General features: G+C 41.1%; 71 protein-coding genes, 10 pseudogenes and 1 riboswitch. Of the genes and pseudogenes, 38 read left to right on the forward strand and 43 right to left on the reverse strand.

What is annotated here, in order from left to right; translation table 11 throughout:
* Window positions 1-204 precede the first annotated feature (204 nt).
* Window positions 205-1,125 carry an ornithine carbamoyltransferase gene (gene argF, locus F988_RS02285; protein ID WP_004680838.1) on the forward strand — a complete coding sequence of 307 codons (921 nt, stop codon included), beginning with the start codon at window positions 205-207 and terminating at the stop codon, window positions 1,123-1,125.
* Between the two features lie 145 nt (window positions 1,126-1,270).
* Entirely contained in the window at window positions 1,271-1,795 is a 525-nt protein-coding gene (locus F988_RS02290; protein WP_004680839.1) for a protein tyrosine phosphatase family protein, read from the forward strand.
* Here F988_RS02290 and ispF read toward each other — a convergent pair.
* Entirely contained in the window at window positions 1,783-2,274 is a 492-nt protein-coding gene (ispF, locus tag F988_RS02295) for a 2-C-methyl-D-erythritol 2,4-cyclodiphosphate synthase (protein WP_004680840.1), read from the reverse strand. The genes F988_RS02290 and ispF overlap by 13 nt on opposite strands.
* A 98-nt stretch (window positions 2,275-2,372) precedes the next feature.
* On the opposite strand from ispF, the gene F988_RS02300 reads away from it, so the two are divergent.
* Window positions 2,373-3,020, forward strand: a complete 648-nt coding sequence (locus F988_RS02300) for an A1S_1983 family putative colistin resistance protein (RefSeq protein ID WP_004677634.1) — start codon at window positions 2,373-2,375, stop codon at window positions 3,018-3,020.
* Between the two features lie 422 nt (window positions 3,021-3,442).
* Window positions 3,443-3,822 (forward strand): annotated as a pseudogene (locus F988_RS02305) (IS66 family transposase); the annotation flags it as partial.
* 109 nt (window positions 3,823-3,931) lie between these two features.
* On the opposite strand, the gene F988_RS02310 reads toward F988_RS02305, so the two are convergent.
* Window positions 3,932-4,510, reverse strand: a complete 579-nt coding sequence (locus F988_RS02310; RefSeq protein WP_004680843.1) for a YceI family protein — start codon at window positions 4,508-4,510, stop codon at window positions 3,932-3,934.
* A 227-nt stretch (window positions 4,511-4,737) separates the two neighbouring features.
* Between F988_RS02310 and F988_RS02315 the strand changes: the two genes are divergently transcribed.
* The gene (locus tag F988_RS02315; protein ID WP_004680844.1) at window positions 4,738-5,145 is read left to right on the forward strand and encodes an OsmC family protein; all 408 of its coding nucleotides are present in this window, start codon (window positions 4,738-4,740) and stop codon (window positions 5,143-5,145) included.
* Window positions 5,146-5,200: 55 nt separating this feature from the next.
* Here the strand turns inward: F988_RS02315 and tkt are convergent, their stop codons facing one another.
* Window positions 5,201-7,189 (reverse strand): transketolase, encoded by a 1,989-nt coding sequence (gene tkt, locus F988_RS02320; protein WP_004680845.1) that lies wholly within the window; start codon window positions 7,187-7,189, stop codon window positions 5,201-5,203.
* Between the two features lie 385 nt (window positions 7,190-7,574).
* Here tkt and metK point away from each other — a divergent pair, with 385 nt between their 5' ends.
* Both metK and F988_RS02330 read left to right on the forward strand, forming a co-directional pair.
* A complete protein-coding gene (gene metK, locus F988_RS02325) occupies window positions 7,575-8,741 on the forward strand; it encodes a methionine adenosyltransferase (protein WP_004677643.1) in 1,167 nt (388 codons plus the stop codon).
* 148 nt (window positions 8,742-8,889) lie between these two features.
* Window positions 8,890-9,072, forward strand: a complete 183-nt coding sequence (locus F988_RS02330) for a hypothetical protein (protein WP_004677645.1) — start codon at window positions 8,890-8,892, stop codon at window positions 9,070-9,072.
* A 46-nt stretch (window positions 9,073-9,118) separates the two neighbouring features.
* Here the strand turns inward: F988_RS02330 and F988_RS02335 are convergent, their stop codons facing one another.
* From F988_RS02335 to F988_RS02375, 10 genes and pseudogenes are all read right to left on the reverse strand, one after another.
* The gene (locus F988_RS02335) at window positions 9,119-9,682 is read right to left on the reverse strand and encodes an FxsA family protein (RefSeq protein WP_004680846.1); all 564 of its coding nucleotides are present in this window, start codon (window positions 9,680-9,682) and stop codon (window positions 9,119-9,121) included.
* Window positions 9,683-9,873: 191 nt separating this feature from the next.
* Window positions 9,874-9,978: pseudogene (locus F988_RS14260) on the reverse strand (DUF2238 domain-containing protein); the annotation flags it as partial.
* Between the two features lie 45 nt (window positions 9,979-10,023).
* Window positions 10,024-11,007 carry an ion transporter gene (locus F988_RS02340; protein ID WP_004680847.1) on the reverse strand — a complete coding sequence of 328 codons (984 nt, stop codon included), beginning with the start codon at window positions 11,005-11,007 and terminating at the stop codon, window positions 10,024-10,026.
* A 196-nt stretch (window positions 11,008-11,203) separates the two neighbouring features.
* Window positions 11,204-11,548 carry a hypothetical protein gene (locus tag F988_RS02345; protein ID WP_004680848.1) on the reverse strand — a complete coding sequence of 115 codons (345 nt, stop codon included), beginning with the start codon at window positions 11,546-11,548 and terminating at the stop codon, window positions 11,204-11,206.
* Complete coding sequence (locus F988_RS02350) at window positions 11,545-12,825, reverse strand: PDDEXK-like family protein (RefSeq protein WP_004680849.1); 1,281 nt, start codon at window positions 12,823-12,825, stop codon at window positions 11,545-11,547. Before F988_RS02350 ends, F988_RS02345 begins: the two co-directional genes overlap by 4 nt.
* Window positions 12,826-12,884: 59 nt before the next feature.
* On the reverse strand, window positions 12,885-15,524 hold the full coding sequence (locus F988_RS02355; protein WP_004677664.1) for a bifunctional aconitate hydratase 2/2-methylisocitrate dehydratase: 2,640 nt from the start codon (window positions 15,522-15,524) through the stop codon (window positions 12,885-12,887).
* 258 nt (window positions 15,525-15,782) lie between these two features.
* Window positions 15,783-16,145 carry a hypothetical protein gene (locus F988_RS02360; protein ID WP_004680850.1) on the reverse strand — a complete coding sequence of 121 codons (363 nt, stop codon included), beginning with the start codon at window positions 16,143-16,145 and terminating at the stop codon, window positions 15,783-15,785.
* Between the two features lie 99 nt (window positions 16,146-16,244).
* On the reverse strand, window positions 16,245-16,766 hold the full coding sequence (locus F988_RS02365) for a DUF4124 domain-containing protein (RefSeq protein WP_004680851.1): 522 nt from the start codon (window positions 16,764-16,766) through the stop codon (window positions 16,245-16,247).
* Window positions 16,767-16,902: 136 nt separating this feature from the next.
* Entirely contained in the window at window positions 16,903-21,405 is a 4,503-nt protein-coding gene (locus F988_RS02370) for a translocation/assembly module TamB domain-containing protein (RefSeq protein ID WP_004680852.1), read from the reverse strand.
* Window positions 21,406-21,451: 46 nt separating this feature from the next.
* Window positions 21,452-24,175, reverse strand: coding sequence for an autotransporter assembly complex protein TamA (locus F988_RS02375; RefSeq protein WP_004680853.1), 2,724 nt, complete (start codon window positions 24,173-24,175; stop codon window positions 21,452-21,454).
* A 163-nt stretch (window positions 24,176-24,338) separates the two neighbouring features.
* Here F988_RS02375 and F988_RS02380 point away from each other — a divergent pair, with 163 nt between their 5' ends.
* Together F988_RS02380 and coq7 are read left to right on the forward strand one after the other, a co-directional pair.
* Window positions 24,339-25,661, forward strand: coding sequence for an MFS transporter (locus F988_RS02380; RefSeq protein ID WP_004758157.1), 1,323 nt, complete (start codon window positions 24,339-24,341; stop codon window positions 25,659-25,661).
* A 3-nt stretch (window positions 25,662-25,664) separates the two neighbouring features.
* Window positions 25,665-26,300 carry a 2-polyprenyl-3-methyl-6-methoxy-1,4-benzoquinone monooxygenase gene (gene coq7, locus F988_RS02385; RefSeq protein WP_004677677.1) on the forward strand — a complete coding sequence of 212 codons (636 nt, stop codon included), beginning with the start codon at window positions 25,665-25,667 and terminating at the stop codon, window positions 26,298-26,300.
* Between the two features lie 45 nt (window positions 26,301-26,345).
* Here the strand turns inward: coq7 and F988_RS02390 are convergent, their stop codons facing one another.
* Genes F988_RS02390 through F988_RS02410 form a run of 5 tightly spaced genes read right to left on the reverse strand, consistent with a single transcriptional unit; the run spans window position 26,346 to window position 29,823 of the window.
* Window positions 26,346-26,897: a DUF2799 domain-containing protein gene (locus F988_RS02390; protein WP_004680855.1), complete on the reverse strand. Its 552-nt coding sequence runs from the start codon at window positions 26,895-26,897 to the stop codon at window positions 26,346-26,348.
* Window positions 26,898-26,938: 41 nt separating this feature from the next.
* Entirely contained in the window at window positions 26,939-27,373 is a 435-nt protein-coding gene (locus tag F988_RS02395) for a 2-amino-4-hydroxy-6-hydroxymethyldihydropteridine diphosphokinase (protein WP_004680856.1), read from the reverse strand.
* Window positions 27,330-27,710: a dihydroneopterin aldolase gene (folB, locus tag F988_RS02400; protein ID WP_004677684.1), complete on the reverse strand. Its 381-nt coding sequence runs from the start codon at window positions 27,708-27,710 to the stop codon at window positions 27,330-27,332. Before folB ends, F988_RS02395 begins: the two co-directional genes overlap by 44 nt.
* 28 nt (window positions 27,711-27,738) lie before the next feature.
* Entirely contained in the window at window positions 27,739-29,037 is a 1,299-nt protein-coding gene (locus tag F988_RS02405) for an ABC1 kinase family protein (protein WP_004680857.1), read from the reverse strand.
* Between the two features lie 57 nt (window positions 29,038-29,094).
* The gene (locus F988_RS02410) at window positions 29,095-29,823 is read right to left on the reverse strand and encodes a HesA/MoeB/ThiF family protein (protein ID WP_378251358.1); all 729 of its coding nucleotides are present in this window, start codon (window positions 29,821-29,823) and stop codon (window positions 29,095-29,097) included.
* A gap of 149 nt (window positions 29,824-29,972) precedes the next feature.
* Here F988_RS02410 and F988_RS14265 point away from each other — a divergent pair.
* Window positions 29,973-30,245: pseudogene (locus F988_RS14265) on the forward strand (flavin reductase family protein); the annotation flags it as partial.
* 37 nt (window positions 30,246-30,282) lie between these two features.
* Here F988_RS14265 and F988_RS02420 read toward each other — a convergent pair.
* From F988_RS02420 to prfA, 3 genes are all read right to left on the reverse strand, one after another.
* Complete coding sequence (locus F988_RS02420; protein ID WP_004680860.1) at window positions 30,283-31,053, reverse strand: 3-hydroxyacyl-CoA dehydrogenase; 771 nt, start codon at window positions 31,051-31,053, stop codon at window positions 30,283-30,285.
* A 116-nt stretch (window positions 31,054-31,169) separates the two neighbouring features.
* Window positions 31,170-31,988, reverse strand: coding sequence for a peptide chain release factor N(5)-glutamine methyltransferase (gene prmC / locus F988_RS02425; RefSeq protein ID WP_004680861.1), 819 nt, complete (start codon window positions 31,986-31,988; stop codon window positions 31,170-31,172).
* Window positions 31,988-33,076, reverse strand: a complete 1,089-nt coding sequence (gene prfA, locus F988_RS02430) for a peptide chain release factor 1 (protein WP_004677700.1) — start codon at window positions 33,074-33,076, stop codon at window positions 31,988-31,990. The genes prmC and prfA overlap by 1 nt, the downstream gene beginning before the upstream one ends.
* Before the next feature lie 246 nt (window positions 33,077-33,322).
* Here prfA and yiaA point away from each other — a divergent pair, with 246 nt between their 5' ends.
* The 7 genes from yiaA (at window position 33,323) to F988_RS02470 (ending at window position 39,010) form a co-directional block, all read left to right on the forward strand.
* Window positions 33,323-33,790, forward strand: coding sequence for an inner membrane protein YiaA (yiaA, locus tag F988_RS02435; protein WP_004680862.1), 468 nt, complete (start codon window positions 33,323-33,325; stop codon window positions 33,788-33,790).
* Window positions 33,791-34,005: 215 nt separating this feature from the next.
* Window positions 34,006-34,434, forward strand: a complete 429-nt coding sequence (locus F988_RS02440; protein WP_004680863.1) for a hypothetical protein — start codon at window positions 34,006-34,008, stop codon at window positions 34,432-34,434.
* A 457-nt stretch (window positions 34,435-34,891) separates the two neighbouring features.
* Window positions 34,892-35,830, forward strand: coding sequence for an ABC transporter permease (locus F988_RS02450; protein WP_004680864.1), 939 nt, complete (start codon window positions 34,892-34,894; stop codon window positions 35,828-35,830).
* A complete protein-coding gene (locus F988_RS02455; protein ID WP_004680865.1) occupies window positions 35,830-36,705 on the forward strand; it encodes an ABC transporter ATP-binding protein in 876 nt (291 codons plus the stop codon). Before F988_RS02450 ends, F988_RS02455 begins: the two co-directional genes overlap by 1 nt.
* Before the next feature lie 75 nt (window positions 36,706-36,780).
* Window positions 36,781-37,782: an isopenicillin N synthase family dioxygenase gene (locus tag F988_RS02460; protein ID WP_004680867.1), complete on the forward strand. Its 1,002-nt coding sequence runs from the start codon at window positions 36,781-36,783 to the stop codon at window positions 37,780-37,782.
* Window positions 37,782-38,669, forward strand: coding sequence for a hypothetical protein (locus F988_RS02465; protein WP_004680868.1), 888 nt, complete (start codon window positions 37,782-37,784; stop codon window positions 38,667-38,669). The genes F988_RS02460 and F988_RS02465 overlap by 1 nt, the downstream gene beginning before the upstream one ends.
* An 11-nt stretch (window positions 38,670-38,680) precedes the next feature.
* Window positions 38,681-39,010 (forward strand): DMT family transporter, encoded by a 330-nt coding sequence (locus tag F988_RS02470; RefSeq protein ID WP_004680869.1) that lies wholly within the window; start codon window positions 38,681-38,683, stop codon window positions 39,008-39,010.
* 37 nt (window positions 39,011-39,047) lie between these two features.
* Here F988_RS02470 and F988_RS14270 read toward each other — a convergent pair.
* From F988_RS14270 to F988_RS02515, 10 genes and pseudogenes are all read right to left on the reverse strand, one after another.
* Window positions 39,048-40,138 (reverse strand): IS4-like element ISAba1 family transposase gene (locus F988_RS14270; RefSeq protein WP_141629355.1). Its coding sequence is split into 2 segments (ribosomal slippage): window positions 39,048-39,601 and window positions 39,601-40,138, totalling 1,092 coding nucleotides; the frame shifts between segments, so codons are not numbered across the junction.
* A 416-nt stretch (window positions 40,139-40,554) separates the two neighbouring features.
* Window positions 40,555-41,586 carry an ABC transporter substrate-binding protein gene (locus F988_RS02485; protein WP_004758173.1) on the reverse strand — a complete coding sequence of 344 codons (1,032 nt, stop codon included), beginning with the start codon at window positions 41,584-41,586 and terminating at the stop codon, window positions 40,555-40,557.
* A 97-nt stretch (window positions 41,587-41,683) separates the two neighbouring features.
* Entirely contained in the window at window positions 41,684-42,121 is a 438-nt protein-coding gene (locus F988_RS02490) for a CopG family ribbon-helix-helix protein (protein ID WP_004680873.1), read from the reverse strand.
* Between the two features lie 7 nt (window positions 42,122-42,128).
* Complete coding sequence (locus F988_RS15540; protein ID WP_004680874.1) at window positions 42,129-42,251, reverse strand: hypothetical protein; 123 nt, start codon at window positions 42,249-42,251, stop codon at window positions 42,129-42,131.
* A gap of 234 nt (window positions 42,252-42,485) precedes the next feature.
* On the reverse strand, window positions 42,486-46,091 hold the full coding sequence (gene uca, locus F988_RS02495; RefSeq protein ID WP_004680876.1) for an urea carboxylase: 3,606 nt from the start codon (window positions 46,089-46,091) through the stop codon (window positions 42,486-42,488).
* A complete protein-coding gene (locus tag F988_RS02500; protein WP_004680877.1) occupies window positions 46,084-46,743 on the reverse strand; it encodes an urea amidolyase associated protein UAAP2 in 660 nt (219 codons plus the stop codon). The genes uca and F988_RS02500 overlap by 8 nt, the downstream gene beginning before the upstream one ends.
* A 17-nt stretch (window positions 46,744-46,760) precedes the next feature.
* Entirely contained in the window at window positions 46,761-47,498 is a 738-nt protein-coding gene (locus tag F988_RS02505) for an urea amidolyase associated protein UAAP1 (RefSeq protein WP_004680879.1), read from the reverse strand.
* Between the two features lie 47 nt (window positions 47,499-47,545).
* Window positions 47,546-47,642, reverse strand: a riboswitch (guanidine-I (ykkC/yxkD leader).
* Window positions 47,643-48,196: 554 nt separating this feature from the next.
* Window positions 48,197-49,453, reverse strand: coding sequence for a serine hydroxymethyltransferase (gene glyA, locus F988_RS02510; RefSeq protein WP_004680880.1), 1,257 nt, complete (start codon window positions 49,451-49,453; stop codon window positions 48,197-48,199).
* Window positions 49,454-49,571: 118 nt separating this feature from the next.
* A pseudogene (locus tag F988_RS14275) lies at window positions 49,572-49,760 on the reverse strand (hypothetical protein); the annotation flags it as partial.
* Window positions 49,761-49,817: 57 nt separating this feature from the next.
* Window positions 49,818-50,282, reverse strand: a complete 465-nt coding sequence (locus tag F988_RS02515; protein WP_004680881.1) for a hypothetical protein — start codon at window positions 50,280-50,282, stop codon at window positions 49,818-49,820.
* A 95-nt stretch (window positions 50,283-50,377) separates the two neighbouring features.
* On the opposite strand from F988_RS02515, the gene F988_RS02520 reads away from it, so the two are divergent.
* From F988_RS02520 to F988_RS02550, 6 genes and pseudogenes are all read left to right on the forward strand, one after another.
* Window positions 50,378-50,767, forward strand: a complete 390-nt coding sequence (locus tag F988_RS02520) for a tautomerase family protein (protein ID WP_004680882.1) — start codon at window positions 50,378-50,380, stop codon at window positions 50,765-50,767.
* Window positions 50,768-50,885: 118 nt separating this feature from the next.
* Window positions 50,886-52,103: a formate-dependent phosphoribosylglycinamide formyltransferase gene (gene purT, locus F988_RS02525; protein WP_171062018.1), complete on the forward strand. Its 1,218-nt coding sequence runs from the start codon at window positions 50,886-50,888 to the stop codon at window positions 52,101-52,103.
* A gap of 57 nt (window positions 52,104-52,160) precedes the next feature.
* Window positions 52,161-54,824, forward strand: coding sequence for a [protein-PII] uridylyltransferase (glnD, locus tag F988_RS02530; RefSeq protein ID WP_004680884.1), 2,664 nt, complete (start codon window positions 52,161-52,163; stop codon window positions 54,822-54,824).
* Between the two features lie 63 nt (window positions 54,825-54,887).
* Window positions 54,888-56,057 (forward strand): succinyldiaminopimelate transaminase, encoded by a 1,170-nt coding sequence (dapC, locus tag F988_RS02535; protein WP_004680885.1) that lies wholly within the window; start codon window positions 54,888-54,890, stop codon window positions 56,055-56,057.
* A 266-nt stretch (window positions 56,058-56,323) separates the two neighbouring features.
* A pseudogene (locus F988_RS02540) lies at window positions 56,324-57,514 on the forward strand (efflux RND transporter periplasmic adaptor subunit).
* Window position 57,515: 1 nt separating this feature from the next.
* Window positions 57,516-60,647 (forward strand): annotated as a pseudogene (locus F988_RS02550) (efflux RND transporter permease subunit).
* A gap of 54 nt (window positions 60,648-60,701) precedes the next feature.
* Here the strand turns inward: F988_RS02550 and F988_RS02555 are convergent.
* A complete protein-coding gene (locus tag F988_RS02555) occupies window positions 60,702-61,190 on the reverse strand; it encodes a glutathione peroxidase (protein WP_004680890.1) in 489 nt (162 codons plus the stop codon).
* Window positions 61,187-61,606 carry a peptide-methionine (R)-S-oxide reductase MsrB gene (gene msrB / locus F988_RS02560; protein ID WP_004677726.1) on the reverse strand — a complete coding sequence of 140 codons (420 nt, stop codon included), beginning with the start codon at window positions 61,604-61,606 and terminating at the stop codon, window positions 61,187-61,189. Before msrB ends, F988_RS02555 begins: the two co-directional genes overlap by 4 nt.
* A gap of 247 nt (window positions 61,607-61,853) precedes the next feature.
* On the opposite strand from msrB, the gene F988_RS02565 reads away from it, so the two are divergent.
* On the forward strand, window positions 61,854-63,284 hold the full coding sequence (locus F988_RS02565) for a pyridoxal phosphate-dependent aminotransferase (RefSeq protein ID WP_004680891.1): 1,431 nt from the start codon (window positions 61,854-61,856) through the stop codon (window positions 63,282-63,284).
* A 162-nt stretch (window positions 63,285-63,446) separates the two neighbouring features.
* Here the strand turns inward: F988_RS02565 and gspM are convergent, their stop codons facing one another.
* Genes gspM through F988_RS02590 form a run of 5 tightly spaced genes read right to left on the reverse strand, consistent with a single transcriptional unit; the run spans window position 63,447 to window position 67,313 of the window.
* Complete coding sequence (gspM, locus tag F988_RS02570; RefSeq protein ID WP_004677730.1) at window positions 63,447-63,926, reverse strand: type II secretion system protein GspM; 480 nt, start codon at window positions 63,924-63,926, stop codon at window positions 63,447-63,449.
* Window positions 63,926-65,065 carry a type II secretion system protein GspL gene (gspL, locus tag F988_RS02575; RefSeq protein ID WP_004680892.1) on the reverse strand — a complete coding sequence of 380 codons (1,140 nt, stop codon included), beginning with the start codon at window positions 65,063-65,065 and terminating at the stop codon, window positions 63,926-63,928. The genes gspM and gspL overlap by 1 nt, the downstream gene beginning before the upstream one ends.
* A 40-nt stretch (window positions 65,066-65,105) precedes the next feature.
* Window positions 65,106-65,561, reverse strand: a complete 456-nt coding sequence (gene sixA / locus F988_RS02580; RefSeq protein ID WP_004680893.1) for a phosphohistidine phosphatase SixA — start codon at window positions 65,559-65,561, stop codon at window positions 65,106-65,108.
* A gap of 57 nt (window positions 65,562-65,618) precedes the next feature.
* The gene (locus F988_RS02585) at window positions 65,619-66,692 is read right to left on the reverse strand and encodes an NAD(P)H-dependent glycerol-3-phosphate dehydrogenase (RefSeq protein ID WP_004677736.1); all 1,074 of its coding nucleotides are present in this window, start codon (window positions 66,690-66,692) and stop codon (window positions 65,619-65,621) included.
* Window positions 66,693-66,734: 42 nt separating this feature from the next.
* On the reverse strand, window positions 66,735-67,313 hold the full coding sequence (locus tag F988_RS02590; RefSeq protein WP_004680894.1) for a nitroreductase family protein: 579 nt from the start codon (window positions 67,311-67,313) through the stop codon (window positions 66,735-66,737).
* Window positions 67,314-67,508: 195 nt separating this feature from the next.
* Between F988_RS02590 and F988_RS02595 the strand changes: the two genes are divergently transcribed.
* Window positions 67,509-67,892: a hypothetical protein gene (locus tag F988_RS02595; protein ID WP_004680895.1), complete on the forward strand. Its 384-nt coding sequence runs from the start codon at window positions 67,509-67,511 to the stop codon at window positions 67,890-67,892.
* Window positions 67,893-67,941: 49 nt separating this feature from the next.
* Here F988_RS02595 and F988_RS02600 read toward each other — a convergent pair whose 3' ends face one another.
* Together F988_RS02600 and F988_RS02605 are read right to left on the reverse strand one after the other, a co-directional pair.
* The gene (locus F988_RS02600) at window positions 67,942-68,181 is read right to left on the reverse strand and encodes a hypothetical protein (RefSeq protein ID WP_004680896.1); all 240 of its coding nucleotides are present in this window, start codon (window positions 68,179-68,181) and stop codon (window positions 67,942-67,944) included.
* A 153-nt stretch (window positions 68,182-68,334) separates the two neighbouring features.
* Window positions 68,335-69,522 (reverse strand): phosphoglycerate kinase, encoded by a 1,188-nt coding sequence (locus tag F988_RS02605; protein ID WP_004680897.1) that lies wholly within the window; start codon window positions 69,520-69,522, stop codon window positions 68,335-68,337.
* 139 nt (window positions 69,523-69,661) lie between these two features.
* Between F988_RS02605 and F988_RS02610 the strand changes: the two genes are divergently transcribed.
* The 5 genes from F988_RS02610 (at window position 69,662) to F988_RS02630 (ending at window position 73,529) form a co-directional block, all read left to right on the forward strand.
* The gene (locus F988_RS02610) at window positions 69,662-70,045 is read left to right on the forward strand and encodes a DUF2237 family protein (RefSeq protein ID WP_004680899.1); all 384 of its coding nucleotides are present in this window, start codon (window positions 69,662-69,664) and stop codon (window positions 70,043-70,045) included.
* A complete protein-coding gene (locus F988_RS02615; protein ID WP_004680901.1) occupies window positions 70,045-70,638 on the forward strand; it encodes a Maf family protein in 594 nt (197 codons plus the stop codon). The genes F988_RS02610 and F988_RS02615 overlap by 1 nt, the downstream gene beginning before the upstream one ends.
* A 231-nt stretch (window positions 70,639-70,869) precedes the next feature.
* On the forward strand, window positions 70,870-71,664 hold the full coding sequence (locus F988_RS02620) for a PP2C family protein-serine/threonine phosphatase (protein ID WP_004680902.1): 795 nt from the start codon (window positions 70,870-70,872) through the stop codon (window positions 71,662-71,664).
* The gene (locus F988_RS02625) at window positions 71,654-71,848 is read left to right on the forward strand and encodes a DNA translocase FtsK (protein ID WP_004680903.1); all 195 of its coding nucleotides are present in this window, start codon (window positions 71,654-71,656) and stop codon (window positions 71,846-71,848) included. The genes F988_RS02620 and F988_RS02625 overlap by 11 nt, the downstream gene beginning before the upstream one ends.
* A 34-nt stretch (window positions 71,849-71,882) precedes the next feature.
* On the forward strand, window positions 71,883-73,529 hold the full coding sequence (locus F988_RS02630; protein WP_004680904.1) for a DUF262 domain-containing protein: 1,647 nt from the start codon (window positions 71,883-71,885) through the stop codon (window positions 73,527-73,529).
* 64 nt (window positions 73,530-73,593) lie between these two features.
* Here F988_RS02630 and F988_RS02635 read toward each other — a convergent pair whose 3' ends face one another.
* The 3 genes from F988_RS02635 to F988_RS02645 all read right to left on the reverse strand — a co-directional run bounded on the left by F988_RS02635 (window position 73,594) and on the right by F988_RS02645 (window position 77,242).
* On the reverse strand, window positions 73,594-74,847 hold the full coding sequence (locus F988_RS02635; protein WP_004680905.1) for a serine hydrolase domain-containing protein: 1,254 nt from the start codon (window positions 74,845-74,847) through the stop codon (window positions 73,594-73,596).
* A gap of 82 nt (window positions 74,848-74,929) precedes the next feature.
* The gene (locus F988_RS02640) at window positions 74,930-75,784 is read right to left on the reverse strand and encodes a MaoC family dehydratase (RefSeq protein WP_004680906.1); all 855 of its coding nucleotides are present in this window, start codon (window positions 75,782-75,784) and stop codon (window positions 74,930-74,932) included.
* A gap of 66 nt (window positions 75,785-75,850) precedes the next feature.
* Window positions 75,851-77,242: a 3-oxoacyl-ACP reductase gene (locus F988_RS02645; protein ID WP_004680907.1), complete on the reverse strand. Its 1,392-nt coding sequence runs from the start codon at window positions 77,240-77,242 to the stop codon at window positions 75,851-75,853.
* A gap of 224 nt (window positions 77,243-77,466) precedes the next feature.
* On the opposite strand from F988_RS02645, the gene F988_RS02650 reads away from it, so the two are divergent.
* From F988_RS02650 to F988_RS14960, 8 genes and pseudogenes are all read left to right on the forward strand, one after another.
* Complete coding sequence (locus F988_RS02650) at window positions 77,467-78,993, forward strand: acetyl-CoA C-acetyltransferase (RefSeq protein WP_004680908.1); 1,527 nt, start codon at window positions 77,467-77,469, stop codon at window positions 78,991-78,993.
* Between the two features lie 122 nt (window positions 78,994-79,115).
* Window positions 79,116-79,355: pseudogene (locus F988_RS02655) on the forward strand (IS4-like element ISAba33 family transposase); the annotation flags it as partial.
* A gap of 1 nt (window position 79,356) precedes the next feature.
* Window positions 79,357-79,658: pseudogene (locus F988_RS14955) on the forward strand (IS30 family transposase); the annotation flags it as partial.
* Window positions 79,659-79,758: 100 nt separating this feature from the next.
* Complete coding sequence (gene ruvC / locus F988_RS02665; RefSeq protein WP_004677756.1) at window positions 79,759-80,304, forward strand: crossover junction endodeoxyribonuclease RuvC; 546 nt, start codon at window positions 79,759-79,761, stop codon at window positions 80,302-80,304.
* Between the two features lie 183 nt (window positions 80,305-80,487).
* Window positions 80,488-80,944, forward strand: a pseudogene (locus F988_RS14280) (helix-turn-helix domain-containing protein).
* A 16-nt stretch (window positions 80,945-80,960) separates the two neighbouring features.
* Window positions 80,961-81,500 (forward strand): IS630 family transposase, encoded by a 540-nt coding sequence (locus F988_RS02670; protein WP_249399893.1) that lies wholly within the window; start codon window positions 80,961-80,963, stop codon window positions 81,498-81,500.
* A gap of 232 nt (window positions 81,501-81,732) precedes the next feature.
* Window positions 81,733-82,950: an acyltransferase family protein gene (locus tag F988_RS02675; RefSeq protein ID WP_004680911.1), complete on the forward strand. Its 1,218-nt coding sequence runs from the start codon at window positions 81,733-81,735 to the stop codon at window positions 82,948-82,950.
* 46 nt (window positions 82,951-82,996) lie between these two features.
* Window positions 82,997-83,151 (forward strand): annotated as a pseudogene (locus tag F988_RS14960) (IS4-like element ISAba33 family transposase); the annotation flags it as partial.

Here is an 83,151-nt window from a genome sequence, read left to right on the forward strand (position 1 = left end):
CCTGATAGGATAAGGGTTCTGTGAAATTTGTCGTGTACAGAGATATTAATTATTCCGTTGATTTATTCTTAAAAGCTCATCAAAAACTCTAATTCTTTTGCATTTTTTAGGTGGTGTAGTATAGTAGTCAATTCCTTTTTATTCACCACTCGTCAAACAACAATTAATTATTGTTTTTATTCAATAATTATTGTAGGAGTAGCTATGGCGCTTCGGCATTTCCTAACTTTACGTGACCTATCCTCATTAGAACTGCAACGCATTTTAGATCGTGCGCAAGAACTCAAGCGTATGCAGCACAGCAATACGGTATATCAACCTTTTGTTGGTAAAGTTTTAGGAATGATTTTTGAAAAGTCGAGTACACGTACCCGTATTTCTTTTGAAGCAGGCATCTGCCAGTTTGGGGGTAATGCGATTTTTCTTTCGCCACGTGACACCCAACTGGGTCGCGGTGAGCCAATTGAAGATTCTGCCCGCGTAATATCAAGCATGCTTGATATTGTGATGATCCGTACTTTTGGGCATGACATCGTAGAGCGTTTTGCTTCTTATTCTAAAGTACCTGTCATTAACGGTCTTACGGATGATCACCACCCTTGCCAGTTACTTGCTGATTTACAAACCTATCAGGAACATCGTGGCAGTATTGCAGGCAAGACAGTAGCCTGGATTGGTGACGGTAACAATATGTGCAACTCTTATGTTGAAGCGGCACATCTGATGGGTTTTAAACTCAAGATCGCCTCTCCTGAGGGTTATGAGCCAAAACCTGAGTTTCTTGCCGAGTTTGCTGACTGTGTGGAAGTGTTCAACAAGGCTGAAGATGCAGCGGTTAATGCAGACCTGATCGTAACAGATGTTTGGGCAAGCATGGGGCAAGAAGAAGAACAAAAGCTTCGTGAAAAAGCATTTGCTGATTTCCAAGTGAATGAAAAATTGATGGACTTAGCCCACTCTGACTGTTTATTTATGCATTGCTTACCCGCACACCGCGGCGAAGAAATTTCTGAACACATGCTGGACCATAAAAATGCAGTGGTTTGGGATGAAGCGGAAAATCGTTTGCATGCTCAAAAGGCATTAATGGAATTCCTGCTCAATGAGAATTTAAACAAAGACTAAATACAAAAAACAGCATCCTCATGATGCTGTTTTTATTTATCCAATCTAAATTGAACACTGAAATAAAAACACTTATAGTAAAGCCAGCATTTTAAAAATAAGTTTCTCATATCATGAGAACTTCAATCATTGTATAGCGAACCTTATGACTTCACTCGAACAAGCTTTATCTCAGATACCGGGTTTTTCTTTGGTGCATGAGCACCTGTTTAGCTCTGCCCAACCCTCAGTTGAGCAGTTGCAGCAGATTAAAGAATATGGTTGTAGTACAGTCATTAACCTTGCGACGAGTAAGTCTGAAAATCACTTATCCCAACAGGATCAAATTTGTCTGGGTTTGGGGCTAAACTATATTCATATCCCCATTGACTGGGATATTCCCTGCTCAGAACAGTGTCTTTTTATTTTGGATTTAATTGACCATCTGGTTCAAAATAAAATTGTCTGGTTACATTGTGCCCAGAATATGCGTGTCAGTTGCTTGATGTATTTATATCGGCAGTTTTATATGAATATTGATTTACCTATTGCCCAAGAGTTGCTTCATCAAATCTGGGAACCGAATGAGACCTGGACAGGCCTGATTCACAGCATTAGCTTACAACTGCAAGGTCGTAAAGCAACACAGGAATTACAGCAGTCATTGATCAATGCAGATCATTTTGCCTGATGGGAAACAAGCACTGTTGCCATTGCCAGAATGCCTTCCTGACGGCCAGTAAAACCTAGTTTTTCAGTTGTGGTCGCCTTAATACTAATTTGTGTAACATCCACATTCATAACATCTGCGATGCTTTGACGCATCTCCAGATTATGTTTGGCAAGTTTTGGCCGTTCGCAGGCCACAGTAATGTCAGCATTATTGAGATGATAACCACGATCTAAAATCAACTGATATACATGCTTAAGCAATACCCGACTATCTGCACCCTTATATTCTGGGTCAGTGTCAGGGAAATACTGCCCTATATCCCCTAAAGCCAATGCGCCCAATAATGCATCACACAATGCATGCAGCACCACATCTCCATCAGAATGGGCTTTTAAACCATGTGTGTGGGGAATCTGAATACCCGCCAAGGTAACAAAGCTGCCTTCTTCAAAAGCATGTACATCCATTCCCTGTCCAATACGAATGTGAGCAACCATATGATTTTCCTTTTACAATATACTGAACAAATCTTGTATTCTGGCTTTCTATTTCGCTATAGTACATTGAGCAAATTAGACTGAAAGTATGCGTCATTATGCTGTTTAATACGGTAAGAAATCAATTAAAGAACGTCGGTTATATCATCACATTGAGTTGTTTTTGCTCAACATTTACATTTGCGAAATCAATCGATTGCTCAGATCGTACACTTGACCTTAAAAAGATATGTTCCAAGCAATATGATGAACAGCGAATTAAACTCAACAATAAGTTTTTAACTGCTTATTTGGTGACCGATGCCCCCTTACAGCTATTACATGATACCCAGAGATTATGGTTAAAACAGTTACAGCAATGCAAATCTAAAACCTGCTATCAACAACAGTTTGAATTGCGTTTGGATGACCTGAATTTTTATACCTCAATGAACCAGACGCTAACCCAGCATTATCTAAAATATGAACAGGGAAAATTAGCCGCTCAACCCATTCATTTACAGATTCATCAACTGGATAAAGACAAGCTTAAAATTGAGGGTATTGCTTATCGCAACCCAAACAATCGACTGGAAACCCAAATAATGTCATTGCTTGCCTACAGTACACCTGAACAAAAAAATCAGATCACTGATAATGAAAAGAAATGCCAATATCAGTTTGATTTTCAAAAGGCCTTACTGATTGTCAAAACAGATCAAAAAGGCTGCGAACGTTTTACAGGCATCTACCGTTTATATGACTAAACTTGAATGATTGAATTTCAAAAGCCGATGTTTTTATACATCGGCTTTTATTCTTTAATAGGCAGAGGTAACGCCTGTAATTCCTGCACCGATGACAACAATATGAGGCATAGTAAACTCCTTGAAATGCAAGGAATTTCATAATAAGCAATATATAGCAATTAGCAAAATATAAGCTACACTTGGATTTATTTGAGACTTCACTCATGCCTAAAATATATTCTGTAGATTTACGTGAAAAAGTCATGAAACATTATCATGATACTCACCATAAATGTAAGCGTCCGCTGAACACACCTTATGAATTTGTCCTATAAGCCTTAATTTAGTCCCCAGTTAAAAATAAGTGGGGACTTAAATTTATGACTACAAATAACCAGACATCCATCGCATCTCTTGCGAAGCAATGCTTCTCAGATTGGATGCAACAACTATATGAATGGCTCAACCAACATTATCTGACGGTGCCGTCGAGTTCTCCAATTGCCAAGGCGATCAATTACACTTTGAAGCGTTAGCCAGCTTTAAGCCGCTATCTGGATGATGGCAATCTACCGATTTGTAACAATTGGGTCGAGAATCAGATGCGTCCCTGGGCGTTGGGTGCAAGAACTGGCTATTTGCAGGTTCGCTGCGTAGTGGTCAGCGAGCGGCAAATATCATGACTTTAATCCAGTCAGCAAAGCTGAATGGGCTGGATCCGTATGCCTATCTCAGTGATGTGCTGAAAAGGCTGCCGACGCATAAAGTGACCCAGATTGAAGAATTACTACCACACCGCTGGAAATCCGACCAAAATTAAAAAACAGCCATGGGGTTCAGCGGGCGCTTACAATTTACAAGCAAAATTAAAAAAAGCTCAGGGACTAGTTCCATGAGCTTTTTTTATCAATCTAATAATTTGTTTGATTTTACTTTGCAGCAGTTGCTTCAGTGGTAATATTGACAGTGATCTTATCTCCTACATTCGGCACGTAATTTCCGATGCCAAATGCAGAACGGTTAAATGATGTTGTCGCATTAAAACCAATCGCTGGCACTTTCGCCATTGGGTGCTCGCCTTGTTTATTCAGCACAGCATCTAAAACCACAGGCTTTGTTACACCTTTAACAGTTAAATCACCCGTAATTTTAAAGTGCTTTTTATCCTTGGTTTCGACTTTGGTACTTTTAAAAGTAATGTTTGGATATTTCGCAGCGTTAAACCATGCTTCTTCCTGGAATTCTTTATCCAAGGCAGGCACATTGGTATTTACACTACTGATCGGAATAGTGACCTCAACAGAAGAATTTGCTGGTTTTGCATTATCAACTTTAATTACACCCTGAATATCAGTAAAGTTCGCGCTTGGTGTAGAGAAACCAAAATGGTTCCAGCTAAATACAGTCGCTGTATGAGTTGGGTCAATCTTATAGTCTACTGGTGCCGCCAAAGCGACTGAACTTGCGATGGCAACTGCTAAACCGAGGCTTAATGTTTTAAACTGCATTTTTCGTATCCTTGTTTGATATGTTGTTTAGTTTATAGATCACATAATTTTATTCACCATTCTTTATAAAACGATATGTTTCACCAGTGCAACAATAAAAGCGTTACAGTTGTTACGTAAAACGAATATCATAAGACTATTCGGTACTATACATATTGTCGTTAGAACGACATCATCAATTGACATATTTTTATTCAAATTTTTAAAGATAAACAAAAAGGTAAAACATGACACATACAGCACAAGCACTCAGTACATCTACACCTTATCGCGTTTCGTTGACGGATTCTTCGGGTCATACTTGGTATGCAGATGAACCAGCAGATAAAGGTGGTCAAGATACTGCACCAAACCCAATTCAGTTACTCTTGTCTGCTTTAGGTGCATGTACAACCATTACTTTAGAGATGTATGCGAATCATAAAGGAATTAAGCTTGATCATGTTCAGGTCGATTTAGCTTTAAATCCCAATGCTGAACCTGAAGCAGGTCAAAACAACATTGAGCGCAAGATTACGCTAAAAGGTGAATTTACTGAAGAACAGCATAAACGCTTATTAAAAGTTGCGGAAAGTTGTCCTGTTCATAAATTATTAACGTCTAATATTTCGATTCAAACTGAACTTAGCATTTAATTTCATTCACAAAAAAAAGCGCCCTATTCAGGACGCTTTTTAACTATTAATTCAATTAAGCAGTCAACTCTTTAACCGCAGCAACAACTGCTTCAGTAGTAATACCGAAGAACTGGAACAAGTCTTTTGCTGGAGCAGATTCGCCGTAAGTGGTCATACCAATCACTTTGCCGTCTAAACCAACAAACTTCCACCAGTAATCCACATGAGCCGCTTCAACCGCTACACGCGCACGGATATGTGCAGGTAATACAGCTTCACGATATGCAGCATCTTGTTTCACAAACTCTTCAGCACATGGCATGGAAACAACACGCACACCTTCAAGTTGTGCATACGCTTCCATTGCCAATGAAACTTCTGAACCTGTTGCGATGATGATTGCTTTTAATTCGCCTTTTTCTTCAGCAAGTACATAACCACCTTTTGCAACGTTTTGAATTTGAGCTTCATTACGTGCTTGGAATGGCAAGTTTTGGCGAGAGAAAATTAATGCGGTTGGACCTTCTTTACGCTGAAGAGCAGATTTCCAAGAAATTGCTGCTTCAACAGTGTCACATGGACGCCAAGTATTTAAGTTTGGTGTACCACGTAACGATGCAATTTGTTCGATTGGTTGATGCGTAGGGCCATCTTCACCTAAACCAATTGAGTCATGTGTATAAACATGAATCACACGTTGCTTCATCAATGCTGACATACGTACTGCATTACGTGCATATTCCATAAACATCAAGAATGTTGCAACGTAAGGAACAAAACCACCGTGTAAAGCTACACCATTTGCGATTGCGGTCATACCGAATTCACGAACACCGTAATACACGTAGTTACCCGCTGGATTTTCTTGTACGCCTTGGCAACCTTTCCAAAGTGTTAAGTTAGAGCCAGCCAAGTCAGCAGAACCACCTAATAATTCAGGGAGTAATGGACCGAATGCCTGTAAAGTATTTTGGCTTGCTTTACGAGTTGCAATGGTTTCAGCTTTTGCATTGGTTTCAGCAATGAATGCATCGGCTTGAGCAGCAAATTCAGCAGGTAAATCACCATTGATACGGCGTAATAATTCAGCCGCTTCAGTTGGATATTTTGCTTGATATTGAGCAAATAATTCATTCCAAGCGGCTTCAGACGTTTGACCTTTGGTTTTTGCATCCCAAGCTGCATAAACATCTTCAGGAATAACAAATGCGTCTTCTTTCCAACCTAATGCTTCACGTGTTAAAGCAATTTCGTCTTTACCCAACGGCGCACCGTGGCAATCTTCTTTACCTTGTTTGTTTGGTGAACCCAGACCAATAATCGTTTTACAGATGATGATGGTTGGCTTATTGCTTTCAGCTTTCGCTTCAACAGTTGCTTGACGAATCGCATCAGCATCATGACCATCTACACGAAGTACTTGCCAACCATAAGCGTTGAAACGTTGCTCAGTGTCATCACTAAACCAACCCTCTACTTCACCATCAATTGAAATCCCGTTATCGTCATAGTACGCAATCAGCTTACCTAGACCTAAAGTACCTGCAAGTGAACATACTTCGTGAGAAATACCTTCCATCAAGCAGCCATCACCCAAGAAACAGTAAGTGAAGTGATCAACAACGTTTAAACCATCTTTGTTAAATTGTGCAGCTAAAGTTCTTTCAGCTAAAGCAAAACCAACAGCATTGGCAATACCTTGACCCAATGGACCTGTTGTGGTTTCAATACCAGGTGCATAACCCAATTCTGGATGACCTGGAGTTTTAGAGTGTAATTGACGGAATTGTTTTAAATCTTCAATAGATAATTCATAACCCGTCAAATGCAATAATGCATATTGCAACATTGAGCCGTGACCATTAGACAATACAAAGCGGTCACGGTTCACCCATTGAGGGTTACTTGGGTTATGATTTAAAAATTCGCGCCAAACTACGTCAGCGATATCTGCCATCCCCATTGGAGCACCAGGATGCCCTGAGTTTGCTTGTTGCACAGCATCCATAGCCAAGACACGAATTGCATTTGCAATACGGCGTTCATTTAAAGGGGTTGTCATAAGTCAGAATCCGATTAAATCAATAAGATGTAGAGAAGATGAGAAATCATCTTTCAAAAACTGCGACTATTGTCTTAAAAAAACAAGATGGGGTAAAGTGCAATACACGATATTTCTTATATTTTGATCATTCAAATACAATTCTTTATATAAATGCTCACCATCTAAACAACCACTAAAATACATTCATTCCAATATGAAAATTTACAATTCAGGAAAACTTTATTAATTAAAGCATTAATATTAGTTTTACTGATACGCATATCAATAAAAACACAATGAAAATGAAATAAATTCATGCATTTTAGTCAGCTTATGCTAGTCCTATCCGCCAAGTCGATGTAACATACTCTGTCTTTTTGAAAATAACCATGATAGGACGTTCATGCGCGAGTATGCTGTTTTTACTTCAGAATCTGTAAGCGAAGGTCATCCAGACAAAATGGCTGACCAAATTAGTGATGCTATTTTAGATGCAATCCTAAAAGAAGACCCGTATGCGCGTGTCGCTTGTGAAACATTAGTAAAAACAGGTGCGGTTGTTCTTGCTGGTGAAATTACAACGACAGCAAATGTCGACTTTGAAGCAATTGTGCGTCAAACCGTAAATGGTATTGGCTATCATCACTCTGATTTAGGTTTCGACGGATCAACTTGTGCCGTGATCAATATGATTGGTAAACAATCTCCAGAGATTGCTCAAGGTGTTGACCGTCAAAAACCTGAAGATCAAGGTGCTGGCGACCAAGGCTTAATGTTCGGTTATGCAAGCCGTGAGACAGATGTACTCATGCCTGCCCCAATTTCTTATGCGCACCGTTTAATGGAGCGTCAAGCAGAATTACGCCGTTCAGGTGCTTTACCTTGGTTACGTCCAGATGCAAAAAGCCAAGTTACCTTTGCTTATGAAAATGGTATGCCAGTTCGTTTAGATGCAGTTGTATTATCAACTCAGCACGATCCTGAAATTAGTCAAGCTAACTTAAAAGAAGCTGTGATTGAAGAAATCGTAAAACCGATTATTCCTGCTGAAATGTTCCATGCAGGTACAAAATTCCATATCAATCCAACAGGTATGTTTGTGATTGGCGGTCCTGTAGGTGACTGTGGTTTAACTGGTCGTAAGATTATTGTCGATACTTATGGCGGTATGGCTCGTCATGGTGGTGGTGCTTTCTCTGGTAAAGATCCATCAAAAGTTGACCGTTCTGCAGCCTATGCAGGTCGTTATGTTGCGAAAAATATTGTTGCTGCAGGTCTTGCTGACAAATGTGAAATTCAGGTGAGTTATGCAATCGGTGTTGCAGAGCCAACCTCCATTTCAATCAATACATTCAATACAGGCAAAGTTTCAGATGAGTTGATTATTCAATTGGTTCGTGAACACTTTGATTTACGTCCATACGGTATCACCCGCATGTTGAACCTGATCCAACCGATGTATAAGCAAACTGCTGCGTATGGCCACTTTGGTCGTGAGGGTTCAGACACTGCATTTACATGGGAAAAAACCGATAAGGTTGATGTGTTAAAAGATGCAAGTGGACTGTAACGTCTTACCTCATTTTAAAAGCTCGCTCATCGCGAGCTTTTTTATGCTCTCCTCACCTATGTCCTAAAATTTACATTGGGAACTATATTATTTTGATCTTGCACAGCATTTGCTAAAATACAATTTCAATCATTTCGGATACATGGTTATGACTCAATTGATCAACAAGGGTGGATTTCGCGAACGTGCAAACCGCACTCGTAAATACAAACAATCTGAAAATGAATTAACGACACTGGTTCCAAACCAATATCGTGCTGGTTTAAAAGAAACAGACCAACATACCCAGCCAGAGCAAAAAAAGGACAGCCCATCTAAAAATGAGGCATAAAAAAGCACACTGTTTGAAAGTGTGCCTTTATTAAAATCAACGCTAATTAATTCACATCTTTAAATTCAATTTTCTTTTGCTCAGGTTTCACTTCACGCGCTTCCCCGTCAATCACAGTTGAATCACGATATTGCTCGCCACCTTGCTGATTTTGCATCTCCTGCATTTGACGCATAAGATCAGCAAATGGATTCTGTCCACCAGCCGCACCGCTACCCATTCCACCCATCATTTGGTCCATCAGGGCTTGTTGACGCTTGGCCATCGTTTTCATGAGCGCGTTGCGGAAAGCAGTTTGAACGGCTGGGATAAGTACCAATACAGCCAGTACATCGGAAATCAAACCTGGTAACATTAGCAGAAAACCAGACATCGCAATTGCCAGCTTCTTGGTTACTGCTGGATCACTCCCAAGCTGTCCAGTCATCTGCATTTGCTGTAATTGCGGCATAATGTTGGAGGTGCTTGAGCGAACAAGGTTCAGACCAATGAAAAATGCAATGATGAACCAGAAAAAGACATACCACATACTTCCAACGAGGTCGCCCACGCCAATCCATACTAAAACTTCAGCAATTGTGCCAAATACCACGATAAGAAGTAGAGTCATGTCAAATCTCAAAATTAAAAACTTGTGCAAAAAACTGGTCAATTAGGCTGACACAATACATAAAATGAATTCAATAAATAAGTTGATGGGTACTTTTTTCAATTTATCAAGTGCTGTTAGTGTGAGCTGCATAAAAAAGCTCCCAATTAAATCATCACTAATTGAGAGCTTAGGCTTTCTCTAAAGATCAACCACCATTGAGCAATCTCAAAACCTAAAGGTACACGTGCATAGGTATATGCTCCACCAACGATTAATACAATTGCATGCAAAAAAATTAGGCTATACAAGAGCGATTCTTAAGATTGATCTCTAACGCTGTTTTTCATTAAACTTGCGGTTTATTCGGATAATTTTTCACCACAATGCGGACAGTAATGATATTTCTTTTTCTCCTGTTCCTGACTCTCAAGTAACTTCTCCCTGACCAGTTGGATGATAATTTCATGGGTCTGCTCTTTTGGTAAACCCACTTTTTTCCGAATTCGTTCAATTTCAACTTGGTCATGCAACAAGTCCAGCCCTTTGGCTTGCAAGGCTTCACGAAACTCCTGTTCCAGTCTTTGATTACGCTGGTTTAATTCATTGGCAAGGCCTGAAGCTAAAATACCTGCGGGCAAAGCTGCAATACCGACACCCAGAATTGTAATGAATGCACCCAGGATACGCCCTAAATTGGTTACAGGCGTTACATCACCATAGCCCACTGTTGTCAATGTAACAACCGCCCACCACATTGCTTTTGGGATTGAGCTAAATGCTTCAGGCTGGGCTTTATTTTCCACCACGTAAATTGCGGATGCCGTCATCACAATCATAATGACCAAGATGAAAATAACCGCCTGAAATGAACCTTTTTCTCGCTGGATGACACGTAAAAGTATCTGTAATGAAACAAAATAACGGGTTAGTTTGAGTAATCGGAATAGTCGTAAAACCCGTAGGAAACGCAAATCAAGATGAACAAAGAAATTTAAGTACGCAGGTAAAATCGCCATGAGGTCAATAATCGCCTCGCCACTTTTCATCCAGCGAAACCGCTGCTTCCATGCTGATTCCTGTGGATTTTTTTCAATGATGCTCCATAGCCTTAATAAATATTCACCGCTAAAAATAAGGATTGAGAGATTTTCAAAAATATTGAAATAAGGCTGATATAGCTTATACAAGTCATCAACTGACTCCAGTAGCACCGCTGCAACATTGGCAATGATTAGGGAAATCAGTAAGTAGTTGACACAGGTACTCACCTTACTTTTATAGTCATCATCATGCAGATTGTTATAAACAAACTGTCTTAGCTGTTGCCATGAAAATTGAGCCATACCATATTTATCGTTATATAAATCAGGTTAAAATGTATCATGTTGCCTGAGCGTTTGATAAGTCATTTCTATCTTTGGTTTAGTCTAGACCACTCTTAATGGATTTTTGAAAACTGGCTTCGTCGTAAGTTTCATTGAAATCTTTATATTGTGATTGACAAGAGTACGGAATATATTTCTTATCAGTCTATATTTGCTATTTGATTGTATAATAATGTGGATCTTTTTTCCATTTTACTTGTTCAAAGTCTAAATCAAAAAAACTTGCAACTTTTTGAGCAATTGGTTTCTTGAACAGTTTTGCATCCATATAAACAATGGTTTGATTCATTTTAATATTAAAGATCACTCGACCTCTTGGTATTTCCTCATATTCTAGATATTTTAAATGGTCAAATTGGTATCTTAATATTTCCCAATACCCAACATGAGTATAAGAACTATCAATCAGGCCTAATGAATCTACATCAGACAAAACAAAGTTATGGGCAATCCCAATGACTTGGTTTTTGTCATACCAGAATATACCTATTTTCATCATTTAGCTTCATCTAATTGTTTAAATTCTTCAATAACAGAATTAAAATTGGCAATCACTTCACCAATCCAACGATCAAATATTTCATTATCTTGAGTAACTAATAAATCAAGAGTTATTGAATCAAAATTACGGATATTGCATACCAATTTACTCATCCAAGACATCTCTAGTTTATTTTTATTGCTCTGAGATAACCATAAAGAATCATCAATAACATCTTTTAAATTGATATTACTATCTTCACAAACCACACCATAATGCAATCCTTCTGTGACCACAATAATCATAAACTTTAATAAAGGTACTGCTTCATGCTCAAAAATACACCCTATAAAATCTCGACTCATTCGCTTTGATTTTTGTAAATTTTTGAACCATCTTTTACATTTTGACAAATCATGCCGAACATTATTATATTTACTATCGAGTGAAATTGAATATCCTTGATAGTGATTGAAACTTGTATCAATTTCACTAAAAAATCTCTCTAATAATTCGCCACGAAATTCTTGACTCTGAAATATATGATTAATATCTGAAATAGCTTTAAACTGTTTCGAATCAACAGAAAGTAATAATTCCTTGATCGCACTTTTATTCGACATAATATTTCCTGTCATTTGTAGAACTAAATTTTTATATTGCTGTATAGCAGCCAAGATATTCGTCTGATCATTTAAATATTGCTCTATCTCACTTAACCAACCCAGCAAGTCATTTTGATAATTCAATATTGAAAGATCAACTGGTTGTGTAATATCACCATTCAAATAGTAACAACCATCCTCCTCATTTCTGAGGATATGACCTAAAGATTTTTTACTTGGTTGAGCATCCAATAGAGATAAATAAATCAATATTGGCTGTTTATTCTTTGCTATACAATATGAATAATAACGATTTAATTGTTTACTCTGATCTGAGGCATAAATCTTATTTTCAATAATCATTATTTGATGATCATTTCTTATTAAAATATCAATTTGATCTTTTCCTTCTCGTTTTTCCCTTTCTACAATTACTTTTGTATTTATATCAAAATTCAGTGAGAAATATTCGACAAATATTTTAAGAAAGATACTTCCCTGTCCATGACTCCCTTTAGGATTGAGTAAGTCAGCAATAATTGGAGTATGTGTATGTACTTCACTTGTTGCCATTCCCATTATTTTAATAAGATTAAAATACTCACCCTTAGATTTATTTTTTACAATGTTTTCTTCATTAGTCTTTACAACATGATCGATCAAACTTAATAATTGATTTTTTATATCCACAATATATCCAAAAAATAAGGACTGATTACTCAGCCCTTATTTATAGCTAAATCAACAAATTAAGTCAATTGAGCAGCCTGAATTTTCTTGGTATCAACTTGATCAGCTTCTTTTGTATATTCGCTCATCTTATCGAAGTTCAAGTATTTGTAGATGTCAGCAGCAGCGCTGTCAATTTGTGACGCGTACTGTTGATATTCTTCTGGGCTTGGTAATTTACCAAGAACCGCAGCTACAGACGCAAGCTCAGCAGAAGCCAAGTAAACGTTTGCACCTTGACCTAAACGGTTCGGGAAGTTACGCGTAGAAGTCGATACACAAGTCGTGTTCGGTGCTACGCGTGCTTGGTTACCCATACAGAGTGAACAGCCTGGCATTTCAGTACGTGCGCCTGATTTACCATAGATGTTATAGAAGCCTTCTTCCATCAACTGATGCTCATCCATACGCGTTGGTGGCGCAATCCAAAGACGAGTTGATAAAGAACCACCTGGTACTTGCTCAAGCAATTTACCTGCAGCACGGAAGTGACCGATGTTTGTCATACAAGAACCGATGAATACTTCATCAATTTTGTCGCCTTGAACGTCAGAAAGAAGTTTAGCGTCATCTGGATCGTTCGGGCAGCAAAGAATTGGTTCTTTGATGTCAGCAAGATCGATTTCGTAAACTTTTAAGTATTCTGCATCAGCATCAGCTTTTAACAGGCTTGGGTTATCTAACCACTTCTGCATGTTTTCAGCACGGCGCGCTATTGTACGAGCATCGCCATAACCTTCTGCGATCATCCACTTCAACATAGTGATGTTAGAACGTAGGTATTCAGCAACTTTCTCTTCAGAAAGCGTGATTGAACAGCCAGCAGCAGAACGCTCAGCAGATGCGTCAGAAAGTTCAAATGCTTGCTCAACAGTCAAGTCATTTTCCATTTCTGATAAGTCGATTTCCAAGATACGACCAGAGAAGATGTTTTTCTTACCTTTCTTCTCTACAGTTAAGTCACCAGCTTTGATCGCATAGTAAGGAATCGCATGTACAAGGTCACGTAAAGTAATACCAGGCTGCATTTTACCTTTGAACTTAACAAGTACAGACTCAGGCATGTCAAGTGGCATAACACCAGTTGCAGCTGCGAACGCAACCAGACCAGAACCCGCTGGGAATGAAATACCGATTGGGAAACGAGTATGTGAGTCACCACCAGTACCAACTGTATCTGGAAGTAACATACGGTTTAACCAAGAGTGGATAATACCATCACCTGGACGTAAAGATACACCGCCACGGTTCATGATGAAGTCTGGTAATGTATGGTGAGTTGTTACGTCAACTGGTTTTGGATACGCAGCAGTGTGACAGAAAGACTGCATTACCAAGTCAGCTGAGAAGCCCAAGCACGCCAAGTCTTTTAACTCGTCACGCGTCATAGGACCAGTTGTATCTTGAGAACCAACAGTCGTCATCTTAGGTTCGCAGTAAGTACCTGGACGAACACCTTGACCTTCAGGAAGACCACATGCGCGACCTACCATCTTCTGAGCTTGTGTAAAGCCTTTACCAGTGTCAGCAGGTTGTACTGGAGTACGGAATAAAGTAGAAGGCTCAAGACCTAATTCTTCACGCGCTTTGGCAGTTAAACCACGGCCAATGATCAAGTTAATACGACCACCAGCACGTACTTCGTCTAATAGTACAGGCGTTTTAAGCTCAGCTTCTGCAATTTGTGCACCGTCTTTGAATGCAGTAACTTTTGCAGCAGCATGATCAATTTTCAATACAACTTCGTCGCCCATGTTCATGTTAGCAACGTCGATTTCAACAGGTAATGCACCTGCATCTTCCATTGTATTGAAGAAAATTGGAGCGATCTTAGAACCTAAGCACACACCACCATCTTTTTTATTTGGAATGTGTGGAAGTTCGTTACCGAAGAACCAAAGTACAGAGTTAGTTGCAGATTTACGGCTTGAACCCGTACCAACAACGTCACCCACGTAAGCAACTTGATTGCCTTTCGCGATCAATTCTTTGATTTGGCTTAATGGACCAACTTCACCTGGTTTTTCAGGGTTGATACCGTCACGCTCGTTTTTCAACATTGCATTTGCGTGTAATGGGATATCTGGACGGCTCCAAGCGTCTTGAGCTGGAGACAAGTCATCAGTATTGGTCTCACCTGTTACTTTAAACACAGTGATTTTGATTTCTTCTGGAACGTCAGCACGGCTCGTGAACCATTCTGCTTCAGCCCAAGATTGTAAAACAGCTTTAGCCGCAGCATTGCCTGCTTTTGCTTTGTCTGCTACGTCATGGAATGCATCAAATACCAGAAGAGTTTTCTTCAATGCTTCTGCAGCTAATTCAGCAAGCTCAGCATTGTCAAGAAGCTCAACTAAAGGAGCAACGTTATAACCACCAAGCATCGTACCTAGTAAGTAAACTGCACGCTCTTTAGTTACAAGTGGAGAAGTTGCTTCGCCTTTTGCTAGAGCAGCCAAGAAAGCAGCTTTAACATACGCAGCTTGGTCAACACCTGCTGGAACACGATTTTCAAGCAAATCTACTAAAAATGCTTCTTCACCTGCTGGTGGATTTTTTAATAATGCGACAAGTTCAGCAGTTTGAGCATCATCAAGTGGCTTCGGTGGGACTCCGAGTGCGGCACGTTCTGCAACGTGTTGGCGGTAAGCTTCTAGCACGGTGTTATTCCTCTTTTTTAAAAAATTACCTGTAAGTTCCAGCTTTCTGTAAGCTTTACAAGCAATATGGACAGCAAAATTTTACTAGACTTCGAGTTAAAAGTTAATGCAACAACTGTATTTCTACGTGATGACCATTATTTTATAGCGAAATGCCCATCGGTTTGAAATACCGCTTTGGTATAAAGCCAAAGTCCAGCAAAACGATCATTTAGTTCCACAAAAAAAGACAAGGGTGTTGTCTTTTCGGTTAATACATTAAAATAGTTTATAGTTCGGCAGCTTTTCATGTGGAGTTGCCAAACATTGTTCAGTAAATTGTTGCTTCAGTTTTTCACGTAATGCATCTGGTTCAGCCTTAAGTTCTTCGGCTGGGATTGCGTAGACTTTTTCAATGATACCGAAAATAAACTTACGCGTGGTTTCATCCTCAATTTTACCCGCATGCTCTGTTGCCTGTTTTTGCTCAATTCCATTTTGACGATCCAGCGTAATCGAACGCGCGGCATTTCCCACACTTACACAATAGCCATGCCATTTTTGTTCAGGTGTAAGTGGCTCTTTTTTGCTACAACCGACCAAAACCAAACCTATTGCAATCAACAAAACTTTATTCATCATCATACTGCGACTAATTTGATCCACACATCATACTGAAACTGATTCATTTTGCAAAAGGAAGTATTTAAAACCATCCTGTCTGCAATAGAAACATACAAATCATTTGCTGCACTGCATATTATTGCCATTCTTTTGGCATTTACTGCCTGTTGCAGAAAGATAGGTATTACCTGCAACCAGATTATAATGCCTACCTTTTGAATCCCAGCATCTGACACCATTACAGTTTTTTACAGCGATCAGGGCTGCTACAGCAGCCGCTGTAGATGGACTGGCAGTGGTCGCACCAGCAGCTGGCTTAGCTGAATTTGTTGCAGAAGCGGTGGTGGTCTTAACCGCATTTGCACTGGTCGCCGCTACAGTTGTTTTTGCTTCTTTGTTTGCTACTGGCGGAGGTGTTGTTGGATGAGTTACGGTCTGGGTTGTAGCGGTGTTGGGATTTCTCTTTGCAGGGTCGAGTTGAGGTTCCTGTTTCTGAGTTGGAGGTGGTGTTGCTGAATATGTTGTTACACCACGTGCGTCCACCCACTTATAGTATTCTTTAGCATTTGTTTGAAATGTACAGCCAATCACCCCAAGGCTGATGATTGCCAAAATCTGACTAAAAGTGACAGATTTCATCCCTTTCCTCCCAAAAATATCATAAATATTTTATTTTCAATAACTTATTTTAATTTTAGCATATTTCCTTATTTAAAATAAATGTCATTAAAAAAACCTGTTTTATCATTGTAAAACAGGTTTTTATTTTTACATACTAAAAACGCCAGTTATAGAAAATATCTATCGCGCGTTCCAAAGACTGACTCGCTTCCAGATATAAACGGCGGTTCATTTGATAACGTAAGGTGAGTTTATTCACAGGAGTAAACACACCTATGCCATAGCGGATAAATAAATCTGGTGTGATATACCCTGTCAGGCTGACTTGAGTATCATCTCCTGTACCCTGTGCGTCCAATGCCAGACCACTCAGACCAAAGGTTCGACCAATCTGGTTGGTTAAAGCCCGTGTACCCCCCAGACCCATACTGATACCAGCGGCTGCAATGGTATTGTTCACGTCTGACTTAAAGCCTTCAGTATTGCTTAAACCACTGCCACCCTCATTGATACGTCCCGTAAGCAAGGCATTGAGGGCCTCTTGTTCTGACAAGCCAGCATCATTATAAACCTGAACATTCGGCACAGTTGCCGTACCTGTTACCCGTACCCCAACCATACTGCCTTGCACAGGTTTATTGGCATCAATATCCAGTGTTGGGTTGGCCAATGGCCCATTAAAACGGGCAATGGCTCGGTTCAAGTCCAGACTTTGACCATAGGCCTCAATTTTCACTTCCTGGCTCACCCCAATCGCACCATTGGCACGCATTGCGGTTTCGAGACCACGCTGGGATAGATGCAAACGTCCAACGAGTGGAATATTACTTCCAAAGCCCTGGAAAACAACCTGATTGCCTAACGTCAGGGTCATATCAGCACGAATGTCCCACGGTTTTGCTGACTTTAAGGTTGCCAACAAGTCCTGTCCTTGCTGCACAACACGGACATCAGGCGAAACGTTAATCACGGTTGCGGTGGTTTCTGGCATTGAAATGCGCGCGCGAGGGACATCAATTGACCCTTTCAAGCTTAAGCGCTGATCAAATGGATAAACATCAAGGCTTAAATCAGGCTGGACAATTGCAGTGATCATTGGTGCCTGACGAATCAACAGGTTGTCACCTTTTAAGGTCAATGCCAGATGTGGTTCTTCTTTCCAGTCAAAGCTACCCTTTAAGCGACCCACACCTTGCCCACTGTTAAACGCACCATCAATACTGGCTGAATCCTGACGGATTGAGGAATACAACTGGATATTGGTGAGATTGACAGGCAATGAAATCATGCTGATGGCACCATTTTTCAGACGCATTTCACCTGTGAATTGAGGTTGAGTTAAAGTCCCATTCACTTTACCAGCAAGTGCAAGCGTGCCCGCCATTGAACGGACATCCTTGATAAATGGTTTAAAAACTTTTAACTGAACATCATCAAAAGCTACTTCGCCACGCATTGGCATATTATCCTGAAAAGGATTGACAATCACATTCGCATAACCCGTTCCAATATCTGGGGTTTTCATGTCGATACGGAACAACAACCCATCACTGACACTCTTTGCAATCAGGCTCAACTCATCATAAGTCATGGTGGTGGCTGGTTCTTGTGGATCATCTGCCGCCAAGCCAATCTCACCCTTGCGTGTCACCAGGCTGGCATCAATTTTTGGACGGTTACCCTGAACCCATGAGGCCTTGGCATAACCATTCAATTGACCCGTAACCGCCAATCCTTCTGGCATAAAAGCAGTAAAGTCATTTAAGTCGATATTTTTGGTAATGACAGAGACATTACCCTTGGCCTGACTAATACGTGCAGGCTGATCCAGACATAACTGGCTGTGTGCACTCTGCCAGCAATGCTGCCCAACATACAGTTCGGATAATCGGGTTGAATACACAATCGCCGCATTTTGATTTTGCACAAGATTGATACGTGGCGAAGCAAAGTTTCCTTTTTGCAGTTGCCCCAGCCATTCATTGTTTGAGTTAAAGCCGCCTGCAAGCTGTAGATAGAAATTTGATTGTCGATTTTTGCTTTCAACTTTTAATACATGCGCCTTACGTGTTCCAGCCAGATTGACCGTAGCATTCTCGATTTCACGATTGCCACTGCGTAAATGGTCAATTTTTGCAGCCAATAACGTTGGGGTGGTTTCTGATGTTGGCAATTCACCCTGAATACGCAACGATCTAACACTTGCCACATCCTTGAATGCAAAATTATCCACGGCAATATTTGCGATTGCCTTTAAGCGTGGCTGGGACTGCACATTCAGGCTGCCATAGGCACGGCCTTTCAGACCTGGATATAGTTCATAGAGTGCAGGTGCATTGAGCTTGATTTTCAGGCTTTGGGCATTACCCGTTGCCTGTAACTGATTTTGTGCATAGGAAAAATATAAATCATTGGCTTCAAACTGTTGTGGCAAAAAGCCTTTCTGGTTGGAATCCAGCAAGAGCGTCAGGTTGCCGCGTCCCCTGATTGGCTTATTATTAATAAAACCAGCGGCATTCAGTTGACGGATATCAATACGTTTTAGCTGTTCAGACCAGACACCCTGTGTTTTTACGTGACCAGACACTTCACCCTTAACACTGGAAACGAAATATTGGGGTTTAAAACGTACCAGTGAGGCATCCAGATCCCAACCCAATTTATCTTTAAGATTGACTGCGCCAGTGGCATAGACTTTACCCGCTACACCATCATGTTTTAGCTGATTGATCTTAATGTATTCAGGTGTACCCGCAATATTGATTTTTAATAAGCCATTGCCCTGATTTAAGGCATTGAGTGAGCCATCATAATTCACGGCAAAACTTTTAAAGCCGCCACCCGCTTTTTGATCATGGAAGATAAGAGCCGCTGTACTTTTTCCTTTTAAGGCAACCGTTTCAGTTTTACCTGCCTGGGCCAGTTGTCCCTTGAGATCAATCTGGTCAAATTGAATGATCTGCTGGTTGGGTTTGGCAAAACCAGTCGCTTTAATCTGACCGTTAAGTAGATTAACAGGTGCTGTTGCAACCACTGTCTGCGGATTAAAATTTTGTGCCTGTAGCTGTGCCTGCCATGCAAGCTGCTGCTTTTCATTTGGCAGTTTCACCTTGGCCTGACCTGTTAGGCTGCCTTTTTCAGCCTGATAATGGAAACGTTCCACATCTAAAAGATCACCTTTTACATCAAAGCGTGCATTATACTGTCCTGTTGGTAACAGTGTTTTCTCATGCGGACGCACCTTGGTTGACACATAGATATCCTGTTGTCCCTCTTTCAGCGTAACATCAGTATACCCTTCGGCACTACTCAACCAGCCAATATAAGGCACAGCCCGATCAATTCCTTGCCATGCAATATTTAACATCATTGGTTGAGCTTTGTGATCTTTTGCCTCAGCCTGATTGAGCTTGATGGCCCAGCTTTCGTATTTATCGAAATCAAGATTGGCTTTTAAGGACAGCCCTTTTTCCATTGAACCTGATGAACTTAGGTTTGCGTCCAGATTGGGCGGCAAGAAATCCTGAGCCACTTGCGGCAAAGTTTTATCTTTCGGGTTTAATTTTTCCAAACGCCCCTTAACATCCCATGACACATGATTATGCCAATTCACCACACCCTTAAGACCAACCCTACCACCCATCAACTGACCATTAAAATCATTGATATTGAGCTGGTTTTTCAAGTCAGTATCCATCAGGGCATTATATTTCCCCTCAGGAATCTGTTCACCTTTCAGGTCGGTATCCAGTGTCAGAAGTAACTTTTGAATGTCACCGTTAAACCGCGCCACGCCATCTTTTGCAAATAATTTCTGTTCTTTTAGCAAGGGTAAATGATAATTTTTAAAGAACAATTCGCCGTTCATTGGTACACGGTCACGTACAGGATGAACCACAACCCAACCTGTGAGTAGATCAGGGGTACGGGTTGCAACTCCTGCCTTTAAGGTATCAAGTGTTCCTCTGGCGACAACCTTGATAATCTGGATATCCAGACTTTTTAATGAGGGAATTATCAGGTCAGTTTTGAGATTCAATGGGTATTTACCGATAAAATCCATTTCACCTGTTGCATGCTGGAGCGCCAGATAACCCATATCCATGCGGGAGTCTTCGAACTTAAGCTTTGTTCCCGACCATAAGGCATTCTTTAAATAAATATCACTAAAGTCGATCTTCGAGGTGCTGGTCTTGATTTGAAGATGGTCTATAGTTGCCTCATCTACCCTTAATACAAAAGGCAATTTAATCGCATCAAAGGAAAATGGTTTACCTGATGGCGGTTTTTTATTCACAATCCTTAAGTTACGTACATCGGCATGGCTTAAGTGCAGTTCCTTGTCTAACAGGGCACGCCAGCCTAAAGACACATCGACCCGATCCAGCGACACATCCACAGCCTTGACTTGCAGCAATACATTTTTCAGGATGATCCCTGAAAGCAGGTTGCCACCCTCATATTCATATTTAATGACTTTCTGGCTTTGCAGCACACGATCCAGTAGGAAAAGGCTTCCCTTGTCCGTAGACATCATCACCATTAACGAGCTGACCAGCAATAAAAGAATGATCAGCACAATCAGCGCAATGCTTCGAAGAATGCGCCGTTGCCGTCTTGGTCTTGTTGGAGGTAACTGCTGTTGTGCTTCCGTCATAATCAACCTGAATTGTTTGACCTTTTAAAGGTTTTTTAAAAAGTTATTAAAGCTGTGGACCAATAAAGAAATGCAGTCGGATTGGGTTGTTGTCATTCGAGATACCTGAAGCAACATCTAGGCGAATCGGCCCAATCGGTGATCTCCAGCGTATGCCCAAACCAATACTGTACTCGGTTGGATTGCTAAACTGCTTATCATAGGCATTACCAAAATCAGAAAATATCGCTGCACGCCAGCCATCTTTAAATTGATAGTTATACTCAAGTGATCCCACGGCCAAGGCCTGTCCACCAATTTTATAGCCACCTTCTTCTGGTGATAGGCTCTTGTAGTCAAAACCGCGTAACGACTGATCCCCACCTGTGAAGAAACGTAAATTATAAGGAACCTTGTTGAAGTTGTCGGTAAAGATATAGCTGGTGTCGCCACGCCCCACAAACTGGTGGTTGTCATTTTCACCCATTGAATAGATAAAACGCCAGCCTCCCGTCAGGATGGCCATGTTGGCATCTGTCAATAATGATTCTGTACCCAACTCAACCTTGTAAATCTGTTTAAAGCCTTTGGTTGGGTTTAAAGGTGAATTGGCATTGGTTTTTGACGCTTCATAACTGAGCAGCAAGGATTCCTGTTCGGAGTCGATTCCTGAAACCTTAAACGCGTCAGGAAGTTCATTGACATCAATATCGCCTTTTTTGGTTAGGCGATCTAAACGGTAACGTAAACCAATGATGTGTTGCCAATCACCCAAAGGATTTTTAATAACACGTTCACCACCTAAAACAGCAGACTCAACCAATAAATTAATATCTGGGCCAATGTCATTGCGCTCTTCACGTTCATAACCACCGACAAGGTTGAAATAGTCATTAAGAGGATGCTTGTAGGGAATACTATAGCGTCCATCAATGGACTGACGAATCTGCGACAATTCAATGTTGGCATCAAAAGAATGTCCATATTTATTGACAATGGCACGACGATACTGGCTACGAATACGCGCACCTGTATCAGTTCCATAACCGACACCCGTTTCCAGACTATTTAATTTATCGGCATTCAATGTCACCACGATTGGAATTTTTTTCTCGATTCGGGTTTGCTCTTCAAGCTTGTGGCGTTCCTCATCTTCATCATCATGGTCATGTGAACGTGGTGCTGTGCGGGCAACTGAATAGGCCTGTGCAGACTCGCCACCAGAGAATACGGTCTCATCGACCACATTTTGTGTGACTTCCTGTGCAGAGGTAACTTTCTGACGTGCCAGATCAGCCTTTTGCTGACTATTCATCAACTGTGACTGCTGAAGTTTCTGCTGGTCTACCAATGCCTGTAAGTCAGGCGCCAATTCCAAAGGAGGTTGAATCGGGTCTGGCTTGATGGTGTCAACAAGGGTGTAATTGAAATAACGGGTATTGGTCAGGTTATTTGCTAAGACATTGACACGCCAAAATGCGTAGTCATTACCCTCTTTCCACGGTGCCAAACTATCAAGCACTTTTTGGGTAAGCGGCAGTGGCTTGCTTGGGTCACTCATACGGTATTCGACTTTTTTCAGCTTATAACGCTCACCCGTCTCATATTTCAGGTTGATCTCTGCTGTTTTATCAGGCTGCGTAATCTTGACATCATGCAAACGCCAGTAGGCATCAAAGAAACCGTTATCATTGGCTGCACTGACAATTTTTGTTTTGGTTTCTTCGTATTTGCCATGATTAAAGATATCACCCTCATCCTGTTCTGGAATTAAACGAATCACTTGTAGTTGAGGTAATCTTTCACCAGCCCCCGAAAATTCAATATTTTGCTCTTTAATCAGGATAGGCTCATTGGGTGTGACAATCACTCTGACCCTGCTGTCACTCAACCGTTCAAATTTATATACCGCATTATAATAACCAACCGCCTGTGCAGCTTGATTGGTTAAGGCCCTTAACTGGGGTAAAGCCAGATTGAAGTCTTCAAAAGCCTCTTGAGTAAAGCTGGATAGTTTGGCCTTGATATTGGTGGCAAGTACGGGAGGTGCACCCGTCACATCAGCAGTGATACGTGGAGTTTTTTCGGCATTAAGCAGGTTTTCAGGATGGAACCGATTCCATATCTTTCTAAAAAATCCGACTTTTTCCTGTGATGATTCAGGCTGGGGCTGGAACTCAGGCAGGGTTCGTCCTGCTTCATTGGCCTCAACCACAATTTTACTGTCGGTCTGGATGTCCTGCATCAGTTTGTCAATGTTGACAGGGGCCTTGGTGACTTCCGTGAGCTCAGTTTGTGAAACATCATTGACCAGCACAGCAGGCGTTTTTGCCGCATTGTCACGGGAATTCTGGGCTTCTTTTTTCGCCTCTTCAGCTACACGGAAAATTTCATCTGCCATGCCCTGATCAATCGTCATGCTGGGCAAATCTTCCAGATTGTCTTCCATTTGGATCGGTTTTAATTCTTCAATCTGGTTTGCGGCCTGTTCCTGCTGTTTTAACGCAGCCAAACTGTCTTGTTGTGGTACCGAAACGGTTTGGGGTTCACTGTCCAGTTGCGGTTGAGGTGATATGGTTTCAGCAACTGTTTTTGCCTCAAGCTGTGTAGTTGAGGATTCCAGCGCTTCATTTTTAGCCAGCTCCGTGATTTTTTCCTGTGCACAAGCAACTGATATACAAGAACTAATCAGAAACCCACCACAAATAAGTTTAGGAAAGCCCTGCATTTTAAAAATTAAATGCATAGAATGACTCAGTGCAGACGGTTTAAACTTTGCTTGAGATGGCATGTAGAACTCTAAACTTATTTTTTAATGTGTCGTTTTTTGTGGATAAAAATTTATTCAAATCTTTGATTTTCATCCAATCAAACATTAAAAAATATCATACATGCATTTTAGTGCATTTTTACAGTTCGTCACATTTTTTTATAAAACACAATGAAGTGAACAAATGATGAAACAAGATGACCGCTTAATGACATCTCGTCGGTTTGCACCGATGTTTTTCACTCAATTTTTTGGTGCGCTCAACGACAATGTTTATAAGCAGGCGCTCCTTCTGGTGATTACCTATGGCTGGATTCAACAACAGTCTGCACCCATCAGCACACTCAACAATTTAGCCGCTTTACTGTTTATATTGCCCTACTTTCTCTTCTCCGCCACCGCAGGACAGATTGCCGATAAATACGAGCGTTCTCAACTAATCCGCTTTATCAAGATTCTTGAGATCGTGATTATGCTGATTGGGAGCGCAGGTTTCTTACTGGGTAATTTATGGCTACTGTTATTTGCCTTATTCCTGATGGGAACACATTCCACCTGTTTTGGGCCAATCAAGTACGCCATTCTGCCTGAAATCCTTAAACCACAGGAATTGATGTCGGGAAATGCATTGTTCCAGTCGGGTACATCTATCGCCATTTTGGTGGGTATGATTCTGGGCGGTGCGGTGATTGCCTCATCTGAGGGTAATTTGCTGTGGATTAGCATCACAGTGGTAACTATTGCCTGCTTAGGCTATTTATCCAGCCGTTTTATTCTGCCGCAAAAAGTGGCCGAGCCTGACCTTAAAATTGACTGGAACTTTTTTCGAACCAGCTTCCAAACCTTGAAATATGTCAAAGGCATCCCTTTGATTTTTACGATTCTGCTTGGCAATTCATGGTACTGGTTTTATGGGGCAACTTATCTCACCCAGATTCCCCAGCTTAGCCAACAAAATCTCCACGCTTCAGAAAATGTGGTTAGCTTATTACTTACCTTTTTCTCCATCGGCATTGGTGTAGGTTCACTACTATGCCGAAAGATTGGTGGGCGTGAAATTAATATTAAGATGGTGCCTTATGGCGCGATTGGCTTAACCTTATTTGCGGTTTATCTGGCTGCAAGCCTTGCTTTTGTGCCTGAACGCACAGGCGAACTGCTTTCATTAAAAGATATGTTTACAGGTGGCATGGTGTATTACCATGTCATGCTTGCCGTAACCTTACTGGGAATTAGCGGCGGGTTTTATATCGTCCCACTCTATGCCATGATGCAAGCCTATTCACCACGTTCCCATCGTGCCCGTGTGGTGGCGGCGAATAATATTTTAAATGCGGTGTTCATGGTGTCCTCTGCAATTTTCTCAATTTTAATCTTAAGCATTTTAAAAATTGATATTAAAATCTTGTTTATCATCACCGCCATTTTAAGTGCGATTTTTTCATTCTGGTTATTAAAACGACTTAAACCCTTGCTGGCAGATACGTCGAATACTTTAGAGGATTAATCTATGCGTCATTACACAGGTCTCGATAAACTGATCAACTCATTTGACCAGGCACTGCGTAGTTTGGTTCCAGGTGCGACAAGCTCCCAACGTACAAACCCTGCTACCGATGAACCATCACAGTTATGTGTCAGTGATGCCCGTCATGTCGCAGGTTTAATGCGTGTCAATCATAGTGGTGAAGTTTGTGCTCAGGCGCTTTATCATGGTCAGGCACTGACAGCAAAACTCCCCCATGTACGTCAGGAAATGCAGCAAGCGGCGATTGAGGAACAGGATCATTTGGCATGGTGTGAAGATCGTTTGAAAGAACTAGACAGCCACACCAGTGTACTCAATCCAATCTGGTACGGTCTCTCCTATGGTATGGGTGCCATTGCAGGCATTGCTGGGGACAAATACAGTCTCGGCTTTGTCGCTGAAACGGAACGTCAAGTCAGCCAGCATTTACAGCAACATTTGCAACAACTGCCCGAACATGATGAACGTTCACGCAAAATATTAGAGCAAATGAATGAAGATGAGCTGCATCATCGTGATACCGCCTTACAGGCTGGCGGCGTGGACTTACCCGTGCCAGTCAAAATCACCATGACTGCAATTTCAAAATTGATGACAAAAACCAGTTATTATCTTTAAGAAATTAAGGGAGTCATATCGAATGACTCCCGCTTATATCAACGCTTAACGTAATCCATGCTCTGCCTTAAATCGTTCCAGATTCCTAACCGCATTCTGATAACGAGATTGCACAGCACTACTGTTTAAGCGTAAATCATAAAGCCGTTTTTTGTAATCATCCCGATCTTTTACCGATAAATCTTTACGTTCCAATTCTTTGAGATAGTAGTTTAAATCACTTTGTGAACGGTTAAATTCTGAATTCGCCTGATAATAATTATTGGCAACCTGATAATACCTTCGTAGAGACTCACGCTTTTCCAAAGGACAAACCCGAAAATCACCACGCCCCTCTAATGCCTCATTGAAAATGGTTTCAGGTCGGCAATAATAGCTCAAACCTTTCTGATAACCTTTTTCATATAGGCTTTGATTTGGAATAATATTGGCTTTTTGACAAGAGGAATAATACTGGTCCAAACGTGATTCGCGCCCAGCCGCACCATCTTTTTCGCCGACATTTAACCAGTTTGCAGTTTTACATTGTTCAACGCTCATGGCGGCACAACCAGAAAGCAAAAACGTCAAAATAGAAAATGGTAAAATAATTTTCATACAACTATTCCTATTATTATCAATTTATTTACAGCAAAACATTACATTGTAATGACAGGGTAATGAATCTGTTGATCATAAATTAAATCAGCTTGCTGCCATAAATCATAGAGTGGAATTTTGACATCCAGGGCCAATGGTAACTTTTTTGGATTGAATTGCATATTTGTTAAGTTTGCGCCCCATGCAATCACATCAATATCCAGACTAATATGATGCGATGGGCGAACACGTCCCGACTGTGTCTCTAATCGTTTTAAAGTCTCGATAATGTCATCAACCGATAAAGTGCTTCGTAATAGGCAGGCTGAATTCCAGTAATCTGCCCCAATTCCATCCCGACATGGAATCTGGTAAATCGGTGAAAATTCCACATGCCCCAGTTCTGCAAGTTGAGCATAGGCAAAAGTGAAATTTTGCTGCTGCTGAACATTACTGGCCAGTGCGAGCGCAAAAATCGTTTCTGTTGCGTTCAAGGCGAATTCCTACTGCATTGGCTTGGGCAATAATGGCGGGTTTACGAATGGTAATGCTGATCGATTCAATTGATGGAAATGTAGAAAATAGACAGTTCAATACAAGTTGAGCAGCGTGCTCAATGAGTTTGGGTTTGGCTTGCTGAATCACTTGTGCCGCAAGCTCACAGATTTGGGCGTAGTTGAGTGTATCGTCCAACTCATCTGAACATGCAGCCTGAGTCAGGTCATTATGAATGGTTAAATCCAGCATTAAAGGTTGGATGATCTGACGCTCCCAGTTGAAACAACCGATTACGGTATCGACCTTTAGTCCCTCAATAATAATGGCATCCATAATGACCTTAATAAACCGATAAATAAGATTAATGCTTTAACAATGAAGCAGATTCAATATTGTGAACCATTTTCAAACGCTGGTCAGCATAAATATCGGTATATGGTGCGAGAACACGCATGAAACGATCAAAATATAACATTTGCTTGAATAACAAGGCGAAGTCACGCGGAAACTTGATACCGTGACGCTCACCTACGCCAATCATATCCATCATGATGTCATTAAGGTCTGCTGGATTAGAGCTTAGAATTTCCTGAGGATCGGCCAAGAGCACACCACTAAACAGACGCTCCAAGTCATCTGCAAGTACCTGAGTGTCAATTTTTTGATGAGTCATGCCCATTTTCAGCATGTTTTCAGCCATTGCCGTATAGTTGGTATGTTGTAGCGCGTCCATAAATGCCATACATGCACTCCAGACCTCTGGGTTTAACTGACCTACAATACCGAAGTCAATAAAGCCAATGCGGCCATCTTCAAGCAACATCAGGTTTCCAGCATGTAAATCGGCATGAAAGCTCTTGCACAGCATTAAACTTCCAAACCATGTATTCATCGCGGTAATCAGCACTTGGGTTGGGTCTTTTGCGTATTTTTTTACCACATCAAAGTCAGTTAATGACACACCATAAAGACGTTGCATGGTTAACACACGGCGAGTCGAAAACTGATGGTAAACCTTTGGTGCTGTGGCAGCCTGATTACCCGAAACATTCAGATATTGAATGAAATCATCCAGATTTTGCGCCTCTTCAATAAAGTCCACTTCCCGTACCATACGGACCTTGATTTCATCAACAATCTCGGAAAGTGATGCGAACTTGATTTTAGGTACAGCACGTTCCAGCAGCTTGGTTGCCCAATGCACCACATTTAAATCGGTATATAGAATGGTTTCCACACCAGGCTTTTGGACTTTAATTACCACATCTTCGCCTGTAACCAATTTTGCGGCATGCACCTGCGCGATTGATGCAGAAGCCAATGGTTTTTCATCAATAAAACTAAAAATTTCATTGAGGTTCCTGCCCTCAAACTCCTCATTCAATACGCCCTGAATATAGCTGAAAGGTAAGGTTGGCGTCTGGTCTAGGCAGCCTTGAAATTCCTCAACATATTCACGAGGAAATAAAGATGGGGTACTGGCAATAAATTGTCCTAGCTTAATGTAAGTTGAACCCAATGATTCAAAAGTTTCACGCATCAATTTAGCATTGCTTGGTTTTTCTGTTGCATATTTGACACCTGCCTGTGCCGCAACAATCACAGTTTCACCTATACGCCCAATGGAACGCAGTCCATCAAATAAAATATTTCTTTTCATAATCTTTCAGTGCCTCATAGATGGCGTTAGTTTAGCAAATTTTGCTTAATTTACTGATCAAGTTGCCTGACAAATCGGACAATTTTCATCTTTTTCAAACTGTAAAATGCGTTGGGAAAGGTTTAAACCATTCCAAAGTAATAATTTTTGCCTGAGTGGCGTTAAACCAAGCCCTAAAAACAGTAATGCGTGATGAGCCTGTAATGCTGCAATTGTGACAGGTGTTGTTGCCAAAACACCAGAGTCTGCACAGCGTAGATTTTCATTGGCATGTTGCTCTTTTGGGAACAGGCACTCATAACATGCTGAATCTGATTCAACCATAAATAATTGTCCCTCAAAGCCAATGGCCGAAGCACTAATCAAGGGAACTTGATGTTTTTTGCACAGCGCATTAACTAAATATCGGGTACTAAAGTTATCACAACCATCTAAAACGACATCTTGGTGCCGTACCAATTCATCAGCATTACTTTCATCAAAACGACTATTTTGATAGTTCACCTGTATATGAGGATTAATTTTTTGAAGATGTTTGGCTAAGACTTCTGCCTTATAATGACCTAAATCATTTGAAGTAAATGCGATCTGTCTTTGCAAATTGCTGATTTCGATGGTATCCGCATCAATAATGGTAATTTTACCCACACCTGCCCGCGCCAGCAGTTCCGCACTGGTACAGCCGATTCCACCAGCGCCAATCATCAGCACATTGGCAAGCTTGAGTTTTTCTTGCGCCTCGATATCCCAACCCTCCAATAAAATTTGTCGACTGTAGAGATGCATTTCATCATTACTGAGTTCAAATTCATTTTCTGGATGTTGTGACACGTGGCTTGCTTCTGTATAGCTCAATCATGTTGCTGATTTTAAGTGGATGTATGTTTTGAGGAAAGTAATAAATTTTATTTTGACAAATAGAATAGCTTAACCATTTGAGTGTCCCAGAAATCATACCCGTTGAACTTCCGAAAGCCTATCGATTGCTAAATCATGGCCCCACTGTACTCGTTTCTGCCCAGCACGGCGAAGATCAGGATGTAATGGCAGCGGCATGGGCCTGTGCACTGGAAATAACACCTGCCAAAGTTACGGTTGTACTGGATAAAAGTACCAAGACAAGGCAACTGGTTGAGCAAAGTGGTTATTTTGCCTTACAAGTTGCCTGTTTCGATCAAATTGATATGGTGCATCAACTAGCGATGGTTTATTCCATCGCTTTTCTACTTTTCACAATCTTAAATCTTATTTAGCCGCCATACGGATGCCACCATCCAGACGAATCACTTCACCATTCAGATATGAATTTTCAGCAATGTGTGCAACTAAACGCGCAAATTCTTCAGGACGACCCAAACGTGATGGATAAGGCACCATTTGCCCCAAAGCATCCTGTACATTTTGTGGCAAGCCTTTCAGCATTGGCGTTTCCATAATGCCAGGTGCAATGACCATGACACGAATCGCATGGCGCGCCAATTCACGGGCAATCGGCAAGGTCATGGCAACCACCGCACCTTTTGAAGCTGAATAGGCAGCCTGACCAATCTGACCATCAAAAGCTGCAACTGAAGCCGTATTGACAATCACGCCACGGTCTTCATCGTCTGCTTCAACTGTATTCTTACTCATGGCCTCAGCAGCAAAGCGTAGCATATTAAATGTACCAGTCACGTTGATCTGCAAGGTTTTGGAGAACATTACCAAATCATGTACACCTTCTTTGCCCAGCACTTTTGCAGATGGGCCAATGCCTGCACAGTTGACCAAGCCATGTAAACTGCCATGCTTGGCAATGACATCTTGAAAGAATTGTTCCGCCGCCTGTTCATCAGTCACATCCAGCTTTACAAACTCAGCCTTTTCACCCAATGCCTGTGCCTGTTGTTCGCCTGCCTCAACATTCATATCAACCAGCGTAACTGATGCGCCTTTTTCCACCAGATATTCTGCGGTTGCAGCTCCCAAACCAGAACCACCACCTGTAATAACAAAGTGTTTTCCCTGAATTTTCATTGGAATATTCCTGTTTACATAAAAATTATAAATGTTCGGCACTTAGCATAATTATTATGATCACAAATGCAATATCTTAATATCGCACAATACATGTCGTTTTTGGCGATTCTTATTTAATCTAGCTTCTGTCCCAAGCTCACCCGATCATTGCCACCATAATCCTTGATGGTCTGGATTTGGTTAAAACCGTACTGCTCAAAGATGTCACACACCGCCTGACCTTGATCATAACCATGTTCAAGCACAATCCAGCCGTGTGGTTTTAACCAGTCTTTGCCTTGACGCATAATCGTTTCAATATCCGCTAAACCATGATTGGCTGCAATCAACGCCCGTTCAGGCTCAGATTTCAGCTTTTGCATGTGGAGATCATCAGGATCAATATACGGTGGATTAGAGACAATCAGATCAAAGCTTTGTTGATCTAAAGCCTCAAACCAAGCACCGCAGGCAAACTTAACCTGAGTTAAGCCATGCTTTAAGGCATTTTCTTTGGCAACATCCAGCGTTGGCTGATAAATATCAGTTGCAATCACTTGCCACTTTGGACGCTCACTGGCAAGCGCCAATGCAATTGCGCCTGTGCCTGTGCCTAGATCAACAATATTGGCATCTTGAGCAAGCGGAAGATTTAAAACCGTTTCCACCAAAATTTCGGTATCAGGACGTGGCACCAAAGTGTCATGGGTGACTTTTAAATCCAGCGTCCAGAATGGTTGTGAGCCTGTGACATAGGCCAAAGGCTCACCCTGTTCAATTCGGGCCAGCCCATCCAAATAAGTTTGCTGCTGAATTTCTGTCAATTCCTGCTCAAGCCTAAATTTAAGCTCTAAAATACTGACACCTATAATATGCTCAAGTAGCCAGGCAGCTTCCTGACGCTCATAGCTATCAATTTCGCCTTTAATCTCTAAAGCCTGAGCAATATTCATTAGCCACCATTTTCCTGTGCCAGCATTGCCAACTGATCTGCCTGATATTCACGATGCAGGCTATCCAGCAATTCAGTTAAATCGCCTTCCATAATTGCATCCAGCTTATATAAAGTCAGGTTAATACGGTGATCGGTCATCCGTCCTTGTGGATAGTTGTAGGTACGGATACGCTCAGAACGGTCACCTGAACCCACCAGATCACGACGCATTTCAGAAGTTGCCGCATCAGCCGCTGCACGTTTTGCATTTTCCAGACGTGATACTAACAACGCCATCGCTTTGGCTTTGTTCTTATGCTGGGAACGTTCTTCTTGACATTCCACCACCACACCTGATGGAATGTGAGTAATACGCACCGCAGAATCGGTTTTGTTAATGTGCTGACCACCCGCACCCGATGCACGGTAGGTATCAATACGTAAATCGGCAGGATTGATTTCCACTGTGGTATCGACATCAACTTCTGGCAGAATGGCAACCGTGCATGCGGAGGTATGCACACGACCTTGTGATTCGGTTGCAGGTACACGCTGTACACGGTGTGCGCCACTTTCAAATTTCAGGCGACCATAGACACCCTCTCCATCGACACGGCAGATCACTTCCTTATAACCGCCATGCTCACCTTCATTTTCAGAAAGCACTTCGATACGCCAGCCTTGATTCTCAGCATATTTGCTATACATACGGAACAGGTCACCTGAAAAAATTGCAGCCTCATCACCGCCTGTTCCCGCACGAATTTCCAGATAGGCCGCATTGGCATCATTCGGATCTTTTGGAATCATCAACACATTCAGTTGATCTTCCAGTTCCACCAAAAGCTCTTTATTGGCCTTGATTTCTTCTTCTGCCATGTCCTTGAAATCTGGATCAGATTTCATCATCTCAGCTGTTTCAATATCTTCCTCAGCTTGACGATATTTACCCCAAACCTCGGTGATTTCAGTTAAGTCATTATGTTCACGGGACAGTTTACGAAAACGTTTATTGTCCGAAATCACTTCTACATCAGCGAGTAATGCAGTCAGCTCTTCATGACGATCACAAAGTTGATCCAGTCTTAAACGGAGTGATGCTTTCATGGGCGAAATATCTCAAAATTCAGGTTTGTGCGAATACAACATATACCGCACAATTAACATTAAAAAATTGCGCATAGTGTACAGATTCTGGTGCTTAAAAGACATAGAGAAACGGGCCAACTTACCCATTCGCCCTCATTTCATCATAAATTGTTCAGTTTTGGTTGTGGACACTTGTTCTTGGATTTGTGCTCCGATATAAATAATCAGGGACAAATAGAAAGATAAAACAACAGGATAATATGTATGAATAATTTTATTAATCGTCCAACCTCCGCATTTATTGCGGCAAGCTGGGTTGCTTTACTTGCTGGGGCGGTCGGATTCATGATTGGGCTATGGAATGCCAATATGCCCTTGCATGAAAAAGGCTACTATCTGGTCATTTTACTCTATGGTTTATTTTCTGCCGCCTCATTGCAGAAAACCATTCGTGATCAATTGGAGGAAATTGCTGTTACCACAATTTACTATGGTCTGTGCTGGGTATCCATGGCAGTCTGTATCGTGCTGTTATTGATCAGCCTATGGAATGCTGACATCACCATGAGTGAAAAAGGTTTTTATATTATGTCATTCCTGCTAAGCCTGTTTGGGGTTGTTGCAACACAAAAGAATATTCGTGACCTAAATTACCTACGCCTGCAAAATGAGTTGAATCCCCGCCAGTTGAAACTGGAGGATTCCCCACAGCAAGATCATCAACAAGATTAAATTTAGCTTAAGGAAGTTCAGCCCGAGAACTTCCCTATTTCGCGATGATGCTTACTATCCATATGCTTTATCATCATTATTTCTCTTTTAAATTTATTCACCAAAACAAAACGCTACAATCCAGACACCAAAACGTAATAATTCAGGCAGCCATCTCCACAATTTTCCCCTCAAACTTTGTTACATTTCCCTCCATTACAAAAGATGTCGTCAAAATGAAAGCGAATATTTGGTTATTGGGTGCGATTTTAGCCAGCTCAACTTTGGTGACTACAGCACACGCTGATAATGCAACTCGTGTTGCTGCCACATCTGCCTTGGGAAGTGTGGTGGGCACTGCAATTGGTAAGGAGATCGGTGGCAACAATGGTGCCATGATTGGTTCCGCACTTGGCGGTGCTGGTGGTGCAGCGGCTGCAAGTAGTAAACATACCCGTACTGAAGCTGCAATTGGTGGTGGTTTAGGTGGCGTGGGCGGTTATACCGTTGGTAAGAATGTAGGTGGTACAACAGGCGGTTATATTGGTGCCGCTGCGGGTGCCGCAGGTGGTGCAGCTTTGGGTCGTAAAGTCGGTCAGGACCGCGACTATGACAATTACCAGTCTAAAAAATACAAGAAAAAAAGAAAGCATCGTCATCACTGATATTTTAGAAAAGCGCCTTTGGGCGCTTTTTTACGATTAAAATTTCTAAAAGCATTTGGTCTTGATGTATTCAACCAACTTCATAGTGTTTCTTTTTATACCGATACAATAAGCACCGAGCGCATCACCCAAGTTTGCAGGTGGAGCATACGTGCTTTTTTTCTGTGCATGTATGGGTTGTTGATAAAGATTTGAGCTACCCTGCTCCATAACCTGCCATATAAATATCTTTATGATCAGGTTGATGTTTCCACTATGAAAATTTTTCATTTATCGGATTAATTTTTTAAATTTAAAAAAATCAAATAGATAAAAAATTAAAGCTCAATAAATTGATGAATTTTTCTCATCGGCCATCTTTTAAATAAGTCACTTTATCCTAGTCTCAGGAATGGCATCAAAATTGCTTCAAGTATTACGTTTTTAAAAAATCGTATTACTCGATAGGTACAAACCTATGCATGATTCAGTATTCTCAAAAAAGAAAAAACTTTTGTTAGGTTTGGGGTCTTTCCTGATTCCCATCCTGATTTGGAGTTGCGTCAGTTACCTGCCCTTTATCTGGCATCCACAGGTACAAATTACCGATTCTGGCAGTGTGTCTTATTTACAGGTCGGCACACGTATTGAAAAAACTGCCTTTTATCGTGAAGCGCAACAGGCAGTGGATGCAGGTAAAACACCGCCAAATGGGATTCTGGTCAATCCAATTTATCTGCCTGCACCACATGAGGTTGCCAAAGCGCTGGTCACATCCTTTACCACACCACCACAACAACCTGATGCGCCGTGGTTGCATCAAAGTCTGTGGCACAGTATCAAGATTGTGTTTATCGCTTTCTTTATTTCATCTCTGATTGGTATTCCACTCGGCATTTTATCTGGCTTTTCTGCCACGATTTCCCGATTGACTGAACCCTTTGTCGAGTTTTTCCGTTATCTACCTGCGCCTGCATTTGGCGCATTGGCAGTTGCCATTTTGGGCATTAATGATGCACCTAAAATTGCCATTATCGTGATCGGCACCTTATTTCAGCAAATCCTGATTATTGCCAATACCACTCGTATGGTGGATCGCGGCCTAATTGAAGCGGGTTATACACTGGGAACAAATAAAGCCAAAAGTTTATTTCATGTGGTGATTCCTGCGGCACTGCCTGATATTTACCGTGATTTACGGGTGTTACTGGGCTGGGCGTGGACTTATTTAATCGTATCAGAATTGATCGGGGCCACTTCGGGGATTACCTGGTTTATCACTCAACAAGCCCGTTACCAGAATTTTGAGAATGTCTATGCCGCTATCTTAATTATTGGTGTGATTGGTTTGGTCACCGATGTGATGTTGATGAAATTAGGCGAACGTCTATTTAAATGGAAAGCAGGAGCAAAATAATGGAAACTCAATTTGATGCGAATGTTTATTTTGAACAAATTTATGCCCGTCCTGTGATTCTGGAAGCAAAAAAACTGACACAGGTGTTTAAGCATGGCAAAGAGCAACGCACCATTCTCAATCAACTGGATTTAAAAATTCATAAACGTGAATTTGTCTGTGTGATTGGCCCGTCAGGTTGTGGCAAATCCACCTTGAGCCGTGTGGTGGCTGGCTTAGACCCTTATCATAGTGGTGAAATTTTAGTTGATGGTCAAGCTATCACAGGCACAAGTTCAGAACGTGGCATGGTGTTTCAGGGCTATACCCTATTTCCTTGGAAAACGGTTAAGCAAAATGTCATGTTTGGGCCTTTGATGAAAGGCATCAGTGCAACTCGTGCCGAAGAGATGGCGAGAGAATGGATCAATATCATTGGTCTAGAAAAATATGAAAACCAGTATCCGCACCAACTGTCAGGTGGGATGAAACAACGAGTTGCAATTGCCCGCGCCTTGGTCAATGAACCCAAGATTTTATTGATGGATGAACCGTTTGGTGCACTTGACCCACATACTCGTCAGAAAATGCAACGACATTTGATGGATTTATGGCAAAACATTGATATCACTATCATTTTTGTTACCCATGACATGGATGAAGCGATTCTACTGGCTGATCGTATTGTGGCGCTCAAAGCCAATCCTGGCGAAATCAAGGAAATTATTGAAGTAGATTTGCCTCACCCGCGTGGTACAGAGCTAATGAATACGCCTGAGTTTCAACGCCTGAGAAACAAGGTAGATCAACTGGTGCATGCTCAGGAAGATGAGCTTGATCCTGCCCTGACTCATTTACCGAAAATTCCCCGTATGACGCAGGTCGATGCTGAATAAAGATTTTGTATAATCTTTGGGACGACCCAAAGCGTTTTATTTATGTGCTGGACGACCAGCTAAATGGTGTGATGCATGAAACAGGATTATGTTTTACCCTTGGTCGATATTTCAAAATTGACCAGTCCACAGCTTGAGGAACGATTACAGGTCGCACAGGAACTGGATCAGGCCTGCCGTGAAGTCGGTTTTTTATATATTCGGGGTGATCAGCTCCAGCCCGCTTTATTTCAGCAACTGGTGCAAACTGCACAGCGCTATTTCGCTCAGGATGAAGCGAAAAAAATGCAAAATTATATTGGTCTGTCTGAAAATCACAGTGGCTATGTGCCGATTGGTGAGGAACGTTTTAAAAGCAATACCTACGATTTAAAAGAAACCTATGATGTCAATTATGATTATCAAGCAACTGAAAATCGTCGTCCTTTAGTTGGCCCAACGCAATGGCCCGATGATGCAGAATTTAAACAAAATGTCCTGAGCTATTATCAGCATATCAAGGATGTCGGACATCAACTTTTTCATGCCTTTGCGTTGGCTCTGGGGCTCGAAGAACAATTCTTTGATGCGCATTTGCAACATGCGCCCAGTCAGCTCAGGCTGATTCATTATCCTTATAATCCTGATGCTGAAGATGCCATGGGCATTGGCGCACATACGGATTATGAATGTTTTACCCTGTTATTTCCGACCGCACCTGGCTTGCAGGTACTCAACAAACAAGGTGAATGGACCGATATTCCACTGGTTAAAAATACCATGATCATGAATATCGGTGACATGATGGAAATTTTATCCAATGGGCATTATATCGCCACCAAACATCGGGTCAAACGGGTCAAGGAAGAACGGTATTCATTCCCTTTATTTTTCTCCTGCGATTATGATTATATGATCCAGCCTGTGATTAAAAATGAAGCACCTAAATATAAGCCATTAAAAGGCGGTGAACATTTATTTAACCAGACTGCGCAGATTTTCCAGTATTTAAAACAACGCATTGATCGGGGTGAGTTGGTGCTGGAAAATGCCATGCCTCTGGATTCTTTTGGTCTGGCTGAATCTGGAGAAAAATAATGGATTTAAATGAATTATTGCAGCAGTTAAGTCCAACTGATCTACAGCAAGTCAGTTTACCCCATTATTTACTCGGTAGTTTTAGGCGTAAAAGTATCAGTTTTTATAATGGACTGACCGATGAAAACACCATTGTTTACTGGTTTCAGTCCCGAACATTTACGCTTGATCTACGCCTGTCAGATGCACGCTCTACTCCCATCACTGAAAGACAAGGCTGGATTGGCGATACGGTTTGGGATCATGCACAGCAGTTACTGTCATGGGATGTTCAGCAAAGCTACCAACCACGCATTCAGTGGCCAGAACCTGCCACATTACATGCGGTAGGTAATTGTCTATTGGAGTTTTCACCCTCCAATGCCTATGTAGAAGATTGGCGACAATTGTCGCATACAGGGCCATTGCTCGGTTTACGCTTGTATCAGGTACAACATCTGGATAATGGTGAAGTATTTGCAATGGATGGCGGATTGATTGTGGCAGGCGCACATATTGCCTATGCACAATCCCGACTGCCACAGATTCAAGACAAACTTTCAGACTTTTCCAGACTTGATCAGGCACTGGCACAAGATGTCATAAATGAAGCAGAAATTGAAAGCTATGAGGTTTCTGTGGCATTCAATAATCCGAAAATTGAATATAGTACGCAAGCCAACCGTGTCGGTGAATCTATACAACTGACTGGTTTTGAATTGAATGATCAGGGCATTATTACGCAAATTCGCCAGATTCATGGGGAAGATTATCTCTGTTATTTTCAGCTTGACCTGTACCAGCCTGAGTTCCAGTTTGTTCGTCAATCGATTACCTCTGACGCAAGCCATAACTGGTTACAGCAGGAACAGGATCATTTGCTTAAAAATGCTCAAGTGGTTGAATAAAGGAGCCTGATTTGCCCTATTTATATTTGGTGATTGCAATTATTGCGGAAGTGATCGCCACTTCTGCACTCAAAGCCTCAAATGGATTTAGCGTTCCTCTGCCCTCACTCATCACAGCGGTGGGCTATGCGATTTCCTTGTATTTCTTATCCTTAACCCTAAAATTTATTCCAGTCGGTATTGCCTATGCAATCTGGTCGGGTGCTGGGATTATTCTTATTTCCAGTATTGGCTGGTTTTTCTTCAAGCAGTCTCTGGATCTGGCGGCATTTATTGGTTTAAGTATGATGATTGCAGGCATTATCGTGATCAATGTCTTTTCAAAAAGTACTCATCTTTAAATTTTTATATAAATTTTTGCTCTGTACACGACAAATTTCACAGAACCCTTATCCTATCAGGATTCTGCTTTCTTAAAATTGCCAAAATTTCCTTAAACTCTTCTTTTTTCCCAAAACCAATTAAATGCTGAATCGCCATTTGAACATAGTCTAAACCATAGCGAAATAAACTCATTGAGAGTCGTCCATGCTTCTTTATTTTTATCGCTTTTTTTTGATTATGTTGCCATTCACCCGTTAAGTAACACCAACAGAAGCTTATAGCTAACACCGCAATCAATTTTTTCACTCGTCTAGGGTCTGTCAAGCGCGTATTTTCAAGATTAAACCCGCGTCCTTTGAGACAACTGAATAAGGTTTCAATTTCCCAGCGTAATGCATAATCCTGAATAGCATTGGCATTAAACTGAGGAGAAACGACGAGTAAAAGTTCTCCATTTTCTAACTGTAGTGCACTTATATATAGTTTCACCCGACCAACCAAAATCCGTCGTTTACGACATTCAATTTGACCAACTTTAAGATGGCGAAATAAATCACTAATTTTATGATTCTTTCCTAAATGATTGGTGACAATGAAGTTTTTTTTACACGAATGCAGAAGTTGATGTCTTGTTCAATTAACCATGTAAACCACTGCTCACCGATAAACTCTCTGTCTGCGAACACATTCACAATACGGTCTTTACCAAAAATGGCTATAAAGCGTTGAATCAAAGCAATACGCTCTTTCGTATCTGAATTTCCACGTTTATTAAGCAATGTCCAAAGGATAGGTATCGCTATTCCACGATAAACGATTGCGAGCATCAGGATATTAATATTTCGTTTTCCCCATTTCCAATTGGTTCTATCTAAAGTCAGTTGCACTTGGTCGAATGAAAACATATTGAAAATCAACTGAGAAATTTGACGATAATCAAAATACTGACCTGCAAAGAAGCGCTGCATACGCCGATAAAATGATTGTGGTAAGCACTTGATGGGCAAGGCTTTAGATGCAGAAGAAAGATTGCACGTTTGCTTTAAAATGATCGCAAGCATGATGAGCGAAAAGCACTTTAAATGTGACTTGTTCCATTTTAGAGATTTGTTTAAGATAAGATATAACTCATTGAGATGTGTCATAGTATTCGTCGTTAGAAAACAATTATTGTGACATTATTTCAATGAGTTATCTATTTTTGTCGTGTACAGAGAAATTTTTGCATAAAAAATGCTTCATTCTTGAAGCATTTTTTATATCTGCAATCTAGTTAACATGAGTTCGATATAAAATTCTGAATAAAATATGATACTCGGAAACGTCATCCGCAACTGTTTGAGACAGGACTTTATTAGTAAAGTGCTGTTTCTGCGATTTATTAAACTAATTGGTGGTAGTCAACGAGTTTTGCGCATGACAATGGTTTTGCCTACTTTTGCCGAAACAAAAGTAGGTCGTCGAAGACATATACTGAAATTGGATGAGAACTCGGCAAGACTCCGCCAAGATAATTTTTTAGCAACAAGTTAGATAAATATTTAAATCGAACTCAAGTTAGTTATTTCAATTCATTCACCAAATCAGGATAAATCAGACCATCCACATCAACGGCGGTTTTATAGATGCCATTGTTTACATTAAACTGATTTACATGATAAGAGGACCCATAGACCGAATCAAAACTATCATTTTTTACAAAGGCTTTTTTATTGCCTGCCAAATCAAGTAAATGAGTGCCACCCACAAATTGTTCATACTGGGTAGGATCGACCCCGACTCGATTGGACATAATCTTGACCGCATCGGCATGTGTAGCAGGATCATTAATATATTTAACCGTTTTATCCCAGACCTGAATCAGCTTTTTCCATTCCTCTTTATGGGCGGATAAGTGGCTCATATTAACAGATACCCCATCATATATCAGACCTGGCTTATCTTTGGAACTATAGATAATTTTTGAACCTGCTACAGATTTTAAGGCCTGATTTGCCACAGGTTGCCACACGGCGATAGCAGATACTTCTGGGCTGGCAAATACCTGTGGTAATTCATTGGTGACAGAATTGACCAGTTTAATATCGGTTAATGGGATTTTGGCATCGGTTAAAGCAGTCGAAAGAAGTAAATGATCCACCAACCCTTTTTCGGTTGCCACCGATTTACGTTTTAAATCCGTCACTGAGTTGATACCTGACTTAGCAATAATCACGTCATTGCCTGCGGAATAATCAGTGACCATGATCATCATGCCTTTGGTTCCACCTGATGCTGTGACAAGGTTGTCACCATTGGTGGTCAGTACCGCATCCAGTTGATTGGCAGCAAAGGCATTCAGTGAAGCCGAATAGTCAAACCATTTAAATTCAACATTGAGTCCTGCCTCTTTGAGCCAGCCTTTCTCAATCGCCACTTGCCAAGCCACGAAACCAGGCCAGTCGCTATAGCCAATGGTGATCGGTGTACCTGTTGCGGTATTTTTTGTATCTTCTTTCTGGCTGGCAGTCGGTACTTTAGCTGAATTATCACAACCCGCTACAGCAAAACTCAATAGAACAGAAAGAGATAAGGATGTCATTGCATGTTTCATTACAGAACCCCCGAATAGAATGCAATCAATATATGGATGATGATTTAGAACCTGAACGTTAAAATTTCGTATTTCATCTTGCTGTGTGTATTTCTCCCTAATCATTCTGCTGGAGCGGTGGCATCACGGCATCCATCAGTTCCAGATGCCCCTTGATGACACCTTTCAGTGCAATAAATTGCTGGCTGATCTGTTTTAGATCATTGCTTTTGCCTTGAAGCAACATCACTTCCAGAATCTTTTCAGCATCAAGCTGTACACTCAGCGAGCTAATCACCTGTTCCAGATATTGATGTTGCAGATCACCAATCTGTATACGGATATTTGCCGTACGACGCTGGTATAACAGCGTCAGTGTCCCGACCATCACTGAATTATCTGAGCTATGCTGATCAATTAAGTGATGGTTGATCATGTCCACAATCGCCTGTGAACGGCTTTCATAGTGTTCTTCCACGATCTTCTGGTCTAAGGCTTCCACCGTATTTTCAGGAACAGTGATGCTGATCCGTGAAAGCTTGGGTTTACTGTTCATGCTAAACCTACTGTTTCTTGAGATTGCTGGGTTTTTGCTTGATATATAGACCTGCTCTTACCGTCATCAGATTGACTAAAAATAACTGGAGCGTTTTTAAGTACTGGTTCATGACTGGATGTTTTTTCATGGCAACCTCAGTATTACTAATTTTTTAATTCGTAATATTTAATGCAGTATCTGTGCCAGTTTTTAATAAAATTAATAAGAGTCTTTTAACCATATCTACTATTGTGGAGGCGGCATCCATGTCACCCTGCGCGATAGTAAATGACAGCAAAAATCTTCTTATAGAATGAGAAATTTTGAACATAAAAAAGCTCCATGTTTCAAGATGGAGCTTTTCTGCATCATTACAGCGAGTTTATGCAACAGGAGCTAAAGTAAACAATACCTGTCCTGTTTTAACCGTTTGCGCTTTATCAATCAGGATCTGATCGACCTGCATTTTTGCTGGCGCAACAATTGGGATTTCAATTTTCATGGCTTCAATCACAGCCAAAGTTTGCCCCTCTTCAATGACATCACCCACAGCACACTCAATTTTCCAGACTGAACCTGGCATGTGCGACTCCACCACCATACCCCCATTCGGTATGTTAATTTCTGAATCATCAACAATTATATCCAGAGCTTCAGAAACGTACTCCGCCAAGCCTGCTTCATGCCATCTTTGCCGTTCTGCTTCAAAATTGCTTTGCTGAACCTGTTTAAATGCCTGAATACTGTCCTGATTCTCCTGAAGAAAAGCATTGTATTCTTTGAGATTGAGCACACCCTCTTCAATTTTCAATTGCAAGCGACCTGCCTTAAAGTCTTCACGCATTGCCATCAATTCAGATTCAGACACCTCATAAAACTTGATCTGGTCAAAGAATCGAAGTAACCACGGCTTATGCTGCTCAAAATTCGGGTTTTGGCGATAACGACTCCATACTTGGGTTGTGCGTCCAACAAACTGATACCCCCCTGGCCCCTCCATGCCATAGACACACATATAGGCGCCACCAATACCCACGGCATTTTCAGGTGTCCATGTCCGTGCTGGATTATATTTGGTGGTGACCAAACGATGTCTTGGGTCTAACGGTGTGGCAACAGGCGCACCCAAATACACATCACCCAAACCCATCACCAGATAAGAGGTGCTATAAACAATATCTTTCACCGCCTGCTTGGATGACAAGCCATTGATACGACGGATAAATTCAATATTGTCAGGACACCATGGTGCATCAGGTCGTACCAATTGGATATATTTTTCGGTTGCCAATTGCGTTTGCGAATCTTCCCAAGCAAGGGGTAAATACACGGTTCGGGATGGCACCTGCATATTTTCAATATCAGGCAATTCAGCTTCTGCCACCTGTAATAAGCGCAATAAATCCAGTTGATCCAAAACTGAGGAATCAAAATGAATCTGGAGCGAACGTATACCCGGAGTTAAGTCAATAATGCCCTGAATATTCTGCGATTTGACCCATTGCATCAAGGCATGAATACGGAAACGCAGATTTAAGTCCAGTACCAGATCGCCATATTCTACCAATAGATATTGGTTACCTGCTGGGCGATAAGTCACGTTTGGCTTATCTGCACCTTGTTGCAAGGTTGCCAACACCGCATTTTTCAGGGTGATGGGTTCAGCGTGAATTGCTGCTGAGAAATTAACCTGAGCGGTATTTTTACTCTGCAACGCAGCCTGATAACGTTGTTCTAGTTGCTGTGCCTGCTGATAACTGACAGGAATAAATTGAACCTTGTCGCCTGCTTTCAGTTGACCGAGTTTCCATAATTCCGAATGGATCACCACCGCAGGACAAACAAAACCACCGAGACTTGGGCCATCTGGCCCCAGAATAATCGGCATGTCGCCTGTAAAATCAATCGCACCAATGGCATAGGCATTATCATGGATATTGGATGGATGTAAGCCAGCTTCGCCACCGTCAATTCGTGCCCATTCAGGTTTTGGCCCCACCAGACGAATCCCTGTACGGCTGGAGTTAAAATGAATTTCCCATTCCTGTGCAAAGAACATGGAAATATCCTGAGCAGTAAAGAAATCAGGCGCGCCATGTGGGCCATACATCACTGCAATTTGCCATGTCTGGGTAAAATCAGGAATTTGTGCGGGTTCTAATGTGGTGGTTTCTGTAGAGTGATAAGCAGAAATCGGCAACATATCACCAATCAACAGATTACGTCCTGCATATCCACCAAACTGTCCCAAAGTAAAGGTGGCTTGACTGCCCAAATAGTCAGGTAATTTTAGACCATTTTTAATGCCGATATAGCTGCGACATCCTGTGATAATGCGCCCGCATTTCAGCACTTGTCCCTTACGGATATTAATGGTTGTCCACATTGGCACATCGACACCATCCAGTGTTACCTGCATGTGACCGCCTGTTAAGGCAATTTGACTATCACAATGAAATTTCAGTGTTGGCCCTTGCAAGGTACATTCCAGAGCTGCGGTATTGAATGGATTGCCCAACAATTGGTTGGCAACATTCAGGCTTAAGGCATCCATTGCGCCTGATGGCGGCACACCGACATCCCAATAGCCCAAGCGCCCTGTGACATCCTGTACCGCCGTTTGAATGCCTGCCTGCAATACTTCAACTTTTTCAGTTTTCCATTCAAAGCTATTCAGAAAACGTGTGGTCTGTGTACCTGCATGAAACACATCACAACCCACAATATTCTGTAAATATTCCAGATTGGTTTCGATGCCTGCAATTTCCGTATTGCTTAGGCTATTTTGCATGGCTTGAATTGCCTGCTCCCGATCAACCGCCGTGACGATAATCTTGGCAATCATCGGATCATAAAATGAGGAAACGTTCGATCCTGTTTCTACCCATGTTTCCACTCGTGAATCTGCATCAAACTGAACACTGGTGAGCAATCCTGCGCTCGGCTGGAAATTTTTAATTGGATCTTCAGCATATAAACGCACCTGAATCGAATGTCCTTTTGGCTCAGAAAGTTCAGTTGGTGCAACCCAGTCACCACTGGCAAGCGTGACCATCCATTCAACCAGATCCAACCCAAACACTTGCTCAGTCACGCCATGCTCAACTTGCAGACGGGTATTGACCTCAAGGAAATAAAATTGCTGGGTATCGGTGTCCATCACAAATTCAACCGTGCCCGCAGAACGGTATTGCACCGATTGCATCAATTGAATGGCAACTTTTTGAATATATTCTCGTTGTTCAGCATTAAGATGTGGCGCAGGCGTTTCCTCAATCACTTTCTGGTTACGGCGTTGCACCGAGCAATCACGTTCGCCCAAAGCAAGAACCTTGCCCTGACCATCGCCAAAAATCTGTACCTCGATATGGCGGGCATTTTGTACAAATTTTTCTAAATATAAGCCTGCATCTTTAAAGTTGGCTTGTGCCAAGTAAGAAACCGTTTGATAGGCTTCCTGCAATTCGGTTTCATTCCAGACTAGACGCATGCCGATACCGCCACCACCTGCGGTACTTTTCAGCATCACGGGATAACCAATACGGCTGGCTTCAGCAATTGCTTCCGCTTCATCCTTAAGCAGTTGACTCCCTGGCAATAATGGCACGTTGTTTTCAATCGCCAATTCACGGGCAGTATGCTTTAAGCCAAAATCCCGCATTTGTTGCGAAGTTGGGCCAATAAACACAATGCCCTGTTGCTCGCATAAATCACAAAAAGTGGCATTTTCTGAGAGGAAACCATAACCAGGGTGAATCGCCTGTGCGCCTGTTTGCTTGGCAACCTCAAGAATTTTATCAATATTTAAATAGCTTTGCTGTGCCGCAGAATCGCCAATAAACACCGCTTCATCGGCCAGTGTGACATGCAAGGAATCCCGATCCGCTTCGGAATACACTGCAACCGATTGAATGCCTAATTTTTTCAGGGTACGAATAATACGACAGGCAATTGCGCCACGATTGGCAATCAGAACTTTATTAAACATGGCTCAACTCCTCCGCTTCAAGAACAATCAGTTGAATAGGCGTTGGGTTATAGGCATTACATGGATTATTCAGTTGCGGACAATTGGAAATTAATACAATTAAATCCATTTCCGCCCGAATCTCGACATATTTTCCTGCTGCGGAAACCCCATCATCAAACATTAAATGCCCTGCTGGCGTCACAGGCACATTCATAAAGAAATTAATATTGGGTCCTAAATGGCGCACATTCAGTTGATGTTTATGGGCAAGCGGATGCTTGGCAAGCGCATACATAAAATTATTACGGCAACTGTGCATTGGATATTTATCATGGGCATAACGCACAGTATTGCTTTCACAGGAACACGCACCGCCCAAAGTATCGTGTCGTCCGCAATTATCCTCAACAATGGTGGCAATAGGACGGGCAAAATTACTATACAAAGTCGTCCCTTGCTCCAGATAAATTTGCTGGTTTTGGGTCAGAGTATCGGTTGCGCTATAACGTTCATCAGGATTTTCTGCACTGATAAACAAGGTATCCACCGCCTGATTGCCCTCTAAATCAACGATACGAAACAGTTGTCCTTTTTTGACTTCGCACATCCATGCTTCGCCTGCTGGACACACTTCATCTAAAACCGTATTTTGAAATTGTAATGTGGTCATGATTTTTTCCTCAAAAATTAAACAGATAAAGCGTAATAGCGGGCATTGTTGGCAAAACCACGCTGATTTTGAGGACAGGAATCACGACACACATCGGATTCAGCTAAGGCATTAGCCTTGAATAAACGGAGTTGAACATCGGCAGGTTGATAGCTTTCAGAGGTATCCAGCGCATGTGGTGCAGCCGATAAAAATAGCAAACAATCCATTTCGAAACGTAACTCAATGCTTTGCTGGGTTTTATCTTCCTGAACATAGGACAATTTGCCTGCCTCATCAGGAATAACCTTAGAAAAGAGATTCACACAAGCGGTTAAATCAGCCTGTTTTAAACCAAACTTGGCAAACTCAACCAACAAGCCATTCAGGCCACTTTGATACATATCATTGCGGGCATCCTGAAAGCTTTGAATGCCAAATTGCTGTTGAATTTGTGCAGGCGTACTTGGGCTACAAAATACATCATTCCAGCCATGACCATCCTGAACAATCGATGCCATCACCCGCCCCAAATCAGAATACAGCACATGTCCCGTCGATAAAAATGCAGTGTGCTGTGCCTTTAAACTGTCAGGCATATTGAAGCGTTCCAGTTTATCTTCGGCATTGACACAATAGAGCGAAACATTGGCATTTGCACCCAGTGGCTCAAATTGCAACACTGCCCCACGCTGAATCCGACCCGACCAGTGATGGCCACCGAGTAATTTTTCTTGCCAAAGTATTTGATTATTATGATAAATAGATGGATGCATAACAAAACCCCTTAGGATGATTTGACCTCGTTATGGCAAAATGCCGATCCTCCCGGGCTTTTATCCCTCCGTGTAGTTCTGCCGAACCGTTCTCTCTCGGTCCAGTCATGTGCAAAACACATCGGAACCCTAGACAACTTTTGATCTATTTATCTAAAAGCAAAAGACATGCCATTTTAGTAATACTATTTTTAGGAAAAGTATTACTTAATATAAGTTCGATATAAAATTCTCAATGAATTACGATACGCGGAAACGTCATCCGCAATTGTTTGAGACAGGACTCAATTAATAGAATGTTGTTTTTGCGATTCATTAAGTTAGCTGATAGTAGTCAACGAGTTTTGCGGTGAGCAGCGATAGCTGCGCAAGATGGTTGCCCTTGCGGAGCTTCGCTCCTCATGCCGAAACAAAAGTAAGTCCAGCTGAAAGTTTATGCTGAAATTAGATGAGAACTCTGCAAGATTCCATCAAGATATCTTTTAATATATTAGAAAAATATTTAAATCGTGTTCAGGTTACTTAAATAGCAACAAAATAAGGCAAGAAAATAGAACAATAGTTTGAATAGCACTTTTTTAAGGCAAACTGCCATAAAATGCTTCATTGGATTTGATGAGTTCATCAATTTTCAGGCATAAAAAAACACCCCAAACCGAAGTTTGAGGTGTTTTTAGAATTTTATTTAGCAAAGCAAATTATTCAGCATAAACTGGGAATTTAGCACAAACCGCTTCAACTTTAGCTTTTACATCCGCAATGACTTGTTCATTACCTTTACTGTCGATAATGTCAGCGATCCAAGCCGCAAGATCACGAACTTCCACTTCACCAAAACCACGCGTAGTTACTGCTGGTGTACCAATACGGATACCAGAAGTCACAAATGGAGAACGCGGATCATTTGGCACGGCATTTTTATTAACCGTAATATGCGCAGCACCTAACCATGCATCAGCATCTTTACCTGTTACATCCTCTTGCTTGATCAAAGACAATAAGAATAGATGGTTGTCTGTACCGCCTGAAACCACATCATAACCACGAGAGATAAACACGTCTGCCATTGCCTGAGCATTCTTCACCACTTGTTGTTGATATGCCTTGAATTCATCAGACATGGCTTCTTTAAAGCAAATTGCTTTCGCTGCAATCGCATGCATCAAAGGACCACCCTGATTACCAGGAAAAACAGCAGATTGAAGTTTTTTCTCGATTTCTTCGTTTGCTTTGGCAAGGATTAAACCAGAACGTGGACCACGCAGTGTTTTGTGTGTCGTTGTCGTGGTCACATCTGCAATTTGCACTGGGTTTGGATAAACACCAGCAGCAACCAGACCAGCAACGTGTGCCATATCAACAAACAGGTAAGCACCTACTTTGTCTGCGATATCACGGAAACGCTGCCAATCAACCACACGGCTATAAGCAGAGAAACCTGCAACGATCATACGTGGTTTGTGCTCTAAAGCCAAACGTTCAACTTCTTCATAATCAATTTCGCCCGTTTCTGGGTTTAAACCATACTGGACTGCATTATAGGTTTTACCAGAAAAGCTGACTTTCGCACCGTGAGTCAAGTGACCACCGTGTGCCAGGCTCATACCCAAAACGGTATCGCCTGGGTTAAGCAGCGCCAGGTAAACAGCAGAGTTTGCCTGAGAACCCGCATGTGGCTGAACGTTTGCATAATCTGCACCAAACAATGCTTTGGCACGATCAATAGCAAGCTGTTCTACGACATCAACATATTCACAACCGCCATAGTAGCGTTTGCCAGGATAGCCTTCTGCATATTTGTTGGTCAGTTTTGATCCTTGTGCTTCCATCACTGCTGGAGAGCAATAGTTTTCAGATGCAATAAGTTCGATATGAGCTTCTTGACGCTCACCTTCCGAAGCAATTGCCTGAGCGATTTCTGGATCAAATTCAGCAATAGAGATATTGGCAAACATTAGCGGGGGTCCTATAAATTAGGGCTTTTAAGCCGTGCTAAAGATTGGTGCGTATTGTAGCACGAAGTTTGCCGTTGCACAGATTGATATTTATTTAATTCTTCGTGAATTTTATTCACAATAAAATCAGCATCAGTACACCAAACAGCTTATCAAGCGAAATATAGTAAATGCTACTCAAGACAATCAAAACAATTGCCAGTGTTACTGAAAAACCTGATATTTCCACCCCAGCGCGGGCGGTTAAACATAAAATTGAAAAAACAATTAAGGGAATCCCCACAAAATGGGTCACAATATTGGGCAGAGTAAAACTTGAAGTGCGACATAAACCACCAAAGCGGGATTTTTCTTCCCGCTTATTTTATTTTGGAGAGGTATTTCCCAGTGCAGGATTATCAATTGCATCCTTACATTGGGCTTTATCACGTTCATAGTCTGCCTGCTTCTGCGCGGAGCTAGATGAACGATCTTTTACATCTCGCGCCCATGTGTCCAGACTGGTCAGTGCCTTACGGCAAAGTGCATATTTGCCTTCTGTCACAGAGTCGGTCATTTTGACATTGATCCGCCAATCCGTGCTGAGCTGGCGTAAAGGTTTCCTGACTTTTTCCTCAATTTCAGAGACTTGTTTATTATAGATAATTGGGTCAATTTCATTAATCAATGTCCACGCCGCATTTGCATAAGTGGTTGCATCATTGTTTAATTTTGGCGCAGGTTTGATTTCAACCTTTTTTTCAGGTTGATTGTCTCCCTGCCCACATGCAGTCAATAAAAAGGTGCTACACAATACGATTATTGCCACACGAGTTTTTGGATTAGACATATCAAGTCGCCAATGAAATATTTCGGCATTATGCTAGTCAATCTGGGAATAATTCTCAATCATTGTTACTTATTTATCATGGATAAAAACCACTCATGTCACAAATAAAAATCTATGCGCATCGCAAAACAATAGATCAATTTAGAGATCAGCTTTCCCAAGCCATCCATCAGGCTTTGGTTGAAAGTCTGAGCTATCCTGTGGAAAAGAAGTTTCAGCGTTTTATTGCCCTGAAACAAGATGATTTTATCTATCCAGATGACCGTAGTGACCGCTACATCATTATTGAAATTTTCATGTTTGAGGGTCGAAGCATAGAAACCAAAAAGCGCTTTGTGCAGGCAATCTTTGCCAATATTCAACAGCAATGTGGCATTTCAGCTCAGGATATTGAAATCACGATTTTTGAAACACCGAAATGTAACTGGGGAATACGGGGCAAAAATGCGGATGAATTGGGGCTGAACTATCAGGTCAATGTCTAAATAAGCGAAAACAATACAAGGTAGGATTTTTGTCTAACAAAAACCATTTTTTGTGTCAATTTAAGCTTAATTCAGCGGCAAGTTCTGCTATGCTTAAACACAAATTTATCAGGATAGGATTATTCGCATGAGCGTTACTCTTGGAACTCCACTTCAATCTTCTGCATTTAAGGTTTTACTGTTAGGTTCTGGAGAGCTGGGTAAAGAAGTGGTGATTTCTTTACAACGCTTGGGTGTCGAAGTTCATGCGGCTGACCGTTATGACCATGCACCTGCCATGCAGGTTGCCCATTATTCCTATACCCTGAATATGGCAGATCCAACTGAATTAAAACAACTGATTGAAAAAATTAAACCGAATTTAATTGTTCCTGAAATTGAGGCCATTGCGACTGAGGTTTTGCTTGAAATCGAGCAACGCAAAACTGCAACGGTGATTCCATCAGCAAAAGCCGTCAACCTCACCATGAACCGTGAGGGCATTCGCCGTTTAGCTGCGGAAGAACTGGGCTTGCCCACTTCCGCCTATCGCTTTGCCAGCACATTGGAAAGCTTCCGTGCAGCATGTGACGATATTGGTTATCCAAACTTTGTTAAACCTGTCATGTCCTCTTCTGGCAAAGGTCAGTCCCGTGTTAAGAACTTTGATGAGGTTGATGTGGCCTGGGAATATGCCATGCAAGGTGGTCGTGTCAATCAGGGTACAGTGATCATTGAATCACAAATTGATTTTGATTTTGAAATTACCCTATTAACCGTACGTGCTAAAAATCCAGCAACAGGTGAAATCGAAACCCATTACTGCGATCCAATTGGACACCGTCAGGATGCGGGTGACTATGTTGAAAGCTGGCAGCCACAACCAATGACAGTCGCAGCCTTGCAGGAAGCAAAACGTATTGCAAATAAAGTCACAACCGCTTTGGGTGGCTGTGGTGTTTTTGGTGTAGAGTTATTTATTAAAGGCGATAAAGTCTGGTTTAGTGAAGTCTCACCTCGCCCACATGACACAGGTCTAGTAACTCTGGCATCACAGTTCCAGAGTGAATTTGAGCTGCATGCTCGTGCGATTTTAGGTTTACCAGTCAACACAGCCCGTCATAGTGTGGCAGCCAGTGCCGTAATCTATGCAGGTGTGGATGCGAACAACCTGAGCTTCTCTGGCTTAAATCTTGCTTTGGCAAACCCGAACACTGACTTGCGCTTGTTTGGTAAACCAGAGGGCTTCAAACGCCGCCGTATGGGTGTTGCCACCGCACGTGCTGAAACCACAGACCTCGCGCGTGAACTGGCACAGCAGGCAGCAGATCAGGTGATTGTACAAACCAACGCTTAAAATATCTCCCTTAATCCCTCTTTGACCAAGAGGGACTTTGATAGAAGACCCATTTTCATGATCAATACATCGCCTTTGTTAAACTACGTCACCAGCCTTCATGATATTCAAGCCATTAACCAATGGCGAACAGATGTAGAAAAGCAATTACAGCAAAGTTATGAAAATGGTGCTTCCATTCGTGATGTGATTAGTGCCCGATCTGATTCGATTGATGAGGCACTCATTTTTCTTTGGAATCATGCAGGCTTAGATCAAACCGAGTTGGGTTTATTTGCTGTTGGCGGTTATGGTCGCCATGAGATGCTCCCCTATTCCGATACCGACATCATGATTTTGTCAGAGGATGAAATCAGTGAAGAACAAGAAAAACTGATTTCCGCTTTTATTTCCTCACTTTGGGATGTCGGTAATTTTAAGCCAGGGACAAGCGTTCGCACTATTCAAAACTGCGTTGAACAAGCCAGTAATGACCTGACGGTTGCCACCACCCTGATTGAAGCGCGTCTAATCACAGGTAATGAACAGCTTGCCAAGTGGCCTCGCCGTATTGTGGCGCAAACCTGGACTGATAAAACGTTCTATGATGCGAAAATGGCTGAGCAAGCCAAGCGCTATGCCCAACATAACAACACTGAAAGCAATCTGGAACCCGACATTAAAAATGCGCCAGGCGGTATTCGTGACATCAACCAGATTGGCTGGATTGCAAAACGCCACTTCCGTGTCAACCGTATCTATGACCTTGTACATTTAGGTTTTATCACTGAATTTGAGCTTGCTGTACTTGAAGAAGCGGAAAGTTTTCTATGGGAAATCCGCACCCATTTACATCGCTTGGCAAAACGTGATGAAAACCGTTTATTGTTTGAATATCAACGTGATATTGCAGCAAAGTTTGGCTATGTCCGTGAAGAGGGTCAACACGTCAATTTTGCCGTTGAACAGTTCATGAAACGGTATTACCGCACTGCCCAACAGGTTTCTACCCTGAGTGAAATGCTGCTTGCCTATTTCAATGAGTCGGTGATTACCCCACGTTTGCCTGACTATGAACGCCAGATTGTAGAAATTAATGACCGCTTTAAAATTGTGGATGGCAAACTTGCCGTACAACACCATAAGGTTTTCTCTGAAGAACCGAGCGCGATTTTAGAATTATTCTATCTATTGGCAAACCGTCCTGAGATTACAGGTATTCGCGCCCGCACCTTGCGTCTGCTGGTCCTTGCAGCCAAGCGGATTGACCAGCGTTTCCGCGACAACCCAGAACATCAGGCGTTGTTTATGTCAATCATTCGCTCACCGCATCTCTACAATACGATGGTGGCGATGAAACGTTACGGCGTTTTGGGCAACTATATTCCTGCTTTCGGGCAGATTATGGGATTGATGCAATACGACCTGTTCCATATTTATACGGTTGATGCACATACCCTGTTATTGCTGCGTAATCTCAGCCGTTTTAAAGCGCCTGAATTTGCCAAGGATTTCCCTGTGGTCAGCTCAGTGTTCCAGCGTATTGCACGACATGACATTGTGTATATGGCGGCAATTTTCCATGACATCGCCAAAGGTCGTGGCGGTGACCATAGCGAACTTGGGGCAATTGATGCAATTAAGTTCTGCCGCACACATGGTTTTACCGAGCGCGAATGCAAACTGGTGGCCTGGCTGATTAACAACCATCTCCTGATGTCACTCACAGCCCAGAAAAAAGATATTTCCGATCCTGACGAAGTAAAGGAATTTGCTGAAAAAGTTGGTGACATGGAGCATCTGGATTATCTGTATACACTGACCGTTGCAGATATTAACGCAACCAATCCAAAACTCTGGAACACATGGCGCGCTTCTCTGATGCGCCAGCTCTATACCTATGCCCGTGACGTGATTCGCTCAGGTTTAGGTCGCCCTGTGGATTACCAGATGCTGATTGAGGACACCAAGTTTGCAGCCAGTGAATTACTGGTCAATGACTTCTCGCTCGCCGAAGTAGAAAAAGTCTGGCAAGAGCTGGGGGATGAATATTTTGTCAAGGAGTCTGCCAACGAGATTGCATGGCACACTCAGGCGATTCTACAGCACGGCGATAATCCAGAGCCCTTGGTTTTATTACGCGCACATCGTAATGCCGCAGATGATGCGGTTCAAATCTTTATTTATACCCGTGACCAGCCTAACCTGTTCGCAACCACTGTGGCGGTGCTGGACCGTATGAACCTTGATGTTCAGGATGCCAGAATTATCACCGCAAGCACTGCATTTAGTCTGGATACTTACTTGGTGCTGGACCGTTTTGGCACATTGCTCACCGATCCTGATCGGGAACGTAAGGTTAAAGCGGCTCTGGTTGATGCTCTCAGTCATTCAGACCAATATCCAGGTATTATGCAACGCCGTATTCCGCGCCACCTCCGTCACTTTGATGTGCAGAATACGGTTGATATTGTGCTAAATCCAGCCTTACAGCAACACATGGTTGAAATCTCGACACTGGATCAACCTGGCTTACTGGCACGAATTGGTGCCCTGTTTATGCTGCAAGGTCTGGACATTCACTCTGCTAAAATTGCAACATTGGGTGAACGTGCCGAGGATATTTTCTTTGTCACCAAGAAAAATGGCGTATTGCTTACAGATGAAGAAGTCAAGGCCTTTGCGGAAACACTAAAATCCGCTTTGGATGAAGTGTCAAATCAGGTTCTTAACCCATCGTAATTCCAATTTTCATCAATACATTGGGCGTATGCAATACGCCCCTACAGTTTGGTAATTGTTTCAATGAACTCAAGTTTATCTTTATTGCATCCTTATCCTTTTGAAAAGTTAAACCAGCTTTTTAAAGGGCTACAACCTGCCGATTTACCGTTGATTCCACTGTCAATTGGTGAACCTAAACACCCCGCACCTGAGTTCGTTAAACAAGCGATTATTGATAATTTTGGGCATTTATCAACCTACCCCAACAGTAAAGGCTTGCCTGAGCTGCGCCAAAGTATTGCACAATGGCTGAACAATCGTTTCAAGCTGAACCAAATCAGTGCGGAAGATCATATTTTGTCTGTTTCTGGAACACGGGAAGGTATCTTTTCTTTTGTGCAAGCCTTAATTAAACGTGAAGATGCACCGTATATCGTGATGCCAAATCCGTTCTATCAAATTTATGAAGGTGCTGCATTATTGGCAGGTGCAAAACCTTATTTTATCAACTGCACTGAAGAAAATGGCTATCTCGGCGACTTTGATGCCGTTCCTGCGGAAGTATGGGAAAAAACGGCGTTATTATTTGTGTGTACCCCAGGTAATCCAACAGGTACAGTACTGTCAAAAGAACAGTTTAAAAAACTGATTGCACTTTCTGACCAATATGGTTTTGTGATTGCATCTGATGAATGTTATTCAGAACTTTGGTTTGATCAGGCACCGATTGGGCTATTGGAAGTTTGTGCTGAATTGGGACGTGATGACTATAAAAACTGTATCGTGTTCCACTCATTGTCTAAACGTTCAAACTTGCCAGGAATGCGCTCAGGTTTTGTTGCTGGTGATGCGGCATTGTTAAAGCCTTACTTGCAATATCGCACCTACCACGGCGCGGCAATGCCTGTACAGCATCAACTGGCTTCGATTGCAGCGTGGAATGATGAAACGCATGTCGAAGAAAATCGCCAGCAATACCGTACCAAATTTGATTTATTCCAGTCTGAATTGGGTCATTTACTGCCATTACAAAAACCAGATGCAGGTTTTTATTACTGGCTTAAAGTCGATAATGATGAAGCTTTTGCCAAAATGTTGATGGAAAAAACGCATATCAAGGTATTGCCAGGTCGTTATCTATCCCGTGATACTGAACAGGGTAATCCAGGTGAAAACCATGTGCGGATGGCGCTTGTCGCTGATTTAGCACAGTGCGAAGAAGTCGTGAAGCGGTTGAAAGCGATTTTATAAATAAAATCCCCAAAGTTCATTTGATATTTTGGGGAATTTTATCATCCGACCCAGTTTTTCTAAGAATAGTCTTGATATTACCATACTGAATCGCAGTATATACTCCATAGTTTATAAATCAAACGCCTTGAGCCAGCATTAGAATTTTGCATTTCCCATATCAAAGATAAGATACGGATTCAAAACCAATATTCATCTTTATGTTATAACTATGGCTTGAAATCTTCGTCTATACTTAACCATCAATTTAAATTGACTATGGAAAGATGACTTCTCAAACTCCCCAGAAAACAAAGAAAAAAGTTTGGTTCATTTTGGCAATCGTGATTGTATTGTTGCTTGTCGCATTCCTGCTGTGGAAGTCAGGCAGCTCAAACAAAACCGCTGCGACAGAAAAACCAGACAATGCAGAAACAACCGAACAAAAAGCTGCCTTAACGGTGACGGTCGTTCAACCTGAACAGCAAAACTGGAAACAGACATTCACCGCAAATGGCAATATCGCAGCATGGCAAGAAGTGGTGATTGGCAGTGAATTGTCTGGTCAGCGTCTTACTCGCGTCAATGTCAATGTCGGTGATGAGGTTAAACGTGGACAGGTTTTGGCAGAGATTAACAGCGATACCATCCGTGCCGATTTGGCAGCGGCCAAAGCCAGCTATGCCGAAGCACAGGCTGTATTGGCTGATGCCGTGACCAACAATAAACGAATTCAGCAGCTCAGAAATACAGGTGCAATCTCGGCCCAGGAATTAACCCAATACCAAACTTCCCAAGCCACTGCCCAAGCAAGACTGGATGCCTCCAGAGCACAGATTGAAAGCAATCAACTACGTTTGGCACAAACTCAGGTGATCTCACCTGACAATGGGGTGATTTCAGCCCGTACCGCAACTGTCGGTTCTTTGGCTCAGACTGGACAGGAACTGTTCCGCCTGATTCGGGATCACCGTCTGGAATGGCGTGCGGAAGTTACCACTTCGGATTTGTATAAACTCAAGCAAGGGATGAATGCGCGTATTTTTTCGCCTGACCCTGCCCAGCCTGCCATTACAGGCAAGGTTCGGATAATTGCCCCTGTGATTGATCCACAAACCCGTTATGGCTTGGTTTATGTTGACTTGCCAGCCACTCAGGCGTTTCGGATGGGCATGTTTGTAAAAGGTTAATTTGATTTAGGTGAAAAACCAGCACTCACTATTCCACAAACTGCCTTGTTGCTACGCGATGGCTTTGCCTATGTATTTATTGTGGGGAAAAACAATCGTGTAGCACAGCAAAAAGTGACTGTTGGGCGACGTTTGGCTGATCGTGTTGAGATTCTGGACTTGCCTGCAAATGTAAAACTGGTTGCGTCTGGTACAGGTTTCCTCACCGATGGTGATTTAGTGACTGTCGCAAAAGACATTCCTGATACGCCATTGACTAAACAACTTGTGACCACACAGGGGAATTAAAATGAATTTCTCTGCCTGGTCAATCCGTAATCCTATTCCAGCCATTTTATTATTTATTATGCTGGGATTGACGGGTTTAATGTGTTTTAAATGGATGAAAATCCAGCAATTTCCAGATATTGAATTGCCAATGGTGACTGTGACCGCAGCCCTGCCAGGTGCTGCGCCACCACAACTGGAAACTGAAGTTGCTCGTAAAATTGAAAACTCGATTGCCACCCTGCAAGGTTTAAGAAATCAATATACCAATATTCAGGATGGCGTTGTCACGGTTACAGCCGAGTTCCAACTGGAAAAACCACTGCAAGAGGCGGTAGATGACGTTCGTAACGCGGTTTCCCAGGTGCGTTCAGACTTGCCTGCCGATTTACGTGACCCAATTGTCAGTAAAATCAACCTTTCAGGCTCACCCATTCTAACTTATACCATCCAGTCGCCGAAAATGGATGAGGAGGCTCTGTCATGGTTTGTGGACTATGATATTGCCCGCGCCATGCTACAAGTTAAGGGTGTGGGTGCAGTCGCCCGTGTGGGCGGTGTTACCCGTCAGGTTGAGGTTGAACTTGACCCTGAAAAATTACTGGCACTGAATGCAACTGCAACGGATATTACCCGACAATTGCGTTTGATCCAGCAAGATGCATCTGGCGGTCAAACCAAGATTGGCGGCAGTGAACAGTCCATTCGCACCATTGCAACGGTAAAAACAGCCGAAGAAATTGGGGCAATAGATATTGCACTCAGTGATGGCCGCCATATACGTCTTGATCAGGTTGCGACCATTCATGATGGTATTGCCGAACGCCGTTCTGCTGCATTGCTGAATGGACAGCCTGTGATTGGCTTTGAAATTACCCGTAGTAAGGGTGCCAGTGAGGTTGATGTTGAAAAGGGTGTGGTCGAAGCATTGGATAAACTCAAGGCTGCACATCCAGACATTAAAATCACCGAAGCATTTAACTTTGTTAAGCCCGTTGCTGACAACTATAAAGGTTCGATGTCACTGCTTTACGAGGGTGCCATTTTAGCTATTTTAGTGGTGTGGCTATTCCTACGTGACTGGCGTGCGACCATCATTGCCGCAACTGCCCTGCCCCTGTCAATTTTACCAGCCCTGATTGGGATGTACTTTTTTGGTTTCACCCTCAATACTGTTACTCTTTTAGCAATGTCGCTGGTGGTCGGGATTCTGGTCGATGATGCAATTGTTTAGATTGAGAATATCATTCGACATCTCAGGATGGGTAAAACACCCTATGAAGCGGCAATGGAAGCTGCCGATGAAATTGGGCTTGCCGTGATTGCCACCACATTTACCCTGATTGCAGTATTTTTACCGACCGCCTTTATGAGTGGTATTGCAGGTAAATTCTTTGTGCAGTTTGGCTGGACAGCAGCATTGGCCATTTTTGCCTCCTTGCTCGTAGCACGTTTGCTTACCCCAATGATGTCTGCCTATATCCTTAAACCCTGGGTCGGCAAAGTTGAACCTCATGAAGATACTGACCAACCTGCCAATGATCAAGGTACAGCGGCTTTAGCGAAAGACCGTGCCAAAGATGGCAAAGTCATGCGTAGCTATATGCGTCTGGTGACGTGGTGTTTAAACCATCGCTGGATCACGCTGTTTGGGGCAATCGCCTTTTTTATTGGTTCAGTTATGCTGATTCCACTATTACCAACTGGATTTGTACCACCACCAGACACTGGACAAACGCAGGTACGTCTGGAATTGACCCCAGGTTCACAATTTGCCGATACCTTAAAAACGGCAGAATATGCACGAAGCCTAATTAAGGATCATCCTGAAATTAAAAGCATCTATACCACCATTGGTGGAGGCGCTGCAGGAAGTGACCCCTTTGCTGGTGGTGCATCTAGTGAACCTCGTAAAGCGACTCTGACTATTCAAACCACTGAACGTACTGAACGCAGTGCCAGTCTGCAAGACATTGAAGACCAGATTCGTCAACGTTTAGCACCCTTGCCAGGTGCCAGAATTCAGGTCGGTCTGGCGGGCAATAACAGCCAATATCAACTGGCACTTTCAGGCGATGACCCTGAAGCCTTGATGTCAACAGCCCGCGCACTGGAACGTGAATTACGCACCATTCCGAATATTGGCAGTATTACTTCAAGTGCGGCACTGATTCGTCCTGAACTGGTGATTCGCCCTGATTTTGCCAAAGCCGCAGATTTGGGTGTGACCACTTACGATATTGCCGAGACTTTACGTATCGCAACTGCAGGTGACTTTGACCAAAATCTGGCAAAACTCAACCTTTCACAGCGTCAGGTGCCTGTGGTGATTAAATTGCCTCTTGCCGCCCGTCAGGATCAGGAACTGATTAAACGCCTCATGATCAAGGGTAGTCATGGTCCTGTCATGCTGGGGACGATTGCCGATGTGAATATTGAAAGTGGACCATCACAGATTGACCGCTTCAACCGTCTTCGTAATATCAACTTTAATATTGAACTCAACAACCAGCCTTTGGGTGATATTGCAGCGAAAGTTGATCAATTACCAACCATGAAGAATCTACCACCGACAGTAAAACGTACCAATATCGGTGATGCTGAAGTGATGCAGGAATTATTCTCAAGCTTTGGCTTGGCCATGCTGACGGGTGTACTGTGTATTTATGTGGTGTTGGTGCTTTTATTTAAGGACTTTTTACAACCGATCACCATCTTGGTTGCATTACCGCTGTCTTTGGGTGGCGCTTTCGTGCTGTTACTTTTGGCAAAAAGTAGCTTTTCAATGCCAAGCTTAATCGGTTTAATCATGCTCATGGGAATCGCAAGTAAAAACTCAATTCTCTTGGTGGATTACGCCATTATTGCGCGTAAAGAGCGAGACTATTCGCGTTTCAATGCCTTGCTTGATGCCTGCCATAAACGTGCCCGCCCTATTATCATGACCACATTGGCAATGGGTGCTGGGATGTTACCGATTGCATTAGGTATTGGAACTGATCCAAGCTTCCGCGCACCAATGGCACTTTCAGTGATTGGTGGATTGATCACCAGCACTTTCTTGTCATTATTAGTGATTCCTGTGGTTTACACCTTTATTGATGATATTAATCGTAAGCTTCATGGGTTGAGGAAATCTAAAACCGTTGAATAAAAACATCCATAAAAAATGGGCGGTTAATAAACCGCCCATTTTTTTTATTGTCTCTTATTTGCTTGCTAATGCTTTCTCAATATCTGCTTCGAAAGCCTCGGGCTTGGTAGTCGGCGCGTAACGTCCTAAAACCTCACCATTACGTCCCACGAGAAATTTGGTGAAATTCCATTTAATGTTCTGGCTTCCCAAAATGCCTTTCGCCTCTCGGGTTAAAAAACGAAAAATGGCATGTGCTTCAGGTCCTTTTACATCAACTTTGGCAAACATTGGAAAATTAACCCCATAGTTACGTTGGCAGAACGCCCCTATTTCTTTATTTGTTCCTGGATCCTGCCCACCAAACTGGTTACATGGAAACCCCAAAATTTCCAGACCCTGTGGTTTATATTTTTCATATAGTTTTTCAAGTCCTGCAAACTGTGGGGTAAAAGCACACTTGCTTGCAGTGTTTACAATCAGCATGACCTTACCTTTATAGTCGGCGAGCGCCTTTATATCTCCCTCTAACAATTCAGCTTCAAACTGATAAATGTTACTCATGGATATGTTTCCTCGTCGTTCTTTTCTTGTGTTTTAAGTTGTAGTGATGCCGAATTAACGCAATAGCGCAATCCTGTCGGCTGCGGACCATCCTCAAATACATGCCCCAAATGTGCGTCACAGTCATGGCAGACAATTTCCGTTCTGACCATACCATGCGACAAATCTTCGTGTTCTTCTATTGCAGTGCTGTCAAGCGGTCTAAAAAAGCTCGGCCAGCCACACCCACTGTCATATTTGGTGTCCGAAGAAAATAGTTCCGCACCACAGCAACGGCACACGTAGATTCCATGTTGCTTAGTGTTCCAGTATTGTCCAGTGAAAGCAGGCTCTGTGCCTTTTTGGCGGGTAATCCGATATTCTTCTGGTGACAGTTCTCTTTGCCATTCTCGGTCAGTTTTATTGACTTTTCCCATGACCTGCTCCTTTTGTTCTATATTTTAAAAGTATTTGGTGATCAGTTTTTATATTTACGCCATTCACAACAAAAACTCTAGTCTATTGCTGCAAAATTTATAAAAAATTAAACATTTACCGCACAAATAGCAAATAGAAAGCAAATTATATTTTATAGTGAGCATTTTATTTATAACTTCATCTTCCAAGTAAGCAAATATGATGCTATGCTGATGCCACACCGCTGTCTGTTGTACAGGACAAAAAATGTCGCAAAAGAAAAGTGTGGTTTTCCAAAACCTATTGCCAACCATCAGACAATATCAACAATCGGGTTTTACCCATGAAAAAATTGTTGAATTACTGAGAGATCAGCATGATCTTGATCTGGTTACCATTGAAACCTTTAAAAGTTATTTATACCGATATGCAAAAGTGAATCCAGCTATGTCTAAAAATACTGCTATTCCCAACTCAACTCAAACCACTAGAGAAATCAGGAAATCCTCTAAGCTTGAGCATGTTTGTTACGACATTCGTGGACCAGTATTACGCGCCGCCAATGAAATGGAAGAGCAAGGACATAAAATCATCAAGCTAAATATCGGCAACCCCGCACCTTTTGGTTTTGAAGCCCCACAAGAGATTATTAACGACGTTGCCTTAAACCTGCCAAATGCGATTGGCTACACTGATTCTAAAGGCATTTTCCCTGCCCGTAAGGCAATTTGCCAGTATTACCAGCAGAAAGGCATTTTTGATATGCATGTCAATGATGTCTATGTCGGCAATGGTGTGTCTGAACTGATCGTGATGGCAATGCAAGGGTTGCTGGATGACGGCGATGAAATGCTGGTGCCAATGCCTGACTACCCATTGTGGACAGCCGCAGTCAACCTTTCAGGGGGTACGGCAGTTCACTATAAATGTGATGAAGAGAACTACTGGTATCCTGACATTGCCGATATGGAAAGCAAGATCACGCCCAATACGCGTGGAATTGTGGTGATTAATCCAAATAACCCGACAGGTTCGGTCTACCCTCGCCATGTGTTAGAACAAATTGTCGCATTGGCGAAAAAACATGACTTGATTTTATTTGCTGATGAAATCTACGATAAAATCGTTTATGACGGTATTGAACATGTGGCTGTTGCTGCTCTTTCTGGTGATCAGCTCTGTTTATCTTTTAACGGTTTATCAAAGGCATATCGTATTGCAGGTTATCGTGCTGGATGGATGGCGATTACAGGGGACAAGGCGCGTGCGGCAGACTATATCGAGGGTCTGGACATGCTGGCTTCCATGCGCCTGTGTGCCAACCATCAGGCGCAATATGCCATTCAAACTGCGTTAGGTGGTTATCAATCCATTAATGATTTGATTCGCCCTGGTGGGCGTTTATATGAACAACGCAATATTGCATGGGAAATGTTGAATGAAATTCCTGGTGTCAGTTGTGTTAAACCTGATGGTGCCATGTACTGCTTCCCTAAACTTGACCCAGAAATTTATCCAGTTGAAGATGACGAAAAATTCATGCTGGATTTATTAAAGGCTGAAAAAGTTTTACTGGTTCAGGGTACGGGCTTTAACTGGCCAACGCCTGACCATTTCCGTGTGGTATTTTTACCTGCGGAAAATGAGTTACGTGAGGCAATTAACCGTTTAGGCCGTTTCCTCGCTAAAATACGTTAAGACCATATTCAATCCCCCTTTAGTACGTAAGGGGGATTTTTATATTTAATAGGGACGGCAGAGTAAAACTTCAATTTTTATTCTGCCGCTATATTTTTAATGCTTTATGAGATTTAATTTATGGTTAAAATATAGTCAGCATAGTTTTTAAAACACCACCTTTTATTTAACTGTTGCCGTTAATTTAATCTGGCCTGCATTGGAAACCATGTCCATTTTTTCAATGCTCACCCCCATCTGGGATAGCTGCATTAAAAAGTTGGCAAGTACAGAATAATTCTGATGTTCCGCAACAATTTGGATCTGTTCTCCATTTTGCTGCGAAGAAACTGCCAACCCTTGCTGCTGTGCTGTACGCTGGATTTTATCCGCCGAGGAAAGGGCAAGGTCATTGGCAGGTTTCATGGTTGCAGCATTACTCTGCATCCAGACCATTAAATCCTTAAGCTCATTTAAACGCTTTTGTTGCTGGTTTGCCAAAGCATGCATTTTCCACAAAGCGGAACCAACAATCACAACGATTAAAAAAACAGTTGTAAAAACCACCATCACGCGCTCACGCACTGACAGGCTCTGTAAATATTGATTCAGCGCCTCAGCTTTCTGATCAAGACTATTTTGTAATTGTGTGAACGCTTTCATTATTTTACTTTGACCATCCCAATCGCACCGACACTATCCGCTTGTACATTTCCAAGTTCCGCCTGAAAACCCTGCTGATTCAACTGCTGTGCCAACGCCTGCAAGTCATTTGCTGATTTTGCCTTTAACGACATTGCCAATGTTGAAGCATCATAACTGACTTGTTGGGCAACAATCTGTTTCTGCATCAATATTGGCCCTACCCGACTCAACAATGACAATGCCTGCGTATCTCCAAGCTGGCTCATGCGCAACTGGCTTTCAAACTGGCTTTTAATGTTCTGCTCAGTCACACGGGTATTTTCGCCAAACCAATGCTTATACTGATCGATCGCCTGTAAAGCAGTTTGATCCGCCAGCTTTCTCAACTTTGACCAGCGCAAGGCATCATAACCCAGCTGCACCAGAATCACGGCCAATAAAACGGCTGCCGAGGCTTTCCAGTAGCCTGACCATTGTACATCGGCATTTTTTGCCTTTGGCAACACATTAAATGGATGTTGCTTCGGTCTTGGAAACTGCTCAAACTGGTAGCTAAACTCAGTACGTTGATCTTTATCAGATGCTGTTGCCAAAACATCCAGTTGGATTGCACTGAGATTGGCAAATTTATATTGCGTTTCTGATGACTGAAATTCCAGAAATAACCCTAAATCATCAATCGAGTTACCTGACCAGACATTTTCCCTCACCAGTAAATGGTCATACAGATTCACCAGTACCACTTCATTTTGTGCTGGCTCAGGCAGAATCAGAAAATCAGGCAAGAAAGCGACAATCTGGATCGGTAAAAGGCTTAGGGCATGCTGCCAAGTTTCAATGGTAAATTGCGCAACACCTAAAATATTGAGTTGATCATGCTGAAAATGATGCACCACTTTCATCTGGTCAATTGGCAAGGTCACAAACTCTTCTAACAGATATTTAATGCCTTCTTGCCCCAATTGCTTGTAATGCGCCTTTGTCATAGGCTGCTGCAACATTTGAGCATTGCGGCTTGGAAAATAGACCACCGCCTCTTTTCCACTATGCGCTTGCAAATCCTGAATGAGTTGTTCAAGACTGTTTGCCTGCAACCAGTTTTCCCCAGCCGACCAATACCATGTTCCATTGGTTTCGGGCATCCATAAATACAGCATCGGTGTTCAGTATCCTTATCCTGTTGAGGATAGATAAAATTTATATTGTTGGTGTAAAACGGTTCTTTTGCGTTGATAAACCATTCGCAATCACTGCCTGATCATAAATACGTGCTTCGGCCAATGCAAATGGATTAAAACTTTCATGGGTCAATTGTTCCGCAATATGTGCTACTACATTCATGTGGCACACCACCGCAATCGACTCGTATGGAAGTTTCGATAACCATTCTATGGCATCTTTGGCGTTATCATCGGGTTTAATTTTATCGCAGATTAAAACAGGAATCCCCTGAAAATGTGCCTTGATATGTTGCAGTGTTTCCTGAGCACGTAACAATGGGCTGACAATAAAAATTTCAGGCTGAATCACATCTTTGAGAAAATCTCCTGTTTGCTCAGCCTGTTGATGCCCACGCATTGTGAGTGGACGCTGCATATCATTTCCATTCACTGCTGGAGACGCTTCACCGTGACGAACTAAAGTGAGTTGCATAATCATTCTCTAATTTTTTTCATTCAAGCATAACAACATTGGATGACAGTTTTCTGATTAAACTTCATGATGAGGTAAAACAAATTCCACATCACTACGATGGCCATTTTTCATTAACGATAAGGCAATGGTCATTGGCGGTGCATTTTCAAAAATCACTTCATATAAGGCATTGGTGATTGGCATATACACATCCAGTTCCTGTGCCTTGGTACGCACCTGCACAATGGTGTTGATACCCTCGGCGGTTTGTCCCAGTTCTTTAGTCGCCTGATCCAGTGTTTTACCTGAACCCAGGGCAAAACCGATCTGATAGTTACGGCTTAATGGACTATTACAGGTCGCAAATAAATCACCCACACCTGACAAACCTAGGAAAGTTAAAGGATTTGCACCCTGCTTGACTGCAAAACGACTCATTTCCGCCAAAGCACGGGTTAAGATCATACTTTTGGTATTTTCACCAATGTTATAGGCAGCGCCCATCCCCATTGCCACCGCATAGATATTTTTTAACGCACCACCCAGTTCCACACCATGTACATCATCACTGCCAAATACACGGAACAATGCACTATGCAAGGCGTGTTGCACTGCATAGCGAACCAGTTCAGATTCACTGGCAATCACTGTACCCGATGGCATACCTGCCATAATTTCTTTTGCAAGATTTGGCCCCGATAGAACCCCATAAGGCACTTCAGGTAATTCTGTACGGATAATATCACTCATAAAGCTAAAGGTTTTGGCTTCAATGCCTTTGGTCAGTGAAACCACTGCCTGCGCACTAATAAACGGCGCGATTTTCTTCAACACATCGCGGAAAGAATGACTTGGAATTGCCACCAAAATAATGTCACGGTCACGTATCGCCAACTCCAGATCAGAAACCGCACGCAGACCTGTTTCCAGTGTGTAATCAGGCAAATAGCGCTTGTTGATATGCGTTTGATTGATTTCCTCAGCAACAATCGCATCACGAATCCAGATCATGGTGTCGCAGCCATTACGCACAGCCAGATTCGCCATTGCTGTACCAAAACTCCCCCCACCCAGCACGGTAATTCTTAATGCTGTTTTCTGGTCTACAGCTACGGGTTCAACCAAATCGCTAAACTTCAACTCTGTCATTTTTTATCCTGAAACAAATTTCTAATCATTCACAAATAAGATTTAAGTAGCCTGCCATACTTTTAAAAAGTCCTGACTCTCTATTTCTGCACGAGGTGCAATCGTTTTGGCGGCTGTTCCAATATAAATAATACCAGAAATCAAATCTTGCTCTTTTAAGCCGAATTGTTGCTTAAGCCAATTAGATTCTACAACTGCACCAGAACGCCACATACTCGCAAAACCTTGTGCTTGTAATGAGAGTAAGAAGTTTTGAACAGCAGCACCCGTACTTAAAATTTGCTCGAAGTGCGGAACCTTTGGGTGATCTTGGATCGTGGTTAAGGCTAAAACAAGTAAAGGCGCGCGAAATGGATGATGCTTCACTCTTTCCAATTGTGCTGGCTCAGTCTCACCCAAATCGGCCAAAGCCTGTGCCAGATGCTCACCAAAAGCGGCACGCTGTTCAGGCGTCACAACCACAAAACGTGTTGGTTTTAAACGATGATGATCGGGCGCCGTGAGTGCGGCCTGCACCGCCTTTTCAAGTTGTTGTGTATTCGGCGCTGGTTCAATGAGTTGTCCAATCGATTGACGTTGATGAATATTATGATGAATGATTTCTATTTTTGAGTCCGTCATTGAAATAAATCTAACTAACACAAGGATTGCGCTAGATTAGCATAATCTGAATGATTTCCACCACGTCCAATCCCTGCTTAATCATTAATTTGAGAAATTTAACAGAGCATCAGCACAAACTGTACATAACCTGCAAAAGCATTCAAAAATTCTATGTTCAAATAATACAATTCTGTCGTAACTTGAGAACAAGCAATGAAAAAAAACTTTATTATGACTTTACTTGGCGGTTTGGCACTTGGATTAACCGCATGTGCATCCACCCCAACCAATACCCTCGCGATTCAAAAAGAAAACAACCAATATGAAGTTACAGGAATTGGCAAAACCAGCCTGATTGCCAAAAACAATGCAGTCAGTGCAGCACAGAAAACCTGTACTCGCAATACCTCGCCTATCGTGGTAGATGAAAAAACCGCATATCAGGGGGTTTTAAAAGGTGTGGTGGATGAGCAAACAGGAAAAATGGTTGAGGCTGCCGCAGGGGTCATTGGTACACTGACTGGTAAGAATGCTTCGCTGGCAAAAGATGATGACTATCAAACCACCTTGACATTCTACTGCAAAACCAATGGATAAATATAAAAAAGCCGATGTTTAAACATCGGCTTTTTTATATTTTCGTCACTTATTGAACTTCGCTCACAGCCACTTCTGAAGCTGCACCCTGTTCCGTAACATCAGTATTGTTTTCATCTAAATTCGGTTTATCAATGGCATCAATCGCAGCCTGTTGTTCTGGACTGATCTGTGTGACTGAAGTTGTCTGCTCTTGCGGTTCAGCGTTTTTCGCTTCTTCTTTCTTTGCACATGCAGTCAACATGATTGGGGCAATGATTAAAGCGGCAAGGGTTAATTTAAATTTCATCACGGCTTTCCACAGTTAATGGTTGAAGTTGTGACAAGCATATTTCAGATATATGACATTTTTATGACCAAAATACCCGCCAAAAACAAAAGAGCCGATTTTCATCGACTCTTCTTTTTAAAACATACTTATAAATCAAAGGTTAAATCCTGATTATGCACGCTCAAGCAAAACTGCAACTGCTGGAAGCGTTTTACCCTCAACAAACTCAAGGAAAGCACCACCACCTGTTGAGATATAACCAATTTGATCAGCCACAGCATACTTATCAATTGCTGCAAGCGTATCACCGCCACCCGCAATTGAGAAACCAGCAGATTCAGCAATTGCCAATGAAAGTGTCTTAGTCCCTTCACCAAATTGATCAACTTCAAATACGCCTACTGGACCATTCCAAAGAATCGTTTTTGATGTTTTTAAGATTTCTGCAAAAGCTTGTGCAGTTTCAGGACCGACATCTAAAATCATGTCAGTATCTGCAACATCTTCTACTTTCTTAACAACTGCTTGAGCATTTGCTAAAGAACCCAAGAAGTCATTGAAGTCGATTTGAGTTGCATCAGCAACAACGACATCAGTTGGTAATGGAACACTTACTTTTGCAGCAATTTGTTTTGCAGTGTCGACCAAATCAGCTTCGTAAAGTGATTTACCGACATTGAATCCAGCAGCAGCCAGGAATGTATTGGCAATACCACCACCGACAATCAATTGATCACAAATCGTAGAAAGTGAATTTAATACATCAAGTTTTGTTGATACTTTAGAACCTGCAACAATTGCTACCATTGGTTTTTCAGGTGTTTGCATTGCTCGACCTAGCGCATCTAATTCAGCGGCTAATAACGGACCAGCAGCAGCAACTTTTGCAAAACGTGCTACACCTTCTGTTGACGCTTCTGCACGATGAGCAGTACCAAATGCATCCATAACAAATACATCACAAAGTGCTGCATATTTTTGTGCAAGCTCTTCTTTATTTTTCTTTTCGCCATGATTGAAACGTACATTTTCAAGTAATACCACTTGACCCGCTTCAACTTCCACACCATCTAAGTAATCAGTAAATAATTTTACTTCTTGTCCTAAAGCTTTTGTTAAATACGCTGCTACAGGTGCAAGAGATTGTTCTGGTTTTGGCTCACCCTCTACAGGACGACCAAGATGAGAAAATACCATTACCGCAGCGCCTTTATCTAATGCAGCTTTGATTGTTGGTAATGCAGCACGTAAACGTGCATCGCTGGTAATTTCCCCATTTTTTACAGGAACGTTTAAGTCTTCACGAATAAGAACACGTTTACCTGCTAAATCAAGGTCAGTCATGCGCTGAAAATTCATGGATGGCTCTCTAAGTGATTTTAAAAACGGCGTAATTTTAAATGATTCTTAAAAATAAAGGTGAGTTTTTTTGCAGAAAAGCTGTCTAAAATTTCACTTTTGATTATCATAATCATCGTTATTAAATCTTTGTATTCTTATGTCTATTCATCCTGATCCAAAAATTAATCGTCTAAATGTTCTTGGTGAACCTTTATCTAGTTGTTGCTTTGACCCGATCACGGGCTATTTTCGTAATGGTTTTTGCCATACGGCGGTCACGGACTTAGGTCAGCACACCATGTGCGCGCAAATGACTTCAGATTTCTTAAATTTCTCACAAAAAGTTGGCAATGATTTAATTACGCCTTTACCTGAAGTAGGTTTCCCTGGATTAAAACCAGGTGATTTTTGGTGTATTTGCGTCACACGTTGGGTTGAAGCCTACGAAGCAGGTCATGCCCCACCAATTAAATTGAATGCTTGCCATAATGCTGTTTTGCATTATGTGCCACTGAATATTCTCGTTGAATATGCAGTCTAATGAATCAGTTTGAATTGATTTTGGCATCGAGCAGCCAAACCCGTAAAGACTTGATGGATCGTTTACGATTGAACTATCGCTGTATTTCACCTGATATTGATGAATCTGCAATGGGCGAATTACATGCCGATGATTTAGCCAAGCGTCTTGCTTTTCAGAAAGCACGAGTTATTGCTGAACTGAATCCAAATGCGATTATCATTGGTTCTGATCAAGTCGCTTGGCGTGAACACGCGCCGTATGACTTTATTGGTAAACCTTTGAGTGTTGAAAATGCGATTCAGCAGTTACAAGAAAACTCAGGGAAAATCGTGTTTTTTAGCACCGCTCTCAGTGTTCAGCATTTACGATCAGGGTTTGAAAGAACTCTGGTTGAGCATTATCAAGTGAAATTTCGCCAACTGACGCTTGCTGAAATTGAGCGTTATATCGAGATTGATCAACCTTTACATTGCGCAGGTAGTTTTAAGTGTGAAAGCTTAGGGATTAGCTTATTTGAGAAAATGGTGGGTGATGATCAAACTACGTTGATGGGCTTACCGATGATTCAGCTTTGTAAAATTTTACGCCAGTTTGGGATAAATGTTCCTTGATCTCTATTATTAGCTCTTTGGTTGCCAAATTTAATATTTTTATACTTCTAAAGAAAAAACCAACTTTACGCTTTTAAGAGTCCGTTCACGGTGCAATTTTCTCTTATTTGATTATACTATCGTAACAAAATATTTATTTTATAAATTAAACACTTAAAACTAAAAATATGATTGACCACTTCATATTTCGATTGCTATAACTTACTCACTTTCTCCTCATCAGGACTCACCGTGACTGATCTCTATTATGAAATGCAGGCTTTAACATGGCGAGCAAAACCACCCATTCAACAAGATGCAATCTTGATTGGAAATAAAGTAATTCAGCATGATGGCTTGATCAGCAAATGCTATCTTTATCAAAAAGATGATGATTGGTGTGCTGCTGTTTCAGATGGTGTCAGCAGTAGTCCGAAAGCGGAACAGGCATCAAAATGCGTTTTAAACAGTGTTTTACAACAAACCCAAACTCAGCAACGGATTCATTTAAAACAAGTTCAAGATGATTTAAGCCAGTATTTAGCAGGCAACTCAAAGACTTATGCTTCTAGTGCCACTTTGGCAGTCGTTACACCCTCTAGCCCATTTGGATTTGTCAATATTCAGCATTTAGGTGATAGTCGAGTCTACTTATTTAGCAGCCATAATCAATACTGGTATGCCCTGACCCAAGACCATAATTTCATTACAGAAATGCAGCAAAATGGTGAAGCAGAAATTAAAGCAAATGAACAATATGCCAGTTTCTATTACATGCTGAATCATTGTTTTTGTGCAGATTCTTTACATGAAGTTCCCGAATTTTCTCCCAAAGAAGAATATTTGGTTGTAGGAGATGCTCTCTTGATTTGTAGCGATGGTGTGCATGATGTGTTGGAATGCAATCACTGGAAGCCTTTAATGCCTGAAACTCCATTAAAAACATGGTTATTAAATATGAAAACTGCCCTCCATCAAAATCATTCTTTTGATAATGTTAGTATGATTTTGATTCGTCTCACACAGGAAAACCAACATGCAGGATAATAAAGAGTTATTACAACAGGCAATACTATTTGCTCAAGAAGTCGAACACATTTCTGTTTCAAGCTTACAAAGAAAATTTTTAATCGGTTATCAACAGGCGAATAAGTTACTCGAGTGTTTGATTGAAAATAAAATTTGTGGAGCAGAATTAACTGTTAGTTTGGATTATAAAATCAATAGATAATTGCTCTCTTATACGACATTCACAAGGAAAAAATATGTCCGACCACCAAAATGTTTCAGTATTGACTATTCAATCATTGTTTCAGTCAGATCAAAGTATTCGTATTCCCTCTTATCAACGAGCATATAGTTGGGAAAGCAAAAAACAGTGTGTTCAATTTCTTGAAGACTTACTCGAACAACAAGGTAAACAATATTACCTTGGTCAATTCTTATTTGAAAAAGATGATCACACTTTATTTATTATTGATGGTCAGCAGCGTTTAACAACAACTGTTTTATTTTTTGCTGCACTTGCATCTGTGAAAATGCAACGCCAACAAGACATTCAACATCTAAAAAATGCTTATTTAAATAATGTCTTTCAGACGATTACGGAAGATCAAGATGTATTTGAACGAATTACACAACAAAATATTATTGATGACATTCTATATGTTGAAACACATTCACAAAAACGACTGATTCTAGCATTTAATTTTTTCGAAGAAAAATTACAAAATTTTGATCTAGATCAACTTAATATACTGCAATCTGCTTTAGAACAAGCGGTGATTAGCCAATTCCATATTACAAGTAAAGCTCAAGCGACCCAAGTTTTTGAATATCAAAATAATCGAGGAAAAGATCTTTCTCAATTTGAAATTATTAAAGCTTATTTAATGCATCAGATTTATATTCATAGTGACAATGATCAACAAGCAAACCAAGATATTAAAGAAATTGAGCAATGTGTCACTAGCATCTATCGTTATTTTGAGCGTGTTGATGGTTATTTTTCCGAAAAAGAACTTTTAGAAAATTTTTATCATTTATTTTATACGATTACATCAGATATTCATGCCGATATAAAAATCAAATTAACTCAATTTATTTATCAACAGGAAAAAACTCAATGGATTTTACAATTTTTTGAAAATTTTGAAAAGATTACACGCTGTGCCAATGCAATTGTTAAACAAGTGAATGAACCTGCACTACAAAATTTATTTTTAGTTGGTAATACTGCAAATTGGAAAATTGTATTGCTTGCACTTTTCCAAAATGGTCAGAGCCAACATCCTCAATTTAAAAATCTATTAAAATTAATGGAAGTTTTATGCTTTAAACTTAAATTAGGAGATTATCGTACTGATCGTTTACCAGTTTTTGCAAAAGAATATTTAAGTTCAAAAAACTTTGATTTACTTTATGAGAATATTAAATTTGCAACAAATAAAGGATTTAAATGGTATTGGGAAGACAAATTCATTAATCTTGTTGAAGATTATACGACAAAAAAACATTTTTACGATAGCAAAACCATAAAATTTATCTTATGGCAATATGAAAATATGCTAAGAGAAAAGAATCGTTCGGGTATTCTATTGAATAAAAATTTATTTAATGACTATACGATTGAACATATTTGTCCACAAAATCCAGAAGATACACCTCATAGTGAAGAATTTGAAAAAAATTATCTCCATCTTGCGGGTAATTTAGCCTTATTAACAAAAAGTCAAAATAGTCAATTTAGTAATAAATCCTTTGCAATAAAGCAGGATCTATTTAAATTGACGACTTTAACTAGTTATAGTGAAATCCATAGTCAAAATCAATGGGCAGAAGATGAGATTAACAGTCGTCATCAAAAAATCATGCAATTTACTCAACAATATTTTGATATTTCAGCATTATAACAACTAAAATCATGGGGGAATGACTTACTATTCTCCCCAATTATTTTTTGAGTAAATCAATATTTTAAAACCACCCTTTCTTTCCCTGTAAAACCGCATCAGCACAACGCAAGGTTTCTTGGCTCAAACCCCACAGACGATAATCCCCTGTTGCGGAGGTCACGTTAAAATTATGGATATAAGCAAAACTCAATTCACGGTCAGGATCACACCACGCACCTGAACCATTAAAACCCATATGACCAAAGCCATGTGGTGAACGCTTACCCATCGTTAAAATACGGTGATAACCCAAACGCCAATGCATTGGAATTGGCATCACCCGATCACGTGCTTTGCTTTGTACTGTACTCAGTTGCTTAAATACTTCTGGACGAATCAATTGTTGACCATTCCACTGCCCTTGATTAGCAAGCATGGCATAAACTTTAGCCAGACTATCTGCGGTAAAGACTCCATTTGCCGCTGGAATGACGGCTTGTAAACCAGCATCGCTATAAAAGCTAAAATTACGCATGCCTTTTGGAATCATGGCATCTTGGAAATCTTGGGAGCTTTGCCCAGAAAGTTCTAGTAATTTTTCTGATAATGATACTTTACGTGGTTGATCAGTTTTTTTAACTTGTGGCTCTGGTGCAGATGGTTTTTTAGGTTTTTCCAGCAAACGAGCAACCCGATCCAGCTCAGAAGCAGGCACGCCAAAATAAGCACCATTCAACTCAAGTGGTTGCACCAAATAACGTTGCATTAACCAACTTAAAGGCTGTTTCGCCGCTTTTTCAATGACCCCACCTATGAGCCAACCATAAGTCAGCGGTTGATAAGCAAGACTTTGTCCTGCTGCAAAACGTGGAGCAGCAGCCGCCATTAGCTCTAACATATGCGACCAATCCAACATTTCTGTTGCTGTCTCAATCGTATTGCGAATATCAAATAAACCACTTTGATGCGATAAAACATGACGTAATGTAATATTGGCTTTACCATTTTGGGAAAACTCAGGCCAATAATGTGCAATAGGCTGATCATAATCCAGTAAGCCTTCACTTACTAAAATATGTGCAAGCGTTGCTAAAATTCCTTTGCCTGTCGAATAACACATTGCCAAAGTATCAGATTGCCAATCTTGTTCTTGAGATTTTTTACCAGTAAAAATATCAACAACTTTCTGACCTTGGAAATATACCACCAATGCAGCGCCACCTTGATGGCTTCTCGCATCTTGCAAACGACTGAATTGGGTTGCTAAGTCAATAAAACGATGATCAACCTTGCCATGATAGTTATGCGTATCGGCAAATAAAATCTCTTTAATCAATGCACATATCCTTATGACATTTATATTTTTTAGAACAACCCTCTTGCGAACAAAAGGGCTGACTCAACAATACTATTCAGTATTAAAGTGCTTTCACTGTTCCCGCAAGATGTGGCTTTTTAGATTTAACGTTACGAATCAAGAAGTCAGTTTGTTTTGATTCGGCAGCTGTTAAAAACTCAACAGTTGATGGTAAATACATCGGCAATTTAAACCAAACATCTGCTTCATAAGCAGCGGGTAACTCAATACTCGCCAAAGCTTTTGCCTTACTCCACATGCCATGAGCAATCGCTTGTTTAAAACCAAATGCTTTAGCTGTGACTGCATGAATATGAATCAAGTTAAAATCACCTGAAATCAATGCATAGCGGCGACCAATATTCTCAGAAATATTCCATTCAGCTTTTGGTTGATATGCAGGCTCTTTAGATTCTTTCGATTTTTCAGAAGCTTTTTTCTCAGTTTTTTGACGTGATAAATAAGTCGTCAAACTTTCCATCACCACTTCACCACCCACTTTGGCAGTTGTAATGAAATCGAATTGTAAGCCTTTATCATGTGGCTGAAGTTCGCCAAATTTACATGACAACGTAATTTGCTCATTTACAGCGATCTTACGTGTTTGCTTGATTTGGTTACGAATATGCACCAATCCTAAAATCGCAAATGGAAATGCTTCACTTGTCATCATGTGCATTTGCAGACTTTGCGACAGTACTGCTAGATAAATTGCTGGTACAAAACCATCATTTTTAAAACCACAAATTTCGTTATAGCTTTCTAAATGTTTTGCATCAATATTAAGCGTATCTACCACATATTCAACTTTTGGTAATACTTTTTCGCCTTTTGGCTTTTTAAAAATTAAACCTTGAATAACTTTTGGATAAGCTAAGTAAGGCTTTGGCAATTGACTAAAATGGCGTGTATTCATAATGAACCTTTCTATATTTTTATAAAAAAGGGATGCACAAGCACCCCTCTTCAAAACTTTTAACGCTTAAGCGCCCAACAAGCTTTGACCGCATACGCGAACAACGTTGCCTGTCACACCTGTTGAACCGGTAGAAGCATACCAAGCAATTGCTTCAGCAACATCTACAGGTAAACCACCTTGGTTCATTGAGTTCATACGGCGACCTGCTTCACGAATCGCAAATGGAATCGCAGCAGTCATTTGAGTTTCAATGAAGCCTGGTGCAACCGCGTTGATCGTAATACCATTCTTCAATGTTGGTGCAGTAAATTTAACCAAACCAATTACGCCCGCTTTAGACACTGCATAGTTGGTTTGACCCAAGTTACCCGCGATACCGCTGATTGATGATACACAAACGATACGACCATTTGCATTTAAACCATCATTAGAAAGTAAGTAATCGTTAACACGTTCAATTGCAGACAAGTTAATGTTGATGACTAGATCCCAAAGCTCTGGCTTCATGTTTGCCAAAGTTTTGTCACGAGTAATACCTGCATTGTGAACGATGACATCCAAACCGCCTAGTTTAGCCGCAGCAGTTTTAATTTTCTCGCCAGCGTCAGCAGCAGTAATATCGATTGCCAATACTGAACCGCCAATTGAACCCGCAACACGCTCAAGATCAGCTTGTTGTTGAGGAACATCTAAGCAAATCACATGTGCGCCATCACGTGCCAATACTTGTGCAATTGCTTCACCAATACCACGGCTTGCACCCGTTACGAGTGCAGTTTTACCCGCAAGTGGCTTAGCCCAATCTAATTTCACTATTTCTGCTTTAGAAATACGGATCACTTGACCAGATACATAAGCAGAGCGTGGTGAAATTAAGAAACGTAAAGTAGATTCCAAGTTTGCTTCAGCACCTTGATCTACATAAACCACTTGAGCAGTGATACCCTTTTTGAATTCTTTACCTACTGACTTGATAAAACCTTCAAGCGCACGTTGAGCAATGGCTTGTTTTACAGTTTTCGCTGTTTCAGGCGTTGTACCAATGACGATTACACGGCCAGAAGTTGAGATTTGACGCGCGATTGGATTAAAGAAGTTGTACAACTCTTTTAATTGTTCTGAATTTTGGATACCAGAAGCGTCGAATACGACTGCTTTAAACTTAGATTCTTTATCATCTGCATTCAAAGGACGAAGGTTTAAACCTACTTTTGCAGCAGTTTGCTGTAATTCAACGTTATTGCCTACGTAGCTATCTGCATGGATATTACTAAGAACCTGTGCAATAGAAGCGGAAATAGTGCTTGAAGGTGCTGCGCCAAGCAATACGGCACCATTTACAACAGGTTGGCCACTTTCAAAACGATCTAAGCTAACTGGTGACGGTAAACCTAAATTTTTTACAACAAATTTACCCAAAGGTGATTGTGTAAATGCTTGGTATTGATCGGTCATGATTATTATCTCTCATACAAATGAATTTTTTACAAACATCTAAACCATGTCAGCAAAATAACATGAAACCAATGTTTGATTGACTCGCAATAAATCATACTTGACTTCATGTCTGGATGTCTTGACCTGAATGTGGTCTAAATCGTCATTCTAGTCAATACAGCAGTATTGGAAATATGCTATGGTTATAGCAAGAATATCGCAATTATGCTTGGAAAAGCCTTATGAGCAAAACAACTCAAGAAAATCCAGCAGTCGAGAATTCTGCTCAAGAGACTGTGTCAAATACATCAAAAGCAACTTCTGCTCCAAGTAAAAGTGCTGACGCAACTCCTAAAGCAGCAAGTACGGCAACTAAAACGACTCGTCCTCGTTCTACCAGTCGTAGTACAAAAAGCACTGCTTCTTCTACATCTACAAAAGTAGCACCAGCTAAAACAACCAAACCTTCTGTTCAACAGGATAAAAGCATGAGCCAAAACACTGTTCGCCGTGTTGCCATTATTGGCGGTAACCGTATTCCTTTCGCACGTTCAAACGGCGCATATTTCACTGCCTCAAACATGGATATGTTCACCGCGACATTAAACGGCTTAGTTGAGCGTTTTAACCTACAAGGTCAACGTTTAGGTGAAGTGGTTGCAGGTGCGGTATTAAAACACAGCCGTGACTTCAACATGACTCGTGAGTGTGTTTTAAACACTCAGCTTGCACCAGAAACTCCAGCTTATGACATTCAGCAAGCATGTGGTACTGGTTTACAGGCAGCTTTCCTTGTTGCAAACAAAATCGCTTTGGGTCAAATCGAAGTGGGTATTGCAGGTGGTGTAGATACAACTTCTGATGCACCGATCGCTTTAGGTGATGGTTTACGTAAAGCTTTGCTTGAGTTGAACATTGCTAAAACAGGTAAAGATCGTTTAAAAGCTTTATCTAAAATCAATGTTAAAGATTTGATGGACGCACCTAAAAATGGTGAACCACGCACTGGTTTATCTATGGGTGATCACCAAGCAATTACTGCCCTTGAATGGGGTATCGCTCGTGAAGATCAAGACGCTTTAGCAGCTTCTTCTCATCAAAAAATGGCAAAGGCATACGAAGAAGGTTTCTTCGATGACTTAATCACGCCATTCTTAGGTTTAAGCCGCGACAACAACTTACGTGCTGACTCAACTGCTGAGAAATTAGCAAAATTAAAACCAGTATTTGGCAAAGGCGAAGCTGCAACAATGACAGCGGGTAACTCTACTCCACTTACTGACGGTGCTTCATGCGTACTTTTAGCTTCTGAAGAGTGGGCTAAAGCAAATGGCCATGAAGTTCTTGCTTACTTGACGTTCACTGAAACTGCTGCAGTTGATTTTGTTGGCAAGAAAGAAGGCTTATTGATGGCTCCTGCTTATGCAGTTCCACGTATGCTTGAGCGTGCTGGTCTTAAACTTCAAGATTTCGACTATTACGAAATCCACGAAGCGTTTGCATCACAAGTACTTTCTACTTTGAAAGCTTGGGAAGATGAGAAATTCTGTAAAGAGCGTTTAGGCTTAGATGCACCTTTAGGTTCAATTGATCGTAGCAAATTAAACGTTAAAGGTTCTTCTTTAGCTGCGGGTCACCCATTCGCTGCAACTGGTGGTCGCATCATCGCCACTGCTGCGAAAATCTTAAACCAAAAAGGTTCAGGTCGTATCTTAGTTTCGATCTGTGCTGCTGGCGGTCAAGGTGTAACAGCAATTATTGAAAAATAATTGCCGACCTAATCAATAAGGGGCTAGGTCTTTGGATTTAGTCCCTTTTTCCTTTGTACACGACAAAAATAGATAACTCATTGAAATAATGTCATAATAATTGTTTTCTAACGACGAATACTATGACACATCTCAACGAGTTATATCTTATCTTAAATAAATCTCTAAAATGGAACAAGTCACATTTAAAGTGCTTTTCGCTCATCATGCTTGTGATCATTTTAAAGCAAACATGCAATCTTTCTTCTGCATCTAAAGCCTTCCCCATCTGGTGCTTACCACAATCATTTTATCGACGTATGCAGCGCTTCTTTGCAGGTCAGTATTTTGATTATCGTCAAATATCTCAGTTGATTTTCAATTGACCGTGGAGGTGAGATGGCAGAACATAAAATACTCGAAGAAGATTTAGGCATAGATGTATATTTCTGTGACCCACATTCACCCTGGCAAAAAGGCACATGCGAAAATATGAATGGTTTAATTAGGCAATATTTACCTAAAGGGATTGATTTAAATCAGGCAGATCAGCATTATTTAAATCAAGTTGCCATGTCACTGAATACTCGTCCTAGAAAAGCGTTAGATTGGCTCACACCATTAGGAAATTTGCTCAGTTTGTTGATTATCATAAGGCTTTTAAAACTGTCGCACCTCATGTTTGAATTCTCCATCCTATATAATTCAAAATACTACAAAAATATTATGCAGTAAAAAAACTATTATGTAACAATATTGGAAGTTTGTTAATTTCTTTAGTGCCTCATGTCGTTCATTATTGGTATTGATCCTGGTTCACGTTTAACAGGTTATGGAATTATCGAAAAAGATGGTAACAAATTGCGTTTTGTTGATGCAGGAACCATTCGTACCGAAACACAAGCAATGCCTGAGCGTTTAAAACGCATTTTTGCGGGTGTTGAGCGGATTGTTAAGTTTCACGGTCCAACTGAAGCTGCTGTCGAACAAGTGTTTATGGCACAAAACCCTGACTCTGCCTTAAAACTTGGTCAAGCACGTGGCGCTGCGATTGCAGCATTGGTGAATTTGGATTTAAATGTAGCGGAATATACAGCACGTCAAATCAAGCAGTCTGTAGTGGGCTATGGGGCTGCTGAAAAAGAACAAGTGCAAATGATGGTAATGAAATTACTCAATCTTAGCATTCAACCACAAGCAGACGCCGCCGATGCGCTTGCTGCCGCCATTTGTCATGCTCATGCTTCAGGAAATATGAGCAAAATGGCAGTATTGAATGCTTTAGGTGGAATGGCGCGAGGAAGAAGTCGTTCGAGCAGTAGACGACGTTAGAATGCTAGAAAAATGCTATTAATTACCCCAATTTCAACTTTTTAAGTGATTGAAATAAAAGAGGTGGACCAGAAAATTTGAATAACACCTATAAGTGATATATTGCTCCCCAAATGATGTTATAAGTTGACAAAAACAACTAATCGTGCGAAAAGGTTTTTTTTAGTTAACAGATGTTCACACATGCCTCGAATTGTTTCTGTACCACTTAGTGTAGAACAGCGAGAACGACTCATTTTTTCTGGCCAAACATGCAAAAGATTGGCGTGAAAGACAGCGCGCCCAAACTATTCTCTGGCTTTCCGAAGGTAAAAGTGTTGCGGAAGTTGCCACTCTACAAGAACGTATCCCAGAAACCATAACGCTACAACGCCGACGTTGGGAATTTTATGAGTTTGAATCGATTAAAGAAGGTCATCGCTCAGGTCGGCCCAATACATTGATCTCAGACTATCAGGCGAAAATCCTAGATTGGGTCAATACAAGTCCACTCAATGCAGAACAAATCCGAGTCAAACTACATGAAGAATACGAAGTGTCCGTGTCTGTTGAAACCATTCGTAAGTTTTTACGTGATTCAGGTAGGGTCTTCAAGCGTACCCGTCATAGCTTGAAAAAAAAGAGATCCGATTGCATTTGAACAAGCAACACAGCAGATTAAAGAATTACGAGAGCAAGCGGCACGTGGTGAAATTATATTAGGTTATGTTGATGAAACAGGGTTTTCATCTAAACCTGATAACTGCTATGCGTGGACAAAGATAGGTGATGTTCATGCGGTTGATGCAATAAGATTAAAACGAGTTAATGTCATGGGGTGTTTGCTTTCAACGGGGAAACTGGTGACAAGTTGTTTACAAGAGTCAGTTACAAGCACTTGGTTTTATGCCTATTTAACTGGAATAGCTCAACAAGTAAAACAGACTTATAACCTTCCATTGGTTCTTATTGTTGATAATGCCTCGATTCATAGAAGTAAAAAGATGGCTGATTACAGAGAGCTACTTAAAAGTAACTTTTCGACGAATTTGTATTTTATTCCAGCTTATAGCCCTGAGTTAAATCGAATCGAGATGGTATGGAAGCAGATGAAATATTATTGGCGAGATTTTCAAGTGATGACAGCTGATAAAATAGAGCAATGGGTGGAGAGAGTATCAAACCAATTCGGAAAAGAATACATGTTTACTTTTTAATGACAGCTTAGACTTCTTGCGTTAGTCAAATTTTAAGCAGCCAAAAGCTATATTTTATGAGGTTTTAGCCAATTCAAAAATTAGATAAAACTATACTTTCGCAAGAGGTCTATTAATTAACCCGAATCCACTTAATTAATTCAAATATAGTTAAAAAAAGGTTTCATAAATCAAAAAAATAAAAATATGATATGATATGATATGATATGATATGAATATTTTTTAAAATCTTATGTTTCTTGCAAAAAAAATAATCGGCTTAGATATTCTACGCTTTTTAATGGCTTTAATAATGGTTACATATCACGTTCAACCATTATTAGGAAAATCTTTTTTTAATGAACTTAGTTTCAATGGATTTTTAGCCACAAGTACATTTTTTATTCTATCTGGATTTATTTTAACTCATGTATATTATAAAAAAATTCAAACAAATACTTTTTCTAATACTAATTTTTTAATTAAAAGATTCTCAGCTTTATATCCAATACATATTTTTACCTTACTAATATCAATATTATTTTTCTTCATACTGCACTTTATCATGAAAAAAAGTTTTCCAATCGAGGTTGGTATACATGTCTTGCCAGGATTAACCTCAGATCAGACTTTTAGCATTGATTTTCAAGATATATTACTTTATATTTTAGAAGCAATAACACTAGTTCATGCATGGGATTATCGTTTCTTATTTTTTAATATTGCTTCTTGGTCTATTTCCGCTCTTTTATTTTTTTATTTATTCTTTTTTATACTTGTAAAAAATATTAAAGATATTAAAAATTTGAATAAATTATTGATTTTATTATGGTGCATATCTCTGCTACCTATTATATATTTAACTAGTCTACAAAATTTTTCCAATGAAATTGTGGGTTTTATTCACAGAAATCCACTACTACGCTTACCTGACTTTATTTTTGGGATATTATTTTATCTAATATGCTTAAGAGTAAATAAATATTCAAAAAAATTGCAATTTTTTTCTATAATTTTCTCTATTTTAGGTTTTTTAAGTGCACATTACCTAGTTAAAAATAACCCTCAGAATTGGTTTTTTTTAGCGCATAATGGTTTATTTTTATTTCCAGAAATGGCTTTAATTTATGCATTTTTAAATATTAATATTTCAAATACAAAAATTAAAATACTTATCGAGAAGCTTGGGAAATGCTCATTAACAATTTATATGCTACATATACCATTATTAGCTATTTATAATATTATTTATAAAGTAATTTTAGCTTCATTTAATTCAAAAAGCTTAAATGAATTAATTTTAAATGCGAAAAATATTGAATATATAAATCTGCCAGCTTTTATAGTTTTTATGATCATTTTATTAGCTATTAGCTATTTCTTACAAGAAAAGGTTTTTACACCTATACAAATTAAATTATCAAATAGGCTAATTATCAAAAAAGACTCTGTACACGACAAAAATAGATAACTCATTGAAATAATGTCACAATAATTGTTTTCTAACGACGAATACTATGACACATCTCAATGAGTTATATCTTATCTTAAACAAATCTCTAAAATGGAACAAGTCACATTTAAAGTGCTTTTCGCTCATCATGCTTGCGATCATTTTAAAGCAAACGTGCAATCTTTCTTCTGCATCTAAAGCCTTGCCCATCAAGTGCTT

The organism is Acinetobacter parvus DSM 16617 = CIP 108168, from assembly GCF_000368025.1.
Classification (GTDB): domain Bacteria; phylum Pseudomonadota; class Gammaproteobacteria; order Pseudomonadales; family Moraxellaceae; genus Acinetobacter; species Acinetobacter parvus.

What these genes read in the sequence shown, in the direction of transcription:
- argF (WP_004680838.1), top strand. Translation starts at nt 205, where the DNA reads ATGGCGCTTCGGCATTTCCTAACTTTACGTGACCTATCCTCATTAGAA.
- F988_RS02290 (WP_004680839.1), top strand. Translation starts at nt 1,271, where the DNA reads ATGACTTCACTCGAACAAGCTTTATCTCAGATACCGGGTTTTTCTTTG.
- ispF (WP_004680840.1), bottom strand. Translation starts at nt 2,274, where the DNA reads ATGGTTGCTCACATTCGTATTGGACAGGGAATGGATGTACATGCTTTT.
- F988_RS02300 (WP_004677634.1), top strand. Translation starts at nt 2,373, where the DNA reads ATGCTGTTTAATACGGTAAGAAATCAATTAAAGAACGTCGGTTATATC.
- F988_RS02310 (WP_004680843.1), bottom strand. Translation starts at nt 4,510, where the DNA reads ATGCAGTTTAAAACATTAAGCCTCGGTTTAGCAGTTGCCATCGCAAGT.
- F988_RS02315 (WP_004680844.1), top strand. Translation starts at nt 4,738, where the DNA reads ATGACACATACAGCACAAGCACTCAGTACATCTACACCTTATCGCGTT.
- tkt (WP_004680845.1), bottom strand. Translation starts at nt 7,189, where the DNA reads ATGACAACCCCTTTAAATGAACGCCGTATTGCAAATGCAATTCGTGTC.
- metK (WP_004677643.1), top strand. Translation starts at nt 7,575, where the DNA reads ATGCGCGAGTATGCTGTTTTTACTTCAGAATCTGTAAGCGAAGGTCAT.
- F988_RS02330 (WP_004677645.1), top strand. Translation starts at nt 8,890, where the DNA reads ATGACTCAATTGATCAACAAGGGTGGATTTCGCGAACGTGCAAACCGC.
- F988_RS02335 (WP_004680846.1), bottom strand. Translation starts at nt 9,682, where the DNA reads ATGACTCTACTTCTTATCGTGGTATTTGGCACAATTGCTGAAGTTTTA.
- F988_RS02340 (WP_004680847.1), bottom strand. Translation starts at nt 11,007, where the DNA reads ATGGCTCAATTTTCATGGCAACAGCTAAGACAGTTTGTTTATAACAAT.
- F988_RS02345 (WP_004680848.1), bottom strand. Translation starts at nt 11,548, where the DNA reads ATGATGAAAATAGGTATATTCTGGTATGACAAAAACCAAGTCATTGGG.
- F988_RS02360 (WP_004680850.1), bottom strand. Translation starts at nt 16,145, where the DNA reads ATGATGAATAAAGTTTTGTTGATTGCAATAGGTTTGGTTTTGGTCGGT.
- F988_RS02365 (WP_004680851.1), bottom strand. Translation starts at nt 16,766, where the DNA reads ATGAAATCTGTCACTTTTAGTCAGATTTTGGCAATCATCAGCCTTGGG.
- F988_RS02370 (WP_004680852.1), bottom strand. Translation starts at nt 21,405, where the DNA reads ATGACGGAAGCACAACAGCAGTTACCTCCAACAAGACCAAGACGGCAA.
- F988_RS02375 (WP_004680853.1), bottom strand. Translation starts at nt 24,175, where the DNA reads ATGCCATCTCAAGCAAAGTTTAAACCGTCTGCACTGAGTCATTCTATG.
- F988_RS02380 (WP_004758157.1), top strand. Translation starts at nt 24,339, where the DNA reads ATGATGAAACAAGATGACCGCTTAATGACATCTCGTCGGTTTGCACCG.
- coq7 (WP_004677677.1), top strand. Translation starts at nt 25,665, where the DNA reads ATGCGTCATTACACAGGTCTCGATAAACTGATCAACTCATTTGACCAG.
- F988_RS02390 (WP_004680855.1), bottom strand. Translation starts at nt 26,897, where the DNA reads ATGAAAATTATTTTACCATTTTCTATTTTGACGTTTTTGCTTTCTGGT.
- folB (WP_004677684.1), bottom strand. Translation starts at nt 27,710, where the DNA reads ATGGATGCCATTATTATTGAGGGACTAAAGGTCGATACCGTAATCGGT.
- F988_RS02405 (WP_004680857.1), bottom strand. Translation starts at nt 29,037, where the DNA reads ATGAAAAGAAATATTTTATTTGATGGACTGCGTTCCATTGGGCGTATA.
- F988_RS02410 (WP_378251358.1), bottom strand. Translation starts at nt 29,823, where the DNA reads ATGCATCTCTACAGTCGACAAATTTTATTGGAGGGTTGGGATATCGAG.
- F988_RS02420 (WP_004680860.1), bottom strand. Translation starts at nt 31,053, where the DNA reads ATGAAAATTCAGGGAAAACACTTTGTTATTACAGGTGGTGGTTCTGGT.
- prmC (WP_004680861.1), bottom strand. Translation starts at nt 31,988, where the DNA reads ATGAATATTGCTCAGGCTTTAGAGATTAAAGGCGAAATTGATAGCTAT.
- prfA (WP_004677700.1), bottom strand. Translation starts at nt 33,076, where the DNA reads ATGAAAGCATCACTCCGTTTAAGACTGGATCAACTTTGTGATCGTCAT.
- yiaA (WP_004680862.1), top strand. Translation starts at nt 33,323, where the DNA reads ATGAATAATTTTATTAATCGTCCAACCTCCGCATTTATTGCGGCAAGC.
- F988_RS02440 (WP_004680863.1), top strand. Translation starts at nt 34,006, where the DNA reads ATGAAAGCGAATATTTGGTTATTGGGTGCGATTTTAGCCAGCTCAACT.
- F988_RS02450 (WP_004680864.1), top strand. Translation starts at nt 34,892, where the DNA reads ATGCATGATTCAGTATTCTCAAAAAAGAAAAAACTTTTGTTAGGTTTG.
- F988_RS02455 (WP_004680865.1), top strand. Translation starts at nt 35,830, where the DNA reads ATGGAAACTCAATTTGATGCGAATGTTTATTTTGAACAAATTTATGCC.
- F988_RS02460 (WP_004680867.1), top strand. Translation starts at nt 36,781, where the DNA reads ATGAAACAGGATTATGTTTTACCCTTGGTCGATATTTCAAAATTGACC.
- F988_RS02465 (WP_004680868.1), top strand. Translation starts at nt 37,782, where the DNA reads ATGGATTTAAATGAATTATTGCAGCAGTTAAGTCCAACTGATCTACAG.
- F988_RS02485 (WP_004758173.1), bottom strand. Translation starts at nt 41,586, where the DNA reads ATGAAACATGCAATGACATCCTTATCTCTTTCTGTTCTATTGAGTTTT.
- F988_RS02490 (WP_004680873.1), bottom strand. Translation starts at nt 42,121, where the DNA reads ATGAACAGTAAACCCAAGCTTTCACGGATCAGCATCACTGTTCCTGAA.
- F988_RS15540 (WP_004680874.1), bottom strand. Translation starts at nt 42,251, where the DNA reads ATGAAAAAACATCCAGTCATGAACCAGTACTTAAAAACGCTCCAGTTA.
- uca (WP_004680876.1), bottom strand. Translation starts at nt 46,091, where the DNA reads ATGTTTAATAAAGTTCTGATTGCCAATCGTGGCGCAATTGCCTGTCGT.
- F988_RS02500 (WP_004680877.1), bottom strand. Translation starts at nt 46,743, where the DNA reads ATGACCACATTACAATTTCAAAATACGGTTTTAGATGAAGTGTGTCCA.
- F988_RS02505 (WP_004680879.1), bottom strand. Translation starts at nt 47,498, where the DNA reads ATGCATCCATCTATTTATCATAATAATCAAATACTTTGGCAAGAAAAA.
- glyA (WP_004680880.1), bottom strand. Translation starts at nt 49,453, where the DNA reads ATGTTTGCCAATATCTCTATTGCTGAATTTGATCCAGAAATCGCTCAG.
- F988_RS02515 (WP_004680881.1), bottom strand. Translation starts at nt 50,282, where the DNA reads ATGTCTAATCCAAAAACTCGTGTGGCAATAATCGTATTGTGTAGCACC.
- F988_RS02520 (WP_004680882.1), top strand. Translation starts at nt 50,378, where the DNA reads ATGTCACAAATAAAAATCTATGCGCATCGCAAAACAATAGATCAATTT.
- glnD (WP_004680884.1), top strand. Translation starts at nt 52,161, where the DNA reads ATGATCAATACATCGCCTTTGTTAAACTACGTCACCAGCCTTCATGAT.
- dapC (WP_004680885.1), top strand. Translation starts at nt 54,888, where the DNA reads ATGAACTCAAGTTTATCTTTATTGCATCCTTATCCTTTTGAAAAGTTA.
- F988_RS02555 (WP_004680890.1), bottom strand. Translation starts at nt 61,190, where the DNA reads ATGAGTAACATTTATCAGTTTGAAGCTGAATTGTTAGAGGGAGATATA.
- msrB (WP_004677726.1), bottom strand. Translation starts at nt 61,606, where the DNA reads ATGGGAAAAGTCAATAAAACTGACCGAGAATGGCAAAGAGAACTGTCA.
- F988_RS02565 (WP_004680891.1), top strand. Translation starts at nt 61,854, where the DNA reads ATGTCGCAAAAGAAAAGTGTGGTTTTCCAAAACCTATTGCCAACCATC.
- gspM (WP_004677730.1), bottom strand. Translation starts at nt 63,926, where the DNA reads ATGAAAGCGTTCACACAATTACAAAATAGTCTTGATCAGAAAGCTGAG.
- gspL (WP_004680892.1), bottom strand. Translation starts at nt 65,065, where the DNA reads ATGCTGTATTTATGGATGCCCGAAACCAATGGAACATGGTATTGGTCG.
- sixA (WP_004680893.1), bottom strand. Translation starts at nt 65,561, where the DNA reads ATGCAACTCACTTTAGTTCGTCACGGTGAAGCGTCTCCAGCAGTGAAT.
- F988_RS02585 (WP_004677736.1), bottom strand. Translation starts at nt 66,692, where the DNA reads ATGACAGAGTTGAAGTTTAGCGATTTGGTTGAACCCGTAGCTGTAGAC.
- F988_RS02590 (WP_004680894.1), bottom strand. Translation starts at nt 67,313, where the DNA reads ATGACGGACTCAAAAATAGAAATCATTCATCATAATATTCATCAACGT.
- F988_RS02595 (WP_004680895.1), top strand. Translation starts at nt 67,509, where the DNA reads ATGAAAAAAAACTTTATTATGACTTTACTTGGCGGTTTGGCACTTGGA.
- F988_RS02600 (WP_004680896.1), bottom strand. Translation starts at nt 68,181, where the DNA reads ATGAAATTTAAATTAACCCTTGCCGCTTTAATCATTGCCCCAATCATG.
- F988_RS02605 (WP_004680897.1), bottom strand. Translation starts at nt 69,522, where the DNA reads ATGAATTTTCAGCGCATGACTGACCTTGATTTAGCAGGTAAACGTGTT.
- F988_RS02610 (WP_004680899.1), top strand. Translation starts at nt 69,662, where the DNA reads ATGTCTATTCATCCTGATCCAAAAATTAATCGTCTAAATGTTCTTGGT.
- F988_RS02615 (WP_004680901.1), top strand. Translation starts at nt 70,045, where the DNA reads ATGAATCAGTTTGAATTGATTTTGGCATCGAGCAGCCAAACCCGTAAA.
- F988_RS02625 (WP_004680903.1), top strand. Translation starts at nt 71,654, where the DNA reads ATGCAGGATAATAAAGAGTTATTACAACAGGCAATACTATTTGCTCAA.
- F988_RS02630 (WP_004680904.1), top strand. Translation starts at nt 71,883, where the DNA reads ATGTCCGACCACCAAAATGTTTCAGTATTGACTATTCAATCATTGTTT.
- F988_RS02640 (WP_004680906.1), bottom strand. Translation starts at nt 75,784, where the DNA reads ATGAATACACGCCATTTTAGTCAATTGCCAAAGCCTTACTTAGCTTAT.
- F988_RS02645 (WP_004680907.1), bottom strand. Translation starts at nt 77,242, where the DNA reads ATGACCGATCAATACCAAGCATTTACACAATCACCTTTGGGTAAATTT.
- F988_RS02650 (WP_004680908.1), top strand. Translation starts at nt 77,467, where the DNA reads ATGAGCAAAACAACTCAAGAAAATCCAGCAGTCGAGAATTCTGCTCAA.
- ruvC (WP_004677756.1), top strand. Translation starts at nt 79,759, where the DNA reads ATGTCGTTCATTATTGGTATTGATCCTGGTTCACGTTTAACAGGTTAT.
- F988_RS02675 (WP_004680911.1), top strand. Translation starts at nt 81,733, where the DNA reads ATGTTTCTTGCAAAAAAAATAATCGGCTTAGATATTCTACGCTTTTTA.